A 115343-nucleotide genomic window follows, 5' to 3' on the forward strand; every position below is an offset into this window, starting at 1 on the left:
CCTTTTAACTTACTTGATGCGTTCACCAGTTCAGATAAGCATCTTTGCCCTATTTTGGTTGCTGACCTTGATCCAAACCGCCCCGGCGCAGGAACGAAGCTATAATTTCGATTCCTATGGCGTGGACAGGGGTTTGACCCAAAGCAGCATCTACAGCCTGATCCAGGACGAGGAGGGGTTTCTCTGGATCTCTACCTTCGACGGGGTGAACCGGTTCGACGGGTATGTGTTCAACGAATACCGCTACAATCCCGCTTTCCAGAAAAGCCCGCTCCGCCCGCAGGAACGCGTGGTGTACAGTTCCGCTTCGCAGCAGGGCAGGGCCGTAGTAAAAAGTTTCGGTCTTTCCGGCACCCGCCACCATTCTTTCTACCGCGACGCGCGCAACCAGCTCCTGATCGCCCACAATCTCGGCATCAGCCTGTACGACCGCTATAAGAACACTTTCCGCGACGTATTCATCGATTCCGGCTACGTCAACGAAGCGGAACGCGATTTTATCGCGAAATTCAAAATACTCGGGGAAGACCAGGCCACGCAGACCCTTTGGGTATGGCGCCCTTCCAAAGGGCTGTACCTGCTCGACAACATCACCTACGAGCTCAAAAAGATCATCCTGTACCCGCCGTCGTTCATGAAACGCAAGCTGGCCGCGCAGGCGCTCGTTAAGCAGGACGATCATATCTGGATGATCTTTGAAAAAGAAGAGCTGGTGAAAATGGACATCCATACCACCCGGCTCACCACGTATTGCCTGCCCACGCTGGCGGAGAAACCCGTGATCAAAGTGCTCAACTCCGATTCGCTGCTGCTGGCCAGCAACGGGCATATCACGATATTCGACACCAAACGGAACAAGTATACCGACCTTCCCTACACCGTGCTCAACGAACTGAAAGAGCCGTTCCTGCCTTCGGCCATCGAGCTGGACGACCGCGGCAACGCCTGGATCGGCGGGAACAACGGCGTGCTCGTGTTTAACTTCGCCAACCACGAGATCTCCAATCACATCACCAGCTTCAACGGCTTCGAAACCAATTCCTTCAACAAGATCATCTCGCTTTACCGCGACGCCGGCAACAACATGTGGATCGGCACGGATGGGGACGGGCTGAAAATATACGCGCCGAACAAAAAGGTATTTTCATTGTACCGTTCGCCACGCATTTCGCATAACATCGTAAAAGCCGTGTACAAACATGACGACGGCAGGCTGTACGTCGGGCTGTTGCAGGATGGGCTGGACATTTACGAAAAAGGCGGAAAATACCTCAAACGGATCTCCAACGAAGAAAAACCGGGCACTTTTCCCGCCAACAACCTGCACGCCATTTGCCGGGAAGATTATGAGACATTGTGGTTCCACTTCGTGAGAGGCCACATCGGCCAGTTCGACATCAAATCCGAAAGCTTCCGCGATCTTACGCCCAAAGTAGAGGCGCTGGGCCTGCCGCCGCAGGATGATATTTACCCCTTCGTGAACAAACGGCCCAACGGCGAAACCTATTTCAACTACGGCGAATACCTGCTGAAATTCAACAGTTCCGAAAAAGGGCTTAGCGCGGCTATCGTGCACCGTTTCCCGGACGAACAGCTCACCTGTTTTTTCGAGGATTTCTGGGGCAATCAATACGTGGGCACCAAAGCGCACCTGTATTGCCGCAAAACCGATGAAAGCAAATGGGAACAGATCGACCTTGGCCTGCAGGACATCGAGATCAAATCCATCAACAAAAACGCCCACAAACAACTGTTGGTAGCCACCAACAAAGGGCTGCTGGTGCTGGACGACGAATACCGCAAGCTCAAACATTACAATAGCTACGATTACACCGGCATGGTGAGCGATTACGTGTACGCCGTGCTGCTGGACGATAAAGACGGCATCTGGATCAGCCATAACAAAGGCATCACGCAGATCCGGCAGAATGCGGACAACCTGGTGACCTACAACTTCGAGGACGGGCTGCAAAGCAATGAATTCAATACCGGCGCTTATTTCAAAAGCATGGACGGCGAATTGTTCTTTGGCGGCATCCGCGGCGTGACCGGGTTTTACCCCCGCAACTTCAAAAACAATCCCTGGGTGCCCAAGGTGATCATCAAACGCCTGGAGGTGCTGGACAAACCTTTTAAATCGGATACTGCAATATCGCTGCTGCACAGGGTGGAATTGCCGTATAACCAGAATACGATCGCCATCGAATACGTGCCGCTGGAATTTACCAACCCTTTGAAAAACAAAGTGCAGTACATGCTCGAAGGGGCGGATGAAGACTGGCTGATGGCGGGCAATCAGAGCATGGCGCGGTATACCAACCTGCGGCCCGGTACTTACCTGTTTAAAGTAAAAGCCTGCAACAACGACGAGGTGTGGAACACCGAGCCCACCACGCTGCAGATCGTGATCAGGATACCGTTCTGGCAAAGCCTGTGGTTCAGGTTCCTGCTGCTGCTGCTGGTATTGGGCATAGCGTATTATTTCTCGGCGCTTTACCTCGATTACAAGATCAGGAATGAAAAGCTGAAGCTGGAGAAGGAGCAGGCGGTAGACCAGGAACGCGCGAGGATCTCGAGCGATATGCACGACGACCTTGGCTCCGGGCTTTCCACCATCCGCCTGCTGAGCGAGATCGCCAAACGCAAGATCAGGGATACGGGGCAGACGAAGGAAATAGAACGCATCTCAGAGGCCGCGGGCGAGCTGGTGGACAAAATGAGCGAGATCATCTGGGCGATGAACTCTTCCAACGATTCGCTGGCCAACCTGATCGCGTACATCCGCAGTTTTGCGGCGGATTTCCTGGAGCACGCGCATATCCAGCACCACTTCATAATACCGGAGAACATTCCCAACGTGAAGCTGAGCGGGGGCACGCGCCGGCATATTTACCTGGCGGTGAAGGAGTCACTGCACAACGTGGTGAAACATTCGCAGGCGTCCGAGGTGATCATCGAAGTGAAAGTTTTCAAAAACATGACGATCATGATCAAGGACAACGGGAAGGGCTTCGACCCCGAAAAGGTACGCCTGTTCGGCAACGGGCTGAAAAATATCGAGAAGCGGATGCAGCAGGTGGGAGGGCAGGCAGACATTATATCACAAAACGGTACGACAGTTTTCTTAGATATACCATTAAATTAATCTAAATTTACTTTTTATAACATCTTGGTGTTATGACTTTAAACTGAAATGATGGTATATTCGAAAAAAAAGCTACAAAATAGCATGGACATCATCTCTGTGGCTATTGTTGAGGACAATCATGATATCCGTCAGGCTATGGAGTTGCTGATCAATGGTTCAGAAGGATATGCTTGTATTGGCGCTTTCAACAATGCAGAAAATGCGCTTGAAAAAATCCCCCAATTGTTACCCAACGTGGTGCTGATGGACTTTAACCTCCCCGGCATGAACGGTATCGAATGCATCACCCGCCTGAAAGCGGAATTCCCTGATATGCAATTCATGATGCTTACTGTTTACGAGGACGATGACAAGATCTTTATGGCCCTTGAAGCGGGCGCAAGCGGGTACATTCTGAAAAAGACCTCTCCCGGCGAATTGCTGGACGCCATCCGCGACCTGCACGACGGCGGCTCGCCCATGAGCAGCCAGATCGCAAGAAGGGTGGTGGCTTATTTCCAGAAACAGGCTAAACCGAACCCCGCACTAGAAGCGCTTACTTCCCGTGAAAAGGAAATTCTCGACCAGCTGAGCAAAGGTTTCCTGTACAAGGAGATCGCCGGCAACCTGTTCATCAGCATCGAGACCGTGCGAAGGCACGTGCACAACATTTACGAAAAACTGCATGTGCGCAGCCGTACGGACGCCGTTAATAAATACTTCAACCGCTAACCGCGGTCAATGCATAAAATTGGAAGGAACCACCTGCGTGGTTCCTTTTTTGTTCATAAAATGCCCTGGCAAAATTATTCCGGCATAAACGACGAGGCTGCCTCAAAGGGGCAGCCTCTTTTTGTATCAGGAAGGTTACGGATTATACGCTAGTTAATGAGCACTTCATCTACGAAGATCCATGCTTTTTTCCCTTTGCCGTCGTGCCAGGAAGGAAGTTTCGGCACGGGTACGGCCACCACTTTCAGACAGGTGATCTCTTTGCCGGGGAACTTGCATTCCAGCGGGTTGTAGCCCGGCGGCGTGTCTTTCCCGGGCATCGTTGGATGCACGGTTTTCAGCAGCGTAAGTTTCTCCGGGCTGGCGCCGCCCCATATTTCAAGGCGCTGCGGCGGGAAAATGTAACTGTCTTTGCGCTGCAGCGTGCTCACTGTTACGGCGCTGACGTTTACCGGCTTGTGGAACAGCAGCAGCAGCTGCATGTCGTTGTAACGGAAACCGAGCCATTTGCCGTTGCCGAAGTCGAAATTGCCGGTGATGTGATCGAGGAAAGTACGTGCGCCGTCGCCGAGGTATTTTTCGTTGGCCGGCGTCAGCAGCACGGCGCTGTCCGGCTGATAGGTGGTTTTCAGGAACCGCGCCTGCACGGTCTGGCTGCCGTACCAGCCCGGCTTGAAAGCACGCGCTTTTACGGTGAAGCTGCTGTCTACGCGGATGCTGTCCATATACACCTGCGAATTTACGCTGTCCGGCTCCGTTCCGTCGAGCGTATACCTGATCTCCGCGCCTTTGATGGGGTGGCGCAGCGACAGGGTTTGCCGGCCGAGGAAGATGGTTTGTTCGTTGCCGATGATCGGCGGGTTGAGCTTCAGCGGCTCGATGCCTTCGGAACTGTACCCTTTTTCGAAACGAATGCGTTTTTGTTTGTCCAGCTGCTGCCAGTCGCCGCTGGTGAGCGGGGTGCTCCAGCAATATACTTCGCGCAGCGATTTGTTCTGCATCAGTTGCTGCAAATGCGGCAGGGTAATGGCGGTGCCGGACAATGCAAGGCTTTGCAGGTGCGGCAGCGCGGCCAGTTCTTTTAAACCCTCGCCCTTGATGGCCGTGAAATCGAGGTTGAGCTTGCGCAGCTGTGTGAACTGTTTGATGATGGACAGGTCTTCGTCCTTCACCGGCATTTTTTGCAGGTGAAGCTCCACCAGCTGGCCTTTCAGCGGAAGCAGCTCTTCGAGCGCCTTTTTGCTGTATTGTGTTTTGTTATAGAAATTGGCTACCAGCGCTGGACTGTTTCTCGCGATGGGATAGATCACGCGGTAGTTGTTGTTGAGTTTTTTGACGGTGTTTTCGCTTGCGGCCGCGAAGTTGTATTCTTCTTCGGCGGGCGGGGCAAGGAATTGCGTGGCCAGCTGGTACAGCGTGTCTTCCTGCGGCAGTGCGGTCACCATCATTTTAAAGTCCGCGCCTTTGCTGATCCACTGTTGCAGGATGGCGATCTCGTCTGGCGTTAGCTGCGTTTTGTTTTTGGGAGGCATGTGCTCCTTGGCGTCCAGCGGCAGGTGCAGGCGCTCCATCATCAGGCTGGCGGCGGGATTGCCGGCGATGAACAGCGGGCCGGTTTTCCCGCCTTTCAACAATTGCTCCGTGGTTTGCATCAGCAGCTCGCCTTTGGCTTTAGCGGAATTATGACAGCTGTAACATTTCTGTTCCAGTATCGGCTTCACCAGGTGGTCGAATACCACGGCCTGCGTGATGGGAATGGCCTTCGGTTTGGGCGTTACCGGCGCCAGCAAAAAGTCGTCGCCATGCGTGAGGTTCGCCCCGAAATGCCCGGTGATGGCGATGGACACGAGCAACAAAGCCCCGCCGGGTTTCAGCAGTTTGTTGGCGGATGGCGGCATATCGGCTTTTACTTTTGTGCTGCGGTACCAATACAACGCCGTAGCGATCCACAACACGGCGATGCCGGCCCATTTGTGCCAGGCGAGCATGCTTCCGCCATACCCTTCTTCACGCGATAAAATAATGCCCATGATCACGGAAAGGGCCGCGGTTAAAGTGCCCGTCAGCCAAAGGCCGTTCAACAGGTCGCGGTCTTTGAACTTCATGAAATCCAGCGCCACGGCCAGTATGATCAGCACGATGGGAAAGTGCAGCAGCAAAGGATGCATTCTGCCTGCCACCTGCAGCCAGGCGGGTATGTGCAGTTGCTGATAAAAAACGAGCAGGAAAAGGATAAAAATGTTACCCGCAATGAGCGCATTGTCGGCGATCTTTTTCAGCATGCTACACGCGTTTGAATTTATAGGGATATACCTTGCCAGACGCCCATTGCGCCACATACACGTTCTCATCGTCGTCTACCATCACGTCGTGCGGATGGTGCAGGATCTTTTCCGCCTGCTGCATCTGCTGCAGCACGCCGTTGTCGTATACGGGAGCGGTGCCGCCGAGGTTAGACACCACTTTGTTGTCTTTGTCGAGAATGGTGATAAAACCGCTGCCCTCTTTGCCCATATCCGGCGAGCGCAGCACCGCGGCGTAGAGATGGTCGCCCCTGATCACAGGGCGGCATACGCAGGCGCCGGGCAGTATGATCTTTTCCTGCAGTTCGCCGCTCATGCTGAACCGTTTGAAACAGTTGCGCGTGCGGTCGGTTACCAGCAGGGTAGGCGAGCCGTTCCGTTTGTCGATGGTGATGCCGTGGGCGTTGTCCAGGTGTTTGTCTCCTTCGCCCCTGCCGCCGAAAAAGCCGAGCAGCTTGCCGGAAGCGTTGTAGTGAAGCACATATTGCGATCCGTAACCGTCCGCGATAAAAAAGTCGCCATTGTCTGCCACCGTGGTTTCAGTCGGCACAAAAGCTTCTTTCTTTTGATACACGCCGCTTTCCGCCGGGTAATCGATGGTGAGCAGCACTTTCCCGTCCAGCGTGGTCTTAAACACCTGGTGCCGGTCGGTATCGGTGATGAATAACGTGCCTTCGGGCGAAAGCGTAAGACCGTGCGCCCCGGGAAATTCATGCCCCCAGCTGCTCAGCAGCTTGCCGCTTTTGTTGTAGATCAAAACGTTGTTCTTCGTTTCATTGGTCAGCAAAAAAATACGGCCTTTTTTGTCCTGTATCATTTCATGGCAGTCTTTCACCGGGAACCGCGCGGGATCGAGGTTTCCCCACTTGTTGTCTAACCGGTACCGCATGTTGTTATGACCGTAAACGTCGCCGTTGTCGCGGGCGAACAGACCCTGGCTGATATAAAACGATCCGCCTGTAATGGCGGCGGAGCGCAGAAAATTTCTTCTGTTCATATGGTTATGCTATCAGATCTTTTATAACGGTGCCACTCACGTCTGTGAGGCGGTAACGGCGGCCGAGGTGTTTGAAGATAAGTTTTTCGTGATCGAGCCCCAGCAGGTGCATCACGGTTGCCTGGAAGTCGTGCACATGCACGGGATCTTTTGTGATGTTGTACCCAAAGTCGTCGGTTTCGCCATACACCAGTCCCGGTTTCACGCCGCCGCCCGCCATCCAGATGGAGAAGCAGCGGGGGTGATGGTCGCGGCCGTAGTTGTCTTTCGTCATTTTTCCCTGGCTGTAATTGGTGCGCCCGAATTCGCCGCCCCATATCACAAGCGTTTCGTCGAGCATGCCGCGTTGTTTCAGATCGGTGATAAGCGCGGCGGAAGCCTGGTCCACATCCAGCGCCTGGTTGGCCATTTCTTTGGGAAGATTGCCGTGCTGGTCCCATCCCTGGTGGTACAGTTGCACGAAACGCACGCCGTTTTCGCTGAGCTTGCGCGCCAGCAGGCAGTTGGAGGCGAAAGTGCCGGGCACCAGGCAATTAGGCCCGTATAGTTTAATGATATCGTCCGGTTCTTTCGTGAGATCGGTAATGTCCGGCACGGCGGTCTGCATACGGTACGCCATTTCGTACTGCTGGATCTTGGTGCTGATCTCAGGGTCGCCAAACTCGCTGTAGGCAAGGTTGTTCAGCTCCGAGAGTTTATCGAGCATCTTGCGGCGGCCGGTGGAATCCATGCCGGTGGGATTATTCAGGTACAGTACGGGGCTTTCGCCGCTGCTGAACTGAACGCCCTGGTGAATGCTGTCGAGGAAGCCATTGGTCCAGAGTTTGGAATACACGCCCTGCCCGTTGCCCTTGCCGCGCGAAAGCAGTACGCAAAACGCGGGAAGATTTTTATTCTCGCTGCCCAGGCCGTAGCTGAGCCATGCGCCCATGCTCGGGCGGTTGCCCTGCTGCGCGCCGGTCTGGAAGAACGTGAGCGCGGGGTCGTGGTTGATGGCTTCGGTGAACATGGAGCGCACGATGCAGATATCGTCTACCACTTTGGCGGTGTAAGGGAACAGGTCGCTGACCCACGCGCGGGCCTGACCGTACTGCTGGAAATCGTAATAGGAGCCGACGAGCGGGAACGAGGACTGACCGGAGGTCATGCCTGTAAGCCTTTGCCCCATACGTACGGAGGCGGGCAGTTCCTGGCCCATCATTTCACGGAGCTTCGGTTTGTAGTCGAACGATTCGAGCTGCGAAGGCGCGCCGTTCTGAAAAAGATAGATCACTCTTTTGGCTTTGGGCGCGAAGTGCGGGATGCCTGGCGCCAGGCCGATATCGTCCAGGTCGCCGCCGCCGAACAGGTCGGGGATGAGGAGCGAACCGAGCGCAACGCTGCCCAGCCCGAGGCTGAGGCGGCTCAGGAATCGGCGGCGGTTCATGTTCAGGCCGTGTTCCAGGAATTCTTTATCCATCAGGGAGTGTTTTAGATTTGATAATCCGTCAGCTTTTGCTGGTCGATTCTTCGAGATTGTAAATAGCGGTGATCACCTGCATGAGCGCGGCCACTTCGGTGTATTCGTTTTTATCGGGCAGCTTGTATTCTCCGTGATGAAGGAGCTTGTCTGCCATCGCGGGCTGGCTGCGGAAATGCGCCTGCTGGTCTTTATAATATTCCTGTAGTATCTCCAGTTCCTTCGGCTGCGGTTTGCGGCAAACGATCAGCCTGAAAGCCGTTTCCACGGGCTGTGTTTTCTTTTCGTGCAGCAGCCTCGCCGCCAGTACGCGCGAAGCTTCCAGCACGGTGGGATCGTTGAGCATTACCAGCGCCTGCAGCGGCGTGTTGGTGGTAAGCCGTTTCACTTCGCACTGGTCGCGGTTGCTGCCGTCGAATATCATGAGCGAAGGTGGCGGCACGGTACGTTTGATGAAGGTGTACAAACCGCGCCGGTAAAGGCTTTCACCATGGTCCTGCTGATACGTGGCGAGAATGCCGCGGCCGGAAGTGGCCAGTTCCCACAACCCTTTCGGCTGATAAGGTTTCACGCTGGGCCCGCCGATCTTTTTCACAAGCAGGCCGCTGCTGCCCAGCACCAGGTCGCGCACGCCCTCTGCGGGCAGGCGGAAACGCGGCGCGCGGGAAAGCCAGGTATTATCGGGATCGGCCTCTAATTTTTCTTTCGGCACAACGGCGGATTGCCGGTAAGTAGCCGATGTCACCATTTGTTTCATCAGCCGTTTAATATCCCATCCGTGCTCCATAAAGTCCACCGCCAGCCAGTCGAGCAGCGCCGGGTGGGAGGGCAGTTCGCCCTGCATGCCAAAGTCGCCGGAGGTTTTAACGATGCCTTTGCCGAATATTTCCTGCCACATGCGGTTCACGTAAACCCTTGCCGTGAGCGGGTTCTGTTTGCTGAAAAGCCATTTCGCCAAACCGAGCCTGTTGGGCTGCAGGTTAAAATTCATGATGGAACGCGGCGTGCCTACGCCAACTTCAGGGCCGTGCGCGTCGTACACACCACGGTTAAGGATATACGTAGGCCGCAGCGAATCGCGTTCGCCCATGATGGACACGATCAGCCGGTTGGTATCCGTGCGGTTGATAAAGGTCAGCACGTCTTTCACTTCCGCGTTGGAGATCTCCATATACGGCGTTTTTGCGTAGGTTTCAGGCCCGCCCACGGCGGATTCCAGGCCTACTTCGCGGATGTTGTTGAAGAACGCGGAAAGCTGGTAATATTCTTTTTGTGTGAACGGATCGTATTTATGATCGTGGCATTGCGCGCATTCGATCGTTACGCCGAGAAAGGCTTTCCCGAATGTATTGGTGCGGTCGCGCACGTATTCCACGCGGTATTCCTCGTCGATCACGCCGCCTTCTTCGGTGATCTTGTGGTTGCGGTTGAAGCCCGTGGCCAGCAGCTGTTCGCGGGTGGCGTTGGGCATCAGGTCGCCGGCAAGCTGCCAGGTAACGAAGGTGTCGTAGGGCAGATTGATGTTGAAGGCATGGATCACCCAGTCGCGCCAGGGCCACATGGAACGGTAGTTATCGTCCTGGTAACCATGGGAATCCGCGTAACGCGCCACGTCCATCCAATGCACGGCCATTTTTTCGCCGTACTGCGGCATGGCCAGCAGCGTATCTACCAGGCGTTCGTAAGCATCGGGCCGCGTGTCCGCCAAAAAACGGTCCATCATTTCGATGGAAGGTGGCAGCCCGGTGAGGTCGAGGGCGGCGCGTTTGAGCAGGCGTTCCTTATCCGCTTCGGGATTGGGTTTGAGGCCGTTATTTTCCATGCCCTGGAGCACAAAACGGTCTATTTCGTTGCGCGGCCATGCTTCGTCGTCCACTTCCGGCGGCTGTACGGCTTTCGGCGGTACAAAAGCCCAGTGCGGTTTGTATTTCGCGCCCTGTTTGATCCACTTTTCAATGAGCTTGATCTCATGTTGCGTAAGGTGGAGGTTGGAATTGGGCGGCGGCATTCGCAGGGAAGTGTCTTCCGAAGTGATCCGCCGGTATACTTCGGATTCGTGCGGTTTGCCCGGAATGAACGCGAATGCGCCGGGCGTTTCTTTCAGGGCCTTAAAAGCGCTGTCGCCAATGTCGAGCCGGAGGCCGGCTTCGCGTTTGTTCGCGTCGGGACCGTGACAGGTAAAACATTTGTCGGAGAGAATAGGCCTGATGTGGAAATTGTAATCCACTTCATCCGGCATTTTTCCGGCGGTCGCGCTGCGGGAGCCGGAAGAGGATGTGCACGCACGGAATAATACCAGGCTTATAACAGCAAAAGCCACTATGTGGTTTCTTTTCATTGGTGTGGAATGTAGCGCCGCCCGTAATGGTAGCATCATTACAAACGGCAATATCAATTAATGGGAGGGACACATTATGTTAATGTCTCCTCGTGTGCAAGCTGTAACTGTAGTGTATTATCCTGTGTGTGCAGACAATTTACAGAATCCCGGCGGGGTTTGCAAATCTTTAACGGTTTTTGCAATTATAAGCGTATAAATGGTCAATATCGCAGAAAAAAAAGACCCGCACCGGAAGGGGCGGGTCAGTTTTTTTCAACGGTCCCCGGTATGCCTTTATTACCGGGGTTTGGCTTGTGTGTGTTGGCTTAGTGGGCGGAGCGCAGCTTCACGGGGCGCATTTTTCTGAAATAAGTGCGCGTAAAGTGGGCGATCAGTACCACGGAGGCAATGCACAGGCATGCCAGTTTAAAAAGTAAGCCGGTTTTCATAGGTATAGGGATTAATAAGTTAAAAATTTGATCAGGAAATTAAATTCGGATAATGTCTAATGATAAAGGAGAAAAAGCGCTCAGCGCAGCATCTGCCAGGAATCGAACTTTTGCATCATGCGGATGAACACGTTTTTGAAACGGTGCATGTCCCGCTGTTCCCGGTTTACCAGGAAGGTAACGATGAGCGCTACGACCAGAACGGCAATAACTAACATAAAAAAGACAGTTTTCATCAGGATACTTTTAATGCTTTACTAAGGTTTTCTGTTTTCTTTAGGAAGCCGGATGTAAATATAGATAATTTAATCATATAAAATAATATTTGAATAGAAATTTATTTGATTGACTGTTATCCGGAATCTTTTCAAAAAGATATGCACTTTTTTGGTAACACGTTATTCTACGAACGTGTGATTTATTCCGGAAAAGGGGCGGATGGAAGGGAAATGTGAATATCCTCCCAAACCTTTCAGGTACAGTAAAATAAGTATGGTGCATAAAATCTACTTGGGATATTGTCACAATCCTTTATTTTTGCCAACGACCGGGTTTTGCTAAAAGATTTAGTAAGGGGCCGGGGCCTGCCTCACCCCAACGGTTTCAACATCAAGCGTTTAACAGACAGACTATGGCAGAAAATAAAGACATGTTCAATGCCTATACGGAAGAATCCATCCGTTCGCTCGACTGGCGGGAGCACATCCGCCTCCGCCCCGGTATGTATATCGGCAAGCTGGGAGACGGCAGCAGTATGGACGATGGCATTTACATTCTCATCAAAGAGGTGGTGGATAACTGTATCGACGAACATATGATGGGTTTCGGCAAACAGATAGATATTAAGGTTTCAGAGCATAGCGTGACCGTGCGGGACTTTGGCAGGGGCATTCCCCTCGGCAAGGTGGTGGACGTTGTGAGCAAGATCAACACCGGCGCGAAATACGACAGCAAAGCCTTCCAGAAATCGGTAGGCCTCAACGGCGTGGGTACCAAAGCGGTGAACGCGCTCAGCAGCTATTTTAAAGTCACCTCCATCCGCGACGGCAAAGCCAAAGCCGCGGAGTTCGAAAGAGGCGTGCTTACCAAAGAACATAAGGAAACCTCCACCGGCGAGCCCAACGGCACGCTCGTGACCTTCAGCCCGGACGATACCGTTTTCAAGAACTATCATTATATACCGGATTTCCTGGAGAACCAGATCTGGAACTACTGCTTCCTCAACGCCGGGCTCACCATCAACTTCAACGGGCAGAAATTCCTGTCCAAAAACGGGCTGCTGGACCTGCTGCAACGCAAAACCAACCCGGACGACCTGCGGTACCCGGTGATCCACCTCAAGGGAGACGACATCGAAGTGGCCATCACCCACGAAAACCAGTACGGCGAAGAATATTATTCTTTCGTAAACGGTCAGCATACCACCCAGGGCGGTACGCACCTTGCGGCTTTCCGCGAGGCGTTCGTCAAAACCGTGCGCGACTTCTATAAAAAAGATTACGACGCTACAGACATCCGCGCTTCCATCTGCGCGGCCATTGCCGTGCGCGTGCAGGAGCCGGTGTTCGAAAGCCAGACCAAAACCAAGCTCGGTTCCCTGGCCGTGGCGGAAGGCGGGCAGAGCATGAAGAACTTCGTGCTGGAGTTCCTCAGCAAACAGCTCGACGATTATCTTCACCGCAACCCCTCCGTGGCGGACGCGCTGAAAAAAAGGATCGAACAAAGCGAAAGAGAAAGGAAAGAACTGGCCGGCATTAAAAAACTGGCCAACGACCGCGCCAAAAAAGCGAACCTGCACAACAAAAAGCTCCGCGACTGCCGCGTGCATATGAACGAGGAATATACGGGCAAACAGAAAGAAGAACTGGCCAGCAGGCAAAAAGAAACCACCATCTTCATCACGGAGGGCGATTCCGCGAGCGGTTCCATCACCAAAAGCCGCAACGTGGAAACACAGGCCGTGTTCAGCCTTCGCGGTAAACCGCTGAACTGTTACGGTCTTACCAAAAAGATCGTGTACGAAAACGAGGAATTTAACCTGCTGCAACACGCGCTGAACATAGAAGAAGGCATGGAAGGGTTGCGTTACAACAATATCGTGATCGCTACCGATGCGGACGTGGACGGGATGCATATCCGACTGCTGATGCTCACCTTTTTCCTGCAATTTTTCCCGGACCTGGTGAAGAACGGTCACGTTTATATCCTCGAAACGCCGCTGTTCCGCGTGCGCAACAAACAGCAGACCATTTACTGCTACAGCGAGGAAGAAAAACAAAAGGCCGTGAAAAAACTGGGCGCCAAACCCGAGATCACGCGATTTAAAGGTTTGGGTGAAATTTCGCCTGAAGAGTTCGGCCAGTTTATCGGCGATGATATGCGCAAATCGCCCATCATTCCTTCGCAGGACATGCCGGTGGCGAAAATGCTGGAATATTACATGGGCAAAAACACCCAGCACAGGCAGGATTTTATTATCAGCAACCTGCGTTATGAAAAAGACCTGGTAGAGGAGGCTGAAGAAGCCTAGGCTTAACATTAACCGTATAATTGAAATGATACTACATATCGTATTCGGGCAATCATCCGAGGCCAACCTGAAAGCGGCCATGGAACTGGACCCGCTGCTGGAGGGAGAAATACTGAGTTTTGAAGACGATCTCGCCGTGGGCCCGCTCTTTATTCTCGACACGCCCGACGGGCGCTCCGCCCGCAAAGAGTGGTGGAATACCGTGCAGGACGTGGTAGTGGCCGCGCCCGCCGAAGGAGAAGTGGCCGTGGCCCCGGCAGATCCCGTGCGCGAGCTGAAAGCCCGCCTCCGCGAAGAAGAAGAACTGACGATCTGGATCTGGGCCGGCCAGAATGCGACCGACGTGAGCGGTTATTACTGGCTGATCAGCCAGCTCGACCGTTTTTCCGGCCGCATCCATCTTATATATCTCAACAACCTGCCGTTCCTCAACGAAAAGAACGGCGTGTTTTATCCCACTCACCTGAGCCAGATTTTGCCGAAAGAATTCCTGAAAGCGAAAAAACTCGCCAGGGAAGTGTCGCTCGCGGAGTTTGAACTGGATGGCGACGAATGGCGCCGCCTGATGAACGAAAACGCCGGCGTGCGTATCCTGGAAGGCGGGAAAAAACTGCGCGGCGAGCCGGGCACGTTTTTCGACAAAGACCTGCTTGGCGCATCGAACAAAGAATTTCAAAAAGCGAATAAAGTGATCGCGCAGGTAGTGGGCAAGTTCAAATACCCCGTGATGGACCAGTTCCTCAACTGGCGGCTGAAAGAGCTGATCCGCGAGGAAAAGCTGGAATACAGGGGCGAACTGAAAACGATGCGCGATTACGAGATCAAATTGCCTGGCGGCGGAAACGAACCCGCGCCGGCAGAAAATGCATAACATGTCAGCGATCATTATTACGCCGCTCGAACTGCGGGGAGAAGACGACAGGGGCCGGAATTTCGACTGGCAGACGTTCAGGACCGGCACTTTTATTCTCTGCTACCGCATCGCCGGTTCCAGCAGCGGCCAGCATTACCACCTCGGCAACAGCGAGTACAAAAATCCCGAGATCATGTACCTGCTGAGCGGCAAAGCATACCTGCACTGGTGCCCGCTGGACGAAACGGACATGCGCACGGACGTGATCGAGGCGCCCGCGAAAGTGGAAATACCCATTCGCGTCTGGCACGAGCTGGAAGCGATCGAAGATTGTTCTTTCATCGAATTAAACACGCTCGACGACGTAAAGATCGATTCGGTGCGGGTTTGGAGAGACGATTTTTTGGCGGGCAAACGGTAAACTTTAATTTTTTTCTGATAAGAATATGAGCAATATCAACGAAACACCGGACGAATCACTGCATGGCCTTGCGCACGTAGATGAGAAGTACAAGGACTGGTTCCTGGATTACGCCTCTTACGTAATCCTGGAGCGTGCGGTACCGGGCGTGGAAGACGGGCTGAAACCCGTGCAGCGCCGCATCCTGCACGCCATGAAAGAAATGGATGACGGGCGTTTCAACAAAGTGGCGAACGTTATCGGGCAAACCATGCAGTACCACCCGCATGGCGACGCATCCATCAGCGACGCCATCGTGAACCTCGGGCAGAAAGACCTGCTGATCGAAACGCAGGGTAACTGGGGCGACGTGCGAACGGGAGACGATGCGGCCGCCGCGCGTTATATCGAAGCGCGCCTTTCCAAATTCGCGCTGGACGTTGCTTTTAACAATAAAACCACCGAATGGCAGCTGAGCTACGACGGCCGTAAGAACGAGCCGCTGGCCCTACCCATGAAGTTCCCGCTGTTGCTCGCACAGGGCGCCGAGGGCATTGCCGTGGGCCTCAGCACCAAAATACTGCCGCATAACTTCTGCGAGCTGATCGATGCGTCCATTAAATACCTGCGCGGTAAAAAATTCGAGCTGTACCCGGACTTCCTTACCGGCGGCATGATAGACGTGACCAATTACAACGACGGCCGCCGCGGCGGCAAGGTCCGCGTAAGGGCGCATATCGAGGAGAAGGACAAAAAGACGCTGCTCATTAAAGACGTGCCCTACGGCGTAACCACTACCGCGCTGATGGAATCCATCGTAAAAGCGAACGACAACGGCAAGATCAAGATCAAAAAAGTGGTGGACAACACCGCTAAAGATGTGGAGATCGAAGTGCAGCTGGCGCCCGGTATTTCGCCGGACATCACCATCGACGCACTATACGCCTTCACCGACTGCGAAGTGAGCATTTCGCCCAACGCCTGCGTGATCACGGCAGATAAACCCGTGTTCATGGGCGCTTCCGACCTGCTGAAATATTCCGCCGATTTTACGAAAGAACTGTTGCGCAGGGAACTGGAGATCAAACTCTCGGAGCTCGAAGAAAAATGGCATTATACCTCGCTCGAAAAAATATTCTTCGAAAAAGGCATCTACAAGGAGCTGGAGCAGAAACATAAAGACTGGGAAACCGTGCTTCAGGCCATCGACAAAGGTTTTGGCCCGTATAAAAAACAGCTGAAACGCGAGATCCAGCGGGAAGATATTCTCAAACTCACGGAAAAACCCGTTCGCCGCATCTACCGCCTCGATATCAACGAGCTTGCCGAACAGATCAAAGGCATCGAAGCAGATATCAAACAGGTGAAACACGACCTGGCCAACCTCACGGATTTTGCCGTAAGTTATTACGAAGGCCTGCTCAAAAAATACGGCAAAGGCCGCGAGCGCAAAACCGAAGTGAAACTGTTCGACACCATTCAGGTGCAGCAGGTAGCCATCGCCAACACCAAACTGTACGTAAACCGCAACGACGGATTCATCGGCACCTCGCTCAAAAAAGACGAGTTCGTGGCGGATTGCTCCGACCTGGACAATATCATCGTATTCCGCCGCGACGGTGTGATGCTGGTGACCAAAGTGGCCGATAAAACCTTCGTGGGCAAAGACATCATCCATGTAGACGTGTTCCGCAAAGGAGACGAGCGCATGATCTACAACATGATCTACGTAGACGGCAAAACCGGCTACAGCCTTGCCAAACGTTTCAACGTAACCGGCATCACCCGCGACAAGGAATACCACCTCACCAAAGGCGAAAAAGGCTCCAAAGTGCATTATTTCAGCGCCAACCCCAACGGCGAGGCAGAAGTAGTGACCGTGCGCCTCAGCCCGAACTGCGCCGCGAAGAAAAAGGAATTTGATTTCTATTTCGAGACCATTCCCATCAAAGCGCGCAGCTCCATGGGCAACGTAGTTACCAAATGGCCCATCCGCAGCGTGAAATTCAAGGAAAAAGGCGCTTCCACGCTCAGCGGCATCAAGATCTGGTACGACGACGCGGTGGGCCGCCTCAACACCGAACAGCGCGGTATTTACGTCGGTTCTTTCGAAGGTGACGATAAGATCCTCGTGTTCTACAAAAACGGCACTTACGAACTGACCAATTACGAGATCACGAACCGTTACGAATCCAACGACGCCGTGTACATCGAAAAGTTCAACCCGGAAAGGATCGTAACCGCCGTGTATTTCGACGCGGACAAAAAACAATTCAACGTGAAACGTTTCAAGATCGAAACGCAAACGCTCAACAACAAATTTTCTTTCATCAAAGAAGGGGCGAACAATTACCTGGAACTGGTGACCACGCAGGCGGAGCCGGTGGTGATCCTGCGCACGGGAAAAAAACGCTCTCCGGAAGAAGAAGAGATCGCGCTGCATGAAACCTACGAAGTGGCCGGCTGGAAAACGGTAGGCACGAAGATCGCCGGCGACGATTTTGTGAGCATCGAACTGATCACGGAAGACGAAGAGGCGGAAAAGGAAGAAGACGACGAAGGCAATATTCAAACAGAATTGTTCTGATAAACAAAAGCCGGGCGCACTGCCCGGCTTTTTCTTTGAAAGGAATCCTGACTTTTGTGACGAATGTTTTAAATTGAGGACGGATACACATTACTTCAAATTTGTTTGCCGCAATATGAAATACCGCCGGAGATCATGGTTGTTCGTTCTTTTGTTGTTTGCCGCCTGCAAATCGCAGTCCGGCGGGCCTGACGGCGGCAAGATAGCCGAAACAAGCGGTGCTGTACTTTCAGCCATTGAAAACAACGACGAAAAAGCTTTCCGGCAACTGGTGGCGCCCGACCTGGAAGATATCGGCGAAGACGAAAAAAGCCTTTCGCGCAAATTCAAACTGGTGCGCGACTATTACACGCAATACACCAAAGGCAACCGCCCGGATATCATCATCAAAGATTCGGTGACCACATTCGGGAAACGCGTGGTGTTCGTGCCGATCTACAACGGCCGGGGCATGAAGGGCAGTTTGCGGGAAGTAAGGCTGATGCTGGGTTTCGGGCCGGTGAAATATTACCCGCTGGATAAGATCAGCGCTTTCGAACTGCATATCTTTCATCATTCCAGCAATAATGTGCCGCTGCCGGAGGAAAATTTCCCGGGATTCTAGTTAGGGGGAGGAGATTCCGCGAAATAAACAAGCGCCACGCCCGAATTCCCGATCGGTATAGCGCGCTCGTTAAATGCGTCCATATATCCGCAGGAGGAAAATAATATCAATAGGGAAATAATGATCGGTGAGCGGGATTTCACGGACAGGGGAGATTAATTATCGTTTTTCTTTTTCTTTTTTCCTTTCTGCGCTTCCTTTTCCAGGGTTTCTTTGTTGATGTCTTCGGCGGTGCGCGGCCGGGTGATGTCCACTTTCTGTTTGTTCATCGGCTCGCCCACCGGTACTTTGCCCTGCTGCAGCGCGTCATGGAATACTTTTTCAATATGCACCCATTTGCCCGCTTTCCATTTAAAACCTTCGTAATCGAGGTCGGGCACGAGGGTATATTTTTTAAGTTCCTCACCGGTTTCGGAAATGAGATGGTCAAACACGATCATGTCCATTTCGGGGTTATAATTAAGCGAAGCCACGGCTTCACGTTTGTATTCCATAATGAAGCGGTTGCGCCCTGGCTTGGGCACGGTATCTTCCGCGAAGCTGAAAAAAGGCCCGCCGAACACGGGCTCGCCGTTTTTGAACGTGAGCATTTCGGCGATCTTTTTCTGGCTGGTCTGCGAATTGGCGTCCCACCCGAAAAGCGTGTAAAATTCCGAGTTGAAATAATGCCGCTGGATGATGGCGTAATACAGGCAGCCGTACCAGCCCCTGGCATTGGTGACCGTATCCGTATTGCGGGTGAAATCGGAGTTGTCGAACAGCGGGAACAGTTTCAACGAGCCGTCTTTCGTGTTCATCTGTATCACGCCGAAATGCCGGAACGTGCTGTTATCGTTTTCCAGTTGCCAGGTGATGACGCGGAAGGTACTGTCCTGCGGGTATACTTTCGCCATCGTACGGATGGAATCGAATGGGTAGTAGAAGGAATATCTGGTTTTCAGCGTTTTCACGAACTGGGGGATAAACTGGTCGTTGCGGGAGGAACGGAATTCCTGCACTTTCCCGTTGACCACGTCGTAATGAACGGCGCGCAGCGAATCTTCCGCCTGCGTGAGCGCGGCGAGGTCTGCCGGGCTGAGGCGCTGCGCCATGGCGGAGGTGGACAATAAACAAACCAGTAAGACCGTGAATCCTTGCATTCGTATCATGATGCTTTTATAACCTTAAATCCTGCAAATTATTGTAAAGAACCGAGGGTATTTACGAAATGTTCCCATGAATATAGCTGTTTCTGCTCACGGATAAAAGCGCTGAACAGGCCTGGGGGCTGGGAAAGGAAGCGGAGGATGCCGTCTGCGATCGCTTTGGGGTCGGGCGCGGTTACATATCCCGCTTTTCCGTCCGGCACGATCTCGGGGAGGCCGCCAACGGCGGTTACCAGCATTGGTATCTCGAAATGATACGCCATTTGCGAGATACCGCTCTGGGTGGCGGTTTTATAGGGCTGCACCACCAGGTCGGCGGCGGAAAAATAATATTTCACTTCCTGTTCGGGAATAAAATCCGATACCAGCCGCACGTTGGGGCCCAGCAGCGGTTCGTATTTTTTGCGGTCTTCGTAAAATTCCCCCGCCACGATCAGCTCGAGGTTGGCCATGGCTGCGATACGTTCGTCGCGCATGGCTTCCAGCAGCAGGTCGAGGCCTTTGTAAGCGCGGATGAAACCGAAAAACAGCAGGTAACGTTTGTTGGCGTCGAGACCGAGGTGCCGGCGGGCTTCGGTGGAGGGGAGCGCATCCCCAAAACTGTCGTACACGGGGTGCGGCGCAAATACCGCGGGTTTTGCGGTGATCTTCCGGATGTCTGCCAGCACTTCTTTGCTGAGCGTGATAAAAGCATCACAATTGTTCACGAAATAACGGGTGAGCAGCGCGTCGCCGGGGCGTTTTTCGTGCGGGATGAGGTTGTGCACCAGTCCTACCACGCGGGTATGCCCGTTGCGCCGGACCATCTTGGCGATGGTTCCCAGGCTCATGGCCATCAGGGGCAGCCAGTAAGCAATTATAACCATGTCCGGCCTTTCTTTCCGGATGCGAAGCCCTGTTTTACGCCAGTTGAGCGGATTGAGGGAATGCACCGTGCGGTGAATGCGCAGGTCTGCCGGGCCGTGGCCCGCGGCGTACTGCGTTTTGCCGGGGAACATAAATTCCGGGTACTGGAAAGAAAAGGTATGAATGGATACATCGTTGCCCTGTGCGGCGAGCTGCCGCGCAAGGCGTTCGTTAAAAGCAGCCAGCCCGCCCCTGATGGGGTGGGCCGGGCCGATGATCACTATTTTTTTGCCTGTCATCCTTGCTGGTTTTCCAGTGTTTCCTCCACCAGGTAAGAGTTTCTTTCCGGGGAGTTACGGGCCACCATTTCGGCGATAAAACCCGTGAGGAATAATTGGGAACCGATGATCAGCAGCAGCAGGGCGAGAAAGAACAGCGGCCTTTCCGTCATTTTGTACTGCATCCAGAATATTTTGGCGAAGGCGAGATAACCGGAGATAAGGAAACCGATAAAGAAAAAGAGGCTGCCCAGCGCGCCGAAAAAGTGCATCGGGCGTTTGCCGAAGCGGCCTACGAAGGTGATGGACGCGAGGTCGAGAAACCCGTTCACAAAACGTTCCAGGCCGAATTTGGTGGTGCCGTATTTGCGTTTGCGGTGTTCCACCACTTTTTCACCGATCTTTCTGAAACCGCTCCACTTGGCGATCACGGGGATGTAGCGGTGCATTTCGCCGTACACTTCAATGGTTTTTACCACTTTTTTGCGGTAAGCTTTCAGGCCGCAGTTAAAATCATGCAGTTTGATGCCGCTCATTTTCACCGTGGCCCAGTTGAAGAATTTGGAAGGAATATTTTTGGTGAGGGTATTGTCGTAACGGACTTTTTTCCAGCCGCTCACGAGATCGAAACCATCGTTCACGACCATGGAATAAAGGCCGGGGATCTCGTCGGGGGAATCCTGGAGGTCTGCGTCCATCGTGATCACCACATTGCCCTGGGCTTTGCGGAAACCTTCGTTGAGCGCGGCGGATTTGCCGTAGTTGCGCTGGAATTTGATGCCTTTGATATGCGGGTTCTGGGACGACAGGTGGCGGATCACATGCCAGCTTTCGTCTGTGCTGCCGTCGTCTACCATCCACACTTCGTAAGTGAAATTATTTTCATCCATCACACGGGCGATCCATGCGGCCAGTTCCGGCAGCGATTCTTCTTCGTTTTTTAAGGGAACGATTACGGATATGTCTAGGTGTCTCATTTTTTTCTAGCAATTGCTGCGCCGATCACCGACGCGATGAGGCCGGGTATCAGGTTCATGAATTCCAGGCCTGCGAGCGCCGAGATCGCGAAATTCTTTTTCAGCCCGGCGGTGCTCTGTTCTATGTCTGCCGCGGTGGCGTCGGCTGCCTGCGCCGAGGCGATCACTTCCGCGATGAACCTTTCCTTGTAAGCCGGCACGATCCACACGAATAAGAAAAACAAGATAGCGAAAATTACGATGGTCACGGCCGTTGTGCGGAAGCCTACACCAAAAATCTCTCCAAAGCCGGCATTGCCGCCGGTTTCCTTTGAAAATTTCCGGCAGGCGGCGATCACCAGGATAGAAAGGCTGGCTATCGGAAGGATCATGAACAGCGGGCTGGCGAAGGGCGCACCGGTAAAGAACTGCACCAGCAGCAGTATAAAATTGACCGCCGCGGCCGCAAGACCGAACTGGATATGAATTTTAGTTTTCATGCCTTATGCGAGGTAAGCCTGGTTATTGTTGATAATTCCCTTTACCGTGCCGGTCATTTTACGGCCGATGAAGGGGGAATTTTTGCTTTTGGAACCGATGTGCCCGTCTGTGAACTGGTATTCTTCCGCCGGGTCGAAAAGGGTGAGATTGGCGGGCGCACCTTTGGCAATGGTCAGTTCAGGCAGGTTGAATATTTTGCGCGGGTTGATGCTGAGCAGTTCGCTGAGCCTTTCGGGGGAAAGGCCGGGCAGCGCGGTGAGAAGCGCGCTGAAAGCGGTTTCGAGGCCGATCATGCCGGGTTTGGCGTATTCGAACTCCACTTGTTTGGCATCCCAATCCTGCGGCTGATGATGCGTGGCGATGCAGTCTACCACGCCGTTGATCACCGCGTCGCGCAGCGCCTGCACATCGTCCTGGCTGCGCAGGGGCGGGCTCACTTTCAGGAAGCTGTCGTAGGTAACGAGGTCTTCTTCGGTGAACAGCAGGTGGTACGGGGTTGCGGAGCAGGTTACGCTGAGGCCTTCCGTTTTGGCGGCGGCGATCAGTTCGATGGCCTTGCGGGTGCTTACGCCGGTGAAGTGCAGGCGGGATTCGGTGTACCTGAGCAGGTCGAGATCGCGTTTGATCATGATCTCTTCCGCAATGGCGGGTTTGCCGGGCATGCCGAGGCGGGTGGAAAAAACGCCTTCGTGCATGAGGCCGTGGCCGGATATGCTGGTATCGTCGGGTACCTGGATAATGGTGCCGGAGAAAGCTTTTACGTATTGAAGGGCTTTGAGCATGATGCCGGAGGCCTGTACGGGTTTAAGCCCGTCTGAAAAGGCGACCGCGCCGGTTTCTTTCATCTCGTACATTTCCGCGAGAGAAGTGCCTTCGAGATTTTTGGTGATGGCGCCGATGGGCAGCACGCGCACGGCCCCGTAGCGGGTTTTGCTGAGCACGTATTCTATCTGCGATTTGGTATGAAGGGCGGGCTGAGTGTTCGGCACGATCATAACGGTGGTGAAACCGCCTTTTGCGGCCGCCATGGCGCCGGACTGGAGATCTTCCTTATATTCCTGTCCCGGGTCGCAGAAATGCGCGAAAACGTCCGTGAAACCGGTAGTTACGTGAAGGTTCGGGCCGGTCACCACCTGGGCGGAAGGGTGTTGAATACCGGCGGCGATATTGGTGATCACGCCGTTTTCGATGAGAATATCCTGTATTTGCCCGTTGAAAGGGGATGAAGGAGCTACGATCTTTGCGCTTTTCAGTAAAATATGCATCATTTGAATTTATCCCGGGCAAATGTACGTATTTATGTGGTGTGATGTATAGCGGTGGGAAGCGGTTGTCAACAGAAATTCATAGAAAAAGGGATAAAATTTTTGCAAAAATGAAATGAATGGTTACTTTTGCATCCCGTCGTTAAAACACGGTACCGGAGTTCGGGACGTAGCGCAGCCCGGTAGCGCACTTGCATGGGGTGCAAGGGGTCGCTAGTTCGAATCTAGTCGTCCCGACGAATAAAATAAAGCATTTACAGTTTACTGTAAATGCTTTATGTTTTTTGGCACTCCCCAAAACGTATTTTCGGCGATTTATCTCCCTCCTTCCTCTATTGCCAAACAAAAACAAACATTCGTTTTTTCATAATTTTATATAGTTTGCACAATAAATCAGGGTCCTCGTTACCGCCTATACTTTTGATAATTTATCCTGATCGGCCACGTGAACAGAGTATTCAGTCATTTTCGTTATTAAATTCAGCAAATAGCCTGTAAAATAAATCGTACACGATATTCCATAATTGAATTTAGATGCTATGGATCATAATGAAAAAATCGTAGTCAGACAATTAAAGGAAGGTTCTGAAAAAGCCTACAGGTATATATACGACACTTATTATGCAACATTGTGTCATACTGCGAATAAGTATGTAAAAGATCATGATCTGGCGGAGCAGATCGTTGGAGATACTATTTTTCATTTGTGGGAGATCCGGGAAACGCTGGAACTGGAAATTTCTTTGTTGTGGTACCTAATGACCGCGGTCCGCAACCGGTGTTTTAATTACCTTTCGTTAGCGCGCACCCGGTACGAAGTGCCCATTTCCAGCCTCGTACGCAGTGAAAATGTGTCGGATGCAGATGTTTTCACCTATGCTACGTCAAAGGATGATGCGCTCAGGCAGTTAGTGGAGAAAGAGCTGGATGCGGAACTGAAACAGGCCATCAATGAGTTGCCGCCTGAATGTAAGCTCGTTTTTATAAAAAGCCGTTTTGAGAAAAAGCGCTATGAAGATATCTCGCGGGAACTCAGCATATCGGTCAATACCGTAAAATACCATATGAAAAATGCATTACGTTTCTTAAGGGAACGGCTTGAAAAACACATTGCCATTGTTATCATTCTCCTCGTCAAAATATTTTTTTGATTTTGACTACCCGCTTACCCCGATTCGCTGTCTTATAATCAACAGCTCTATAAGATGAAATTCCAGGTTGATGAATTAATTGCCGCATTTCTGGCGCAGGAACTCGATGAAGATTCCACGGAAGAGCTATTGCAATGGGTAAATGCGTCGGCTGCCAACAAGTTATATTTCCGGCAGAAACTGGATGCATGGTCGGTTGCAATAGGGGAAAAAGAATCACATCTATACGATAAAAACAAAGCCTTTCAAAGATTCAGAAAGCGTTTGCTTCATGCGAAACAGCCCGGCCGCCAGGCCCGGGGTGGGGCTGTTCTCAGGTATTTGTCGCATCATAAGGTCGCTGCCTATGCTGCAATGGTGCTGATGCTGGCAGGGATCGGCGGCTTTTTTTATATGAAAGGTCTTCCCGGGTTGGGTATTATGGATGTGAATAAAAACCTGTACGTTCAGATTTCCGTTGCCCCCGGCGAAACAAAAAAAATGCTCCTCCCGGATAGTACTGTAGTATGGCTTAACGCCGGATCAACGTTCAAATACCCGGAAAATTTCAGTGGCAGTACCAGGGAAGTATACTTAAACGGAGAGGGGTATTTTGAGGTGAGGAAAGATGCAGGCCACCCTTTTATTGTAACAACTGCAAAAGGAAATATTGTTGTCACCGGAACCACTTTCAACGTATCAGCATATGCAGGCAAGCCACGTTTTGTTACCGCATTGCTGGAAGGGCACGTTTGTGTTAACACTCAAGGGGGAAAGAGCCAGGACCTTGTGCCCATGCAAAAAGCGGAATTAATCAATGAAGCGTTGGTCGTTTCCGCCGTAACCGATACGGATATCTACAAATGGAAGGACGGATTGATTGCTTTTGACAACGTACCTATTACCGAAGTATTAGAGCGCCTCGAGAACTCATTCGGCAAAAAAATCACCATCCGGCAGCTTAATGATCCCGATTTGCTTTTGACCGGAAAATTCAGGGTTTCCGATGGTTTGGAGTATGCGCTTGAGGTGCTTGGCCATAGTTATGGGCTCCGATATACTAAAAACTCCAGCGATAATGGCTACGACATTTTAAACTGACGGGAATTATACCACAAAGTATTTATTAATTGATAACACGGGCAGGGTCAACCACTGCCTGGTGATAACTATTGCGAGTATTCATTTAAGAACAGCATAAATCCAGATTCATTCATGAATAGTATTACAAAATCGTCTTTTGTACCCCGTCACGTGCATATGCGGGGAGTTAATTACAGATACCTGATAAGAATGGCGGCCACGGCTTTTGTATTCTTGTGGTGTGTCAATTGCGTGAATGCGGCAGTCTATCAAAACGGAAAGGTTTCGCTCAATGTGGAAAACATTTCTTTAAAGGAGGTGCTTAAAAAAATAGAGGACCAAACGAGCTATCTTTTTATCTATTCAAAAGATATAGACGTAACCGGCAAGGTATCGTTACATGTGCAGAATGAAGATATGACCAACGTGCTGAATTCCCTGCTTTCGCCCCAGGGACTGACCCATAAGATCGAAGGGAAGCATATCATTATAAAAGGAAATCCGGCGGCCCCGCAGCGCCAGGCTCCCAGAACGCTGCGTGGAAGGGTAATAGATTCCAAAACCCAGAAACCCGTCCAGGGCGCCACCGTTGGCATCCTGGGGACCACTTCGGGCACCACGACCGATAGCGATGGTTTTTACCAGCTGCGTACCGAACTGAAAGAGTGCGTGCTTGTAATAAGTCATATTGAATATAGTAACCTGCAAATAAGGGTTAACGCAAACGAAAACATATACGATGCAATCCTTGTTCAGAAAGAGACCGCACTGAACGAAACGGTTGTTGTCGGCTATGGCACGCAGCGTAAAATAAGTAATATAGGTGCGCAGTCTTCCCTGAAAGCGAGCGATTTGAAAATCCCGTCCTCTAACCTCACAGGAGCGCTGGCGGGAAGGATTTCAGGCGTAATTTCCGTGCAGCGTTCCGGGGAGCCGGGTAAAAATGTCGCCGATATCTGGATCAGGGGGATTGCCACACCCAACAGCGCTTCACCGCTCATTCTTGTTGACGGTGTAGAGCGGTCTTTCAATGATGTGGACCCCGAAGACGTTGAATCGCTCACCATACTAAAAGACGCTTCTGCGACCGCTGTTTACGGGGTGCGCGGCGCGAACGGCGTTATTATCGTCAAAACCAAACCGGGCAGGATGGGAAAACCCACTATCAATGCCGATTATTACGAATCATTTACCCGGTTTACAAAAAAAGTGGACCTGACGGATGGCATAGCATATATGAATGCGGCTAACGAAGCTTTGCGTAACGACGGGCTGGCGCCAAAATATTCCCAGGAGTATATTAATAATACGGCGCTGGGAAAAGACCCTTACCTGTACCCGAATGTAAACTGGCTGAAAGAAGTATTCAACGATTGGGGGTATAACAGGAGAGCAAACGTAAACGTTCGCGGGGGAAGCGAGAAAGCCGTTTATTATGCTTCGGTAAGTTATTATAACGAAACCGGCATGATGACCACGGATAAAACAGTGACCGGTTATAACTCCAAGATGAAATACAGCCGTTATAACTTTACCACCAACGTGTCTATCAACGCTACGCCGACTACTAAAGTGGAGATTGGCGCGCAGGGGTATTTAGGTGAAGGGAACTACCCGGCCATTTCATCGCATGATGTTTACAACTCCGCCATGGGCATTTCACCGGTCGATTATCCTAAAATGTTTTATATAAGGGGAAAGGGTTATGTTCCCGGTATCAATCCCAACGGAGGATTCAGAAACCCTTATGCGGACGCTACCCGCAGAGGCTACGATAACATCGCGAAAAACCAGGTCTATTCCAACCTCAGAGTTACGCAGGACCTGGAAGCTTTTACAAAGGGGCTCAGCTTTTCAGCGATGTATGCCTACGACGTGTACAACGAAGTGAACCTGCACCAGTCCCGCCGCGAATCCACTTATTATCTCACAGACCTGAACGTTCCTTATGATATGGACGGGTACCCGATCCTGACCCGGACCTACACCGGTTCCGATGTATTGGGATACAGCCAGTCGGCATCCGGAAATAAAAGAACGTATCTCGAAGCGTCTTTCAATTACGACAGGTCGTTCGGTGAGCACCGTGTGAGCGGATTATTGCTTTTTAATCAGCAGCAAAGATTGCTCTATCCGCAGGGCACGCTTGAAAACGCCATCCCGTACAGGATGCAGGGCGTTGCCGGGCGTGCGACCTACTCCTGGAAGGACCGTTATTTCGCCGAGTTCAATATCGGCTATACCGGCGCGGAAAACTTCTCTCCCAGGAAAAGATACGGCACATTCCCCGCTTATGGTGTGGGATGGGTGATATCCAATGAAAAGTTCTGGGAGCCTTTGCATAATATCATTCCGTTCCTGAAATTCCGGTATACGGATGGAAGGATCGGGAACAGCAATGTTTCAGACAGGCGCTTTATGTACCTGGATCAGATCAACGGCAACGGTTCTTTCGGATATGTTTTTGGCGTAAGCGGTACCAAATACGGCGGCTACGAAGTGATCAACAATGCGGTTGACCTCGTGTGGGAAGAATCCCGCAAGCAGGACCTGGGTATCGAGCTGAGGACACTCAACGGCGACCTGTCCATCATCTTCGACATCTTCAGGGAAAAACGTAAGAACATCCTGCTGAAACGTGAAAACTCCATTCCGTCTTTTATCGGGTATAATATGGCTTCACCATACGGTAACGTAGGAGTCGTGGAGAACAGGGGATTTGACGGAACGATAGAATACAACAGGCGACTTAGCGATAACTGGAGGATCAACCTGAGAGGAAACATCACTTACAACAACGATCAGTGGATCAAAGGAGAATTGCCCGATCAGCGTTATTCATGGATGAACCAGTTTGGGGAGAAGATACTCGGGCAGCGGGGATATATCGCAGAAGGATTGTTCACACAGTCGCAGATCGATGATATGGCGCGCTGGCAGCAACTTTCAGGCGAAGATAAGATAACGACGCCCAAGCCGTTTGCTACCCAGTTCGGCACCGTAAAAGCAGGAGATATCCGTTATAAGGATCTGAACAACGATGGTCAGATAGACGCCTATGATAAAACTTACATCAGCCGCGGCGATGTTCCGGCATTCGTATACGGCTTAGGCTTCAATATAACCTGGAAGAACCTGATGGTAGGCGCCCTTTTCCAGGGAGTCGCGAAAGCTGAACGTATATTGGCCGGCAACAGCATCCAGCCCTTTGTCGGCGGCGGCGGTGCGGGTAACCTGTACAGCAATATCGACGACCGGTGGACGGAAGAAAATCCCAATCAGAACGTGTTTTATCCGCGGCTTTCATACGGGGGCGAAACGGTAGACAATCAGAATAACTTTCAGCCCAGCACCTGGTGGGTACGCGATATGAGCTTTTTACGCCTTAAAACGCTTCAGGTATCCTATAATCTGCCCAAACACTGGTCGCAGACAATGAAGCTCAATAATGCCGCCGTGTACATCATGGGATACAATCTGGTAACGTTTTCCAAATTCAAACTCTGGGACCCTGAACTGAATTCCAACGACGGAAGCCAATACCCGAATATCAGTTCGCTTTCCATAGGCATCAACTTTACTTTTTAAATCTGACAGCAATGAAACGTATAATATTGAAATGCACGATAGGATTACTGGTACTGTCAGTTGTTTCATGTTCCAAATATTTCGACCAGGTTCCGCAGGACCGTTTGTCGATGAAAGAAATATTCCAGACCAGGTCCGGCGCATTGGGATACCTGGCTAACGTGTACACCTACATCCCTGACGAATTCAACCAGCGCCAGGTGCATGAAACCGCACTTTACAGAACGCCCGGCCCCTGGACGGCCGCGAGCGATGAATCCGAATATGTTTCTCCCGGCAACAGGGCAAAACTGATCAATAATAATACGCTCGACGCAACGGACGAAACGATGGTCAAACACCGCTGGAAAAGCTGGTTCACCGGTATTCAGCAGGCAGGGGAGTTTATTGCTAATATCGACCAGACGCCGGACGACCAGGTAGGCTCCGCCGAAAAGGCACAATGGAAGGCAGAGGCCAAAGCGATGCGCGCCATCTATTATTTTTATCTCGTGCGCGCCTACGGCCCCGTGCCCGTTTTGCAGCAAAAATACGATCAGGATACGCCCACCGATGAATTGCAACTGCCGCGCAACACAGTCGATGAATGTTTTAATTTCATCGTGCAGCAATTGAAAGAAGCGCAAACAGAAGGACTTATGGATAACGCCGCTTCAGACGCCGTTTCCGGGATGGGGCGTATCGATAAAGCGATTGCTCAGGCCTTTATCATAGAAGCGCTTACATTCAGGGCAAGCTGGCTATTCAACGGCGAAAGCACTTATTATTCCGGCCTGGTTAACCGCGACGGAACAAAACTCTTTCCCAACGCTCCGGACGCCACGGCGATCAGGGCCAACTGGCAGAAAGTGGCGGATGAATGCGTTGCATTCTTCAACACCTATGGCACCAGGTTTAAACTGATGTATACCGATAAAAACGGTAACCTGCTCCCAGGCCCTGACAATACGGGCTTCGACCCTTATGAATCTTACCGGCGGGGCGTCCGCACGCTGAGGAACCAGATGTCGAACAACACCGAAATGATCTTCTACCGGATCGATAATTCAGCCGGTACGATGGAATACGACCGTATGCCCAACGATCGCCGCATCAGCGACGGGAACTTTAAAGGCGGAAGCCTGCTTGGCGCAACACAGGAACAAGTAGACGCTTACTTTATGAGCAACGGTACCTCACCCGTCACCGGTTACCGCGCGGATGGTATCAATCCGGTCATTAATGAGGCTTCGGGTTATAGGGAAGAAGGCGTGAGCAATGCTGATTTCACTTCCGCCACAGGACGGGTATATGCACCCGCGGGAACGCGGATGATGTATGTAAACCGTGAACCCAGGTTCTATGCGGATATTACTTTCACCGGACAGAGATGGTTTGAAGGCACCAACGGCGGTAACATCACCGATTTTACCTATAGCGGCCCCTGCGGAAAACTGTACGGGGTAAATGACTATACCAGCACCGGTTACCTGGTACGTAAACATATGGGGTCCGGCGACCGTAATCAAAGCCTGATATGCATATTGCTCCGTTTGCCGAATATTTACTTCGATTATATGGAAGCGCTTTGCCACACCAATCCTTCCAGCCCCGAGCTGTGGAAATACATGAACCTCATCCGTAAAAGAGCAGGCATCCCCATGTATGGAGAAGGTCCCAATGCATTGCCCCGGCCCGCTGATGCGAATAGCGTAATGGACCTGATCCGCAGGGAAAAAAGAGTGGAACTGGGCTTCGAGAACAGCCGTTATTTCGACGTCCGTCGCTGGGGGCTTGCCACCGAGCATTTCAACAGACCGGTGCATGGCATGAACATCAACGCCGATGGAAACGGTTTCTTCGTTCGTACAAAAGTAATAGACAGAAGTTTCTCCCGGCAGTATTTTTTCCCGATCCCGCAGGGAGAAATAGATATCGATAAAAATCTGATTCAGAATACCGGGTACTAAATCTAAAAAAGAAATAACGATGAAGAAATATATAATTACGATATGCGTGATATTCGGATCTGTATATACCAATGCATGCAACAGATCCGACGACCATCAGTATGTACTTGACTACGATATTGTGCCTAAGTATAAGAATGCGGATACCTGGGTCGCTTACGATGCATTTAATGAATATTTATTCGATAAGCAGACACATATCTACAAGGTAAATTCAGGCACGGCAGACGGTGCAAGCACAAAATCCGCCGTAGGCGCTATCTGGACGCAGGCCATTTACTGGGACATGGCAATGAACGCCTATGAAAGGGCCGCTAAAGAAAAGAATACCGAAAAGCAGGAGAAATATAAAACCCTCACAGAACAAATGTTCCAGGGCGCGGGCGATCATTATGTAAACTTCGACTGGCACAATCAGGACCCGAACTATGGCTGGTTTATATATGACGATATCATGTGGTGGACGATCTCTTTTTCCCGCGCGTACGGCATATTTAAAACTCCGGAATATCTCACGCTGGCCGACGAAAGTTTTTGCCGCGTATGGCATGGTTCGTATAAATTGAAAGACAGGGGCTCTTATGATAAAGTAAACGGCGGGATGTTCTGGAACTGGAATAACGGCAATCCTCCTGATAACAGTGATAAAGGCAAAATGTCCTGCATCAATTTCCCTGCCGTGATCGCAGCTGTAACGCTTTATAACAACATCGACCCCGCGGATGCGAAATACAAAACGGATGACCAGACGGGTTTCGAAGGAAATCCCCAATATCCCAGGTGGCACAGCAGGGATAATTACCTGAAAAATGCCAAAGAAATATATGAATGGGGTGTTGAAAATCTTTTCGATAAGAATACCGGGAATGTGGCTGACAGCCGCCATGAGAACAGCGTAGGCTGGACCGCCACCATGTACAATCAGGGAACGTTTATCGGCGCATCCTGTTTGCTGTATAAACTTACGGGAGAACAGTCGTACCTGGACAATGCCGTCGCTGCCGCCAATTATTCAATGAATATAATGTCTGCCCCCAAGTATATTTTCCCCTTCAGAACGGGTGAAGAACAAGGGATCTACACGGCCATTTTCGCGCAATATCTGAAGATGCTGGTGTATGATTGCGGGCAGACGCAATTTTTGAAATGGGTGCAACGCACGATAGATTACGGATGGAGCAACCGGGACGACCGGAACCTCACGGGAAAAGATTATACGAAAGCTCCCGGCACTAATGTCTCCTGTTACGACGCTTCGGGAATTCCCGCGCTGATGTTATTATTCCCCGCTGATAATAAATAATTAAACTGATACAACGAATGAAAAAAGTAATTGGTTTATTTTTCTGTATTTGCTGTACGTTGATGCTGGTACAACTTTCATCGTGCTCTGAATATAGGCACGATTTCCAGGATGTGGCGGACGTTCAGGACGCGTACATCGCCGATCTGGATGCGCTGATAGCCTCCGTTACCAGCCTCGCGGAAACCGCGGATTATGGTCCGCGGAAAGGGCAGTACCCTCCCCAGAGCAGGGCTATCCTTACAGGCGCCATCAGCAATGCCAATCGTTATATATTGTTGATAAAGTACCAGAAGCCCGCGCCCTCGGAAGCCGAAAAGAAACGTTATGTTTCAGAGATCGGCAACGCAATACAAAAGTTCGAGAACAGCGTCCGTACGGAAGATGAGGAAACGATACCCGCCGAACTGTTTGTGGATGGTAAAACCACACAGTCTTACATCGACTTCGGAAGAAGCCGGGATTATACCGTGTTCGGTTCAAACGGCAATCAATCCTTTACCGTTGAATTCTGGGCGAAGATCACGGAGAACGGTCCGCACGACAACAGCATCTTCCTGTCCACTTTCTTTTCCAACGGCGGAAGTCAATGGCGTAACGGCTGGATGATGTACCGCCGTAAGTCCGGCAACGGTATTTACCGGGTGACCTGGGGCGGCATTCTCTCCGATAGCCGCTACGGATTATGGGAGCCCTCTTTCAACGCGCCGCAGGATGGTGTATGGCAGCATTTTGTTTTTGTATACAACGATAAAGGGCTGGACGGCGACCCCGCGTTAAGAGGAAAACTTTATCTGAACGGCGTTCTTGCAGCTACTCAAAACAACGGCAATTTAAGCGAAGTGTATAATTCTACGGATTATGACAACTACGATAAGCCGATGACCGGATTCTGCCGCTGGGTGAATAATGAAAAAATGGAAGAAGGTTTTTCCGGGTACATGAAAAAGATACGTATCTGGAAAGAGGCCAAGGATAATGCTTACGTGTTGTCTTCATACAACGAACAAACCGAAATAACAGGTAAAGAGACCAACCTGGTAGCAGCCTGGGACTTTACTTCGAAGCCGTCAGGTTCGGATAACACGGTGCTCGATCTTACCGGGAAACATGAGGCCAGGATTATCGGAACCTATAAGTGGGAACCCATTTGATCAATTTATTCAAGCGAAATATGAAAATGATAAAGCTAATATCTGATGTTAAGGTTTCCGCCCTGTTCAGATCATGGATATATATGTTGCTGGTGGCATGTGCAATGACGGGCTGTACCAGGGATAAAGAAAAGATATTTATCACCGATACGAACCTGAGCATACTGCAAAAGCATAAGAGTAACCTTGAATCGTTGCTCGTGAATTCCGCATATGGAACCGCGCCGGGAACTTATCCCCAAAACAGCAAAAGTATTCTTACGGCCGCTATTTCAAAACTGGAAACGGCGATCGAAAGTATGGAGTCTGGCGGCGGCGCGAACAATGATGAACTGGAACTACAGGTGGCCGCCGTAAACCAGGCTATTGATGCGTTTAAAAACAGCAGGTTATATAACCTGGCGCCCGAAGCGCAGCAATTTGTGGCCAGCCTGAAGGCAAAAGCCCAGGAGTTTGCTTTATTGCTGAACGACGAAGCCAGGTGGGGCAATCATAAGGGCCAATACCCGGTTGAAAGTAAAGGGTTCCTGGAAACCGCTACCGCTTCTTTATACACATTGGTGGAGAATATTTTGTCCGGGTCCGTTACGAATATGACGCAGGCGCTGTTCGATGATGCCATGCAGGCCGCCGCCGCCGCCATGCAGAAAGTGGAAGATTCGAAATGGGAAGAGGACAATATTATATGGAACCTGTTTGTTGACGGAAATAACGGCGGTTATATCGATTTTGGCTATAGCCCGGACTATGTGAAATTTGGAGACGCCAATAAACAGGCATTTACAGTTGAGCTTTGGGTAAACGTAACATCCTATTGCAACGTGCCAGGCCAGGATAACAGTACCTTTTTGTCTACTATGACGCAACAGGACTACTGGAGCGGCTGGAGGGCACAGGACCGGAACAGGGGTTTACAAAGAACAATGGTTGCCCACTGGCAGGACAATGGTCCATCAAACCCACAAATATGGGAACCAGGCTGGAAGAAATCCGATAACTGGACGCTCAATCGCTGGACACATTACGCTTTCCTGTTCAGAGATGAAGGATTGCCTGGTTTTGATACCCCAACCGATGTTAAATGTTATTCAATGATCGATGGCCAGAGACAGGGGGAGATCATCAGAGTAGGAGAGCGTTGGAGGACCTATATCAGCGACAACAGCGTCAAGTATCAGGTGCATATGACCGGATTCTGCTCGTTGGATAACAACGGGAACAGGCAGGAGGCTTTCTCCGGTTATATCAAGAAAATAAGGATCTGGAAAACAAACCGCACGGAGGAGCAGGTGAGAAATTCTTACCTGGGTGTGGCAACGGATGTGACTGAAAATAACAGCAACCTGGTTGCGGCGTGGGATTTCGAGGTACGTGGAAGTAAGCCGGCCGGTACTGAAATCACAGATTTAACAGGAAGGCACATCGCCACACTCAAAGGCGCTTTCAAATGGGTGGAATCAACTGAAGTACCACAATAGGCAGATTTTTCTGAATCGTTCTGCGAAAAGTTGATGATAATTTGATTGTCCCGGTCACGCTTCCGTGACCGGGATTTTTCTTTTACAGGCACAGTGACCTGTTTTCCAGCGTCTCCGGCCGGGTCATCACATATATATGGGGCTGAGCCACGCCACGATTTGCATTGCACCCTTTTGATACCGGGGAGCATTTCTGGTAAAAGTTTGCTTCATATAAGCTATTAAATACAGGGGAAGGGATTTTGTAAGCAGGAAAAGTTGCCATCATGTATGGCATCGGACAGGGTTAAAATATAAACTGGCGGTAAATATAAATTTTACTTTTTATCAAACCAGCATTTTTTATAATATATCCTGAATTTTTGGAGAGGAAAGTTAAGAATTGCTGTATATGAAATATATGTACATTATCTTTACCGGGTAAACGCCTCAAAAAGCGGGTATTCAAAGCAGTTTTATGGAAAAATTCAAACAGCTACAAAAGATAAAAGAGATATACGACCAAGGTGGCAACATTATCCAATACCTGAAAAGCATCGGGAAAAACCGGGCGAATACCATCGAAGATATCCTGATAAGCTACGATTTCCAGGCGGGATCGTATATCAAATATCTTTCCGATAATTCCGAATTTAACCAAAACTACAGCAAGGCGTTAGCCACGGTGATCGATAAATTGGGCGATATAGGGTCTTTAATGGAGGTTGGTGTGGGAGAAGCCACTACGCTCAGTTCCCTGCTCAAAAACATGGAAAAAAAGCCCGCGGCGGTTTTCGGGTTTGATATTTCCTGGTCAAGATTAAAATTTGCAAAAGGACTGTTAAGCGATCGTAATGCAAGCAACGCCACGCTGTTCACTGCCAATCTTTTTGAGATACCCCTGCTCGATAACTCGATTGACGTGGTATATACTTCCCATTCCATAGAGCCCAATGGCGGCAGGGAAGCAGAAGCGCTTAAAGAATTGTACAGGGTCGCCAAAAATTACCTCGTGCTGTTGGAACCGTCGTATGAATTTGCGGATGATGAAGCAAAAGCAAGAATGGAACAGCATGGTTATATCACCGCGCTTTACAAAACTGCAAAGGAACTGGGATACAATATCGTCGAGCACCGGCTTTTCGATCATTCCGCAAATCCCCTGAACCCGACCGGGCTCATCATTATCGAAAAAAAGGAAACAGCGTCCGGACCTTCAGGCCTGGTATGCCCCATTTCCCGCACGGCGCTGGTAAAACATAACGAATCGCTGCTTTATTCAAGGGAGAGTTTCCTCGCTTACCCGGTAATCGACGGCATTCCATGCCTGTTAAAGGAGAACTCGGTACTGGCCATTCATTTACTTACAGAGTATGATGAGTTTAAGTCGGCGAACAATATCGAATACCAATAATCACTCAATCCTGTTCTCCTTCAACATCTGAACAAATTCCTGGCCGCCCCAGTCTTTCCTCAGATTGGGATTCCGCTTGGATACTTCCACAATCTGCCGGTTAATGTCTTTGTCTGAAAAAGCAATAAGCGCTTTGGCGGCTGCAAGGTAGATATTGGGATTGTCTGCTTTTTCAAGACGGGCAAACATTGCGGTTGCAAACGAAGCGTCTTTTATTTCCATCGCCTTGTTTGCAAATGTAGGGAACACATCTACATTGCTCTCCCTGATGTTTTGTTGATCAGCCCGATGGCTAAAGACCTGTCCTGCGCCGTCGCCAGGATAAGCGGAATGTCCTGCTCCCATTTAAATTTCGCCAGTAACACTAAAGCCGATCGGTTGTTTTCCTTTGTAACAAGCAGATAAGGTGTTGCTCAAATGTAAACAATCCGGGCTTATTTTAGTAGCAGCCCCCCGGTATATTATTTCTTGCCGTATTTGGACGGAATTGATGTTATAATCGACAATCATACTTAACTTTAACAACGGTAGCCAGCCGCCGCAGGCAACGTTCCCGCGGGAAACGGGCTGCTGCCGCCCCATTATTTCACATGAAAAATCCAACAATATGCTCATGAAAAAAATGCTGGCCGTTCTCGCTTTGGTGTTGGGGACAGGCACGTTTGCGCTTGCTCAAAACAACACAGAAGAAATGGTCAAAGAATGGGAACGGGCCAAGGCTTACACCCTTGAATATCTCGAAGCCATGCCGGATTCCGGCTACGCGCTGAAGCCCACGCCGGAAATGCGTTCCTTCGCCGAACAGATGCTTCACCTGACGGACGGCAATTACGGGTTGACCTCCGCCGCGATGGGTGTGAAAAGCCCCGTCGCATTCGGAGAATCCGAAAAAACAGGGGATAAATCGAAGGCGAACGTCATCAAAGTAGTGATGGCCGGTTACGACTACGCGATCGAACAGGTAAAAAAAGCCCAACCTGCACAATTAGGAGAAAAGATCAAACTGTTCAACCAGTTTGAAACAACGCGCGGAGTGGCGCTGGGAAAGGCTTTCGAGCACCAGACGCATCACCGCGGGCAAACGACGGTATACCTTCGGCTTGCCGGCGTGAAACCGCCGCAGGAAAAATTATTCTGACCAGCCGGTCCTTTCCGGGACGGCGTGGCGGCGTCCAGGTATTCATGCCGAACGGCAGATAACCGCTCATAACAAACGTTTCATGGGCAAGATCGGGTTGCTTTAGGGCAACAATATAGAAATTTCCTGAGAAGTCTTATCTATATCGATTTTGCAGAAGAAACGCCACTCGTTTTTTACCCCCGCCTTCTGCTACGTCCTGATCTCCTTCCGCATGAACAAATAATATGAAAGCGCAAAACACGCCACCGTGGCCGCGATCAGCCCGCTTACCTGCGGCCATGCCACCAGCAGGCTTTCGCGTACGGACAACGGCGAGGGAATGGCGCCCGCCATTTGCTCCATCGTGAGCGGGCCAAGACTGCGGACGGAAGGCATCAGCAGGGTGGTGGTGGCATCCGCGTACAGCTGGCTGGGCACAAAACGCACGAAGGTCATGATCACGTTGTTGTACGAAAGCACCTCGTCCGGCGACAGCTGCCGCGGATCGGGCAGCAATGCGGTTACGGCGAGGTTGAGCAGTATCTGGTAGAAAACGGTGAAGAACAGCCAGATGGCGATCGCCGTCAGCGCGGAAGTAGCGGTTTGCCGGAATTTTACAGACAGGAGGATGGACAGGTTCAGCCAGAACGCTACGTACACCACGCTTAGCGCCGTAAAACAAATGATCCGTACAAATTCCGAAGGCGCTATCGGCACGCCGGTGATGATCAGTCCTCCGCCGATCATCAGCAGGCTGAGCGACAAAAACAGCGTGCCGATCACGATCAGCGAAGCGGTGAACTTCGCGGTAAGCAGGAAGTCGCGGTAAACCGGCTGCGCCATTACACGGATGAGCGAGCCGCCGGACTGCTCTGAATTGATCGCGTCGAAGCCCATGGCGATGCCCAGCAGCGGCCCCAGGAAACCGATGAACACGTGAAATGCGGGAAGTGAGCCGCCGGTGACCGTGAGCAGTTTCAGGTACAGGAAAATACTGTCCGGGTCGCGGGCATCCGATACGGCACTGCGGATATTGGCGAGGGAAACGTACATCGCGCCGAAAAATGTCAGTAATATCAGGCCCGCCAGGATTATGAACCGCCAGCTGCGCACCTGGTCCGCCACTTCTTTCCGCACGATCACGGAAAAAGGCGAAGCCGCTTTTTGCGGCCGCTCAGCGCGTTTTGAGCCTGCCAAAAAAAGACCGTTGAAAAAGGCCGCTTGACTTGTCATGGGAAATATTTTCCTTTAAGTTGTTTTCAAAATAACGGTGATAGATCTCATCGAGCCCGTAGTTTTTTCTTTGCACGCCGGTTACGTCCAGCTGCCGGCTAACGAACAAACGCACGATATCCGGGGTAATATCTTCATCGCCCGCGATTTCCACAATGTTGCCGCTGAACGTTATTTTTTTCACGGAAGGCAGCTGCAGTATTTCCCGCTCCAGTTCCGCCGGTTGTTCCGGCGTGGAGCGCAACGCCACTTCCACCACGAAAGGCGCCGTTTGGAACAGGCGCGCGGCAAGCGTGCCGATGTCGCCGTCCGCCAGCAAACGGCCGCCCACGAAGATCCCGACGCGGGTGCAAACCTGCTGCACCTGGTGAAGGTGGTGCGACGAAAGCAGCACGGTGATACCCTGGCGCTGGTTCAATTGCGTGATGAGCCCGAGGAAATCTTTAACCCCGGCGGGATCGATGCCGAGCGTAGGCTCGTCGAGAATGATCACTTCGGGTTGTTTGATAAGCACTTCCGCCAGGCCCAGCCGTTGTTTCATGCCCCGGGAAAATTGCCCGGCCTTTTTATGCATGGCGGATTGCAACCCCACTTCCTCCAGCATTTCCCGGGCAACGTTCTTCACCGAACTTTCCGGCAGCCCGTTCAGCCGCGCGATGTACACGAGGTTTTCCAATGCGGTCAGTTCGTTGTAAAACCCCACATTGTCCGGCATATACCCGACCTTTCTTTTTACGCTGATGGGGTCGCGCGTGGCGTTCAGCCCGCAGATGCGCGCTTCGCCCGAAGAAGGTTCGGTTAACCCCAGCAGCATCAGGATGGTGGTGGATTTGCCCGCGCCGTTCGGCCCCAGCAGCCCGAAGATCTCGCCTTTGCCGATGGACAAATGAAGATCGTCTACGGCCTTCAACCGGCCGTAGTGCTTCGTCAGCCCGTTCATTTCAATGATAGCTTCCATGACGTTATCTCCTGCCATATTTACGGATGAGATAATACACGGCGCCCAGCGCCAGCAAAATGATAAGCACGCCCAGCCATCCCGTGAGCGCGGAGGTTTTGACGGTCATACGGAAAACCGCGTCGGATGAGGATTCCGCGTTCTTGGCCGAAAAGGTGGTCACATAATCTCCCGCAATGGTTTTGTCGGGAACGCTCAGCGTGGCGATCACTTCCTTTTCCTTACCGGGCTCCAGCCGCTCTATGGAGGAAGGCACGAAAGACGCCTGCCATTGCGGGGGCGTTTGGGCAGACAGCTCGAGTTTGTCCAGCGCGATAGTGCCGGCGTTTTTCACCACCAGGTGGATCTCTTTGCGTTTGCCTTCCGTTACATCGTCGCTAAGCCTGCCGGTGGGCGTGGACAATTCCAGCTTGTAAGCGCCTTTCACCACGGCTTCAAGGTCCAGTTTCAGGGAATCCGCGTTGGACAGGGCTGTTACAGGCACTTTGTATTTGCCCGGTTTTTCAGCCATCGCGGGGTGAAGCTCGATCAGCACGTCCTGCGTAACCCCCGCGTCAACACGAAGGGAGGTGACCTGTATACCTTCTACCTTGAAGGAGGCGGTCCACCCCGCCGGAAGCTGCGCGGAGAACTGGTAAACGCGGGACGATGCAGCGTCGTTGCGAAGTTTCGCATTGTAGCTGAAGGTGGCGTTGGCCGCGGCCTCGATATTCATCAACCGCACCGAAAACGGCGGCGGCGGCGCTTGTTTGACGGCCTGTGCGATGCCCCGCGGGCCGCAAAAAAATAAAACGATAAAACAGAGAAAGAATGATGGCTTCAGCCTGATCTGCCGCTGAAGAGTTTCAGTGATAGCTGACATTGCTAATTAAGATTAATAAATAAAAATTATATTCCTGATGAAACTATAACGCCTATTTACTTTCCTTTCAGCAAGGAAACGGATATGTTTTCCTGAAGCGACGAATTTAAAAACAAAATCAAAAAAAATGCAAGGGGAATGCATAAAAATATTTTTTAGGATTTTTTTTATTGAGGCTGTAATCTTTTGTGGTATTGCATTATAAGGGGATTGAAATTATTTTTTGAGACCGGAAATTCAGAATATATTCAGTTTTTTGTTTTAAGTACCATCCCTTCGCCGGAACCGCACATGAAGGCCAGGTTCTTTTCTTTAGGTCATTGCAGCCCCCCGCGCATATAAAAAACGAAGACCTTTCAACCTTTTTTATTATAATTATAGCTGATACTATAAAAAACGTTATGAAAAGATTTATTTGTCTCATTGCCACCGTTAGTCTCCTGTCTTGCACGGCAAAGAAGGGAGAAGAGGATTTTATCAAAGAGAACATGTCCGCCGTCAAAACGCAGCTGACCGCTATGCTGGATGAAACCAAGACCGGCGATCCGCTGAAATTCCCGCGCACCGTTAAAGAAGGCAGGCTGGTGAGCACCAGCATGTACGACTGGACGCCCGGATTTTTTCCCGGCAGCCTCTGGTACGCCTGGGAGCAGACGCAGGACGCGCAGCTGCGCGAGCAAGCCACTGCATGGACCGAAAAGCTGGAGCCGCTGAAAGATTTCACCCAGCACCACGACCTTGGATTTATGGTGTACTGCAGCTACGGCAACGCTTACCGCCTTACCGGCAACAAAGCGTACCGCGACATTCTGATTCAGTCCGCCCGTTCCCTCAGCACCCGTTTCAACGATACCACGGGCTGCATCAAATCGTGGAACTCGTTCAAATCATGGCATGCCGATTCCGCCACCTATTATTTCCCCGTGATCATCGACAATATGATGAACCTGGAACTGCTATTCTTCGCTTCCCGCGAAACCGGCGACACCAGCTTCCGGCACATCGCCGTAACGCACGCGGAAAACACGATGAAAAACCAGATCAGGCCTGATTACAGTTCTTACCACGTGGTATGTTACGATACCCTTACCGGGGATGTACAGGCCCGTGAGACTGCGCAAGGGTACGCGGACAATTCCACCTGGGCGCGCGGCCAGGCATGGGGCATTTATGGTTTCACCATGGTATACCGCGAAACGAAAGACCCGCGTTTTCTGAAAACCGCGCTAGGCATGGCTGATTTTTATCTCGATCATAAAAACCTGCCTGAAGACAAAGTGCCGTACTGGGATTTTAACGCGCGGGAAGAAGGTTACAAGCCCGGCGAACGTTCCAATGCCAATAAAGTAGCTGCCAAATACCGCGACGCGTCGGCCGCAGCCATCACCGCGTCCGCATTATTTGAACTGAGCGGTTACGCCGGCGACAAAAGCGCCAAATACCGCGAAGCGGCCATCAAAATGCTGCATACGCTGGGCAGCAGCGAATACCGCGCGGCGGCGGGCAGCAACGGAAATTTTGTGCTGATGCACAGCGTGGGCAGCATCCCGCACGGCTTTGAAATAGACGTACCGCTGGTATATGCGGATTATTATTTCATCGAGGCGTTGCAACGGTATCAAAATTCTTTAAAATAACCACTGCTGTCACCTCCCGGTAACCCCGGCAACTCAAAACAACATCTCATCACGCAAAGGCTGCATTACATGTAAAGTAACGCAGCCTTTGCCGTTTCGGCGGTACATTTGAATATCATTTTGCCGTTATGAAAATATGTGCTTCCTTATTGCTCATTTTTATCTTCTGCGCCTTCAAACCTTCCACCATAGCACCTGATAGCGAAACGTTCGCCGGTACGATGCCCTGCGGGCAGCTCATCAGGCCTTTCCTGCGCATTGCCGCGGAGAAAGACTGCGCGCTGGTGAAATGCAAACTGATCCTTGCACGACAGCCGGCCACCTGGCGGTTAACGGCCTGTAACCGTCATATCCTGGGCGACAATAATTATTCCCAACCTGGCGTCAAAAGCGAAGCTTCCGGCACCTGGAGCGAGGGAAAAAAGGAAGGGGCAACCGTGTAGGTGCTGAGCGCGTGCAGAACCGGCAACAAACTCCGCTTTATTAAGCTCGGCAACGATCTCCTGCACCTGCTCGATGAAAAAGGCCGGTACATGACCGGCGATCCTTTCCGGAGTTATACCCTTAACCGCATTCAATAGTTGGATGATGAAAAAAATATTGGGCTTCTTTCTAACGTCCCAGTTGTTCCGCCGCGATCCACTTCACATCGTACTCGCTGCTGAAGAAAAAGTATTTGCCGTCGGGCGTGAGGTAGGAACAATATTCATAGGAGGTCGTATTCACTTTCGGCCCGGCGTTGACGGCCTTGTTCCACTGGCCGACATCATTTTTCAGGGAAATGTAAATATCTGCGGAGCCGATCGTGTCCGGCCGGTTCACCGCAGTGAAAAGCAGCATTTTTTCATCCGGTGAAATGCAGGGATCGTGTTCCATGCCCGGCGCATTGATGGCAGGGCCGAGGTTTTCCGGCTCGCCGTACCGCCCGTTTTCCAGCCGGCTGTAATAGATCTCAAAATCCCCGCTGCGGTTGGATGCGAAATAGATGTTGCCGTTCGCGGCCAGCGAAACGTAATATTCGGTACTGTCGGAATTGACGCCCATTACATTCTGCGGTGCGGACCAACGGCCGTTTTCGAGCTGCCGCACCCGCCAAATGTCGTAATCGCCGGTAACGTCTTCGGAAGTTTTCGGGCGGTTTGAAATAAAATACAAGGTGCCATCCTGCGCAAAGAACGGGTCTGCCTGCGAATAGGCCGGTTCGGAAAACGGTGCCGGCACAGGCTCCGACCATCGCCCGTTCCGGTTTTCCGTTTGCCAGATACCCCATTTCCCGTTCGCGGAGCGGCAGAAATAGAACGTTTGCCCGTCCGGCGAAAACGCGGCATTAAAATCGAGGGAATCTTTGCTGACGATCCCGGGAAGGAACCGCAAAGCCGCCGTATCGGGGCGCGGCGAAGGGTAGGTGGTGCCGCTGTTGGCCGCATAACGGCAACCGGCGGCCAGCAGCAAGGCGAGGAAAAGAAAAGGTTTCAGGGAAATGGTCATTCCATGAATATACGAAATACCTTCCGGCCTTCTTTAATTTTGAACGATTGGCGCTGCGAGATCCGCCAGCCTGGCTTTTTTATGTGAGTGCTTGATATTTTGCCGGGGAATATCTACTTTTCCTATAAATTCAAACCTTTTACCTATGGAATTAAATCAGGAACACCTGCTCGGGAATGAAATTAACCTCGTTCAGGCATCTCATGGCAAACGTTTTGCCAACAACATTATCGATGTTATTGTCTTCTACATTATCAGCTTTTTGATCGGTATCCTCCTCGCGATCGTTTTCCCGGATTTCGTCTTTTTTACGGAAAACGCCACCGGCGGTCAATTGCTGGACGCGCTTTTTTCGATGCTTCTATACGCCCTGGTGTTTGGCAGTTTTGAAGCCTTACTGAAAGGGAAAACCCCGGGAAAATTAATTACGGGCACACGGGCGGTAAACCAGGACGGTACTTATATCTCTGCTTCCACCGCGTTTAAGAGAGGTTTTGCGCGCGTCGTTCCCTTCGAGGCGTTCAGTGCGTTAGGCACGCCCTGTTTTCCCTGGCACGACAAGTGGACAGACACCTACGTGATCAACGAAAAAGAATCCTCGCTTGATCGGGAGAACTAAAACGGGCGCATTATTGCTTATCGTTTTATTTACTTCTTCATGCAATTTCCTTCCCTCACCCCGTAAGGTGGACTGGAAGGCGGTTTGGAAGGATAATGAAAGCAGTTTGAAACAATTCGCCGTGAAAGTAAGCGCCGATACAACAAGGTACAGGAACCATGGGCAATATGACTTTCCTTCAAATTTTGAATACCCTTTCGATGAAGGTTTTGTGGTCGAACGAAGGAAAAATGATGTTACACTTGCGTTTTATACAGACAGGGGATTGCTGGATCACTATTCCGCCTTCATCTACACAACAGATAGTACCATGCGATCGGAGCTTGATGAAAAAGTGAAGATGGGTGGGAATGATCATTTCCTTGAAAAGAACTGGTACCTGATCAACGACTGAATTCATTCAATTCCCCCTCTCAGGCTCACCAGCTTATCGTACAAACTTTTCGTTACTTCGCCGGGTCTGCCATCGCCAACGATTTTTCCATCTATTTCGAGTACCGGCAGCACAATTTTCGTGGTGCTGGTGATGAACGCTTCACGGGCATGCTGAAGGTCTTCCAGCCGCACAACCCCTTCTTTTGTATTCACATTTTCCAGTTCCAGTATTTTTTTCCGGGTGACGCCTTTTAATATTTTCTCCGCCGGCGTCACGATAACGCCATTCGCCGTAACAATGAAAAAATTCGCGCGGGGGCATTCCCGCAGCTCGCCACGATCGTGGTACAGTACATCGTCTGCCTGATGCTCGTTAATGAATGGCTGCAGGTAAATGGATTGCAGGTAATCGATCGTTTTCACCTGCGGCAGCTGCCGCTGATAATCGTAGGTCACCAGCCGGATGCCTTTGTCGAATGCCGCGCCGCTGAAGCTGTAAGCGCTTTGGGTGATAAGCAGGTTAGGTTCCGACAGGGTATACCCATTTTCCGAATACCCGCCGGTGAGCGTGATGCGGATGCCTGAGTGCGCCAGGCCGTTCCGGTCGGTCAGTCCTGCGATCAGCTGTTTGAGCGTTTCGCGGGACGGTTCCACGGGAAGGCGCATCATATCGGCAGACCGGTAAAAGCGGTCCAGGTGGTCGTCGAGGAAAACGGGCTGATGGTTTTTGGTCCTGAAATAATCGAATATGCCGTAACCGCGCTGGATGGAGAGATCGCTGATGCGGATCTTCGCATCCTGCTCCTGCACGTATTGCCCGTTGATGACGGCGTATAACTGGCTCATTGTATGCTGTTGTGTTTTTTGAGAATGGGTAAAACCTTGTCCAGCGGCAGCGCTTCGATTTTGCGGCCCTTGTGCCCGGTCGTGGTTTCAGCGGTGAAAAGCGAGTTGAGAATGGCTTCTTCAGCAGCTTCTATGACGGCTATGAACAGTGGTGAAACGGCGTCGTTCTGCAGCAGCGGGACGTTCATTACTGCGCTGTTGCCGGCATATGGAATGCGGTAGGCGGTGGAGAACGCGATCACATAATCGCCGCTGCCGTTGGAGGCGATGCCGCCTGTTTTGCCAAGGCCGAGCATGGCGCGTTTGGCGAGGCGCATCAGGTTGCGGTGGTCCAGCGGGGCATCGGTGGCTACTACGATCATACACGAACCGTCTGCGCTGTTGAGCAGCCGGTCGCTGTAATCGAACCAGCCGAGCGTTTTGCCCACTGGCGCGCCGTTGATCTGCAGGGTGCCGCCAAAATTGGTTTGCACGAGTACCCCGACCGTATAGCCGCCAAGACTGGCCGGCAGTTTCCGGGAGGAGGTGCCGATGCCGCCTTTGAAGCCGAAACAGATAGTGCCGGTACCCGCGCCGGTGTTACCTTCGGCAACCCTGGCCGTGTCTGCCCGGCGGATGGCCTGCAGTACGTCTTCTTCCGTTACATGCCTGCCGCGGATATCGTTGAGATAGCCGTCGTTGGTTTCGCCGACGAGCGCATTCACCGAGCGTACGTTTTCGTTGCCCTGCCGCTGCAGCGTATAACCGACCAGGGCGTTCATGGCAACAGGCACGCTGAGGGTATTGGTGAGCACCACGGGCGTTTCGAGATTGCCCAGTTCATTCACCTGCGTACTGCCCGCCAGTTTGCCGAAACCATTGCCGACGTACACCGCGGCGGGCACTTTTTCCTGGAAAATATTACCGTCATGCGGCAGAATCGCCGTTACGCCGGTGCGTATGGAATCGCCTTTCACCAGCGTAACATGACCAACTTTCACGCCCGCCACGTCGGTGATGCTGTTTAACCTGCCGGGCTGTATCACGCCGGGAACAATGCCAAGATCGCGCGCCCTTTTTCTTTCCTGCGCGCACAATACGGCGGGAAGGGCCATGAGAACGAAAATGAAAGGTCTCAACATACCTGCAATGATAGGCAATTTTGCGGCTGTACCGTCGGCCGCGCTAATTTTCCTGCAAGATCAACGCGTTCATGATCGAATAGCCGCCGTAAGACCCGCTGTTTGTCGGCGCATACATCTGGATCTTTATCACGCCGTTGGCATCCGGGCTTACATTCGTCAGGGTGACCATGTTGGCCGTATTACCCAGCGCGTTGAGCAGCTGTTCTGTGCCGCCGTTCACTTTCCAGGAGCCGTAACGGGGAGTGGAAATGCCCGCCGTTTTGTGAGACGAGTAAAACGACAGGTTATATGTTTTTGAAGGGTTCAGTCCTTTCAGCAGCAGGTTATCGTCTCCCGAACGCAGGCTGTAATTGAACCAGAAAGCTTTGGAAACGATATCGGGCACTACGCCGCTGTTGTCGCCGGTAACGGCGCCGTCCGTATTGTTGGCGTTGGCTCCGGCGAGCGGAGACCACAGTGTGTTGCTGCCGCCAACGTTATCCACAGTCCACCCGGTTTCGGGGTCGGTTTTGACGATATGTTCGTTCGTTACGTTGCCGAAAACGTTGAACCATCCGGGAACCGGTGTGGAAGCGGTTTTCGAGAAATATGCACGCAGTGTTTTTTTGTTGTTGTTGTCCGGGAATACTTTCACGATAGATGTCGCGATCATGCTGTCTCCCGTAGTATTGTTCCTCCCGATTACCCTGAAAACGAAGGTGCCATTGGTAAGCCCGGAGATATTGGCGGTAGTGCTGGTGCCGTTAGCGATGGTGGTGGTATTGGGGCCGGAAACCTGCATCCATTGATAGGTATCGATCACCGCGCCGTTTACCGGGGTGGTGGTCAGCGAAACAGTAGACAGCAGGGTGCTGGTATCGCGGAGCACGAGGTGGGGGAATGGCGGGATGGTGCCCATTACGCCGATGTCTAACACGCCGAGGTGCGCAAAAGTGCTGGTGCCGCCTACGCGGATGTTGATATCCAGCGAGTCTACCCCGAAAACGTTTTTGAAAACGATGGCCCTTTCATATTCGGCCGTGTCGCTAAGTGAATACCGCCCATCGAAAGATTTGGATTCGCTCCAGTCCTGCGTGCCCAGCTTGGCCTGCATGGTGCGCTGCGTGGTTCCCGCGTCCCTGCGGGCGCCCCATAGCTTGATGAAATAGGTATTGTCCTGGTGAAGCCCTTTGATCCTGAGCGTAATACCATCCGGGTTCACGCCGGAGTGGATGAACATGTTATCGTAAACGGCTTCTTTCGGATAATCGCCTACCTGCGTGGTAAAACCGTTGTAGTTGATGGCTTCGGTTGGCGGCGGCGCAACGAAGCTGCCCTGCGGCGTGCCTATGAGGCGTATGCTTACAGGCGAAGGCTCGTTGGCGGAGGTTTTCAACGCACCGATGGCCGAGCCGTTCACAAAACCGCTTGCAGTGCCGTTGCCTGCCCAGTTGTTCCAGTACTTTCCTTCATAGTCTGGCGACACGGAAGGCCAGCCGTCCGGATTCCCGGCTGCGTTGAGCGTAAGTGCGCCATCCCCGCCGAGGTCTATGAGAAAACGATGATCAAAATCGTCCACGCCGGGATCTTCAGACGAATTCTCGGTATCCAGCAACGCGATGTTCGAATAAGGGGACAAAGTACCATTGCGGTATTCGGCCCTCACCCTGAAATAGATCTTCCCCGGGCGCGGCCTGGCATATTGTTTTTTTACAACGTTCTGGTCCGTTTCCTCCGTAAACAATGCCCATGAGGTGCCGGTCGCGGAACTGTCGACGATGTATTTTTTAATGTCTTTTACCGGCTGGAAAAAATTCAGCCAGCGGTCGAACAAGTGGTCTGCAATAAACTGGTTGCCCGCGGCGGTAAGATGGATGCCGTCGCCCTGGTCGTATTGGGGCAGGATAACGGCGGGATTAGCAGCGTTGGGGTCTACCACGTCGTTGAACGCTTCCACATACCTGTCCGGCCATATTCTGCGGATACTGTCTCCCAGCTGTTTCAGCATCAGCTGCTGCGAGGCGTTGTACGAAGTTCTCGGCTGCGTGGTCTGGAAAAATACCGGGATGCCCCTGGTGCTGAAAAACGTGTCGATCTTTTTCAGGTTGACGATGCTCTGGTTCACGGTGTAGCCTGCCGATGGGTCGTTGGAGGGCAGGGAAACGAATATGAAATCCGGGTTACCGGCAAGGGCGGTTTCCACGTTGCGACCCGTAATGCCGCCTTCGCTGGAAGGCAGGATATTGCCGCTGCTATAACCGGTTACTGCAAGGTTTCTCCAGCTTGGGGTGGAGGTGTTATTACCCAGCCAGCCGGTGATCTTGTCTTCCAGGCGATTGGGGCTGGAAAGCCCGTGGCCCGCCAGGGTAGAGGACCCCAGCCCGGCGATGCGCGGCGCGATATACAGGGTTTTTGCATTCGAGGCCCATCGCAGGGTGAAAGTGGAGTTGCCGTTGTCTCTCGCGCCCGCCACCAGCTGAAATTCCTGCGGTTCGGCAGTGCCTGGTCCACCAGGGCCGCCGGGGCCTTCCGTCATGCTAAAACTTATACCGCTGATGGCTTCGATGAATATCTGCTCGTTTTGCTCCAGGGCCGGGTAAAAAGTGATCTTTCCCGCCGCCTCGTCTATTTTCACGCCATTGGCCGTATCCCTGTATTGGAGCAGGCCGTTGCGGAGTACTTTGATGAAATATTGCCGCAGGGAATTATGCTGAAAAATGCTGTCCCCCGCCTGCGGAAACCCGCTGCTGCCAACGGTAAATTGAACGCTGGCGCCCAGCTGCCTGAATTGTGTTTGCCCGTTCCCTGGATTGTAGAGATAACCGGGTGTTCCGGCCGTTTGGTTCTTTAACACCAGCTCGCCGTTGATCACAACGGAATCGGGAAATAATTTCAAAGCCTGACCGGATACCGCGGTAATAATGCAGAGGCAGGGAATCAGAACGAAGATTTTCAGCATGTCTAATTGTGTAAATAGGTATATGGTCCCAGGTTAAAATTGCGTGAAGTCGCTGCGGTGCAGCGCTTCGATGTATATCCGGTCGGATGTCGCCAGCACCGGGTAAAAGGTGATCTTCCCCGTCGCCGCATCGAACTGGATGCCGGTGGTGGTATTTTCACCCTGCAGCCGCCCATTGCGCCATACTTTGACGTATTTGCCGCTAAAAAGCGCGTTGGTATAGGTATTGGCCCCAACTGCCGGGTATCCCGTTGCCCCGGGCGCAAACTGCACTGCGTTGCCGATTCCTCTGAACAAAGTATGACCGTTGCCGGTATTGAGGAGGAACCCTTGCTGCAATTGGGAATTATGGCGTATGGCAAGCTCCAGGCGATTCATGACCACGGAGTCGCGCGTTGCGCGGAAAGACGACTGGGCGTTCGATCGGAGCACGACGAGGGATAACGGTATAAGGAACACAAAATATTTCATAGTGGGTATAACGGGTAATCAGGTCGAAAGTCGGAATAATATTTTACAATTCAAAGTTACTTTCTGATCCGGTTTTTTTTTAGTTCGTTGATTTTCTGGGTTATCACCGCCTTTTCCGTCTGCGTTTTAGCCAGGTCGTACGCCTTGCCGAAATGTTCCCGGGCCGTGGCATCGTCTATTCCGCTGCACAATTCCCCCAGCAGCAGCCAGTAGAAATGATCGTTCTCCATACGGAGGGCTTCCGCTTCCGCCAGCGCCTTATGTTTACCGTGTACCTTACAGAAGGCGAACACCCGGTTGAGCGCCACGCCCGGAGCGTAGTTTACCAGCAGCAGCTGGTCGTACAGGAACAGGATCTCTTCCCATTTTTCCGGACTGTCTTTTTTGATGCAATGCCAGTAAGCGATACGTGCCTCGAGGTGGAAAGAACTGATCTCGTCGCCTTCGGCGGACAGCCGCAGGAAATGCCGGCCCTGCCTGATCAGCTCCCCGTCCCAAAGCGATTCGTCCTGCTGGTCGTACAGCACCGGGAATCCTTCGCCGCCCCGCGCATCGAACCTCGACGCATGAAAACACATCAGCGCGATAAGGGCGTTGGTTTTGGGGCGGTTGGCGGGAGGGTAGGCGGTAAGTGTGAGGCCCAGGCGGAGGGCTTCCAAACAAAGGTCTTTCCGCAATATCTCGTCCTGCGTTTGCGAATAATACCCTTCGCTGAATAGGAGGTAGATGATGTGCAGAACATTGTCAAGCCGGCTGACTATCTCGTGTTCAGGGGGCAGTTCCATCCTGATATTTTCGGTGCGCAGCTTTTCTTTGGCCCTGAACAGCCGTTTGTTGATGGTTTCTTTGCTGGTGAGGAATGCCTCGGCGATCTCGTCGATGCCGAAACCGCAAAGGATGCGCAGCGCCAGCCCGATCTGCGCTTCGCTGGCGACGGCCGGGTTGCAAATGGCAAAGAGCATTTGCAGCTGGCTGTCTTTAATGTGCTGCATGGAAAAATCGAGATCTTCAGCCGGTTGTTCTTTTTCCTGCTGCGAAGAAATGGCGGGGGCCACCTTCTGGTCGAAGATCTTGTTTCTCCTGAAATGGTACAGCGTTTTTTGTTTCGCCACCAGGTACAACCAGGCGGTGGGGTTGGGCGGCAGCCCTTTCATGCCCCAGTTTTCCGCGGCTGCCAGGAAGGTTTCGCTTACGATGTCTTCCGCCGTTTCGATGTGCTCCAGGCCAAACTGACGGCTGATCACCGCCACCATTTTAGAAAACTCCTGCTGAAACAGGCGTTTCAGCGATTCTTGTCCTTTTTCCATATGCTGTAATGAGGCGCGGCGGAAACGGCCCAAACGTTCCGCCGCGCCGGTTCTTTCCGGTTAACCGATGATCTCGCGCACTTCCACGCTGCCGCCCTGCTCCAGCGCGGGGCAACCGTGGGCGAGGGTAGTGGCTTCGTCGAGGTTTTCGGCTTTTACCACGATGAAGCTGCCGAGGCGCTCGCGGATCTCTACGAAAGGCCCGTCGGTCACTACGCCGCCGGCTTTTAATACTTTCCCTTCCATGGCGAGACGCGGCCCGCTGCTGGCCAGCTTACCCTGGGAGGCCAAGCCGCCTGCCCATGCTTTCCATTTATTGGTCAGCGTTTCCATTTCTTTGGGCGACGCATTGCTGTAATCGTAGCTGGGCTGGCGGAATAATAATGCAAACTCTTTCATGAATGTCAGTTTAAACAGGTGATGAATGTATGATTTACATTTCAATAATGCGCGGCAGGGAAAAAATTGGACATCCCCCGAAAAAAAATCCGGGGCAGGGTTAACGGCCGTTTTTCCGTTCGTAAATTTAAGGCATGATATATATTACCCAGCTCGTTTATATCCATCCCGGCATGGAAAGTACATTCGGGGAATTTGAATCGGTGGCGCTGCCGCTGGTAGACCGGTATAACGGCAAATTGCTGCTGCGGATACGGCCGGAGGAAAACAGCATGATCGCCGGGACGCTGGAACGGCCTTACGAAGTGCACCTGGTGAGTTTTAAAAGCGAAGCGGATTTTGAGCGGTTTAAAGCTGACCCCTCGCGGGAGGGAATGTTGCACCTGAAAGACCTGAGCGTCCGGAAAATGGTGCTGATAAGGGGCATGGCCTTGTAACAAGGGAGAGATTTTACCTTTTGTCGTATAACGCCTGTTTTATGTCGTATTCGCACGCTGTCGTTTTTAAAAGGCGGCCGTATGTTTGCATTATCAAATCAATCATCAATTTTAAAACAAAAAAACGCACGCATATGCAAACCTCAAACAAAACCAAAGTAACGATCGAAGCGACCATCAACGCGCCTGTTGAAAAAGTATGGCAATACTGGAACGAGCCTTCCCACATCACCCAGTGGGCCTTTGCATCGCCCGACTGGCATGCGCCCAGCGCTGCGAACGACCTGCGTGTAGGCGGCACGTTTACCACCAGGATGGAAGCGAAAGACGGCAGTTTCGGTTTCGATTTTGCCGGCGAATACACCGAAGTGGAGCCAAACAAAGTGATCGGTTACACGATGGGCGATGGCCGCGAAGTAAGAACGGTGTTTACGCCCGTTGGCAACGAAACGAAGATCGTATCCGTTTTCGACGCGGAAGACCAGAATCCCGTTGAAATGCAGCAGGCAGGCTGGCAGGCTATCCTGGAGAACTTCAAGAAACACGTGGAAGCATAATCGCAGATATTTTTTCAGAACAGGAAATTTCGCCGTGGGTACCTACGCGCGAAATTTTTTGTTTTATAAAAAAACGTACATTCCGTTTTGTAACAAATGGAATATGTTATGAAAACACCACTGGAAAAGGAAAGACAAATTCTTATCAACACGTTTGACAAGTTCGCCGATGACTACTGGAAAACTTTAGCCGAAATTTCCAGGGCATCGGCGGTAAATCTGGAAGATGTAATCACTATTGTTTTTACATCACCCGATTTTGTGAGGTCGCCTTACAAATTGAAAGATGGGCAACCAGTTTATACTACAAGGAAAGTATACAGGAAACGTACGCCGTTTATCCTTCAATTGTTAACCGCATTCTAGTTCGGAGACGGATTGCTTCGTCCCTTACCGGAATTTATGATGTCAGCATGAATATTTTTCACCAACCCATTGTTTGTTGTATCCTGGGCGCCGTGGCGGTGCAGCTTTTGGGTGTTATGGACGCCTGCCGCAATCCTGTAAACGAGCGGCCTGATTTTAAATCCCTCCGGTTCTATACAAAGTTTGTTGCCTCAGTGCTTATTGCCGGAATCGTAGGTTATATCTATTTTGAAGATACGAATACGTACAACCGCATCGTCTATTTCCATACCGGCGCTTCCGCGCCGTTGCTGATCCGCTCGCTGGCCGCCTCCATGCCCACGGTGGTAAGGCCGAAAGAATAATCCCGGCCTATTTTTTCTTTTTAGGCGCTTTCGCTGCATTTTCCGCGGCCTCCTTTGCCCTGAACTTCACGATGTCGGCGATCAGGTCGTAAGGAATGGGCATGCTTTTGGGCAGCTGTACCGTGCTTTTCGACGATTCGTACGGTGAAAGCTCTTTTTTGAATTGCTCGAAAACGGTGAAAGGAGGGGGGAAGGAGAGGCTGTAATGCGCCTTGTAAGCCGAAAAATAGATCAGGAAGCCGTTCTGTTTATAGGCAGGGATCGAATAACTGATCACTTCTTCGGCTTCCGGAACGGCTTGCTGAATGGTCTTCCGGATCTTGCCCATTACTTCCTGCTCTTCTTTGGGAAAAGTGGCGATGTACTGGTCTACGGTCGCAGGTTTTACTTTTTCGGTGGCCATTGTACTCGTTTTTGTTTGTCATAAAAATAACGAAGCGGGCCGGGGTTTTTACGTGGCGGTAACGACAAAAATAGGGGTGAAATGCGACAGGGGCACATTATTTGCATCCCAAAGGCTAAAAAGTCGTTATGGAAAAAAGAATCCTCGGGATCGTATTCTCCCTGATGGGCGCGATCGGGCTGATCATGGCGGCCATCACCTTTGTAAACGGCGGAAGCGGCACCCGCAACGTCAAACTGATCGTGATCTACGCAGTGCTGGGCGCGGTATTCTTTTTTGCGGGCATGGGACTGATCAGGAATACCAAAGATAAGCCTTCCTGAAGCCGGGTTGTGGTGTTTTTTACCCAGCAGGTGTTTGCCCGGTAACAGTTAATTAAACTAATTGCCGTAATTTTCCGCCCTAAACCCAATTTTTCAGATGAGAAACCTGCTTGTATTCCTGGCATCCTGCTTTGCCATTTTCTATTTTACGGCCTGCAAACAAACGCAGAAGACCGCTTCCGGCGGCGAAGGACTGGAAACCGTGATGTCCGTGCCCGCATCGGTGCCCGCCGGCGCCCCGGTAATGCTGACCTTTACGGTGTACAACCATGCCGCGAAAGACACCCAGTTCTGCAAATGGCATACGCCCTTCGAAGGTTTCATCAGCACCTTCCTCGACATCAAAGATGCGGCCGGTACGCAAGTGCAGTACCGCGGCGCAATGGCGAAAAGGGTGATGCCCCCGCCGGCCGAAGCATATATCAAAGTACCCGCCGGAGACAGCGTGTCGGTAACTGTAGACCTTCTCAAAGGTTACGACCTCACCAAACCAGGCCAGTACAAGGCCGTGTACCAGGGCGGGGGCATGAGCGGACTGGAGAAAGTGAACGAGATCAGCTTTTCGGTACAATAAACAACCCGATTTTATAGAATGGCAGGGGATGGAACATGTTTCATCCCCTGTTCGTTTTTTATGCACCCTGCTCCGTATAGCTGTTCCCGTTAGGCAGCCGGTGCGTCTCGAAACGGTCTTCGTAATCTTTCCGGATAGTTCCTGTCCAGCGGTCCCACCAAAGGAAATACAGCCCGTAGTTGCCTTTAAAATACTGGTGGTGCTGGTTGTGGTTGAAGGAAGTGTTGATCCATTTGCCGAACCAGTGCCGGGCAAACCAGCGGGGGTACAATTCCCAGCCAAGGTGGCCGTAAACGTTATAGACCATCATCACCGCGAAGAACACGACCAGGTGCATCCGCGTAAGCGGCATCAGGAACAGCAGCACCGGGAAAATCCCGATTTCCACGAAAGCTTCCAGGGGGTGAAACGAAAACGCCGCCCAGGGCGAAGGGTTTACCGATAAATGATGCACCTTATGAAACCAGGGGAACACCCGGGGATGATGCATAAGCCGGTGTGTCCAGTAAAACCAGGCATCGTGTACAATGAACATTAAGGGAAAGGCGGCGAAATACCAGAGGGCGCCGTGCATGGCCGCGTCTTTATAATATTGTGTGTATTGCCTGAGAGGGCTGTACAGGATCAGCACGGGCACCGCCGAAAATATGAGGATCGTAATGCAGGAATAAAGGATCTCACGGCGGTAATCCTTATTTTTGGGCATCCGCCGCTGGATCTTTTTGAAAAATAAAACACGTCGGAATACGAGGTACCATATCAGGAAAGCGAGGCCAGCGATCACGAAATAACGCAACGCGACCATCCAAAAAACAGGCAGCCAATTGTCCAGCCAAATCATAACATTTTATTAATCTCCGTTAAAGATACCCCTTCCGCATTTATCAGGAAATATCGCTTTATTAATTTTTATCGTCATCGATTATGCCGGGTAGTTTTAATATCCGCGCGGGAATGTAACTACATCGTTTTCGTAGATTTCAGAACCCATTTGTCAGGAATCGTTTATATTACGGCATCAACCAATCAAAGTCAGTCTGGTAGCTAGATTCAACGTTATGGTCAAAATATTTTCCACGTAACATTCCGTTAATATGAGAGTGTTTTTTTCGTCCCCGTATTAGTCATCAAATCTTAATTGCTTTCCATGAACAAAGTCTACTTTCCTAACCGTATGACGCAGGCATTTCTTGTGTTGCTGGTATGCGGTCAATGCAGCATGCTATCCGCCAGTGCGCGTGCAAGGGTTGCGCCTTCCGGAAATGAAATTTCCTTCAGGCAAACCGTAAAAGGAACAATTAAAGACGCGGCCAGCGGCAGACCGTTGGGCGGCGCAACCATCGGTGTAAAAGGCGCGTCTCAAACCGCCACTTCAGACGACAACGGCGCCTTTACCATTAATGTGCCCGATAACGCCACCTCGCTGATGGTGAGTTATGTGGGATATGTAACCCAGGAAGTGCCTATTGCCGGTAAAACCACCGTGGATATACTGATGCAGACCTTATCCACCGACCTTAGCCAGGTAGTGGTGGTAGGTTATGGCACGCAAAGCCGGAAAGACGTAACGGGCGCAACCAAAACCCTGAAAAGCGCCGAGTTCAACAAAGGTATCATCAACGCGCCGCAGGAACTGCTGCAGGGCAAGATGGCCGGCGTGAACGTGACATCGGCCAGCGGCGAGCCCGGCGGCATGCTCGGCATTACGGTGCGCGGCCCCGGCGGCATGCGTGTAAATAATACGCCATTATTTATTGTGGACGGTTTACCGCTGGACAATTCCAGCACTGGCGGCGGCGATCCGCTCAACTTCCTGAACCCGCAGGACATTGAATCCATCGACGTACTGAAAGACGCATCCGCTACCGCGATCTACGGTTCGCGCGGCGCTAACGGCGTAATACTCATCACCACCCGGAAAGGAAAAGCGGGCGCTTCCACCCTCGGTTTTTCCGCGGGCGTGGGCTTCTCTACCATTGCAAGAGCATTGCCGGTATACTCCGCTTCGGAGTTCCGCAAGCAAGTGGTGAATGTTGGCGGTCTGTTAGACGACCAGGGCGGCGATACAGACTGGCAGAAAGAGATCACCAGAACGGCCATCACGCAGAATTATAATCTCAATCTCAGCGGCGGTGCCGATAAACTGAGCTACTACGCATCTTTCGGCATGCAAAAACAACAGGGCGTGCTGAAAAATAATGATATGGACCGGTATTCCGGCCGTTTCAATGCCACGCAAAAATTCTGGGACGATGCGCTCGTGATCGAAGCGAACCTGGGTGTTGCGAATACTAAAAATCAGCGCCCGCCCATCGGCACGATGATCGGCGATGCCATCGCCAACAACCCGACCTACCCGGCATACGATGCCAGCGGAGAACCGGCCAAATACCAGAATATGAACAACCCGCTGGTAACGCTGGCGCTGGAAGACGACATCACCACCATTAACCGCGTAACCGGCAATATCACGCCTTCCCTGCGCATCATCAAAGGGCTGGTGTATAAGCTGAACTTCGGCATAGACAATTCCAGTTCCACCCGCGACATCGTGAGCAGGCCCAACGCTGTGCCGCAGCGCGACGGCCGCCTCGAAACCTGGAACGTTTACAACCGCAATACGCTGATCGAAAACTACCTGACCTATAATTTCGATAAAGGCGCGCACAGTTTCCTCGTGCTCGGGGGATATTCATACCAGAAATTCTTCCAGCAGGGCCGCAATACAAGCATCAATAAATTCCCGATCACGCCGGTAGACCCCATCTACAATCCCGGTCTCGGCCAGGAACTGACGCTGGCGGCCAACAAACCCGGCGGATTTGCCATAGAGAACGAGCTGCAGAGTTATTTCGCAAGGATCAACTATGGCTTCGACGATCGTTATCTTCTCACCATCAACTTCCGTGCAGACGGCTCTACCAAATTCGGTGAAAACAACAAGTACGGTTATTTCCCTTCATTTTCCGCAGGCTGGAGAATAAGCGAGGAAAAATGGATGAAAGGTTCTTTCTTCAGCAACCTGAAATTACGCGCGGGATGGGGCGCTACCGGCAACCAGGAGATACCGCCCAAACTTACGCAGGCGTTGTATACAACGAGCGTTTCCGCGGGCACCAGCTACCCCCTGTACCCCACGGGCGCATATCCCGGGGGCACCACCTTCACACGCCTTGCCAATCCTGATCTGCAGTGGGAAACTTCCAAACAGACGAACGTCGGTCTCGATTTCGGTTTCCTCGGCGGCGCGCTTTCCGGCAGCATCGACGCATTCAGGAAAGTGACCAGCAACATGCTGTTGAGAGTAGTGGTGGCAGACCCGATACAGCCTTCCAGCGACACTTATATCAATAATAAAAACGCGCAGGTGGTGAACCAGGGCCTGGAGCTTGACCTTGAATACAATTATAAATCCACCGGCGGAATGAATTTTAATCTCGGCGGCAACCTGACCCTGCTGCAGAATGAACTGCGGAATTCGCCGTATACCGTTATCCCGTCGGGCTCTGCTTCCGGCGCGGGGCTTACATCGGCCACCATCAACGGTTATGTGAACGGCGAATCGCTGGGTACCTTCTTTTTGAAGGAATGGACGGGTTTTGATAAAGACGGTCTCAGCACATACCGCGATGTAGACGGAGACGGCATCGTGAGCGATAAAGACCGCATTGCGGCAGGCACCGCATTGCCCAAGGTAATGTACAGCTTCCACGCAAGCGTGGCATACAAAGGTTTCGACCTGCTGGCCAACTTCAATGGCGTAGGCGGCAACAAGGTGTACGACAACACGGCCAACGCCAACTTTTACAAGCTGCGTCTTTCCAAAAGCGTGAACACCACACCCGAAGCCGTACAATATCCCGAGGAATCCGTAAACAACGCCGCTCCCGTGAGCACCCGGTACCTGAAAAACGGTTCTTTCCTCCGCCTCAATAACCTGACGCTCGGATACAATTTCAACACAAGAGCGCTGGGGATCAGCAAATACGCTTCCATGCTGCGGCTCTCCGTTACCGGCCAGAACCTTTTCGTGATCACGAAATACGACGGGTACGACCCGGAAGTGAACACAGACCGCACCATCGACAATTTCACTTCTTACGGCGTAGACTACCTGAGCTACCCGAAAGCGAAGTCTATCATCTTTAACTTAAATGTTTCATTCTAATATCCCGGATCATGAATAAGAAAATATTAACGCTGCTGCTGGGTTTCTCGGTATTTGCAGGTTGTACGAAGCTGGATGAGAAAGTGCTGGATGAAACGTCTTCCACCGGCGCAACAGACAAAGAGATCGCCGAGGGCCTCATCGCCCCTGTGTATGCAAAGCTGCCGGACATCTTTCTCCATACCAATTATTTCGCGCTGCAGGAAATATCCACAGACGAAGCCATTCTGCCTTACAGGGGCGGTACAGATTGGGGAGACAATGGCATTTATCTTTCCCTGCACAAACACGAAACCACCAGTCCCGACCCGAATGTGCGCAACACCTGGAACAATATTTTCCAGGGCGTTTCCCGTTCTCTTACAGCGCTTACGGAACTGCCCAACAACAAAGACGCCAACGCCAAAGTATTCCTGGCGGAAGCCCGGGCGATGAGGGCGTATTACAACATGCTTACGCTCGACCTGTTCGGCCTGGTGTTCAAAAAAGAAGATCCCCGCGAAACTTCGGTGATCCTGAGGGGAGAAGAGGCGATGAACTATATCAGGACGGAGTTTGAAGCCGCCGAGCCCGTGCTGGACAACAACACCGGTCCCGGCAGGATCACCAAGGCGGGCGTATGGGGCCTGCTGGCGCGCCTGCACCTCAATGCGGCCGTTTACCGCGACCGTTATGCCGCTGCTTTTACTTTCCAGAAAGCGGACATGGACAAAGCGGTGGAATACTGCGACAAGATCATTAACAGCAACCAGTATACATTGTCTCCAAGCTATTTCGCGCTGTTCGACGATGAGAACCATACCAACAAAGAACTGATCTTCGCGGTAGACCAGCGTTCCGATCTGAACGGGCATAACCGCATGGCGTATTTCTCCCTTTCCGGCGACCAGTTCCCGCTGCCCGCTTACACCGGTGCGAACGGAACGGATGGTCCCGGCATTACGTCCGATTTTTACCGCAGCTGGGTGAACGCGTACGCGCCGATAGACCCGGCGGCCGCAGATCCCCGTTTTTATCAGGAAAACCTCACCATTTATTCGCATCCGAACGATACCTGCGTAGAAGCGGCGCAGTTCAATATCAACCGCGGCATCCTGCGCGGCCAGCAATACGGGCTCATCCGCAAAGGCGGCGTGTTCCTCAAATGCAGCGACGGCAAAATGAAAGTAGGCCCGCTATTTTACGACACCCGCAGCAAACCCACCAAACCCGTTGAATTCACCGAACTGTGCGACTTCACCGTTGCCGGCAGCGATTACAACACCGGTTTCAGGGTTTCCAAATACGAATTCAGCAAAACTTCCGTAAGCGGCCGCAACTTCGGCGAGCACGACATCGTGATACTGCGCCTTGCAGACGTATACCTGATGCGCGCAGAAGCCAAACTGAGAAGGGGAGACCCGGCTGCCACCGCGCTCGCCGACGTGAACTTCGTAAGGGCTTCCAGAACGGCCAGCACGCCCGCCGCACCGCTCGCCGCCATCAATCTCGACCTGCTGTTCCGCGAAAGAGGCTTCGAGTTTTATTGGGAATGCCAGCGCCGCACAGACATGGTCCGCTTCGGCAAATACGAAGGCACCTGGACGGAGAAAACCAACACCGACAAAAACAAACGCATTTTCCCCATCCCGCAAACCGCGATGGACGGGGCTTCTATTATCCCCGGGTACCTTGTTCAGAACCCCGGTTATTAATTCATCAACCAATTTTTCTATCATCAGCGCGTGCGGCCCTTAAAGCCGCACGTTTTTTTTATCCTCCCTCAAAACTGCATTAACAAAAAAAGACATTTCCATTACCGATTCCAACCCCATCCCGCACACACATTAACGAACCGGCCCATCGTTACACCAACTGATTGGTGTAACTTATAATTGTGTTTTTCAGGCCCGCATTTTTTTGAAAAAACACAGACTTTCTTTTTTTCTCTTCCATTACGTATATGCAAGCTTAAGGCATGAACAGCCCGCAGGGAGCGGTGTTGAACGGATATGACCATTCCATATATTACGATTATTAACCATTAAACCAACGTTATGGGAGACATGTTGCATGCAAACACATTGCATTACCCCTTTACCCACAGTACCAATCCGCATGCCCGGCAAATGGAAACCATTATTCATCTTTGGGTAAACGATCATTTCGGTTTTTTGCCGGAGAAAGTGAAAAGGAAATACATGCATACCGGCATGGGCCATTGCGGAGGATGTATATTCCCCAAAGCATCCGTGCAGCAGCTGCAAGCCATTTGCAGGTTTTTTATCTGGGCGTTCACGGTAGACGACAGTTATGAATTTTCCTCGCCGGAGCAGGTACAGGCTATCGAGGATATTTCGCTACAGGCATTGCGCCATGGCCGCTTCACCAGCAACGATCCGCTCTATGCCACATTGCCGCTCATGCGCGAAGAACTGCTCGCCATCGCAGATCACGAATGGCTGGAACGTTTTTGCGAAAGCATTGAACTGTATTTCCAGGGCCTTAAAGAAGAAACGAAATACCGCGTGCCCATGATCTTCCCCGACATGGACACTTTCATGGCCATTCGCACCAAAGCGGTGAACGTGCTGCCCATGGTAAACCTTGCCGAAGCCATTACAGGCATCGTGCTGCCACAGTACATTATCAGGCATCCTTACCTTGAAAGGCTCGCCTGGCTTACCTGCCGTATTTTGTCCTGGAGCAACGACTACTTTTCCGCGCACCTCGAAAAAGGGCACGACGTATTGAACCTTGTGCTGATGCTGGAACATCACTGTGGCTGCTCCCTCAGCGAAGCATACGTGGAAATGCTGAAGATCCATGATAAAGACGTGGCGGAATTTGTCTGCATCAGCGCATCCCTGCCCGATTTCAGGGAATACAACGGCGCGGTGCACGAGTATGTGGACAATCTCGAACTGATGATCGCAGGGTACCTGCACTGGACGCTGCAGCTCACCGACCGCTACAAAAAAGGCGGGCATCCCAGCCTGGACCTGCAGCCGGGGAAAATGGCGTAGTTAATAATGATCTGCGTTCACGCTTTGCAAATGTCGGCTGATCACGCTGAACAGCGTTTTTTTGTCGAATGGTTTGGGCACAACGGCGGAAGCGCCTGCCTCGAGCAGTTCGTCTTTATTGTCGGTCCTGGCTGTGATGAAAATAACGGGAATATCCTGGAACACCGGGTGGCTGCGGATGTAACGAAGCGTTTGCAGTCCGCCCATTTCCGGCATCTGCGCATCCAGCAGGATGCAGTCCGGCAGGATGTTGCATTGCCCGAGCGTTTCGATCAGCTGCCCGCCGTTGATGCTGCCGGAAACGGTGCAGCCGAAAGACTGCAGCAGGTTGAACAGCAGGCGGTGATTCATCAGGTCGTCTTCCGCAAACAGCACCAGCGCATTTTCCATCCGGTAGATGTAATTGTCGTGCTCTTCCGGGAGATTGCAGGGGTGGCCGGTTTTGAGCGGCAGTTTTACAGTGAAGGTGGTTTCGCGCGCATTGCTTTTTACGCCGCAGGCGCCGCCGAAATTGTCCACTATGTTTTTCACGATGTATAATCCGAGCCCGGAGCCTTCCTGGTGGTCGGTTTTGGCGGTGAAGAACTTTTCGAAAAGATATTTCAGTTTGTCGCCCGGGATCTCGGGGCACTGGTTGCTGACGGAGATGCGGAAAAACGCGTCCGCCGTCAATACTTTCATGGTGATCTCGCTGTTTTCGTCCGCGTATTTCACGGCGTTAGACAGCAGGTTGGTGATCACGATGTTCAGCTGGTGGCTGTCGCTCACGATAATGGGCGGTATGCCTTTGTCGATATGCAGCTTGATCACCACGCCTTTCAGCCTGGCTTTGATGCGGTGAATGCCGGCGATGTTGTTGAGAAAGGGGCGGATGTGAAAAGTATGATTTTCCAGCTCGTCCATTTTTCCGCCTTCGATCTCGCCCATGCTCAGTACGTTGCTGACAACGTTGCTCATGCCGGCATTGATCACGCTCAGCTGGTCGATATACGGCCGGATGCGCTCCAGGTCCGGGTTTTCCTTCGCATCGTTTTTCAACAGCTCCAGTAAAATGGAATTGGAAGTGAGATGGTTCCGCAGTTCGTGCGTGGTTTTGAACACTACCATTTTCACCTGCTGGAAAAGACGTTTGTTTTCCCGGATATAATAATACAGTACCAGCGCGTCAAAGAGCAAAAACGAGGGCATGGCGATCCACCGGAAGAGGAATTGGTTGCGCAGCGATATTTCGATGGGGGAGAAGAAATGAAAATAGAAGTTCAGTTCGAGGAAAACCAGCGTAAACGCGGTAGCTGCCAGCCCCAGGATGCGCTGGCGTTTTTGGGAATACACCAGGAAACAAAGCCCGAAAAGAAAAACGACGATCAGGGAAAAATTCATCAGCTGGCCGAGCAGCATCGAAAAATATAAAGCGCCGGCGCAGTGCACCAGCAGCAAACCTACGCTGGCCGCGCCATAACGCCGCAAACCGTTCAGCGCGATGATAAAAGTGAATAACGCGCCTTCGATAGCCGCGGGGATGTAGATCCGTGGCAAACCGGTAGCACGGTAAAACACGTAACCTACGGCAAAAGCGAGTATGGCGGTGATGCAGCAAAGCGTGTTGACGAGCAGCACTTTTTTGCGGGCGTCTTCCTCCAGCCCGGAAGCGCCGGCATGCACGACAGACCTGCCGGCTTGCGAAACAGTCGCAAACCAGCGCTTGAAAAATTGAAGGGGCTCCATGCGTGAGGAGTTTGTTTGGGTGTATCCGTTGAACAGTGGTATATCCGTTGTGGCATCGAAGGTAATAAAATCCCCAACCGTTTTTGTTAAATGAATGTGAATGATATCTCCGGAGCAACGGCCGAACGAAGATATTCAGATTTAATGGTACGTATTAATGGCTGGTTTTGCGTAGCAGGCAGTTTCCGTTACCTGCGGTAATATCGCAGTATGTATGTGACGGGCTTGTTAAGACGGGTGAAGAAAAGCCATGACGGCTGGTTTGAAGAAAGCGGCCCTTTTTTATTTGATCTTTTCGTAATAAACAAGCCCGCCGTCCGTAAACCCGGGGTCAGGCATGAGCATCAGGCGGCCTTTTTCATCGAATTCATAATAGAGCGTATGTTCCCTGTCTTTGATGCGGGGATTCAGCAAAAGCCGGAAACGCGTTTCGGGCGCTTCTTCGGGCCTTTGATCTTCCGCCAGGTACGGGCCGGTATCGCTGAGCCCGCCGCCGCTGTACACCGCGTAATGGCCTTTCTCAAATACAAGCCGGTTGCCGTTGCCGGGGTCGTACATAATATGTTCCCATACATCGAAAGATTCCCGGATTTCCCAGGTGCCCGCAATGGAAGGGAAAGGAGGATCGTCCTTTTTGCATCCCGCGGAGAGCAGTAAAACGAACAGCAGCGTAGACAGTGTGGTGATTTTCATGGCATATTTTTCAGGTAAATCGATTATCTGCCGCACGGAGGAAGGGCGGATAACAATAAGGGAATAAAAGTTTTCATAAAAGGTTCCGTTGTGCTAGTGTAACGGGCATGAACATGCAAAAGTTACAGGCATGGATTTTTCATGCACAACCTTCCCAATAGTTGCCGTCGTCGTAATGAACCGGGCAATATGCGAGCTCGGCGGGCAAAGGGCTGCGGTGCATCAGCACGAGTATCAGCGCGGCCAATACGCCGGAGATAACGAGCAACAGCCCGCAAAACACGCCAATGATAAGGAGAAAAGTGATCATAAAGCGGGGCGTTTTTTCCACCTGCGGTGCGTCCATAACCAATACTGCGGCTGGCGGCGGATGTCTTCTTCCAGCAGGCGCGAAAACCGCTCCGTTATTGCAAAAGGCGGCAATTCGCCCGGTGCGTCGGTGATAAGTTGAAAGGATATTTCCCAGGCTGCGGGGGCTTCAGCCTTGCCGACGGTGGCATACAGCACAACGGCCCCCGTCGCCCGGGCGAGCCGTTCCGCCCCGGTGATCACCGGTGTGGGCTGACGCAGGAAATCGATCGTATGCGCGCCGTTGCCGGGGCATTGATCGGCCACGAAAATATATGCGCCCGCACAATCGCGCGAAGCCAGCATATGCCGCGCCGCTTTGTCCGCGGGTACCAGCTTCAGCCCGAAACGCGTGCGCAGCCTGCGCATTATTTTGTCGAAAAATTTGTTGCGCAGCGGCTTGTACACCGCGTGTATGTTCATAAACGTTTTGGCGGGCAGCACATTCAGGCATTCCCAGTTGCCGTAATGCCCCAGCATGATCATCACATTGCGTTGCTGCGCGTGATAATACTGTAGCAGATCGATGTTTTTTACCCGGACGCGTTCTTTCACACGCGCGGCGGGAGTAAACAGCATCAGCGCCATTTCCGAGAATATCCCCGAAAAATGACGGTAAAACCCGCCCGCCAGCTGGCGCACTTCCTCGTACGACCGCTCGGGGAACGACCGCGAAAGGTTCTGCAGCACCACGGCGTAACGATAGCCCAGCACTTTGTATACAATCAGGTAGATCATTTCGGTTTTGTTAAAATAACGGAACGGACAGCACGCACGTAGGGGTATCACGCGCCGGGCCCGTTCTGTTTATGGAGCAAAGAGACGGAATCATCCACGCGGCGTATTGCAGTATCCGGATTTTTTGTTGCGTAAAATGGAATTGAGCTATGGAAATGATTTACAGATTCGGAACGAACGAGATTTTATACAGCTCCCCCGGCGAAAAACAATTAGGGCCTCCTTCGGAATGGAACCAATGGCGGTCGGAATCGACGCCTTTCTGGAACGTGCGGCTGCGCGAGCATTTTTTTGACGGCATGATGATCAGTTCGCTCAACATCGAGGTTTTCGAGCACATCGTGCTGTCTACCAGCCAGCAGGCGCCTTTGCCGGGAATGGGTTTTGTAAAGCAGGGCCATCTTGTTACCACGGCGCATTCCGGCGGTGGTCCGCGAAAGTTCGCGCCACGGCAGCACAACATCTTCATCAATCCTTACACTTCGCTCCGCACGGAACTGCCCGCGCAGCCCAACCTGGAAGTGCTGCTGCTGGGCTTTCAGCGCGAACGTTTCCTTCAACTGGCCGAACATGCCGGGCCGGTAATGAACCAACTGGCGGAAAACATCACGGCCAACAAACCCGCGCCATACCTCCAAAGCCCTAATCTGCCGCTTACGCCGCGCATGACGGCCATTATCCAGGAAATAGAGGAGGGCAGTTACCAGGGCGGACTGATGAACCTTTTCCTGCAGTCGAAACTGCTGGAACTGCTGGCGCTGCAATGCGGCCAGCTGGAAATGGCGAACCGCGGAACGGCCGGCCGCGAAACGTTGAGCATGGCCGATATGAACAAAGTGCGCGAAGCGCGGGAAATATTGCTGCACGACCTGCACCGCCCGCCTACGCTGGGCATGCTGGCCAAACAAACGGGGCTGAACGAGTTCAAACTGAAAAACGGTTTTAAAAAGATGTTCGGCGCCTCGGTATTCGGTTACCTGAAATCGCACCGGCTGGAAATGGCGCGCGACATGATCCGCGGCGGCGGGAAATCGGTCACCGAAGTGGCGTATGAAACGGGTTATTCCACCCTCCAGCATTTCAGCAACGAGTTCAGGAAAAAGTTCGGCGTCAGTCCCGGCCGGCTGAAATAGCTCAAAAAATTAGCAACAGCCGTTCCTTTTGTGCGGCAGGTTCCAGGAAAAAATGCTAAATTTGTTAGTATGAAACGTTCCGGATCGGCAGATCTGCCTTTACACTACGGCTATGTGCCCCGCTGGCTTGCCGAAAGAATGGCAAAGCTCGGGCTGGCCGTTACCGAATCCATCCTTCTCGAATACGGGCACGACGCCTTTCTCAGCCGTATGAGCAGCCCTTTCTGGTTCCAGAGTTTGGGAGCGGTGATGGGGATGGACTGGCATTCATCCGGCATCACCACCTCGGTGATGGGCGCGCTCAAACGGGCCGTCAATCCACGGGCGAAGGAACTGGGCCTTTACATTTGCGGCGGCAAAGGCCGTTTTTCCCGCGAAGCGCCCGCGGAACTGTTTGAAGTGGCGGAGCGCACCGGGCTGGACGGTGATTATCTCGCGCGCTGCAGCAAGCTCAGCGCCAAGGTAGACAATACCGCCGTGCAGGACGGGTTCCAGTTGTACACGCATAATTTTATCGTCAGCCAGCGGGGGGACTGGACGGTGATCCAGCAGGGGATGAGCCCTGGCAGCCAGATGGCGCGGCGTTATCACTGGCATTCCGGGCAGGTGCGGTCTTTCGTGGAAGAGCCGCATGCAGCGGTTTGCGGGCAGAACGTTGGCCCCATTCTCAACCTTACCGCCCGCGAAGCGGCTTCCGCGCGTACGGGCATCGTACAGCTGGCGCAGGAAAAACCGGAGCTGATGATGCGTGAGATCCAGCAATTGATAATGCCGTCGCATCACGACGTGCGTGCGGAAGACGTAGACCTGAAAAGGCTCGGCACCGTGCTCTGGATGGCGCATGAGCAGTCCGTCCGGAATTTCGAGGAGCTGCTGTTACTGCAGGGCGCCGGGCCGCGCACGATCCAGTCGCTGGCGCTGGTGAGCGAGGTGATACACGGCACACCCGCCCGCTTTCATGATCCCGCGCGTTTTGCGTTCGCGCACGGCGGGAAGGACGGGCACCCTTTTCCCGTTCCTGTTAAAGTATACGACGAAACCATCGCCACGCTGCAAACGGCCGTGCACAAGGCGAAACTGGGGCATTCCGAAAAACAGGAGGCGATCAAAGCCTTGCACAGCCTGGCGGTAATTGCTGAAAAGGATTTTGTGCCGAATGACCGGTTCGATGAACTGGTACAAAAAGAACGTGATGAATCCTGGCGATATGGCGGCAGAACGGTTTTCGGCAAAGCGCAGCCGCCGAAAGGGAAAAAAGCCACGCAGCTGGTGCTTTTTTGAGGTATAACTGTTCCGGTTACACGATTTTTTTGTTTCCCACCTCTAAGTTAGCGGAAATCTTGCGCGCATAACCCTACCCGCGAGATATACGCCAGCCCATGTGAACCAATGTTGAGGACCAAAACAAGGCGAAATGATAGCTTAATTGAAAAATAGGCTGATCGGTTCGATGCCGGGAATACGACGGTTCCTTGATAACTTTACTAAAAGGAAATTTCCTGCGGTTAAACATATAACGAAATGGGTTACACGACGTTTTAAACACCGGTAAAAATGAAAATACCCGAAAACCGGTAGAACCTTCTACCTGCTCCCTGGTAGCGGCTTTTACAGTTTAACCGGTAAATATGACAACTCAGCGGGAATGATGGTTCCGGCATTGAATTATGTTATAATTTGCGGGCCGAATCAAAACAGATCATTCATGAAAAAAAGAACCCTTTATCCGGTTACGTTGTTTTTCCTTTTGCTGTGCTCAACAGCCTATTCTCAAAAACTTTCCCTTAACGACAATGTGATCAACGTCGGCATCGGCTTTGGCTCCACATACTCTTTTAATTCCGTTTACGGTGGTTTCCCTGCGCTGAGCGTTTCCTACGAACGCATCTGGCCCAAAGAGATCGGGCCCGGCCTGCTGGGCGTTGGCGCTATCGTGGGTTACCGCAGCATGTCTTACAAATACAATATCGGCGACAATCGTTACAAAGATAAATTCAACACCCTGCTGATCGCCGCGCGCGGCACCTACTATTGGGAAAAGCTGGTAACTGAAAAGTACAACGTATATGGCGCCGCACTGATCGGCGTGCGTACCGAGAGTTATAAAGCAGACGGCGCTCCCGGCGTACTGATAGACGATAACAGCGTGCATCCTTTTGTAGGCGTAGTGGCCGGCGGCCGTTATTATTTTACGCCTAACATCAGCGTATTCGCCGAATTAGGATATGATATCAGCTGGACGAAAGCCGGTATCAGCGCAAGGTTCTAACCTCATCTGTCGTAATCATAAAAAAAGAGCGATGAATTTTTTCACCGCTCTTTTTATTTTTTAAAGTTTGATTGTTTACCCGTTTTTCCGGAAGGCCGCATCCAGCGAATATTTGCCGCTCCCCAACACAAATACCACCAGCGAAAGCAACAGGAACGCAAACGGCAGTTCCTTCACCTGGAAAGGGTCTTTGCCATGCGCCACAAAAAAAGCCACGAACATCGTAATAAAGATCGGGATCACGCTCAGCCGCGTGAAGAAACCCAGCAGCACAAAAATGCCGCAGAAGAACTCCGCGAAGATCACGAGTATTACCGTGGGTTTAATGCCGATGCCGATTATATCCTGGAACATGGTGAGCATTACTTCGTAATTGGAAAGTTTCTGCCAGCCATGGTAAATAAACAGGCCGCCGAAAATCAGTCTTAACAGGAGCGCAGCCAGGTCAGTGCTAAGCGGTCGGGTTTGCAGGAGGGTGTTTTTCATATAGAAATGGTTTGTAGGTTAAGTACGCATCAAAAATAAGGGGAATATTTAGATTTCAGCGGGGTCAATTGCGACTTTGTTGCGGGGTGATTTGCATAAACAACGTTTTCATAGATCAGGGTGCGGGAATGAATTTTTCCATCGTCATCCAGTATTTGTCTTTGTAGATGCGGTAGTTCACGCTGCGTTTCAGCAGGTATTTTTCGATCCGGGCGGCGGTTTGCCGCGAGATCTCACGGAATTCGCGGCAGGCGATATAAATAAAACACGAGCCGCCTTCCGTGTTGCGGCCGAGGTACAAGTGCCCGGGCGTACCGGCAAGACCGGCGAGCAGTTCGTCTTCGAATTTGCCCAGCCGTTCGTGCATTTCCGCCGAAGGCATGCCGCTTTCGTCCCACTCAAATTCGTGTTCCACCACCATCATCCAGGGATGGGAAGGTTTGGCATCCCACTCCAGCAATTCAGAATTAATGCAGGCGATCAGCGGCATATTGTAGCTGTTGCGCCCTTCCACAACGGAATACAGGTCGTTGTCGCTGTTGCTGCGCGTGGCTTTGTATTTTTCCACGAATTCTTTTTCGCGCCAGCGCAGGAAATCTTCCAGTTTTTCCAGCGGGATCAATTCTTTTTCACTATCAGCGGGGCCGAAATCGATATTGTCTATCAGTGTGGCTGTATCCAGCTCGCCGAGCGCATTTTCGAGGAATATCACAATGCCGTTGCCGATCTCTTTATGATTTTCTTCGGTGTAACCGGGATGAACGAAGGTAATGTCTATCTGATCGGGATATTCGCTGCTTTCATTGCTGTAGAAACTGATATTGTCGCGGCTGAACTCGTAGCCGCCCATACCGATCTTGATGTCGAAACCAAGGCCGGGCTTAAGGGCGGTGAATTTCCAGCCGGGCAGGGCGGGAGCGTCTGCCACCAGGTCTTCCACGAACACAAAAGATTTGATGTCGCCTTCGGCGGAGATCACCATTTCCACGGTCTGTTCGTCGTATTTTCCGGCAAGACAATAGAACTGAACGTTCAGCTGGTGCAGCTGCGGGATCACTTTATCCATAAACCGGCTGTCGATGTCGGTACCTTTGAACAGCACTTTGTAAAATTCTTTTTCCCGGCTGGCGAACCAGGCCCAGAAAGCCGCGTGAGTATTGGTTTTCGCGTGTTCCTTTTTGCCGAATAACCTGCTGATGAAACGCATAGGGAGGGGTTTATGGAACAATAATACAATAAATTGCATCCCTGCCAATGCAGGGCGGATTTTTTTTGCGTTTTGTAGCGGTCTTCCGAATTTTTACTACTTTTAGTTCAGTACAATCACCAAAATCGTTTTAACAGTCTTATCCCGTCTATTTGTTCATGCGGAATATTCCACATAGTGAAAAGGAGTTGCTGCGCCTGCTTGCGGACGGAAACGAACATGCCTTCCAGGTTATTTTCGAACGGCATTGGGATGCCGTTTTTTCAACTGCTTTATTGCTTGCGAAATCGGCTTCCGTGGCGGAAGACGTTGCACAGGACGTATTCACCATGCTTTGGGAGAAACGCGTGTCGCTGGCGGGCGTGGAGAAACTGGAGAATTTCCTTTTCATTGCAGCGCGGAACATGATCTATTCCCGCTTCCGCAAACTGGCTTCGCAGGACGCTTACCGGCAATATGTGCTGTCGTGCTTCCGGGAAGACGGCGCGGAGAGGGTAGACGAAACCGCCGAATTGCGCGAGCTGGACCGTACCATCCAGCAGGCGATAAGGCTGTTGCCACCCCAACAGCAGCGTGCTTTCCGGCTCAGCCGTTACGAAGGCATGCAGCATGAGGAAATCGCCGTTACCATGGGCGTTTCCCGCGTCACGATCAAAAGTTACATCGTACAGGCCATTGCAAGTCTCCGAAAAGCGCTGGCCAATCATCCTTCCGGCGCCCACTGGATCGTTTGGGCTTTTTTCTGGGTGTTGTCCAGGTAAACCTTCGCTCATTTTTCAGTTCCGGTTAATTATGTAAAGCTTTTTGCGATCACATTCGCATATGGTAGTATTTTGCTTTTTGTCGCGGAGCGTACCGGGCATTGACGGGCAAATAACCGTGAACCGCTGTAGTTTTTCTCCATTTTTCCGCTACAGTCAAGGCGTTTGGTGAATCACGGATTTTTTTTCGAAACCGGCACCTCCCTGCGGCCCTGTTGCGCGTCTTTAGAATGTCCGGGGCCTCCCAGGCCCCGGCTTTAATTTATCACGTTATGGATCAGAAAACCTTCGATGCATTGCTGGACAGGTTCCTCAGCGAGGATGTAAGCCGGAAAGAGGCCGAGCGGGTGCTGCATTCCCTTGAGGACGACAACATGCGCCGCCAATGGCTGGCCGCTATCGAGGGTTTGCTGGAAAACAAACAACTGCACGGTCTTTCAGACCCCGCCCGCCGAGACGCCATACGCATGGCCATTCTTGGTAAAAAATCATCCGCTCCCGTCAAAAAGGTCCGCCTGCTTCGCAGGTATATTCCATACGCCGCCGCCGCGGTTATTATCGCTGCAATTGCACTCGTGTTGTACAAGCCCGGCCGGCCGGGAAAGGAATTGCTCGCGCAGCAGCCGCAAGACGCCAGCCAGGTGCTGCCCGGCGGCAACAAGGCCATGCTGATCCTTTCGGACGGCCGGCGTATTACGCTGGATACGGCAGACAACGGCACCATCGCCAGCCAGGGCAACGTGCAGGTGATCAAGCTGGACAGCGGGCAGCTGGCCTACAATCCTTCCGATGCCGTCGGAAAAGGCAAAGCCATCGGCTACAGCACGCTGGTAACGCCCAAAGGCGGCCAGTTCCGCATCACGCTGCCGGACGGCAGCAAGGTGTGGCTCAACGCTGCGTCTACCTTGCGTTTCCCGAACGCCTTCGCCGGCGGCGAAAGGGAAGTGCAGCTTACCGGCGAAGCCTATTTCGAGGTCGCCAAAAATCCCGCGATGCCGTTTAAAGTGAAAGTGAACGATATGGCCGTGCAGGTATTGGGCACGCATTTCAACGTAATGGCTTACCCGGACGAGCCAGGCATCCGCACTACGCTGCTGGAGGGTGCCGTAAAGGTGCAGCACGGCGAAAGTGCGGTGCAGTTGGAGCCGGGCCAGCAGGCGAACCTGAGCCTTTCCGGGAAAATGACCACCAAAAACGATGTGGACGTGGAAGAAGTGGTGGCGTGGAAAAACGGGTATTTCCATTTCAACCGCGAATCGCTGCAGGGCGTAATGCGGCAGATCGGAAGGTGGTACGACGCGGAGATCGCTTATGAAGGCGAGATCGCGCCAAGACAGTTCGGCGGAAAGATCGAAAGGAGCAGCAGCGTGACCGAAGTGATGAAAATTCTCGAATTAAGCAGGGTGCATTACAGGATCGAAGGAAAAAAAATCATCGTAATGCCGTAATTCAATATTCGTTATGAAAAAAAGCAGAACAGTTATGAAAAAAATGTAGCCAATCCAATTGCCCTTCAATAAAAAACCGGCCCGATGGCAGTCGGGACCGGCAGAGATGTAAGGGCGGACCATGATGAAACTAATCCACGGTATTCCGCGACCCCGGCTAGTTACGCCGGGCGGGATTCTTTTACCCTAACAAACCAAAATTATGCAATTTATTTCTGATTGTACGCGGTATTTTAAATGGCGGCTGATCGCCAAAACACTGCTAGTTATGAAGTTTTCCGTGATTATTTTATTATGCGCGTGTTTGCAGGTAAGCGCCCGGGGATATGCACAGAGCATAAGCCTTTCGGAAAAAAACACATCACTCGAAAAAGTGTTCAGGAACATCGAAAAACAAACCGGTTATGTTTTCTTTTTCGATCATTCGCTTATCGACAAAGCGCGCGTGAATGTGAATATCAAGAATTACCCGCTGGACCTTGCGCTGGACCTGTGCCTGAAGGAGCTTCCGCTCACGTATTCCATCGTGGGGAAGAACATCGTGATCAAACAAAAGGAAACCAGCATCGTTCAACAGATCATTTTCAACGAAAAACAGCAGGACACCTCGATTGTCGCTACCGGGAAAGTAGTGGACGACAAAGGAGTTCCATTGCCCGGGGCTTCCGTGGCGGTGAAAAATACGTCGATCGGCACGGCTACCGATGCGCAGGGCAACTTTAAATTCAAAGTACCGCGCGGATCGGTGCTGGTGGTAAGTTATATCGGTTACAAAAGCCAGGAAACAACCGCTGCCGAAAATCCTGTGACAGTTACGATGCAGCTGTCTGTGAGCAGTACAGACGAGATCGTGGTGATCGGTTACGGCACCGCGCGTAAAAGCGATCTTACCGGCGCATTGTCGCAGATAAAATCGAAAGATATCACCTCTTACCCGGCCACCAACATCATGCAGGCGCTGAACGGCCGCGCACCGGGCGTGCGCGTGATGCAGAACAACGGTGCGCCGGGCGGTTCCGTCAGCGTGCGTATCCGCGGCGTAAACTCCATTCTCGGCGGTAACGAGCCGTTGTATGTGATAGACGGGTTTCCTTTCAACGGCAACCCCACTTTCCTGCAGAATTCAGACATCGCTTCGATCGAAATATTAAAAGATGCGTCTTCCACCGCCATCTACGGCTCCCGCGGCGCCAACGGCGTGGTGATGATCACGACGAAAGGCGGCAGGAAAAAAGAACAGACCACCGTGGACGTGGATTTTGGTTACACCACGCAGATGGTGACGAAAAAAATGCCGCTCATGAACGCCGGTCAATACGCCGAGCTGTACAACGAACAGGCGAAGAACGACGGCCTGGCCCCGTATTTCACACAGGGGCAGGTAGACAGCCTGTATGCAAGCCCTGGTACAGACTGGCAGGACCTCGTGCTGCGTAATGCGCCGATGTACACGGCCAGCGCTACGGTGAACGGCGGTACGGAAAAAACGAAATTCTCCATTTCCGGTTCGCTGTTTTCGCAGGATGGTATCGTGCGCAACAGCGATTACAAGCGATACAACATCCGCGCGAACGTAGAACATGATATCAGCAAAGTTTTCAGCGTAAACTACAACGCGATACTCACCCGGCTAAACAGTTCGCGGAAAACGGGCGAGCCGGGCAACCGTGGCAACGACCTGATCTCGGCCATGCTCATGTCTCCCCCGAGCCTCACGCCTTATCTGGCCGATGGTTCGTACCGCAGGCTGAACACGGCGTATCCTTTCATTTCGAATGTGATCATCAACCCGCTGGTGCCGTTGAATGAAACGTCTGACGATATCCAGGGCGACCGGGTGCTGGCGAATGCGGCGCTGGTGATCAAACCCTGGAAAGACCTTACCATCAAGATCTCCGGCGGTATCGAGAATCTTAACGACCGGGTAGACCAATACAGCAACATCGAGCCTTCCACCAACTCCGTAGGCAACGCCACGGTGTACGCCGATAAATCCACCAGCCTGCTGAACGAAAACGTGATCACTTACAACAAACAGTTCGGCAAACACACGCTCAACGTAATGGGCGCGTTCACGTACCAGGATTTTGAATACAACCAGCTCCGCGGTTCCGGCTCCGGCTTTTTGAGCGACATTACCGGCACGGGCAGCCTTGGCAGCGCGGCCACGCCCGGCATCCCGACTACGAGCTACAGCAAATGGGTGCTGCTGTCGTACCTCGGCCGTCTTAATTACAACTACGCAGACAAATACCTGGTTACGTTCAGCTTCCGTACGGACGGTTCCAGCCGGTATTCCGAGAGTAACAAATGGGGCAACTTCCCCTCGGCGGCGGTTGCATGGCGCGTGTCCAGCGAAGATTTCCTGAAGCGGAGCCGCGTCATCTCCGATCTGAAACTGAGAGCCAGCTATGGCGGTGCGGGGAGCACGGCCGTAAATCCTTACCAGACGCTGAACCAGCTTTCCTCTTCCAATACGATCTTCGGAGACGCGCTCTACACGGCCTTTGCGCCGGGCACTACGCTTCCGGGCGACCTGCGCTGGGAAACCACCCGCCAGTTCGACGCAGGCATGGACATCGCCTTCCTCAATAACGGCCTCCGGTTTACCGCCGATTTTTACCGGAAAAAAACGACCAACCTGCTGAACAACGTACAGCTGCCGGCTTCCATGGGTTACCGCACCACCGTGCAGAACGTGGGCGAGATTCAAAATACCGGCATCGAGCTGAGCCTTGAATCGGACATCTTAAAACGCGAAGTGAACTGGACATTGGCCGGCAACATCGCTTTCAACCGGAACAAAGTGCTGAAGCTGTACAACGGCCAGGATATTTTCGGCCGCGCATTCTATACCGGCTCGCTCAACGATTACGTGAACCTGCTCCGGGAAGGCCAGCCGCTGGGCATCTTCTACGGTTACAAAGAAACCGGGTATACAGACAACGGGAATATCCAGTATGAAGACATCAGCAAAGACGGCAACATCAGCGCGGCAGACAAAACCTACATCGGCGATCCCAATCCTGACTTCATCTACGGCCTTAACTCCATCACCACCTGGAAAGGTTTTGAGCTCACCGTGTTTATCCAGGGCAGCCAGGGCAACGACATCTTCAACCTCAACAAAGCCGCCAGCCTCGATCTTGGCATGGGGCTGAACCTTCCGCGCGAAGTATTCGAAGACCACTGGACGCCGGAAAAAACAAACACCAAATACCCGAAGATCACGCGCAACCTGAATGGCAACATGAGCAGCCGCTTCGTGGAAGACGGCAGTTACCTGCGTTTCAAAAATATCCAGCTGGCTTACAACCTGCCGGTGCGCAATTTCGGCTGGAAATGGGTGAAAAGCGCGCAGGTTTACGCCAGCGGGCAGAACCTGATCACCTTCACCAAATATTCCTGGTACGACCCGGAAGTGAACGCATACGGCGGTTCCAATTCCATCAACCAGGGTATCGACTATTCCACCTATCCGACCAACAAATCGGTTACGTTCGGCCTCCGTTGCGGGTTCTAATCCATTTTAATTACACTAATCATTGCATATGAAACAGTCATTGCTCATCATATTTTCCGTTCTGCTGCTGGCTTCCTGCACCAAAATGCTGGAAGAAAAACCGAAGTCTATTGCGGCGGAACTTTTCTACAACACCCCGGCCGAAGTAGAAGCCGGTCTTAACGCGATATACGTGCCCATACGCAACAGCGGCACCATGGGCGCACTATACGAGTGCCAGATGGAGATCTACACCGAATACCTGTACGGCCGCGGCAGCCATGCCCCGCTAAACGATTACACCGGGCTGGACAATACGAACATCACCCGTGTGGGCGACATGTGGGCCGCGTTTTACCAGGCCATCCGCAACGGGAACATCGTGATACAAAAAACGCCGGACGGAAAAAACCTCTCGGAAGGCCAAAAACAGGCTTATATCGCGGAAGCGCGTTTCATGCGCGCGCTGTGGTATTTTTATCTCGTCCGCAACTGGGCCGGCGTGCCCATCCGCACGGAATTCAACATGGATTCCATCAACCTGAAAAGAAATACGCAGGATGAGGTGTATGCTTACATCCTGCAAGACCTGCAGTTTGCCGAACAAAACCTTCCCGACGTGGCGCGTTTGGGCGGAACGCCTAACAAACTGGCTGCAAAAACGGTTTTGACGGACGTGCTGATGAACCTGCACCGTTACGACGATGCGAGGGACAAAGCGGCCGAAGTGATCGCCTCCAACAAATTCTCGCTCGTGAACGTGACCGTCGCCGATGATTTCGACAAACTTTTCGGGCCGGACATTGTTTCTTCCACCGAAGAGATATTTTACATCAAATATTCCAGGACGCCTTCCGGGCAAGGGTTTGCATATCCCCAATACGCGCATTACCCCGGTACCGGTTATTATCCTCCCGGCGGCTTTTATACCTTTTACAGCGATTCCGAGCAAAACAGTTTTATTAAAAATTGGGATAAAAACGATCTGCGTTATACTTTTAACTGGTATCCGCAAACGTTTGGCCTGGGGCCTACCACGATCCTGAACCGCAAATTCAGCGACAGGACCACGACCACCAGCGGCGGAAACGATTACCCGATGTATCGTTACGCCGATGTGCTGCTGTTTTACGCGGAATGCGTAGCCCAGGCAGACGGCGCGCCCGATGCCGACGCAATGGAGAAACTCAATATGGTGCATCGCAGGGCTTACGGAAAAAATCCGCTTGCCGCCGACGCCACGGTGGACTTTAAACTGGCGGACTACAGCGGCAAGCAGGCCTTCATCGACCTGGTGGTGAAAGAAAGGGGCTATGAAAACTGCTGCGAGGCCAAACGCTGGCCCGACCTGAAACGCCTTGGCATTGCCAAACAGGTGATACAGGCTGTGAAAGGCAAAACCGTGCTGGATAAACATATGCTGTGGCCGGTCCCGACTATCGAATATAACTATAACAAAGCCATAGACCCGGTTAAAGACCAAAATCCCGGTTACTAAAACATTTCAAGGATGATGAAACTACGAATGCTTTTGATTGTATGCCTGGCGGTAATTTCCGCAGGAGTTTCCGCGCAGTCGGTGCGCGAGGTGGACATCTGCGTCTACGGCGGTTCTTCAGCCGGCGTGATCGCAGCTTACACCGCGAAAAAACTCAATAAAACGGTGTTGCTGATCGAGCCGGGCAAACGCCTGGGCGGCCTTACTTCCGGTGGCCTGGGGTATACCGATATCGGGAACAAATACGCCATCACCGGCATTTCCCGCGATTTTTACCGCCGTATCGGCACGCATTACGGCAAGTTTGAACAGTGGATATTCGAACCGGGCGTTGCAGAGCGCACTTTCCAGCAATACATCCGCGAAGCGGGCGTGGAAGTGCTGTACATGCACCGGCTGGCCGGCGCGCAGAAATCCAACGGCCGCATCACCGAGATCCAATTGGAGGCTTCGGCCGGCGGCACCGCCAAAACGTCGGTGGTACGCGCGAAAATGTTTATTGATTGCAGCTACGAGGGAGACCTGATGGCGAAAGCCGGCGTTTCGTATACCGTTGGCCGCGAAGCCAATGCGCAATACAACGAAACCTACAATGGCGTGCAGATGCGCAACAAACACCAGTTCCCCGACGGCATAGACCCGTATAAAATACCTGGCAAGCCCGAAAGCGGCCTGGTATGGGGCATCAGCAGCGAAAAACTCGCACCGCAGGGAGCGGGCGACAAAAAAGTGCAGGCCTACAATTTCAGGATATGCCTCAGCAACCAGCCGGACAACATGATCCCCATCACGCAGCCGGAAGGGTACGATCCCGCGCGTTACGAATTATTGATACGCGTGGTGGAGAAGTTGAAACCCGGTAATCTCAACGGTTTCCTCAAGTTCGACCTCATGCCCAACCACAAAACGGACATCAACAACAACGGAGCGTTCTCCACGGACATGATCGGCATGAACTACAATTATCCCGAAGCCGATTACGCAACCCGCGAAAAGATCACGAAAGAACACGAACTGTACAATAAAGGCCTGCTGTATTTCATCGGTCACGACCCGCGCATGCCGAAACACCTGCGCGACGCAATGCTGAAATGGGGCTATCCGAAAGATGAATACCCCGAATCCGGCAACTGGAGCCCGCAGATGTACGTGCGTGAAGCGCGCCGCATGGTGGGCAGTTACGTGATGACGCAGGCCAACTGCGAAGGCCGTGAAGTGGTGAAAGACGGCGTGGGCATGGCGGCGTATACCATGGATTCGCATAACTGCCAGCGCATTGTGGAGAATGGTATGGTGAAAAACGAAGGCGACGTGCAGATCGGCGGTTTCGGACCTTACCCGATCAGCTACCGTTCGCTGATCCCGAAACAGGAAGACTGCGAGAACCTGCTGGTGCCGGTTTGTCTTTCCGCTTCGCATATTGCTTACGGCTCCATCCGCATGGAACCGGTGTTTATGGTGCTGGCGCAATCTTCCGCCACCGCGGCGGCAGCGGCCATCGACCATAAAACTTCCGTGCAGAAAGTAGATGTCGCCAAATTGCAGCAGCAACTGGCGGCCCGCCCGCTGGCGACCGACCGCACCGCCGAGATCCTCGTAGATAACGACGATGTAGCGAACACCACGACAAACGGAACCTGGAAAACCGAAAAAAGAGGCGCATACGGCCCCAGTTTGTTCGTTGCCGAAAAAGGGCAATCCGCTACGATCCGTTTTACGCCTGACGTATTGAAAACCGGTACTTACAAGGTGTACACCTATGTGCCGAAAGTGGCGAATATTTCATCCACCACGCACATCAGCGTGTTCGACGGTAAAAAGGAATCGAAAGTGCCGTACACCGCGGCGTCCGTTCGCGTGCAGGGACAAACTTCCGGCGAATGGGTGGAACTGGGCAGCTACGCATTTTCAAAAGGTAAAAAGGCATACGTGGAAATCACCAGCGATGGGGCAGATGGCGCTACTGTGGCGGATGCCGTGTTGTTCATTCCCGTGGAAAAATAGTTTTGGTTTAAGTGGTTTTTACCAGCCGGGCGAACGTTTCGCCCGGCTTTTTTTTCGGGTGTAAACCCGTAATTACGGCTTTACACCTTCCAGCCAGGCCTTAAAATCGTTGACCCGTTCCCGGCTGATGATCACATCTTCGCCCGCGGCCGGCTCCAGCTGCAGGATGAGGCGGCTGTTGTAATACGCCATGATCTTTTTGATCGCGTCGATATGAATGATGAACTGGCGGTTGATGCGGAAAAACGTGTGTTTGTCCAGCAGCTTCTCGACCTGGTCCAGCGAATAATCCAGCGGCATGCGCTGCTGCGCGAAGGTGGTGGCCCAGGTAACGCCTTTGGAAAATTGCAGCCAGGCGATGTCTTTCGCTTTTACGTAAATCAGTTGATTGTTGATGCGGCCGATGAAACGGGTATGGTCGCGGCGGAGAAATTCTTCCGCCAGGCGGTTGATATCTACCTGGTAATTGGGCGCGGGACGGAACTGTTCGAATTTTTGCAATGCGTTGCACAATTCTTTCTGCTCGATCGGTTTCATGAGATAATCGATGCTGTTGAGCTTAAACGCCTGCAGGGCGAAACCGTCGTACGCCGTGGTGAAGATCACCGGCGTGTGCACTTTGGTGTGGGCGAACATTTCGAAGCAGTTCCCGTCAGACAACTGGATGTCCATGAACATCAGGTCCACGGGATGTTGTTCCGCCAGCCATTGCACGCCCTGCGCAACGGATTCGATGATGGCAAGCACTTCCACGTCCGGGTTGCACTGGCGGATCAGCTGGATCAGCCGCTCGGCGTTATGCATTTCGTCTTCAAATATTACCACTTTCATGATTGCAGGATAACCGGAATTTTAACAATGAACAGATCGTAAGAAGGATATACGCGGATGCCTTTCCCGATGGCGAGCTCGTATCTTTTATGGATATTCTCCAATCCAATGCCGGAGGGCGTTTCAGGATTGCTTCTCGCCCGTACTTTGTTGGATATCACCAGTTCGTCGCCTTCGCTTTTGATGGTGATCAGCAGCGGGTCGTTCGACGAAAAACGGTTGTGTTTGATGGCGTTTTCCACCAGCAGCTGCAAGGTGGCGGGCGGTATCATCCCTTTCACCCGGATATTTTCGCCGATCTCCACCGAACAGCGGATGCTGCTCTGGTGGCGGATGCGGATGAGGAAAAGGTATGAATCCAGGAAGTCGAGCTCGGTTTGCACCGGCACGAGGTTCTCGAATTTTTTATCGAGGATGTAGCGGTAGGTTTTGGCGAGCTGCGTGATGTAATCCGCCGCTACATCAGGGCTTTTATACACCAGGTTGGTAAGCACGCTGAGCGAATTGAAGAAAAAATGCGGGTCTATCTGGTTGCGTAGCGCGTCGTATTTCGCCTGGATATTTTCGCGCATCAGCCTTTCCGTTTGCAGCTGGTATTCTTTCCAGCCTTTGTAATAATAAATGATGCCGTTGAAGGTGAGGATGAGCAAATAGAAAAGGAATGTGCCGAAATTCAGGTCGTAGCTGAAGCTGCTGGCGCTTTCCCAGGCTTCGTAGCGGTGGAAAAGTAAAATGTCGAATGCCGCGTATACCAGACCGAACCCGATGGAAGCGACCGCGCCGTAAGCCAGCAGGCTGAGCGCGAGGATAACGAGCTTTTTCGGCCCCGTGTGCCGCTCCACCCAGCCGGAAAGCCGGATGGCGCCTTCCCATACGATCAGCCCGTACACAACGTACACGACGCTGAAAAGCTGGCCCCGCATGCCCCACACGCGCATGTCTTCAACAAACGTATGGTCGAACAGCTTGAAGATCGTGCTAAGGATATAGAGGATCACTATCCTCGAAAGATAACGGAAAAGCTTGCTGGTAAAGAGTTTGTCGTGCTGCTGAAAATCCATGTCGGTAGTTCGCTTCATTAAAAATATGCATTTTCCCTGAACCAGCGGAACGCTTCGTGCACGGCGGTTTCTATGGGCGTGTATTGCAATTGCAGGTCGCGTTCCGATTTGCGGCCGGTGTAATAGTTCTGCAAGCACAACAGGTAAGCGGAAGTATAGTTCAGCTTCGGCGACCGGCCGGTAAGCCGGGCCAGCGCGGAACCGGCTATCCCGGCGATCTTCAGGAACAGCGGCGGTATCGGGATCAGCAGCGTTTTGCGGTGCTGGGCGCGGTCTACCATCCTGAAAAATTCCCGGTAGCTCAGGTTTTGCCCCGCCAGCAGGTAACAGTCGCCGGTTTTGCCTTTCCCGATCGCGTTCACGATGCCACGGCACACATCCTGTATATGTACGAAATTTTTTCCGCCAGGCGGGTAAAACAACACGCTTTTGCCCACGCCGTACAGCAGCAGTTTGCCCGAACTGGGTTTCACATCGTTCGGCCCGATCATGAAGGTGGGGTTCACGACCACGGCGGGCAGCGCGGCGCGCTCCACGTGCTCCAGCACGTATTGCTGCGCGAGGTATTTGCTGTTGATATATCCTGAATTGGCGTTAAACAACGAAAAGCCGTTCAGTTCGCTGCCGGGGTTGCTTTTGCTGCCGGGACCGATGGTGTTGGCGGTGCTGACATAAATGAGTTTTTTCACTTTATGCTGCAAACACGCCGCCACGATGTGGCGGGTGCCGGTGAAATTTATCTTTTCATATTCTTCGAATGAAACGCCCCACTGGTCTGTAATGCAGGCGGCATGTACCACCACGTCGCAGCTTTCCACGGCCTGCATTACCTGTGTGGCATCGTTGAGATGGCCGGAGAAGATCTCGCAGGGAATGTCTGCAATGGCTTTCAGATCGGCGGTTGGGCGTACCAGTATTTTTATTTCATAGCCGAGGCGGTACATTTCCCGGGTAAGATTGGAGCCGAGGAAGCCGTTGGCGCCTGTGATCAACACTTTGGTCATATCGAATAACTGATTTCTTTTTTTACCTCCCGCGACACGAGTTTCATTTTAAACCCGGTGGGCAGCAGCTGCATGAGAAAATGGCTGATCCTGTTCATGATGCCGGGAATGATCACCGGGGAGCCCGCCAGCGTCATCCGGATGGCCTTTTGCGCGATCTCCGGCGTGGGCAGCAGGCCCATTTTGCCTTTCAGGCCCTGGCTGATGATCCTGCGCGCAGTGCCGGAATTGGTCAGTATCGGTCCGGGATACACCACGCTTACGGAAATGCCGGTGCCTTCGAGTTCTTCCTTCAACCCCAGCGAAAATACCGAAATAAAGGCTTTGGAAGCCGGGTATACCGTTTTGTACGCGATGGGCGTAAAAGCGGCCATGCTGGAGATGTTCATGATATAACTTTTGTCGTGCCGCAGCAGGTGCGGGATCAGCTGGCGCGTGAGAAGGGCCGTGCTGCGCACGTTGAGCAGGATGATCCTGTCGATCTTTTCCAGCGGCGTTTCCGTGATCGCTTCGGTGCCGCCGATGCCCGCGTTGTTGATCAGGAAATCGACAGGGTAGCAGCGGATGATCTCATTGACGCGCTTTTCAAGTTCCGCGGCATCCGTAAGATCGAATTCGAACACCTGCACGTCTACTGCATATTCATCCATCAATTGACCGGCAAGGGACGCTGTGTTGCCGCCCGGCAGCGCAATGAGGATGATGTGCATCCCCATGCGGGCGCACTGTATGGCGAATTCCCGGCCGAGGCCCGAGCTGGCGCCGGTGATGAGCGTGTATTTCATTGTTCTGCGAGTGTTTTGAAGCGTGTCATGGTTTTAATGAGATTGTTGTGCACGATCGGGTCGGAAACCCAGCGCGGGATCTTGCGGCTGCGGTCGGTGGTGATGAAATAGGTCACTTTTACGTTCCCCGAATGCATATTTTCCAGCACCCATTTGCCTTTGGTGCCGGTAAGCCGCATAATGCCGTCTTTTTCCGGGAAGGCGCTGTGGCGCGTGCTTTGAAAGGTTACTTCGCTCTCGCTGCTTTGGAATGAGAGGCAGCAGTCCTGGTTATCGAAAGGCCAGGGAATGTCGTATTGAATATAACTGATCCAGCGGTTTCCTTCCGGCAGCGGCAGCACGCGGTATTCTTTGGCGTTCACGTTCCAGTCGCGGCCTTTCACCGGGTCTTTCAGCAGGCTGATCAGGCTGTTTCGGCTGGCCCTGACGAGGAACACGGCTTTGATCTCCCTCACTTTTTCGTCGTTGCCGGCGGCGATCCAGCGTTCGTACAGGAATACGTTATTGGATTGTTTCACGAATTTAAAATCCTCCGCCGGTAATTTCCCGGCAAACAGTGGCTGGATAAAGACCGCGCTCATGATGACAATAATTATGATGCTTTTCATGCTTTGGCATTTGAAGCAAAATTGCGCGGAAGAGCGCCCCCGGCCATGGAATTTTCGTTGAACTGTAGCGTGGAGGGGTTGAGTTGTTGGTTTTGGAGGGAATTATTACGCGCGCGTCCAAACGGTGGCGATCCACACGATCTTCCCGAAATATTTGTCGCTGCGGTAGATCTGGATCTTGGCGTCTTTTTCCTGGTTGTACCAAATGCCCGTTACGGCGTCGGCATTCTGGGCGAAAGAAAAGGCGGGTACCATCAGTAAAAGCAAGCCGTCAGGATCAAGTTTTTCATGGGGACCGGGTTTGATGAACCCTTCAAATATCGGGGAAAATCTGATATAAAAGACCCGTTTACCGCCGTCAATGCGTAATTATCTCTACAATTTCGCCGGGTTTTGACAGTTGTTGCGAATGGCATGGTTCTTTCGCCGTTTCTTAAAAAATACTACCATGGCAAAAGAAAAAGATTTCACCGATAACCAGCAGGATAAAGACCGCATGAAAGGCACCCCGGCCAGTATGGACCTCCCGCAGATGCACGACATTCCCGGGCAGGAAAATATCAAACCCGCCCCGATGGGCGAATTGGCGGATACCACCGCTTCGTCTGACGACGAAGAAGGCAAAGGCGTGCTGGACGACGAGGAACCGCTCGTTGAGGGCGAGGATAACGTAACGGAAGCGGAACGTAATGCGTTGGAAGACGCGGCTACCCGCGACCCTGCTTACGAGGAAGAAGAACGGATGCACCAGGCTGAAGTGGACATGACGGACGATGACGGCGACCCGCTCAATGAAGGCGAGGAGCTGGACGTGCCCGGCAGCGAAGACGACGACGAACAGGAAGAGATCGGCGGCGAAGACGAAGAGAATAACGAGTACAGTATTGATAAAAACGACTAAACTTATTTTTTATGGCAAAGAAAAACATGTTCAATGAGCACGCCGAAGGCCCTGTAGCGGAGGCTATCGAGGAACAGACCGCGAAACTTCCTTCCGACGTTTTCCTGTGGGCTTCAGTGGGCGCCATGACGGCGGCTTTGGCCCTGCAATGCATGGGGCGGAAACATACCAGTCTGTTCATCGGCCAGTGGGCTGCGCCATTCCTGCTTTTCGGTATTTACAACAAACTGGTGAAACAGGAAGGGCACGATTAACCGAACCCGGCAGCAAGTGAAGACCTACATTACTTTATTTTCCTGAAAGTAATATTGATGCGCGCGCCGATCGGCCTGGCTGTTTTCGGCAGCGCATGCTGCCAGTAATGCTGCGTTTCGCCGCCCATGATCAGTAAGCTGCCGTGCGTTAACAACACGGCGCGTTTTACGGAGCGGTTCATGTAGTGCCTGAACTGGAAAACCCGCTCAGCCCCGAAACTTACCGAACCGATCACGGGATTGATGCCCAGCGAGCTTTCATTGTCGCGGTGCCAGCCCATGCTGTCCTGCCCATTGCGGTAAAAATTCAGCAAGGCGCTGTTGAAATCCTGACCGGCCGCGGCTTCCACTTTTGATTTGATGGCAAGTAATTCCTCCGTCCAGCGAAGGGGCTGCATGGTAATACCGGAATAGCTGTACGTTTTGCCTTCGTCTCCATACCAGGCCGTGAGCCTTGGCTGCATCACGGTTTTACCGAACAGGATCACGGGTTCCTGTTTCCAGTTTATATTTTCCTTCAACAATTGAAAATAGCCGTCGCTTTCTTCCGGGGTGAACAGTGCCGGGAATAACACCGCCATGCCGTCTGCCGGTAACAGGTTGTTCATATACACAAAGATACGGGCAGCGCCGGTTTGCGCCATCCGTATCTTGCGATGTATGGAACGACCGGCACAAAACCGCGGTTATTTGTTAATTTCGCCCAAAATTTCAAGACAATGAATTTCTACACCAGGAAGTGGGTAAAACCGGAAGACCTGAATGCGCACGGAACCTTGTTCGGCGGCAGCCTGCTGCGCTGGATCGATGAAGAGGCGGCGATCTATGCGATTATCCAGCTGGGAACAAACGGATGCGTAACGAAGTTTATGTCTGAGATCAATTTTATCAATTCAGCCCGCCAGGGCGATATCGTGGAGCTCGGCATCAAAGCCACCCACTTCGGGCGCACATCTATTACGCTGACCTGCGAAGTGCGCAACAAGATCACGCAGCGATCCATTCTTACCATCGACAAGATCGTTTTTGTATCGGTAGACGAAAACGGCGTGCCTAAACCGCACGGCAAAACGGAGATCACTTATACAGACGAACGATTGCGCGAAAAATAGGAGTATTCCGGCTCCAGCTTCTGTTTCCGCTCCTGGAACCACGCTTCTATGTCTTTCAGGTCGTGTCCCAACGTGTACATGGCCGCTTTCACTTTCTGGAACGATACGTTGAATTTTATGGCCAGGCGCATCAGTTCCCGCGCCGGCACGTGGTTATAGCTGATCTTACGGTTGTTTTCCATCGGGCTTCGGTTTAATAGACGGATATAACCACAATTTTGTGCCAGAAACCGCATATAGCCGCCCATCGCGGTTTCCATACGGCTTTGGGTCTTTTTTGTGGAAAGGATGCGGCAAATTGGGGATGAATGAATATGAGAAATTTCGAAATAATTGTATTTTGATCAGTATTAAATTTCCAGTTATGAAACTTACCATGCTATTTTTGCTACTCGGTATGCAAACGTTTGCACAGACGGACACGCTTCCTGTAGGTGCTTCCGTGCCGGGTCACCCACGTATTTTAATGTTGAAAGGCGAAGAAAATCAATTGCGGAAAATGATCGCCTCCGACCCGGTATGGCAGAAAATGCACCAGTCCATCGTTGCGGAAGCAGACAAAATGATCGGTCTTCCCAATCTTGAGCGTAAACTGGAAGGCCGCCGCCTGCTGGGCGTTTCACGCGAATGTATCCGCCGCCTGTTTTATCTTTCCTATGCGTACCGCATTACCGGCGATGGGAAATATTCCCAACGCGCGAAGTCCGAGATGCTTGCTGTAGCCGCATTCCAGGATTGGAACCCTTCCCATTTCCTGGATGTCGCTGAAATGACGCTCGGTATGGCTATCGGGTATGACTGGCTGTACGATCATCTTTCGCAAAACGACCGCAAAACCATCTCCGGCGCCATTCTCGAAAAAGGCGTCAACACCTCGCTGCAAAGCAAGAACAATAACTGGCTGCGGGTGACCAACAACTGGAACCAGGTGTGCAACACCGGCATGGCGTACGGCGCGCTCGCGATCTATGAGCAGCAGCCCGAGCTTGCCCGCGGGATCATCAACCGCGGGATCAAATCCATCCAGCTGCCCATGGCCGATTACCAGCCGGAGGGCGCTTATCCCGAAGGATATGGCTACTGGGGCTACGGCACCAGTTTTAACGTACTGTTCATCAGCGCGCTTGAAAAAATATTCCAAAAAGATTTTGGTCTTACCGAAAAACCGGGCTTCCTGCAAACCGCCGGTTACCTCGAAAATATGACCGGCCCCACCGGTGCGCCGTTCAATTATTCCGACGCTGGCAATGGCGGCGGGCTGAACGCGGCCATGTTCTGGTTCGCCGGCAAACAAAAAGATCCGTCGCTGTTGTGGGTGGAAAAAAGCTGGATGGAAAGCGGGAAAAGTCATACGCGCGACCGCTTGCTGCCCGCCATCATGCTGTGGAACAATAATATCCGGTTGTCTTCCATTAAACCGCCGCAGGCATTGTTGTGGACGGGCGGCGGGAAAAATCCCGTGGCGCTCATGCGCACGTCCTGGACGGACAAAAACGCGATATTCGCAGGCATGAAAGGCGGCTCGCCTTCGGTGAACCATGCGCATATGGACGTAGGCTCTTTCGTAATGGAAAGCGGCGGCGTACGCTGGGCCATGGACTTCGGCATGCAGGACTACAACTCCCTCGAATCGAAAGGCATATCGATCTGGGGCCTCGCGCAAAACTCGCAGCGCTGGCAGGTATACCGCTACAATAACTATGCGCACAATACGCTTACCGTTAACGGGAATTTCCAAAACGTAAAAGGCGATGCGCGCATCACCGCCTTCAACCGCGATGAAAATTTCTTGCAGGCCACCACGGATATCAGTAAGCTGTATGCCGGCGACCTGGAAAAAGCCGTGCGCGGCATCGCCATCGTGAACAAACAATATGTAGTGGTGCGCGACGAGATCGAAGCGCCGCAAAAAGAAACCGTTGTGCGCTGGACTTTGCTAACGCCCGCCGACGTGAAGATCACCGGCGGCAACACGGCCGAGCTTTCCAAAAACGGGAAAACGCTCACGCTGAAAGTGGACGCGCCGCTGCCCGTGCAGATGAAAACCTGGAGCACCGAATCCAAAAACGACTACGACGCTTCAAACAAAGGCACCATTCTCACCGGTTTTGAAATGACGGTGCCCGCCGGTTTCAAAGGCGCAATGAACGTGTACCTGTTGCCGGAGAAAAACACCAAAACCGCACCGGTTAAGGCGCTCAGCGAATGGCCGGCTTCAAAATAAATTGGTAAAACATTCAAAAAAAGGCTTCTGTGGTGCAATACCGCAGGGGCCTTTATATTTTTTCGCGGAAACATTACATCCGCGCCATTCTCAGCAGTATCGGGAATCTTACGGTTTGCAGCGTTTCCTTTCCCCACGCGGCTTTCAGATCGTCCGAAACCAGCTCCACGGGATCTGTGCGGCGGTCCTGGATGTAGTGATGCACCGCGCTCCAGGTAGCAAGGTACCCTTTCAAATGCTCCAGCGACCATTCTTCTTTATGCTCGAAATATGGGCTGGGCAGGCAATTGTAAGGGAAGGGGATGGTCATGTAATTTTCGTCGATATATTTTCTTTCCCTGTCCCAGTATTCGCCCACGATGTTGACGTACAGGCGGCGGATCACCGCGTCTACCGCCGGCGTGACGTGCAGCAGCCCATAACCGATCACGGCGAGGATGCCGTCTTTTTTCAGCGTGCGGCCCACTTCTTTGTAAAAGGCGTCGAAATCGAACCAGTGGATGGCCTGCGCAACGGTTACCAGGTCGAAAGTGTGGTCGGGGAAATTCGTTTGTTCGGCAGGTTGAACGGAGTAATCGATCTTGGGGTCGGGCTTGGCCTGCTCGATCTGCTGGCGGCTGATATCGGTGGCATACACCTTGTCGAAATGCTGCGAAAGCCTGGAGGCCACCTGCCCGTTTCCTGTTCCACAATCCCATGCCTTGCCCCGCGAGGGCACCAGGCCGAGCAGATGATCAAATAACGCTTCCGGGTATTGCGGGCGGAACTTTGCGTATTTCCCGGCGTGAACGGAGAAGTTATCTTTCATGCGGAGTGGGTTTGTACTGCGAAAATACGCAATATCCGCGTTCACGCCGCATAACGGTAAAGCCTGCACTGACGGCGCACCGGCAATGCAGGCCCTGGCATATAATCAGGCATGGCGTGAATTACAGCATCTGCGCGATCTGGATCAGGTTGCCGCAGGTATCCTCAAAAATGACGTATTTCACCTGCCCTTCCTGCTTCGGCTCGCCCCTGAACACAACGCCCAGATCTTTCAGCCGCGCGTATTCCGCATCAACATCGGTTACCCCGAACATGGTGAGCGGAATGCCCCGGTTATACAGCTCTTTCTGCCAGGCGACCGCAAAATCGAACCCGAGCGGTTCCAGCAGCAGCTCCACGCCGTCCGGCGCATCGGCGCTTACCACGGTGAGCCAGCGGGCGCCGCCGGCGGGCACGTCCGTTTTTTTGATGAAGCCGAGTATGTTCGTATAGAACTGTAATGCCTTCTCCTGGTCAGGCACCAGCACGCTGGTAATGATGATCTTCATTTTTCTTACGTTTTTTAAGGATTAATGCGCTGATAAGTGTAATGATAATCCCGATCGGCAATACTTCCACATAAGTAGCAAGTATCACGCCGAGGGGCGTTTTGTACCAGGTTCTGTACATCGCCATCTGGCTGTCTACCTCGGCCTTCCCTTCCGCGCCGGTGGCGTATTTCCGCAGCGATGCCTCGTATTTGTCAAGAAAGTCCGGGATAAAGATGTAAAAGTCGATCAGCCAGGCGATCACATACATGCTGCTGGCCACCAGGCTGATCAGCAGCCCCACTTTCAGGGCTTTTAAAAAGGTGATCTGCCCGCCCAGGTATTTGTCCCGGTAATTTTTGATCCCGACAAACACCATCGAAAATGCAATGGCCATTACGAGAAATCCCAATACCATGTTCCCGCCGCCAAAATCCCCGTTACGGTAACATGCGGTCACAGAACCGATCATCATGGCGGTGATAATAACCCCGGCGATCAGCCCGAAAATGAATACTACTTTTTTCATCAGTAATAGGTTTTATGCTGCAAAAATGAGGGAACGGAACGGGTTTTCGGTCATACTTTAGGCTGATTTTCCAGGAATCCGACCAAAGTATGAAATCGTTAGGGTATGATATTCAGCTTTTTAGCTTTATCGATCGCCTGGGTGCGGCGGCGAACGTCCATTTTTTCGAGCACTTTAGACGAATGGGTCTTGATGGTGCTTAAAGACACATACAATTTTGCGGCGATCTCCTGGTTGCTCAATCCATCGGCCATCAGTTGCAATACTTCCAGCTCGCGGGTGCTCAACCCGGTTTTTTCCAGTTCTTTTTCGTTGAGGGTAAAATCAGCGGGGCGGGGGAGGAAAATTTGTTTTTCCACAATTACGGTATTCACCTTCGGGCGCGATAGTTTCAGCGCCAGCCAGATGCCGAATGCGGTAAATACGATGGCGATGGCGCCGATATAAAATTCAAGGGCGTACCTGATCACCATGAACCGCAGTTCGAGCCATCGGAGCAGGAACAGCAATATGCCCAGGGAAACAGTGTAAAGTATGGTGGATTTATGCGTGGCAAACCATTTCCGCAAAAGTCTCAGTTTTGGTTACTGCCTCAAATTTAATACAATTTTTGAGGGAAGGAAGGCCCCTGAAGGGGCTTTCCTCCATATCACGGCGTTTTGACGAGCCCGTCCTGTTTCAACGGCTGCGGCGAATTGTTCCAGCTGTCGTTATAATAGATAATGTCCGTAATCGACGCGCCGGGTGCGTTTTTCAACCCGATCACATGCTCCACGTCCTTCGATTTCACCATTTTCAGCCCGGAAAGCCGCGCTTTTTTCACATCGTCCAGGAAAATAGCGTAACGGCCGTCCCGCTGCACATAATTAAAGCTGGAAGCTTTGACGGTAAGCCCCTCCACATGCCTGGCCCATAAACCGTACGAAGGCTGGGTTTTGAGATTGGGAACGTTATATTGGCCTACGCCCAGCTCCGGCGGCGTTGCTGCTGCATCGCCGGCCGGATTGCCGCCCATGTCCACGATATGCACATCGTTGAACTGCACATTTTCGATATAACCCGTATGCCGCCCGTCCGGCAGCCGGAAGTCCAGGCCACCTGCTACCTCCGGAGCGTCGGGCAGGCTGTACCCCGCGATGATGGACGTAGCGCGGCGCTGCGTGCCGTCGTAAGGTTTCCAGCGTTTGCCGCTGTACGAACTGCCGCCATAGACTTCTGAAATATCGATGCCGTTGATAAGGATGTTCTCCACGCGCCCGATGTTCACATTTTTAACGAGCAGCTCGTTGCGCGTTTTGCCGTTCTCGGTGAAGGAATATTTCCCCGCCACTGCGCCGATCAGGCGCCCGCGGTTGGAAATGGAGATGAAGAAAGGCGCGGTGGTGCGCAGCATTTTCGAACGGGCGTGAAGGGGGCCGGTGTGGCCGCAATTGAGATGCACGTCTTTGATATGCGCGCCGTCGTTGGTGGAAATCGAAAATCCCGCTTTGTTCGCGCCAAGCACATAGATATTGTCTACGCAAAGATCGGTAATGTCGTCAGCCGTTTCGGAGCCGATCTGGAACAGGTTGCAATTGGTGTCGCCGATGATGTTGCGCACGCGGTAATGCGTGGCCGGCCGGGTAAACCCGAGCGAGCAGTCCGATCCCGGTTTGATAATGTCGTCAGAGCTTACTTTGGAATAGATGTTCACCGCTTCAACGTTGTTGCAGGCCATAAAGTCGTAGATGTCGCGCACGTTGCCGGTGCTGTATTTCCCGAAATAGGTGTCGTGCACGTGGATGTTGTCCGTGCCCGTGGCCAGCAGCACGAAATGCCCGCCGCGCTCTATCTTGAGCATGTTACCGGTGTTGAAGTCTTTGCCTTTGGCGGTTACGTAATACGGTTCGTCTTTTTCAGCGTCGTACCAGAGATCTTCTTTTCTTTGAATGCCGCCGATCTCCAGGTTAGTGCAGAGCTTGAACGAAAATATCTTGTCCGCGCGGTTATCCGGCGCATTGTTCATCACTTTGTCGCTGTTTACGAGGTTGCCGTTGCCGGAGATCAGGCCGTTGCCGACGATCTTGATATTGTCGAGGCGCTGGCCGGAGAACATGGCGTTGTTGAAATAATGATGCCCCACGTCCTGTTTGGTGAGATAATTTTCAGGATCGTCGTATGGCCCGGGATCGGTGGGCGATGTGCCGGAGCGGTATTGTTTGTCGCTGAACCAGGTGGCTTCGGGCGCGTCCGCGCCTTTCATGGCTTTCAGTACCGCGTCTTTTCCCACATACAGATACACATTGGACCGAAGGCGCACGGTGCGCACATTATATTCGCCTTTGCTGAACAGCAGCGTGCCGCCGCCCAGCCGGTGCAGCGAATCGATGGCAATATTTACAGCTTCCGTAGCGTCGGCCTGCGGCGCAAACCCGCCGATGTCCATTTTACCGGTGAAAAAACGCGCAGTATTCGATACGCCGCGGTCTTTTCCTTCCAGCCTGAAAGTATACAGCAAATTGGGTTTGAGACCGGAAACGGATGCGCTGCCGTTTTTGATGGCTGCTTTCGCCGCCGTCCATTTTTTACCGCCATCTACGGATAACATCAGTTTCGGCGTTTCTTTTCCGCCGGTGGGCGTCCAGCGGAATGTAGCGCTGGTGTATAGTTCCGGTGTTTCAAGGTAGGTTTTTATTTTGAGCGGTTCACGCATGAAATCGGCAATATTGCGTGTAACCGTTACCGTTGCAATGGCCGGCGCGCTGGCGAGCACGGCGGGTTTCGCTGTCGTGTAACCCGCTTCTATATCGAATTTGCCTGCTTCCGGGAAACGTACGTTATTGAAAATAAATATCACATCGCCGTTGTTATCAGGTCTCAGGTCCAGGTGGCGCAGGGTAATGACGGACGCGCCGTCCGCAGTCTTTTTAATGTCCGCTTCGCCCACTTTTGAATAGGAATATGCCGTGCCGGTGCGGCCGATGGATTGAAGATGCAAACTGTCCAGCCGCACGAACCCGCGGCCTATAACGTTTACCAATATATTTTGCATGGTTGCGCCAATGGTAGCGGGCACGCGGAGGCGAACGGCAACATCCGGACTGCGTTGGCCTGCATAAAATTTTACGGTCATGCTGCGGCCCGCCGCGCCTGCGGTGAATGCGGGCTGTAATATTTCAAGTTTCGCGTTCAGCGCCATTTCCTGCAGGCCGATATGATACATGCGCCCGCCGGCAGCTACTTTATCGCCCGTTTCAAGCGTGCCCTGTGTTTTGGCCAGCCCGTCTTTCCCCACTACGTTGATCATCGCGGCATTTGGAAACGAAGCAATTAATTCACGCGGCAACAAAGCCGTGTTGACGGCAGTGGGCACAGGTCCCTGGTCTTCCGGCGAATCTACGGTAAACCGTTGCGTAACGCCGGTGATCACGATCACGGAATCTTTGGTGATGCGGGCGATATGAGGAGAAGGCAGTTGCTGCGCCGTGGCGGATACGGCAAAACAGGCCATTGTAATGAAAGCCAGTACCGGTGTTAGTTTCATACGGGGAATTTGTACCCGGAAATTACATATCCCCGGCCGGAAACCGGCATTTTGTGAAAAAAATACCGGGGATGGTCATTCCACGACCAATCAAGCAGGCTCGTAGGTGAGCATCACTGCGCCGCTTTTGAAAATACGATGACCGACCAGTTTGAGATTGAGCTGTTTTTGCATGCCGGAGAAAATGGTCTTGCCTTCGCCCAGCGCAACCGGGTCGATCATCAGCTGGTACTGGTCTATCAATCCAAGATCAGACAACTGCGTTACGATGCTGCCGCTGCCGAGAATGGTCATGTCCCGGTCTTTCTTCAGCTTGCGGACGGCTTCGCCGATATTGTCTTTGATGATCCGTGTATTGTTCCAATCCGCTTTCTTAAGCGTACGCGAAAAAACGATCTTCTCCGACCGGTTCATGCCTTCCGCAATGCCAGGCATTGTTTCGATCGCTGCCGGCGTAGGCCACCAGGCAGACATCATATCGTAGGTCACTCTTCCAAAAACGAGCGTACTGTCCGATCCCGCGCCTTCGGCGGCATATTCGGCCTCTTCTCCGCCGGCCTGGTGCGTGTGCCAGTTGATGTCGCCCTGTTCTTTGCCCTGGTAAAACCCGTTCAGCGTCAGAAAATTGAATGCCGATAATTTTCCCATACCATTATTTTGAACGTGATGAATATAAATCTTCTCACAAAGCTAATGCCGTGGCGGGCGGAAAAAGAGGGGAGAAATGTCAATTCAGGGCGGTGAACAGGACATGGAAGCATTTATTTTGAATGCCGGCTTGTATTTTTGCCGCCCCGCGCCGTATATTGTTTACCCATGCTGCCCGGGCCACCGGGAAAACCAGATAATTCCATGCTCTCCGGTATTCAAGTTCAACACACAGCGGCCGCCGCGGAACGGGAACCGCTCATCCGCCCCTTTGGGTTCAAAGGCAATTACCTGACCGAACTTTGGCAGGCGGTCAGCCGCATCACTTCTTCCAACGGGCATTCCGCCACCGGCCTCGCTACGCAAAGCGTGCTGTATGGCGACGCGGACCTTTTCGCCGCGCATTCCGAAGAAACGGGCAATGAAAGGATGTTCGCGTTGACAAAAGAAGCGCTTTCGCTGCTGCCCGGCATCCCTTTCAACACACCGCCCGATCTGCTGGAAAAACTGTTGCCGCAGGTGATCGCCGCCGCGGGAAAGATCACCGGCAAACCGGGCGTGCATATCAATTTTATCCTCAACTCGCTCGTAAGCGTAGACAACGCCGCATGGCTGCTGTACGCGCGGGAAAACAACTTCCGCAGTTTCGATGAAATGGTGCCCGCTGAATACCGGCAGGCGCTGAGCCACCGCAATTCGCAGATCGCCGTGATGTTCCAGGTATCGTACAACATGCCGGTGCAGGACGTGGTGAACGCCGTGAAGGCCGGTTATTTCGTGATCAAGATCAAAACGGGGTACCCGGGCACGCAGGAAGAAATGCTGGCGTTCGACAGTGCAAGGCTTGCAGAGATACACGAAGCGGTGAAAGACCTCCACACGCCGCACGGCCCGGTGCGTTACACGATGGACGCCAATGGCCGCTACGAGGCAAAAGATACCCTTCTCCGTTACCTCGGCCATGCGCAGCGCATCGGCGCTTTCGACAGGATATTATTATACGAGGAACCGTTCCGCGAGGAAATCAGGGAACCGGTACACGACATCGGCCTGCGGCTGGCGGTGGACGAAAGCGTGCATTCCGAAGCAGACGCGCTGCAGCGGCTGGAGCAGGGTTACACCGCGCTGGTGCTGAAAGGCATCGCTAAAACGCTGAGCCTGTCTATGCGTATCGCGCGGCTGGCGGCGGAAAGGAATGTGCCCTGCCTGTGCTCGGACCTTACCGTGAACCCGGTGCTGGTAGACTGGCATAAAAATCTTGCCGCACGGCTCAGCCCGTTCCCCGGCATTGGCATGGGCTTGATGGAAACCAACGGGGACATGAATTACACGCGATGGAACACGATGAAACAATATCATCCCGCCGCCGGCAGCAGCTGGACGGAAGCGGAACATGGCGTGTTTCAGCTTGATCGCGTTTTTTACGAAAGGAGCGGAGGCATATTCGATCCGCTGCCGCATTACGACGCACTTTTTAAACACTCATAAACGGCTTTCATGCAATATTGGAAAGGGCTTTTGTGCCTGCTGGCGCTGTTGCCCCTGCGGCTCTTCGCACAGGATATCACTATACCGATGGGCGTAATGCCAGGCCTTCAGTTCGACCTGGTACGTTTCCGTGTGCCGCCAGGCGCGCGGGTAAAGATCGTGTTTACGAATACGGACGATATGAACCACAACCTGCTGATCGTAAAACCCGGCACACGCGAACAGGTGGTAAGCGAGGCTTTACAGCTGGGCGAAAAAGGCCCGGAAATGAATTACACGCCCGCATCGGCGAATGTGTTGTGGTCGCTGCCGGTGATAGCGCCCCAACAGTCAAAAACTTTGGAATTCACCGCGCCAGAAACGCCCAATATTTACCCTTTTGTGTGTACGTACCCGGGACATGGAACCCTTATGTATGGCGCAATGTACGTAACTGCCGATACGGCTCTTCCGGCCCTTGCCACAGACGTAAATATTCCTCCCCAACGCCGGCAGGACGATATATCGCTGGAAGAAAAGGACGTAGACCATAATAATATGCATCACGGTCATTCCACGGCGCTGCACCCGTATAAGCCTGTGCCGCCTTATTTGTACCGCGTGTTCATCGAAGATGCGAGCCCGGCTGCGATCGCAGTTTGCCTGCCGATGCAGCTGGCTTATTGCTGGGATGCTTCGTTGTGCAAATTGCGTTTTGCCTGGCACGGCGGTTTCCTCGATAATTCAGATCTCTGGAAAGGCAAAGGCGATGCGCTCGCAAAGGTGGTTGGCGTGAAATTTTTCCGCGATTCCGCCGGTTACCCGCTCGGCGCGCCCGGCGCGAAGGTGAGCTACAAAGGTTACCGCCTCATCGACCGTTTCCCTGAATTTCATTACACCGTCAACGGTCTGCACGTATATGAGCGCATCCAGCCGAAGGCAGACGGCAGCGGCCTGATCCGTTCCTTCAGGATACCGGGCGCCGCGCAGCCGCTGGTATTCCATGCGGGCGACGAGCTGCAGGGCACAACATTCGAAAGCACGGCCGGAACCTGGAAGGGAAACGACCTGCGGCTGACGGCCGCGCAGGCAAAGGCATTCAGCATCATCATGACCATAAAAGCGCATTAAGCATGAAATACATCCTGGCATTTATTTTCCTGATCCCAACATGCCTGCGCGCGCAATCGTATAAAGTGGAAACCATTCCCATGCCGGAAGGACTGAAAGCGGAAAACGGCGCGCTCGCCTTTTTCCCGGACGGCAGGCTGGTGGCGGCATTCACGCGGGGCGAAGTAATGACCTGGCAGCCGCGTACCGGCAAATGGAAATTGTTCGCCGAAGGCCTGCACGATCCGCTGGGCATGCTGGTGATCAGCAACTCCGAAATACTGGTGATGCAAAGGCCTGAACTGACGCGCATCCGCGATACGAACGGCGACGGCAACGCGGACCTGTACGAGAACGTGACCGATGCATTCGGCCTCACCGGCAATTACCATGAATTTAATTACGGCCCGGTGAAAGACCGGAACGGCAATCTTTATATCGCGCTCAACGCCTCTTCGCCCAACGGCCGAATGCGGCCCGAAGTGCGGGGAAAGGTGAACCTTGCGGGAAGAGACAGCGCCGACGGCCGCAAACAAATGTTTTCCGCCGTGCCTTACCGCGGCTGGATCATGCAGCTGACGCCGCAGGGAAAACTGTTGCCCTGGGCTTCCGGTTTCCGTTCTCCCAATGGCATCGGTTTCGATCTTAACGGCAATCTTTTCGCGACGGACAACCAAGGCGACTGGGTGGGCACCAGCCCTTTGTATCATGTACAGAAAGGCCGGTTTTACGGCCACCCGGCGAGCCTGGTGTGGACCAAAGGATGGAACAAAGGTTCGCCCTTCCAGTTGCCGGTAAACGTGCTGGACAGCATGCGCACCAAACCGGTGGTGTTTTTCCCGCACGGCATCATCGCCAATTCGCCTACGGAGCCGGTGGCAGACAATACCCGCGGTAAATTCGGCCCGTTCGCGGGGCAAATGCTGATCGGCGAAATGAACCGGGAAAGGATCGTGCGGGTGATGCTTGAAAAAGTAGGCGGCGAGTGGCAGGGCGCCTGCGTGCCTTTCCTCGACGGGCATGGGCTGCGTAAGGGCAATAACCGCCTGGTGTTCGGGCCGGACGGAAGTTTGTACACCGGCCAAAGCTCGCACGGCTGGCTCGGCGACGATGGCATACAACGCATCGTATTTACGGGCAAGGCGCAGCTGGATATTCTGCGCATGCATCTCACGCAAAAAGGATTCGATTTTGTGTTCACCCAGCCGGTAACGGCTTCCGCGCTGAAGCCCGCCAATTATCATATCCGCCGGTACCGATACGCGTATCATAAAAAATACGGCTCCCCGCAGCTGGACGTGCAGGCGGTGAACATCGCATCCATCCGTGCAACGCCGGACGGCAAAAAGGTTTCGCTGGTGCTGGATGAACTGGAGCCGGGTTTTGTGTACGAAGTGAAAATGGATAACATCATGTCGCGGCAGGGTTTGCCGTTGGTGAACGGGCTGGTCTGTTATACGCTGAACAAACTATTGCCCGCGCCGGGAACGGCCGTGGTTAAGCCGCCCGTTTTTCCGGCGGCGGATATTGCGGCGGGGAGAAAACTGCTGACCGCGTCGGATTGTGCGGCCTGTCATAAACCGGATACAAAACTGGTGGGGCCGTCGTTTAAAGACATTGCGCGGAAATACGCCGCTACGGAAGCAAGCGTGACGCGGCTGGCGGACAAGATCATCAAAGGAGGAACGGGCGTTTGGGGCAACGTGCCGATGGCACCGCACAGCGCCATGTCGCAGGCGGACGCGAAAAAAATCACCCGGTATATTCTTTCTTTATAAATTAAAATCGGTTTAGGTAAATAGAGCGGCCATATGCGCCGCTCTATTTATTTAGGCCCGAGATATTTTTTCAATTCAGCCGCGCCATGCTCTACCAGTGATTTCGTTTCCGGCAAATGCGCCAGGCCGTTCAGCATGCCCCAGTCGTGGATCACGCCGATGTAACGGATGGTGGTGACGGTAACGCCGGCTTCCGCGAGTTTGCGGCCGTAGGCTTCGCCTTCGTCGCGCAGGATATCGTTTTCAGCGACCTGTATGAGCGCGGGCGGCAATCCTTTCAACTGCTCCACGGTGGCCTGGTTGGGCGAGGCATGAATATCCTTTCTTTTTTCCGGGTCGGGAATGTACATGTCGTACATCCAGCTCATAAGCGACTTGGTGAGAAAACGCTGTGTGCCGAACTTTCGGTAGCTTTTGGTGTCGAAATCCGAATCCACGATCGGCCACATCAGCAGCTGGAATTTGATCTCCGGGCCGCCGCGTTCCTTTGCGAGAAGGCAGGTAACAGTAGACATGTTCCCGCCGACGCTGTTGCCCGCTATGGCCAGGTTCTTCCCGTCCACGCCGATCTCCGCGCCATTCTCCGCCACCCATTTGGTGGCTGCGTAAATTTCGTTGATGGCCTGGGGATAAGCCGCGTCGGGCGTACGCGTATAGTTCACGAATACGGACGCGAAGCCGGAAAGCACTACGAGGTCGCGCATCAGCCGCTGGTGCGTGGGGAAGTCGCCCAGTATCCAGCCGCCGCCGTGGATGAACATAAACACCGGCAGCGTGCCGGTTGCGCCTTCGGGTTTCATGATGTGCAGCGGGATGGTATACCCGTCCGCGGTAATGGTCTTTTCCGAAACCGTAACGCCCGAAACGTCTACTTTAACGGATTTCTGGGCATTCACCAGCACGTTGCGCGCGCCTTCCGTGTCCAGGCTTTCCACCGGCGGGCCGCCGCTGTTCAGTACATCCAGGAACGCTTTCACCAATGGCGTCAGGTGGGGATCGACGGAATAATCCACCGGGGTATGTTTTTTACTCATAATGGAAAAATTTTTGGGATTGGGAAAAATGTATGCCATTAGATAACGAACTGTGGGGCATTAAGGTTGAAGCGCGGGAAAAAATGTTCTCTTCAGGCATCACGTCTGCAACGTTCAGCGTATAAGGGATGTCGTATTGGTAACACGAAAAGGGTAGGGGGTGGTTGGAGGGAAGGAATTATCTTTGCGCTTCATTTCCAGATAAATATGAGAAAGATTTTACCCCTGTGCCTGCTGGCCATGGTGCCTGCGTTTGCATTTCCCCAGATGAAGAAGATCGCGGAAAGCGCCATGTTCCCCGAAACGGAAGACGGCTTCGGAAGGATACTCCAGTTAAAGAACGGTTATACCATGCTCATCGTTTTTCCCTTCAGGCGGGGAGTAGACGTTCCCGCAATAGATATCAAGATCTACGATGCGAAACATAAGCCCAAAGTTTCCAAACGGCTTGTTCCCAAATACGGAAAGCTGGACCATAACGGCGGAATAGAAGCCATTTTTGAATCGAACGGCGATGCGGTATTGCTGGTCAACGACATCAATAAAAGAACGCCCACCCTGCACCGCGTGGTGATCGACGGGGTAAAAGGCATCTTTAAAAAACAGGACGTTATCGCTACGATACCTGAAGTTACCGTGGGGAAAGCATTTGCATTAGGCTTTGGCGGAGTGCCCGGGCCCGGTTTTTATGTCCACAAAGACCCGAACAGCGATCTGTATGCGGTAACGACTTTAAACAGTATGACGCCCGACCGCAACAAAAGGCTTGAAGTGGCGCTCTACAACGGCGAACATGAAGAAATAAGCCGCGGGTTCTATCATTCGCCGGAAGACAAATACAAATATCTCGAGTATATAGATATGGCGGTAGTGGACCAAACCGTGCATGTGCTGGGCTATGCGTATAATACCCGCAGGAGCGGCGGAAAAGAAAACATCATGGTGCTCGGAACGCTGGTAAAAGGCGATACTTCAGTAGACGTAAAAGAACTTGACTTTACGCACGATCTCGAGCTGGACCGCGGACTGCTGAAATACAACCCGGCTACCGAAAAACTGATGATGCTGGTATATGTTACAAAATCAAAGGGCGTCAATCCCAAAGGCTATACCCGTTTGATCTACATAGATCCCGCAACAAGAACGCAGCTGGCCGCGGATGATATTTTCCCGGAAGAAGCGGATATCAAAAGCCGGGAATTGTTTGGCAGAAAAGCCGATTACGAAGGCCGCCCGGTTAATTTTTTCCTGAATGCAGACGGCAGCTTTGCCGTGGTATACGAAGACCTTGGCGTACGCATCTGGCAATCTTCGACGATCGCCGGCTCAACCGGCACATCGCTGTCTGGCGGAACGAGGATGAATACTGAACTGAAAGACCTTGCAGTGTCTATGTACGACGCAAATGGAAAGATCATCAAAAGTTATTTCCTGCCGAAGCGGCATTACCTGTGGGGCGGGCAGCCACGCGCTTTTTACCATGCCCACCGCGCTGGAAGGGCAACCCGGTTGTATAAAGGCGACCAGTACAAATCATTTGCCTTTATCAATGGAAAAGACAAAAAAATTTTACTGTTCAACGATGTGGAAGAAAATACCAAAAGGGTACTGAAAGGAAAGATCACGACGATCATGGGCGTCGGTGAATGCGATGCTTTTTATTTTCTGCTGGAAGGGGAAGAAGTGCTGCCGAAACGCGAATATGTGTACGGGGATGCGGTAAAACGGAAAGACCATAACCTCGGGTTGTTTGCCGTTGGCGATTATGACCCTGTGAACAACCTGTACGTTACGATAAAAGCGGACGCGGAACAGAAAAACATAAGGCTCATCTGGATGGAACCATAAAACCATTTACCGACGATACAAAAGGCCCGGCTGTTACCCAGTCCGGGCCTTTTTTCATCGATCCGAAAAATTAACCTGTACGATAAAAAATAATTTCTATTTTAGTAATAACCCCGCAGTTGTGGAATTTGTCCTACAACGGGAAAAAAAGACAGTACACCGCCAACGGGCGTTAACCTTTTAATTTTCAATAATTAAGGGAAGCCGGAATGAACAAGGCCCCATATTTGTAACAATTAACCGAACCCAAAACGACTATATGATACACCAGCCGTATATCGCTATCAGAGAACAGATCTGGAACAACAGCATCACCACTTTCCCCGAGATCATCCTCCGTATTTCACTGAACCAGTTATGCAGGGACGCAGATATCGCCCCCGAACAAATGCGGGAATGGCTGCATAATATCAGCAATATCACCCTCCAGGAAGTAAAACAGCTGGCCGAAATGCTCGGAATACCCGAATACAGGATGATGCGCGTCGTGATCGCTACCGAAAAAATGCAGCAGGCCCTGAGAAATTAATCTTGGAAAAATAAAGCTAGGAAATATTTCGTACGAAATATAATTTACCTTACTTTAGCGGAAATTCTCCGTTATGAAATATTTCCTTATGATGATGTTGCTGGCCACAGAAGCGGCATTCGGACAAACATCCCTGTACGATAGTATCATCGCCGCAGAAACCAGGCCCGGAATGCCAGGCGGCGTAGCCCTTATCGCCCGGAACGGCAGGATCATTTATCAGAAAGCCTGGGGCCTTGCCAATGTGGAGCTGGACGTGCCTATGCAAAACGACATGATCTTCTGCATCGGCTCCGTCACCAAACAATTTACGGCCATTGCGGTCCTTCGCCTGCACGAGCAGGGCAAACTTTCCCTCGGCGACGAGCTAACGAAATACATACCCGACTACGCGGTGAACGGCCGCCGCATTACCATCGAACATCTTCTCACGCATACTGCGGGCATCCCGGAAGCCCGGCAGCGGGAGCTGCCTTCATCGCCGGTATCTTACGGCCCAGGCGAAGTAATGGCCACGTTTAAACATATTCCCGTTAAAGCCATACCGGGCGAAACCTACTCCTATAGCAATCATGGTTATATCGTGCTCGGCGCCGTTATTGAACGGGTAACCGGTATGCCTTATAAAACTTACCTGGAGAAAGAGTTCTTTCAGCCGCTGGGTATGGATCAGACCTTTTATGAAGACAGGGCCCGCATCCGGAAACACCGGGCCAGCAGTTATGTGTTCACGCGTAGCGGCATGCTGGAAAACGGGCCTGAAGCCGCTGGCGGCTCCGCAGCCTCTGCCGGTGCTATTTTCTCATCGGTGGGAGACCTGCTGAAATGGAACAACGCGCTCGTAAACGGGAAACTCGTGAAAAAAGAAACGCTTGCCCGCGCCTGGGAGCCTTACCGGCTGAACAACGGCAAATTCACGGACTATGGTTATGCCTGGAACACGGGGGAACTGAAAGGCAGCAAACTGATAGAGCACGGCGGGAATGCAGGCGGTTTTATGGTGCACGACATGTATTTCCCGGAAGAAAAATTATTTGTCGCCGTGTTTGAAAACTACCGCGGGAAACTCCCGGAGCTGGTAGCTACAGACCTTGCCGCTGCTGCATTAGGCAAGCCATTACGTTATCCTGCTTTGGAGACAGACAGCGCGGTGCTGGAGGAATATACCGGCATATATACAGACAGTTCCGGCGCCGGAAGGTTCATTACGCTCAGGAACGGAAAGTTATGGTACCAGCGCGAATGGAGCGGCGGTTTTGGCCTGGCGCCGTACGGCAAGGACAGTATGCGCTTTGTGAATACCAGCAATACCGGCCGGTTCGTGCGTGATGCAAAGGGAAGAATAACAGGATTGGAAATAAAGCACGTTCGCCGTGCAATGGCCAGCTATCAATGGAAAGTACCGAAGCTTTCACTTGCCCGGGAGATCGATAAGCTTGCACGGAAGAATGGCGTGGTGGCGGCAATGAAAGAATTTTACCGGATGAAGGAAGACACCGCCGGTTTTTATATCAATGAATTTCAGTTCAACCAGCTGGGATACCAGGCCATGAGCGACGATCCCGCCGTGGCGGAAGCGTTGTTCCGTTGTAATGTCGAGCTGTTCCCTAAAAGCGACAATGCTTACGATAGTTATGGGGAAGTTTTGCTGAAGAACGGCCGTCGCGACGATGCCGTTGCGGCTTATAGAAAAGCGCTTGCAATCAACCCGGATAATCAACTGAGCAAACGTGCGCTGGAACGGCTGATGCGGGAGGCGAAGTAACTGCAATGCAATACCCGCCGCAGCGCCGTGGCGGTAATGACCGGCAAAGTGCGCTTTGTTGAATTATTTACTCATCTGTAGCAAAACGGTCATAGTTGATAACCCTTATTGCTGCTGCATTTGTGGTTGTTGAACGGTACGTAATTTGAACCATTCGCATAAACGGAATTATGAGGAACTATTCCATGTTGCTGCAGTTATTGCTCGTTATTGTGCTAACCGCCTGTTACTCTTCGCGCCGGTCGAAAGGGGGCGGGCAAACGAACGTCCCGGCCATCCGGGAAACGAGCCCCGCCGATATAGTTTTGCCGGAAGGATATACCGCGGAAGTAGTGGCTTCCGGGCTGAACTTCCCCACCGCAGTGTGTTTCAACGACGAAGGCGTTCCTTATGTGATAGAAGCCGGTTACAGTTACGGTGAAGTATTTACCGTGCCGCGCCTGCTCAAAATCGTGAACGGAGAAACACAGGAAGTGATGAAGGGAAATGAGAACGGGCCGTGGACGGGCATAGCATGGCACAAAGGAAACTTTTACATCGCCGAAGGCGGGCAGAAAGAAGGCGGTAAAATATTGAAAGTTACGCCCGAAGGAAAACAGACCGTGTTGGTGGATGGGCTTCCGGGCAACGGAGATCACCATCTCAACGGCCCCGTGGTGATGAACGATCATATTTATTTCGGAACCGGCTCCGTCACCAACAGCGGTGTGGTAGGGCCGGACAATGCGGATTTCGGCTGGCTGCACCGTTTTCCGCGCCTGCACGATATTCCCTGCCAGGACATTACGCTCGCCGGCGTGAATTACGAAGCTGCCGACGCGCTCAACAAGAAAGGCGGCGCCCAAACGGTCACCGGCGCATACCTGCCCTTCGATTCCGCTTCCACGGAAGGGATGGTGATCAAAGGCAAACTGCCATGTTCCGGCGCCATACTGCGCGTACCGTTGCAGGGAAAGGAATTGCAGCTGGTGGCCTGGGGCCTGCGCAATCCTTACGGGCTGGCCGAATCGCCGGACGGTAAACTGTACGTGACCGAAAACGGCCCGGATGTACGCGGCAGCCGCCCGATTTGGGGCACCGGCGACGTGTTGTGGGAGATCAATGAAGGCAGCTGGTACGGATGGCCGGATTTTATGGAAGGTAAGCCCGTTGCGCTGTTCAAACGTCCCGGTGGCGCGAAACCGCAGAAAGTATTGCAAACGCAGCCCGGCGAAGTGCCCAAACCCGTCGCTACGCTCGCCGTGCATTCGTCTTCCAACGGCATCGATTTTTCAACCAGCGAAACCTTCGGCTGGAAAGGCGAAGCTTTTATCGCGCAGTTCGGCGATATGGCGCCCGGCGTCGGGAAAGTGCTTTCCCCCGTAGGTTTCCGCGTAGTACGCGTGAATGTGAACAGCGGCAGCGTGGAGGATTTTATGAGCAATCGCGGCAAAAAGACCGGCCCCGCCAGCTGGCTGGGCACCAAAGGGCTCGAGCGCCCCGTGTCCGTTCAATTCGATCCCAGCGGCAAAAGCCTGTACGTGGTCGATTTCGGGATACTGCAAATGACCGGCGACGGGCAATCGAAACCTGTTAAGAACACTGGTGTGCTTTGGAAGATCACTAAAAAAAGCAGCTTATGAAACAAATGATGATCGTCGCCGGAATGGCCCTTTGTATCGCGTGCGGTTCCGCCAGGAGAATGCCTGAAGGCGATATGCAGGGCGCACGGGAAAACGCTTCGCTGGAAAATGGCCGTCACCAGTACATGAAATATTGCCAAAAATGCCACCCGATGGGTGAAGAAGGGCTCGGCCCCGCGCTGAACAACAAACCCACGCCGGGATTCGTGGAAAAATTCCAGGTGCGCCACGGCCTCGGCGCTATGCCCGCCTTTAAAAAAGACGTGATCAGCAAAAAAGACCTGGGCGACCTGATCAAATATCTTCACACCAGGAAAAAAGCGAAACGCCTTTCCTAAGGTTTCTGTTTGTTGATGATTTCCTGCCACACGAGCCGCGCGATCTGTTCCTGTTCTACAGTGCGCCCGCTTTCCTCGATATCGGCATGGCCGTTTTCGTCGATCCTGAAATCCTGCGGGATAAAATCCTCATCGCTTTCGGAAGATACGAGATAGGTCGTCTTTTCCAGCTTGTGGTCGATATTTACCCTGAAACGGTAAGGTTTGTCGTCGATGTACACGGTGATAATATGTTGGTCCATGATCCATTGTTTTGATGTACACAGCTACCGCAATATCCGCTCCAATAAAAAATGCGCGCCGTAGGGGGCGCGCATCGATATTTTTGAAATAGCCTGTTTTAATCGCGTTTGCGCATTCTCACCGTAGTGCTGCCAAAGGTGGAAGAAGTGGTCGTTATGCCCATTATGCTGGTGGTCGTAACATGACTGACCTTCGCGGTGAATATGAGCATTTTGCCCGAAAAGCTGAACTTGCCGCCGCTGGCGGGAGAGGTCATCGGCTGGCCACCTGAGCTGACGGGGCCGTTGATGAACCCGCCTTCAAAAAACAGCGAATCCGTGCCGATCACGCGGTAGGTGCCGCTGCTGTTATAGGCCGGGATGTCTGCCTGAAACGGCATGTCTATTTCTTCCGGCTCGGGATCGCCGAAATAAAACAACGTTTTGAGCGTGGTGTCTACGCTGTAGGATACATTGGTGCCGATGATATTTTTGCCGTCGAATGTATACGTTCCCTGGTTGTTTTTTGTGGTATAGATCACTTTGCTCACAGCCTTGTTAATCATGCCGGCCTGTACGCTTTCGCTGGTGGTCACCGCGTCGAGCGACATGGACACAAAATCATATTCTCCCGTAAGCGCACCGGCGGGGGGAACAGGAGCAGGTTCTATGCTTTCTTCTTTACAGGAAAATAAAGCCGTTGCCAGCAATAGCGGCAGGTACAGGGACCATCTTTTTGTCATAAAAAATGATAGTTGAGATTACCCTGCAAATTAACGGAAATATTTGATACGGCTAATTCTCTTTGTGTATCAGCCCGATAAGACGGGAAAGCAGGAGATAACCAGCGTAAGAGCACAGGGCCCAGGCGCCCATGAACAGCAGGCCGCCGCCGATGGTGTCCGGATCGATCCAGTTATAAACCGTAATGCCTGTGAGCACGCTGATACCGACGGTGGCGAAAAGGAGGATGACAGCGAGAATGCTGCTGAGACCGTTTTTCATAGGATATAGTTTACATAAACATAGTAATTAAATGCTATATATGCAAGCCCCTCCCGGAAAAAACTTCCCTAATATTCCACAAAATCCTCGTCCAGGTAGCACCACAGCCATTGTTCGCCCGGTTCGGCGGAAATGATCACGGGGTGGCCGGTGGCGTGGAAATGGGCCGTCATGTGTTTGGAAGGCGAGTTGTCGCAGCAGAAAGTGCCGCCGCAGGTCTGGCAGGTGCGCAAATGCAGCCAGTCGTGTTTTCCGTTTTTGACGCATTCCTCGCATTCGTACGCTTTGGGCTGGAGGATCTTGTCCAGCCCGCGGATGTGTTTGCAGGGTGAATCTCCCATGTCAGATCTCGTTTAGGTATTTGTGAACAAAACTGATGGCCATAGAGCCTTCTCCAACGGCCGCGGCTACACGGTTCATGGCGCCCGCCCTTACGTCGCCCGCGGCGAATATGCCCGGACAGCTGGTTTCCAGCACGTAGGGATCGCGTTCCTGTTTCCAGACCTTTTTGAACGCAGGGTAATTATTCAGTTCGCGGCCGGTTTCGATGAAACCCTTATCATTTTTGATGATCTCGAGGCCTACCCAGTCCGTATAAGGTTTTGCGCCGATGAAGATGTACAGCGCGTCGGCCGGCACTTCGTTTTCGGTGTTGGAGTTAAGGTCGGTGATCTTCAGCGAGGTAAGCCGCTGGTCGCCCGCGGCCCCTGTGATCTCCGCGCAGGGCAGCAGGTGGATGTTGGGCGTGTGGCTCAGCTGGTCTATCAGATAACTGCTCATAGACGAGCTGAGGTTGGGCTTGCGCACCACGATGTACACGTTCTTCGCGAATTTCGACAGGTACATGGCGGCCTGCCCGGCGGAATTGCCGCCTCCCAGCACATACACTTCCTTGTCGCGGCAGGAGGCCGCTTCGGTACTGGCCGCGCCATAATATATGCCCGCGCCGGTGAACTCGCCGATGCCGGGCGTTTCCAGCTTGCGGTAATCCACGCCGGTGGTGATTACGATGGATTTGGTGAATATTTCGGTGCCGTCGTCGAGCAATATCATTTTATAATTGTCTTTCAGCTTGATCTCTTTGACGGACAAAGGGGATAAAAATTCGGTGCCGAAACGGGTGGCCTGTGTGATGGCCCTGCGCGTGAGGTCCGCCCCGCTCAGGCCCGTCGGGAAGCCGAGGTAATTTTCAATCCGCGAGCTGGTGCCCGCCTGCCCGCCCGGCGCGCGCCTTTCGATCAGCAGCGTGTTCAGTCCTTCGGATGCGCCGTACACGGAAGCGGCCAGCCCCGCCGGCCCCGCGCCGATGATGGTCACGTCGTACACGGCTTGTTTTACGGTGGGATTAAGACCGATGCGCAGCGCAACGTCTTTGAGCGCGGGCGTTTTTATCAGCGTGCCGTCTTCGAATATGATCACGGGCAGGTCTGTCGGGTGGAGGCTGTTGGAGCTGGCGAGCAGTTTGCCTTGTTCATGCGTTTCCACGTCCATCCAGAGGTAAGGTACCAGGTTGCCGGCAAGAAAATCTTTGATCTCATGGCTTTTCGGGGAAAACTGGTAACCCAGCACCTTGATGCCTTTGAAATCCGGGTGATAACCGGCCTGCCAGTCGTCGAGCATTTCGTCGATCACGGGGTACAACTTTTCTTCCGGTGGGTCCCAGGGTTTCATCAGGTAATAGTCCAGTTTCACGGAGTTGATGGCTTTGATGGCCGCGTCTGTATCGGAATAGGCGGTGAGCAGCACGCGTTTGGCCTCGGGAAAAATGTGCATCGCTTTTTCCAGGAAATCCACGCCTTCCATTTCGGGCATGCGCTGGTCGGAGAGGAACAGCGCCACTTCTTCGCCTTTGTTCTGCAATTCGGGCAGCGTGGCGAGGGCTTCTTTGGCGGAAGAGGTGCTCAGGATGCGGTATTGTTCCCGGTATTGAGAGCGGAGGTCGCGGCCCATGGCACGCAGCACCTGCTGGTCATCGTCTATCAGAAATATGATCGGTAAGCTCATGGTCTATGTTTAATGGCGGTTTACCCGTTGATGGGGAAACAGATGGTAAATACGGTACGGCCCGGTTCAGACGTTGCTTTTACGGTGCCGTGATGTTGTTTGATGATCATCATCACCACGTCGAGGCCGAGGCCGGTGCCTTTGCCGATCTCTTTGGTGGTGAAAAAAGGATCGAACACGCGGTTGATATGTTCCGGGGGAATGCCCGGCCCGTTGTCGGTTACGGTGACCTTTACGAATTCATGGTCTTTTTCCGTGCGGAGAGTGATGGTGCCTTCGCCGTTACCTTCCAGGGCGTCGATGGAGTTGTCGATCAGGTTGGTCCATACCTGGTTCAGCTCGCCGGCCAGCGCATGCACTTTGGGCAGCGTTTCGTCGAATTCTTCCACGATAGTGATCTTCCCTTTCCTGATCTTGTGCTGCATCATCACGAGCGTATTGCGGATGCCGGTGTGGATGTCGATGTATTGTTTGTCCGCCCCGCCGTCCATATGGGTGAAGATCTTTACGCTTTTTACTAGTTCGGAGATGCGGGCGGACGCTTCCTGGATGTCCGTCACCATTCTTTCGGTGGTCAGGTTGTTGTTGATCCAGATGAGCACGGTTTCGAGGTATTCGGCGGGCACCTGTTTCGCCAGTTCGTCGAGGTCTTTGGTGGTAAGGCCGAAATCCGCAAAGTTCACCGGGATGTCGCAGGGATCGTCGATCTTGTGATCGTCCAGCCAGTCGCTCACATCGTCTTCCCAGGCGCTGCGCTCCAGCAATCCGAGGTGCTGCCGCTGCCGGTGGATGGCGTCCGTCATTTTATTGCTCACGAGGTCCACCTGTTCTTCCGTCATGGTGGCGGAAATAAGTTTTTTGAAGGTTTCGGGAAAAAGCTGCAGGTGTTCTTTTAAAGTGCTGGAACCGCGCACGATGGCGGCGGCGGGGTTGTTCAATTCATGGGCAAGCCCTGCGGCGAGTTTTCCCAAGGCCATCATCTTTTCGTTCTGCTGGGCCTGGGCTGTCAGTTCGCGCACGCGGTTGATCATCGCCATCACCAGTACCTGCGTAAGCTCGTAATGCCGCTCTATCATCGTTTTGATGAGCGGTTTGGGCAGCACGAGCATGTCTACGTCGGTTTTGCAAATCGTAAAGCCGAGGGAAAGATTGGCGCGGGAAAAGGGGAGGATGCCGGTCACCTGGCGGCTGCCGATCTCGGCGATCACCTGTTTGTTGCCGTTCTGCAGCCGGTAAAATTCGATCGTGCCTTTCAGCACAAAATGAATGCCCCTGAGCGGAACATCGGGTTTGTATATAAAATCGCCTTCCGGCCGGCTTTCCTGCTCGCATTGGTCTATCAGCCACTGCAGCTGGTTTTCCGGCACGTCTTTGAGTATGCTGAATTCCTGTAGGGTTTGAGTTGTCACGGGTTCCATATGGCCTGCCTTTGGGCTAAAGATAAAGTAAAAAAATCACTGCCCGTAACGGATGGTAAAGCGCGTGTCTTTTTCGCCATATGTTTTTAAGGAGAAGCTCCATCCATGATGCAGCAGGATCTCGCGCACGAGCGTCAGCCCGATGCCCTGCCCGTCCGGTTTGGTGCTGTAAAAAGGGGAGAAGAGGCTGGACGGGTCCTGTATGCCGCAGCCGCTGTCGGTTATCACCAGTTCGCGCCCGTCCGCGCCGAACCGGATGTGCCCGCCTTTGCCGATGGCTTCCATGCTGTTTTTGATGATGTTGATAAACGCCTGCTCGAGCTGCTGCGCGTCCGCCGATACCCACACCGGCTGCGCCGGAAACCCGAATTCGAAACGGATCTCTTTTTCCGCCGCCTGCAATTCCATCAGTCCCGTCACCCGCCGCACCAGCGCCACCAGGTCGATGCGTTTGCGGTCTGGCGGCGGCAGTTTCACGAGGTCGGCGAAGTTGCGCATAAAACGGTTGAGGTGCTGGTTGCGTTCCGTGGCCACTTCCAGGGCGCCGCGGTGCTGCCCGTCCAGCGGCTGCATTTTTAAAGTGGAGGCGATGATGGAATTGACCGGGCCGATGGTGTTGTTCACTTCGTGCGCCATCATGCGGATCACTTTGCCGTACACGTTTTTTTCCGCGGCGAGTATCTCGGCCGTCAGTTCTTCCACCATCACAAAATGCCGCGGGAAACCACGGTCTATAAAATGCGATTTCTGCAGTTTGTAGGTATTCACCCCGTTTACGGACAGGCTTTTCGATTCGCCGGAGCCCAATGCCTGCACATCGTTCAGCAGGGTGGGGATGTTTTGCAGCAGCCACTGCGCGCGCGGGTTGGTCTGCTGGATATTGCCGTCGTAATCGAGGATGATGATGCCGGTTGGCGACGTCTGGATCAGTTTTTCAAGAAAAAAATGCTGCTGCTCCTGCAGGGTTCGCTCCTCGCGCAGCTGGTCGAGCATCTGGTTGTACACGCTGATAAGCTGGTCCATCTCGTATTTGCCGGTGGGCAGGAATTTGACGTTGAAGTCCTTGTCGCGGATGGCTTCCACGCCCTGCATCAGCATTTTCAGCGGGGCGATCAGCTGCCGGTACAAACGCCAGGATACCCACAGCGAAAACCCGATGAATACCTCCGAAACGAGGAACAGCCAGCGGTTTTCACGGAAAATAAAATACGTGAGCGTCAGCGCCACGCCGTGCAGGATAATGACGAACAGCAGGTATTTAGTCCTCAGCTTTATCATACGGCATGTTGTATTTCTCCAGCCTCCGGTACAGCGCGCTGCGGGTGAGGCCCAGCGCGGCGGCGGCTTTGGCGATATTGTTCTGGTGGAAGCCCATGGCTTTGCGGATCATTTCCACTTCCAGCTCTTCCAGCGTTACCGTGCCTACGCCCGGCAGTTGCAGCTGGCCTTTTTTAACGGGCGAAAGCTCCAGCTGCGAACGGAAATGCGGGATGTCAAGCTGGTCGGTATGGTTCACGAGAATGGTGCGCTCGGTAAGATTTTTCAGCTGGCGGATATTGCCCGGCAAAGGCAGCTGCTGCAGCCATTTCATGGCTTCCTTTGTAACGCTGAGCTGCGGCCGGTTGTAGATCTCGCGCAGGTTGCGGATGAAACTGTTCACCAGCAGCGGGATGTCTTTCGGCCTTTCGCGCAGGGGCGGCAGGTGAAGGGTGATGAGGTTGATTCGGTACAGCAGGTCTTCCCTGAAACTGCCTTCCGCTACCATCTCGTTCAAATTTTTATTCGTGGCGCATACCACGCGTACGTCCACCGTTTTGGTGCGGCTGCTGCCCAGTACTTCGTATGTTCTGTCCTGCAATACGCGCAACAGTTTTACCTGGCTGCCGCCGTCGAGGTCGCCGATCTCGTCGAGGAAAATGGTGCCTTTGTTGGCCATTTCAAAACGGCCGGTGCGGTCGTAACGCGCGTCGGTAAAGGCGCCGCGCATGTGGCCGAACATTTCGCTTTCGAACAGCGTGGTGGAAATGCCGCCCAGGTTCACTTTTACGAAAGGTTTGTGCCGGCGCTGACTGTTGCGGTGAATGGCTTCGGCGATCAGCTCCTTGCCGGTGCCGCTTTCGCCGGTGATCAGAACGGACGCGTCCGTAGGCGCCACCCGCCCGATGGTTTCAAGAATGCGGAGCACGGCGGGATCTTCACCGATGATATGCGAAAAATCGAATGTATTGTCCAGCTGCTTGCGGGTTTGCTGCGTGGCTTTTTTGCCCTGCAGGTCCAGCAGCGTTTTTACAGATTGCAGGATGTTGTCGTTGCTCCAGGGTTTGGTGATAAAATCGTTCGCGCCGAGTTTCATGCCCTGCACGGCCAGTTCGATGCTGCCCCAGCCGGTGATGAGTATCACGGGAATGGTGTTGTCGAACTGTTTGATCCGCCGCAATACGTCCATGCCTTCCTGGCCGGACGTACCGAGCGAAAAGTTTAGGTCGAGCAACACCAGGCCGGGCCGCGTGGCCTGCACGGAAGCAAGCGCTTCCGCGGGATTGCCCGCCGAAGCGGCTTCGTAGCCTTCCTGGCGGAGCAGGAGCAAAAGAGAAGTTCTGACTGCTATATCGTCGTCAATGATCAGGATCATACGGTCGTAAATGTAATATTAATCTTCATGCAAAGCCACGGCCGGGTAAATCTGCGCCGCCTGCCTGCCGGGGTAAAACGCGCAGATGATCACCAGCACGTAAATGAACAGCACGGAGAGCAGGATGGCGGCGATGTACACGCCTGACGGCATGTCGAACAGGTTCAGCAGCGGGAACTGCGCCGCGAAAAATATCCCGATGATCAGCGCAAAGGTGGACAATACGAGCGTTTCGCTCACGATCTGCCCGGCAATGCCCCCACCGGTAGCGCCCATCGCCCTGCGGAGGCCTATTTCCGCTCTCCGCCGGCTTACGTTGTACCACAGCACGCCGAAAATTCCCAGCGCCACGTTCACGATCAGGAAACCGCCCACAACCAGCAGCGCGATCATGGGAACGAGCGTGGTGTTGTTCATGATCACGCGTTTTTCGGCCAGCCGTTCTATTTCGATGGTATAGTTTTTCAGCACACCGCTGAAAGTAATGAACAGCCTGCTTTCAAAGCCTGCGTCCGCGGCCGGGTTGTAGGAAACCAGCACGCGGCCCATGAAAGAGCTGTCGCGCACGCGTTTGTAAGTGCCCGGTTTCAGCGGGGCGTAATCGCCTTTGTCTTTCAATGTTTGCACCACGCCCGTAATGCGGTGCATGCCGTCGCCAAACTCAAGCGTTTTGCCTACGGCGCTTTCGTTGGGGAAAAACTTTTCTTTCAGCACGTCGTTGATCACCAGCGGCTGTTCTTTCCCCAGCGCGTCGTTGGCATTGAACCAACGGCCTTCCACCATTTTAACTTCCATCACTTCCGGAAAATGATCGTCTGTCGTGTAATAGTTCGTCATTTCACTGACGCCCTTGTACGAAACTCCGTTATTGGAGGTATTCATGGAAAAGGGGCTGTTGCTGCTCACGTAAGACATCTCTATCACCTCCGGCATGGATTTGACGCTGCGGCGCAGCGTTTGGAACACATTGTAAATGGAATCGCGGTTGGAACCGCTTCCGGGCTGGCTTGAATAGGAAACAGACAGCACATTGTCGTACCGGAAACCCATCGGACGCCTGTAATTGGTATAATAATACACGATCAGCGTGAACACGGCGAACAGTACCAGGAACGAAACGATCATTTCGAGGATCAGCAGGGCGTGCTGTTTTTTCTTGTTCCAGATCAGGGTAAATAAATGCTTGAGCATACGATCGGTTTAATAAGTTTTTAATGCGGTAACCACATGCAGCCGGCTCATGCGCCAGGCCGGGTATACGCCAGACATCAGGCCGAATACCAGGCAAACCAGCAGGCTGATGATCAGCACTTTGTAATTCAGGTACAGGTATACGTCTTCCAGCGCGCCTGAATTGTTCCAGATGGCGAGCACGATAAAGGACAATACCACGCCGATCAGCCCGCCGATAACGGTCAGTATCAGGTTTTCAACGATAAACTGCAGGGCCAGCGTACCCGAGGATGCGCCAAAAGCCTTTCGCACGGCTATTTCCGAAGACCGTTCCATGATCCTGCTGGTGTTGATGTTGACGAGATTAAGGGTTGGCAGCAGGAGAAAGAACAACAGCACAAGACCAACGTAAAGGAGGAGCCTGTTCAGCCCGGAATCGTCCTGGTTGCCGATGAACAGGCGCGTATAGCTGGCCACGTATTTATCCGCGCGGCTGGAGATTTTATCATACCGGCTGGTATCTATCGGCAGCCTGCGGATGATGTCGTCGTATTCCGCCGCCATGGCTGGCAGCGACGATGCATCTTTTCCCTGGAGGATCGCGAAATAATCGCCGTTGAGCCCTTTGTCCTGCGGGTCGCGTTTTCCCAGGGTGTGCGGAAGGTACATATCGCCGTAAGTGGCGAACTGCGTGATGGGCACGCTTTTCACGACGCCGGACACACGGTAGCGGATGTTGTCCGTCTCGATGTACCGGCCCGTCACGGAAGGCTCGTCACCGAAATATTTCCGGCGCACGTTCTCCGAGATCACGGCCACGCGTTCCGC

The 115343-nt window shown here is 52.6% G+C and carries 105 protein-coding genes and 1 tRNA gene (1 of these 106 cut by a window edge); 51 read left to right on the forward strand and 55 right to left on the reverse strand.

Annotated features, from left to right (window positions below; translation table 11 throughout):
- Positions 1 to 67: 67 nt before the first annotated feature.
- A complete protein-coding gene (locus J7I43_RS17075) occupies positions 68 to 3145 on the forward strand; it encodes a ligand-binding sensor domain-containing protein (protein WP_209147065.1) in 3078 nt (1025 codons plus the stop codon).
- Positions 3146 to 3229: 84 nt separating this feature from the next.
- A complete protein-coding gene (locus J7I43_RS17080; RefSeq protein WP_209147066.1) occupies positions 3230 to 3859 on the forward strand; it encodes a response regulator transcription factor in 630 nt (209 codons plus the stop codon).
- 149 nt (positions 3860 to 4008) lie between these two features.
- Here J7I43_RS17080 and J7I43_RS17085 read toward each other — a convergent pair whose 3' ends face one another.
- The 6 genes from J7I43_RS17085 to J7I43_RS17105 all read right to left on the reverse strand — a co-directional run bounded on the left by J7I43_RS17085 (position 4009) and on the right by J7I43_RS17105 (position 11605).
- Positions 4009 to 6141, reverse strand: coding sequence for a chitobiase/beta-hexosaminidase C-terminal domain-containing protein (locus tag J7I43_RS17085; protein ID WP_209147067.1), 2133 nt, complete (start codon positions 6139 to 6141; stop codon positions 4009 to 4011).
- Position 6142: 1 nt separating this feature from the next.
- On the reverse strand, positions 6143 to 7159 hold the full coding sequence (locus J7I43_RS17090) for an NHL repeat-containing protein (RefSeq protein ID WP_209147068.1): 1017 nt from the start codon (positions 7157 to 7159) through the stop codon (positions 6143 to 6145).
- Positions 7160 to 7163: 4 nt separating this feature from the next.
- Positions 7164 to 8618, reverse strand: coding sequence for a DUF1501 domain-containing protein (locus J7I43_RS17095; RefSeq protein ID WP_209147069.1), 1455 nt, complete (start codon positions 8616 to 8618; stop codon positions 7164 to 7166).
- A 28-nt stretch (positions 8619 to 8646) separates the two neighbouring features.
- A complete protein-coding gene (locus tag J7I43_RS17100) occupies positions 8647 to 10956 on the reverse strand; it encodes a PSD1 and planctomycete cytochrome C domain-containing protein (protein ID WP_209147070.1) in 2310 nt (769 codons plus the stop codon).
- A 308-nt stretch (positions 10957 to 11264) separates the two neighbouring features.
- Positions 11265 to 11387, reverse strand: a complete 123-nt coding sequence (locus J7I43_RS24860) for a hypothetical protein (RefSeq protein ID WP_262898759.1) — start codon at positions 11385 to 11387, stop codon at positions 11265 to 11267.
- Positions 11388 to 11467: 80 nt separating this feature from the next.
- A complete protein-coding gene (locus tag J7I43_RS17105; RefSeq protein ID WP_209147071.1) occupies positions 11468 to 11605 on the reverse strand; it encodes a hypothetical protein in 138 nt (45 codons plus the stop codon).
- Between the two features lie 413 nt (positions 11606 to 12018).
- On the opposite strand from J7I43_RS17105, the gene J7I43_RS17110 reads away from it, so the two are divergent.
- The 5 genes from J7I43_RS17110 to J7I43_RS17130 all read left to right on the forward strand — a co-directional run bounded on the left by J7I43_RS17110 (position 12019) and on the right by J7I43_RS17130 (position 18361).
- Positions 12019 to 13917 (forward strand): DNA topoisomerase IV subunit B, encoded by a 1899-nt coding sequence (locus J7I43_RS17110; RefSeq protein WP_209147072.1) that lies wholly within the window; start codon positions 12019 to 12021, stop codon positions 13915 to 13917.
- A gap of 25 nt (positions 13918 to 13942) precedes the next feature.
- The gene (locus J7I43_RS17115; RefSeq protein WP_209147073.1) at positions 13943 to 14788 is read left to right on the forward strand and encodes a DUF1835 domain-containing protein; all 846 of its coding nucleotides are present in this window, start codon (positions 13943 to 13945) and stop codon (positions 14786 to 14788) included.
- Position 14789: 1 nt separating this feature from the next.
- The gene (locus tag J7I43_RS17120) at positions 14790 to 15191 is read left to right on the forward strand and encodes a hypothetical protein (protein ID WP_209147074.1); all 402 of its coding nucleotides are present in this window, start codon (positions 14790 to 14792) and stop codon (positions 15189 to 15191) included.
- 25 nt (positions 15192 to 15216) lie between these two features.
- Positions 15217 to 17757 carry a DNA gyrase/topoisomerase IV subunit A gene (locus J7I43_RS17125; RefSeq protein WP_209147075.1) on the forward strand — a complete coding sequence of 847 codons (2541 nt, stop codon included), beginning with the start codon at positions 15217 to 15219 and terminating at the stop codon, positions 17755 to 17757.
- A gap of 115 nt (positions 17758 to 17872) precedes the next feature.
- Positions 17873 to 18361, forward strand: coding sequence for a hypothetical protein (locus J7I43_RS17130; protein ID WP_209147076.1), 489 nt, complete (start codon positions 17873 to 17875; stop codon positions 18359 to 18361).
- A 155-nt stretch (positions 18362 to 18516) separates the two neighbouring features.
- Here the strand turns inward: J7I43_RS17130 and J7I43_RS17135 are convergent, their stop codons facing one another.
- Genes J7I43_RS17135 through J7I43_RS17155 form a run of 5 tightly spaced genes read right to left on the reverse strand, consistent with a single transcriptional unit; the run spans position 18517 to position 23352 of the window.
- Positions 18517 to 19509, reverse strand: a complete 993-nt coding sequence (locus J7I43_RS17135) for a hypothetical protein (RefSeq protein WP_209147077.1) — start codon at positions 19507 to 19509, stop codon at positions 18517 to 18519.
- Between the two features lie 29 nt (positions 19510 to 19538).
- Positions 19539 to 20651 carry a glycosyltransferase gene (locus tag J7I43_RS17140; RefSeq protein ID WP_209147078.1) on the reverse strand — a complete coding sequence of 371 codons (1113 nt, stop codon included), beginning with the start codon at positions 20649 to 20651 and terminating at the stop codon, positions 19539 to 19541.
- Positions 20648 to 21607 carry a glycosyltransferase family 2 protein gene (locus tag J7I43_RS17145; RefSeq protein ID WP_209147079.1) on the reverse strand — a complete coding sequence of 320 codons (960 nt, stop codon included), beginning with the start codon at positions 21605 to 21607 and terminating at the stop codon, positions 20648 to 20650. Before J7I43_RS17145 ends, J7I43_RS17140 begins: the two co-directional genes overlap by 4 nt.
- The gene (locus tag J7I43_RS17150; protein WP_209147080.1) at positions 21604 to 22086 is read right to left on the reverse strand and encodes a DUF4199 domain-containing protein; all 483 of its coding nucleotides are present in this window, start codon (positions 22084 to 22086) and stop codon (positions 21604 to 21606) included. Before J7I43_RS17150 ends, J7I43_RS17145 begins: the two co-directional genes overlap by 4 nt.
- A gap of 3 nt (positions 22087 to 22089) precedes the next feature.
- Positions 22090 to 23352: a dihydroorotase gene (locus tag J7I43_RS17155; protein WP_209147081.1), complete on the reverse strand. Its 1263-nt coding sequence runs from the start codon at positions 23350 to 23352 to the stop codon at positions 22090 to 22092.
- Between the two features lie 163 nt (positions 23353 to 23515).
- Between J7I43_RS17155 and J7I43_RS17160 the strand changes: the two genes are divergently transcribed.
- From J7I43_RS17160 to J7I43_RS17200, 9 genes are all read left to right on the forward strand, one after another.
- Positions 23516 to 23589, forward strand: a tRNA-Pro gene (locus tag J7I43_RS17160).
- A gap of 302 nt (positions 23590 to 23891) precedes the next feature.
- Positions 23892 to 24503, forward strand: a complete 612-nt coding sequence (locus tag J7I43_RS17165; protein ID WP_209147082.1) for an RNA polymerase sigma-70 factor — start codon at positions 23892 to 23894, stop codon at positions 24501 to 24503.
- Between the two features lie 54 nt (positions 24504 to 24557).
- Positions 24558 to 25583 carry a FecR family protein gene (locus J7I43_RS17170; protein WP_209147083.1) on the forward strand — a complete coding sequence of 342 codons (1026 nt, stop codon included), beginning with the start codon at positions 24558 to 24560 and terminating at the stop codon, positions 25581 to 25583.
- A gap of 300 nt (positions 25584 to 25883) precedes the next feature.
- On the forward strand, positions 25884 to 29153 hold the full coding sequence (locus tag J7I43_RS17175) for a SusC/RagA family TonB-linked outer membrane protein (RefSeq protein WP_209147084.1): 3270 nt from the start codon (positions 25884 to 25886) through the stop codon (positions 29151 to 29153).
- An 11-nt stretch (positions 29154 to 29164) separates the two neighbouring features.
- Positions 29165 to 31102 carry a RagB/SusD family nutrient uptake outer membrane protein gene (locus tag J7I43_RS17180; RefSeq protein WP_209147085.1) on the forward strand — a complete coding sequence of 646 codons (1938 nt, stop codon included), beginning with the start codon at positions 29165 to 29167 and terminating at the stop codon, positions 31100 to 31102.
- A gap of 19 nt (positions 31103 to 31121) precedes the next feature.
- Positions 31122 to 32405, forward strand: coding sequence for a glycoside hydrolase family 76 protein (locus J7I43_RS17185; RefSeq protein ID WP_209147086.1), 1284 nt, complete (start codon positions 31122 to 31124; stop codon positions 32403 to 32405).
- Positions 32406 to 32422: 17 nt separating this feature from the next.
- The gene (locus J7I43_RS17190) at positions 32423 to 33559 is read left to right on the forward strand and encodes a DUF4972 domain-containing protein (protein WP_209147087.1); all 1137 of its coding nucleotides are present in this window, start codon (positions 32423 to 32425) and stop codon (positions 33557 to 33559) included.
- A 20-nt stretch (positions 33560 to 33579) separates the two neighbouring features.
- Positions 33580 to 35037: a DUF4972 domain-containing protein gene (locus J7I43_RS17195; RefSeq protein ID WP_209147088.1), complete on the forward strand. Its 1458-nt coding sequence runs from the start codon at positions 33580 to 33582 to the stop codon at positions 35035 to 35037.
- A gap of 457 nt (positions 35038 to 35494) precedes the next feature.
- Positions 35495 to 36430: a methyltransferase domain-containing protein gene (locus J7I43_RS17200; RefSeq protein ID WP_209147089.1), complete on the forward strand. Its 936-nt coding sequence runs from the start codon at positions 35495 to 35497 to the stop codon at positions 36428 to 36430.
- Here the strand turns inward: J7I43_RS17200 and J7I43_RS17205 are convergent, their stop codons facing one another.
- Positions 36431 to 36775: a hypothetical protein gene (locus tag J7I43_RS17205; RefSeq protein ID WP_209147090.1), complete on the reverse strand. Its 345-nt coding sequence runs from the start codon at positions 36773 to 36775 to the stop codon at positions 36431 to 36433. It lies immediately after the preceding gene.
- Positions 36776 to 37037: 262 nt separating this feature from the next.
- On the opposite strand from J7I43_RS17205, the gene J7I43_RS17210 reads away from it, so the two are divergent.
- Positions 37038 to 37568 carry a DinB family protein gene (locus J7I43_RS17210; protein WP_209147091.1) on the forward strand — a complete coding sequence of 177 codons (531 nt, stop codon included), beginning with the start codon at positions 37038 to 37040 and terminating at the stop codon, positions 37566 to 37568.
- A 192-nt stretch (positions 37569 to 37760) separates the two neighbouring features.
- Here J7I43_RS17210 and J7I43_RS17215 read toward each other — a convergent pair whose 3' ends face one another.
- From J7I43_RS17215 to J7I43_RS17225, 3 genes are read right to left on the reverse strand one after another with little or no spacing between them, the layout of a single operon-like run.
- Positions 37761 to 38783 carry an ABC transporter permease gene (locus tag J7I43_RS17215; protein WP_209147092.1) on the reverse strand — a complete coding sequence of 341 codons (1023 nt, stop codon included), beginning with the start codon at positions 38781 to 38783 and terminating at the stop codon, positions 37761 to 37763.
- Entirely contained in the window at positions 38725 to 39741 is a 1017-nt protein-coding gene (locus tag J7I43_RS17220; RefSeq protein ID WP_209147093.1) for an ABC transporter ATP-binding protein, read from the reverse strand. Before J7I43_RS17220 ends, J7I43_RS17215 begins: the two co-directional genes overlap by 59 nt.
- Positions 39742 to 39745: 4 nt before the next feature.
- Positions 39746 to 40603 carry a COG1470 family protein gene (locus J7I43_RS17225; RefSeq protein WP_209147094.1) on the reverse strand — a complete coding sequence of 286 codons (858 nt, stop codon included), beginning with the start codon at positions 40601 to 40603 and terminating at the stop codon, positions 39746 to 39748.
- 401 nt (positions 40604 to 41004) lie between these two features.
- Between J7I43_RS17225 and J7I43_RS17230 the strand changes: the two genes are divergently transcribed.
- From J7I43_RS17230 to J7I43_RS17240, 3 genes are all read left to right on the forward strand, one after another.
- On the forward strand, positions 41005 to 42240 hold the full coding sequence (locus J7I43_RS17230) for a glycoside hydrolase family 88 protein (protein ID WP_209147095.1): 1236 nt from the start codon (positions 41005 to 41007) through the stop codon (positions 42238 to 42240).
- 128 nt (positions 42241 to 42368) lie between these two features.
- A complete protein-coding gene (locus tag J7I43_RS17235) occupies positions 42369 to 42683 on the forward strand; it encodes a hypothetical protein (RefSeq protein WP_209147096.1) in 315 nt (104 codons plus the stop codon).
- Complete coding sequence (locus tag J7I43_RS17240; protein ID WP_209147097.1) at positions 42684 to 42821, forward strand: hypothetical protein; 138 nt, start codon at positions 42684 to 42686, stop codon at positions 42819 to 42821. It abuts the gene before it with no gap.
- 31 nt (positions 42822 to 42852) lie between these two features.
- Here J7I43_RS17240 and J7I43_RS17245 read toward each other — a convergent pair whose 3' ends face one another.
- Complete coding sequence (locus J7I43_RS17245) at positions 42853 to 43728, reverse strand: TolB family protein (protein ID WP_209147098.1); 876 nt, start codon at positions 43726 to 43728, stop codon at positions 42853 to 42855.
- 145 nt (positions 43729 to 43873) lie between these two features.
- Between J7I43_RS17245 and J7I43_RS17250 the strand changes: the two genes are divergently transcribed.
- Positions 43874 to 44347 carry an RDD family protein gene (locus J7I43_RS17250; RefSeq protein ID WP_209147099.1) on the forward strand — a complete coding sequence of 158 codons (474 nt, stop codon included), beginning with the start codon at positions 43874 to 43876 and terminating at the stop codon, positions 44345 to 44347.
- Positions 44331 to 44741 (forward strand): hypothetical protein, encoded by a 411-nt coding sequence (locus tag J7I43_RS17255; RefSeq protein WP_209147100.1) that lies wholly within the window; start codon positions 44331 to 44333, stop codon positions 44739 to 44741. Before J7I43_RS17250 ends, J7I43_RS17255 begins: the two co-directional genes overlap by 17 nt.
- A gap of 2 nt (positions 44742 to 44743) precedes the next feature.
- Here the strand turns inward: J7I43_RS17255 and J7I43_RS17260 are convergent, their stop codons facing one another.
- The 6 genes from J7I43_RS17260 to J7I43_RS17285 form a co-directional block, all read right to left on the reverse strand.
- A complete protein-coding gene (locus J7I43_RS17260; RefSeq protein ID WP_209147101.1) occupies positions 44744 to 45568 on the reverse strand; it encodes an aminotransferase class IV in 825 nt (274 codons plus the stop codon).
- Positions 45565 to 46689: a DmpA family aminopeptidase gene (locus tag J7I43_RS17265; protein WP_236023409.1), complete on the reverse strand. Its 1125-nt coding sequence runs from the start codon at positions 46687 to 46689 to the stop codon at positions 45565 to 45567. The genes J7I43_RS17260 and J7I43_RS17265 overlap by 4 nt, the downstream gene beginning before the upstream one ends.
- Before the next feature lie 43 nt (positions 46690 to 46732).
- On the reverse strand, positions 46733 to 49630 hold the full coding sequence (locus tag J7I43_RS17270; RefSeq protein WP_209147102.1) for an SGNH/GDSL hydrolase family protein: 2898 nt from the start codon (positions 49628 to 49630) through the stop codon (positions 46733 to 46735).
- A 33-nt stretch (positions 49631 to 49663) separates the two neighbouring features.
- Complete coding sequence (locus tag J7I43_RS17275; protein ID WP_209147103.1) at positions 49664 to 50062, reverse strand: hypothetical protein; 399 nt, start codon at positions 50060 to 50062, stop codon at positions 49664 to 49666.
- 95 nt (positions 50063 to 50157) lie between these two features.
- Positions 50158 to 51408, reverse strand: a complete 1251-nt coding sequence (locus J7I43_RS17280) for an RNA polymerase sigma factor (protein ID WP_209147104.1) — start codon at positions 51406 to 51408, stop codon at positions 50158 to 50160.
- Positions 51409 to 51468: 60 nt separating this feature from the next.
- Positions 51469 to 51807, reverse strand: coding sequence for a YciI family protein (locus tag J7I43_RS17285; RefSeq protein WP_209147105.1), 339 nt, complete (start codon positions 51805 to 51807; stop codon positions 51469 to 51471).
- A 134-nt stretch (positions 51808 to 51941) separates the two neighbouring features.
- On the opposite strand from J7I43_RS17285, the gene J7I43_RS17290 reads away from it, so the two are divergent.
- The 4 genes from J7I43_RS17290 to J7I43_RS17305 all read left to right on the forward strand — a co-directional run bounded on the left by J7I43_RS17290 (position 51942) and on the right by J7I43_RS17305 (position 53511).
- Positions 51942 to 52244, forward strand: coding sequence for a hypothetical protein (locus tag J7I43_RS17290; protein ID WP_209147106.1), 303 nt, complete (start codon positions 51942 to 51944; stop codon positions 52242 to 52244).
- Positions 52245 to 52378: 134 nt separating this feature from the next.
- Entirely contained in the window at positions 52379 to 52801 is a 423-nt protein-coding gene (locus tag J7I43_RS17295) for an SRPBCC family protein (protein WP_209147107.1), read from the forward strand.
- A gap of 108 nt (positions 52802 to 52909) precedes the next feature.
- The gene (locus J7I43_RS17300) at positions 52910 to 53167 is read left to right on the forward strand and encodes a hypothetical protein (protein ID WP_209147108.1); all 258 of its coding nucleotides are present in this window, start codon (positions 52910 to 52912) and stop codon (positions 53165 to 53167) included.
- A 47-nt stretch (positions 53168 to 53214) separates the two neighbouring features.
- A complete protein-coding gene (locus tag J7I43_RS17305) occupies positions 53215 to 53511 on the forward strand; it encodes a hypothetical protein (protein WP_209147109.1) in 297 nt (98 codons plus the stop codon).
- 7 nt (positions 53512 to 53518) lie between these two features.
- Here J7I43_RS17305 and J7I43_RS17310 read toward each other — a convergent pair whose 3' ends face one another.
- Complete coding sequence (locus J7I43_RS17310) at positions 53519 to 53914, reverse strand: iron chaperone (protein ID WP_209147110.1); 396 nt, start codon at positions 53912 to 53914, stop codon at positions 53519 to 53521.
- A gap of 128 nt (positions 53915 to 54042) precedes the next feature.
- Here J7I43_RS17310 and J7I43_RS17315 point away from each other — a divergent pair, with 128 nt between their 5' ends.
- Positions 54043 to 54237, forward strand: a complete 195-nt coding sequence (locus J7I43_RS17315; RefSeq protein ID WP_209147111.1) for a hypothetical protein — start codon at positions 54043 to 54045, stop codon at positions 54235 to 54237.
- Between the two features lie 97 nt (positions 54238 to 54334).
- Positions 54335 to 54811: a hypothetical protein gene (locus J7I43_RS17320; protein ID WP_209147112.1), complete on the forward strand. Its 477-nt coding sequence runs from the start codon at positions 54335 to 54337 to the stop codon at positions 54809 to 54811.
- A gap of 58 nt (positions 54812 to 54869) precedes the next feature.
- Here J7I43_RS17320 and J7I43_RS17325 read toward each other — a convergent pair whose 3' ends face one another.
- Positions 54870 to 55652, reverse strand: a complete 783-nt coding sequence (locus J7I43_RS17325; protein ID WP_209147113.1) for a sterol desaturase family protein — start codon at positions 55650 to 55652, stop codon at positions 54870 to 54872.
- Positions 55653 to 55958: 306 nt separating this feature from the next.
- Here J7I43_RS17325 and J7I43_RS17330 point away from each other — a divergent pair, with 306 nt between their 5' ends.
- The 3 genes from J7I43_RS17330 to J7I43_RS17340 all read left to right on the forward strand — a co-directional run bounded on the left by J7I43_RS17330 (position 55959) and on the right by J7I43_RS17340 (position 61984).
- Positions 55959 to 58979, forward strand: a complete 3021-nt coding sequence (locus tag J7I43_RS17330) for a SusC/RagA family TonB-linked outer membrane protein (protein WP_209147114.1) — start codon at positions 55959 to 55961, stop codon at positions 58977 to 58979.
- Positions 58980 to 58990: 11 nt separating this feature from the next.
- Positions 58991 to 60673, forward strand: coding sequence for a RagB/SusD family nutrient uptake outer membrane protein (locus J7I43_RS17335; protein WP_209147115.1), 1683 nt, complete (start codon positions 58991 to 58993; stop codon positions 60671 to 60673).
- A gap of 342 nt (positions 60674 to 61015) precedes the next feature.
- The gene (locus J7I43_RS17340; protein ID WP_209147116.1) at positions 61016 to 61984 is read left to right on the forward strand and encodes a terpene synthase family protein; all 969 of its coding nucleotides are present in this window, start codon (positions 61016 to 61018) and stop codon (positions 61982 to 61984) included.
- Here the strand turns inward: J7I43_RS17340 and J7I43_RS17345 are convergent, their stop codons facing one another.
- The 4 genes from J7I43_RS17345 to J7I43_RS17360 form a co-directional block, all read right to left on the reverse strand.
- A complete protein-coding gene (locus J7I43_RS17345) occupies positions 61985 to 63709 on the reverse strand; it encodes a hybrid sensor histidine kinase/response regulator (RefSeq protein WP_209147117.1) in 1725 nt (574 codons plus the stop codon). It abuts the gene before it with no gap.
- 282 nt (positions 63710 to 63991) lie between these two features.
- Positions 63992 to 64402, reverse strand: a complete 411-nt coding sequence (locus J7I43_RS17350) for a hypothetical protein (protein ID WP_209147118.1) — start codon at positions 64400 to 64402, stop codon at positions 63992 to 63994.
- Positions 64403 to 64541: 139 nt separating this feature from the next.
- A complete protein-coding gene (locus J7I43_RS17355; RefSeq protein ID WP_209147119.1) occupies positions 64542 to 64712 on the reverse strand; it encodes a hypothetical protein in 171 nt (56 codons plus the stop codon).
- Positions 64709 to 65488 (reverse strand): lysophospholipid acyltransferase family protein, encoded by a 780-nt coding sequence (locus J7I43_RS17360; RefSeq protein ID WP_209147120.1) that lies wholly within the window; start codon positions 65486 to 65488, stop codon positions 64709 to 64711. The genes J7I43_RS17355 and J7I43_RS17360 overlap by 4 nt, the downstream gene beginning before the upstream one ends.
- A gap of 149 nt (positions 65489 to 65637) precedes the next feature.
- Here J7I43_RS17360 and J7I43_RS17365 point away from each other — a divergent pair, with 149 nt between their 5' ends.
- The 3 genes from J7I43_RS17365 (at position 65638) to J7I43_RS17375 (ending at position 68890) form a co-directional block, all read left to right on the forward strand.
- Positions 65638 to 66621: a helix-turn-helix transcriptional regulator gene (locus tag J7I43_RS17365; protein WP_209147121.1), complete on the forward strand. Its 984-nt coding sequence runs from the start codon at positions 65638 to 65640 to the stop codon at positions 66619 to 66621.
- Between the two features lie 69 nt (positions 66622 to 66690).
- On the forward strand, positions 66691 to 67902 hold the full coding sequence (locus J7I43_RS17370) for a DUF763 domain-containing protein (protein ID WP_209147122.1): 1212 nt from the start codon (positions 66691 to 66693) through the stop codon (positions 67900 to 67902).
- Positions 67903 to 68326: 424 nt separating this feature from the next.
- Entirely contained in the window at positions 68327 to 68890 is a 564-nt protein-coding gene (locus J7I43_RS17375) for a hypothetical protein (RefSeq protein WP_209147123.1), read from the forward strand.
- Positions 68891 to 68965: 75 nt separating this feature from the next.
- On the opposite strand, the gene J7I43_RS17380 is transcribed toward J7I43_RS17375, so the two are convergent.
- Together J7I43_RS17380 and J7I43_RS17385 are read right to left on the reverse strand one after the other, a co-directional pair.
- Positions 68966 to 69376, reverse strand: a complete 411-nt coding sequence (locus J7I43_RS17380; RefSeq protein ID WP_209147124.1) for a DoxX family protein — start codon at positions 69374 to 69376, stop codon at positions 68966 to 68968.
- A gap of 115 nt (positions 69377 to 69491) precedes the next feature.
- Entirely contained in the window at positions 69492 to 70583 is a 1092-nt protein-coding gene (locus tag J7I43_RS17385; RefSeq protein WP_209147125.1) for a DUF695 domain-containing protein, read from the reverse strand.
- Between the two features lie 158 nt (positions 70584 to 70741).
- Here J7I43_RS17385 and J7I43_RS17390 point away from each other — a divergent pair, with 158 nt between their 5' ends.
- The 5 genes from J7I43_RS17390 to J7I43_RS17410 all read left to right on the forward strand — a co-directional run bounded on the left by J7I43_RS17390 (position 70742) and on the right by J7I43_RS17410 (position 79796).
- Entirely contained in the window at positions 70742 to 71344 is a 603-nt protein-coding gene (locus J7I43_RS17390) for an RNA polymerase sigma factor (protein WP_209147126.1), read from the forward strand.
- Positions 71345 to 71616: 272 nt separating this feature from the next.
- Positions 71617 to 72792: a FecR family protein gene (locus J7I43_RS17395; RefSeq protein WP_209147127.1), complete on the forward strand. Its 1176-nt coding sequence runs from the start codon at positions 71617 to 71619 to the stop codon at positions 72790 to 72792.
- A gap of 268 nt (positions 72793 to 73060) precedes the next feature.
- Entirely contained in the window at positions 73061 to 76315 is a 3255-nt protein-coding gene (locus tag J7I43_RS17400) for a TonB-dependent receptor (protein ID WP_209147128.1), read from the forward strand.
- Between the two features lie 28 nt (positions 76316 to 76343).
- On the forward strand, positions 76344 to 77792 hold the full coding sequence (locus tag J7I43_RS17405) for a RagB/SusD family nutrient uptake outer membrane protein (protein WP_209147129.1): 1449 nt from the start codon (positions 76344 to 76346) through the stop codon (positions 77790 to 77792).
- 12 nt (positions 77793 to 77804) lie between these two features.
- Entirely contained in the window at positions 77805 to 79796 is a 1992-nt protein-coding gene (locus J7I43_RS17410; protein ID WP_236023410.1) for an FAD-dependent oxidoreductase, read from the forward strand.
- A 72-nt stretch (positions 79797 to 79868) separates the two neighbouring features.
- On the opposite strand, the gene J7I43_RS17415 is transcribed toward J7I43_RS17410, so the two are convergent.
- The 6 genes from J7I43_RS17415 to J7I43_RS17440 all read right to left on the reverse strand — a co-directional run bounded on the left by J7I43_RS17415 (position 79869) and on the right by J7I43_RS17440 (position 84352).
- Positions 79869 to 80627 carry a LytR/AlgR family response regulator transcription factor gene (locus tag J7I43_RS17415; protein WP_209147130.1) on the reverse strand — a complete coding sequence of 253 codons (759 nt, stop codon included), beginning with the start codon at positions 80625 to 80627 and terminating at the stop codon, positions 79869 to 79871.
- Positions 80624 to 81706 carry a sensor histidine kinase gene (locus tag J7I43_RS17420; RefSeq protein WP_209147131.1) on the reverse strand — a complete coding sequence of 361 codons (1083 nt, stop codon included), beginning with the start codon at positions 81704 to 81706 and terminating at the stop codon, positions 80624 to 80626. Before J7I43_RS17420 ends, J7I43_RS17415 begins: the two co-directional genes overlap by 4 nt.
- Positions 81706 to 82692 (reverse strand): NAD-dependent epimerase/dehydratase family protein, encoded by a 987-nt coding sequence (locus J7I43_RS17425; RefSeq protein WP_209147132.1) that lies wholly within the window; start codon positions 82690 to 82692, stop codon positions 81706 to 81708. Before J7I43_RS17425 ends, J7I43_RS17420 begins: the two co-directional genes overlap by 1 nt.
- Positions 82689 to 83477: an SDR family NAD(P)-dependent oxidoreductase gene (locus J7I43_RS17430; protein ID WP_209147133.1), complete on the reverse strand. Its 789-nt coding sequence runs from the start codon at positions 83475 to 83477 to the stop codon at positions 82689 to 82691. The genes J7I43_RS17425 and J7I43_RS17430 overlap by 4 nt, the downstream gene beginning before the upstream one ends.
- Entirely contained in the window at positions 83474 to 84085 is a 612-nt protein-coding gene (locus J7I43_RS17435; RefSeq protein ID WP_209147134.1) for an SRPBCC family protein, read from the reverse strand. The genes J7I43_RS17430 and J7I43_RS17435 overlap by 4 nt, the downstream gene beginning before the upstream one ends.
- 105 nt (positions 84086 to 84190) lie before the next feature.
- A complete protein-coding gene (locus J7I43_RS17440; RefSeq protein ID WP_209147135.1) occupies positions 84191 to 84352 on the reverse strand; it encodes a DUF2147 domain-containing protein in 162 nt (53 codons plus the stop codon).
- A 181-nt stretch (positions 84353 to 84533) separates the two neighbouring features.
- Between J7I43_RS17440 and J7I43_RS17445 the strand changes: the two genes are divergently transcribed.
- On the forward strand, positions 84534 to 84986 hold the full coding sequence (locus J7I43_RS17445) for a hypothetical protein (protein WP_209147136.1): 453 nt from the start codon (positions 84534 to 84536) through the stop codon (positions 84984 to 84986).
- An 11-nt stretch (positions 84987 to 84997) separates the two neighbouring features.
- Positions 84998 to 85240, forward strand: a complete 243-nt coding sequence (locus tag J7I43_RS17450) for a hypothetical protein (RefSeq protein ID WP_209147137.1) — start codon at positions 84998 to 85000, stop codon at positions 85238 to 85240.
- Positions 85241 to 85269: 29 nt separating this feature from the next.
- Here the strand turns inward: J7I43_RS17450 and J7I43_RS17455 are convergent, their stop codons facing one another.
- Entirely contained in the window at positions 85270 to 85848 is a 579-nt protein-coding gene (locus tag J7I43_RS17455; RefSeq protein WP_209147138.1) for an alpha-ketoglutarate-dependent dioxygenase AlkB family protein, read from the reverse strand.
- A gap of 111 nt (positions 85849 to 85959) precedes the next feature.
- Between J7I43_RS17455 and J7I43_RS17460 the strand changes: the two genes are divergently transcribed.
- Positions 85960 to 86352, forward strand: coding sequence for an acyl-CoA thioesterase (locus tag J7I43_RS17460; protein WP_209147139.1), 393 nt, complete (start codon positions 85960 to 85962; stop codon positions 86350 to 86352).
- Here J7I43_RS17460 and J7I43_RS17465 read toward each other — a convergent pair.
- Positions 86322 to 86534 carry a hypothetical protein gene (locus tag J7I43_RS17465; protein WP_209147140.1) on the reverse strand — a complete coding sequence of 71 codons (213 nt, stop codon included), beginning with the start codon at positions 86532 to 86534 and terminating at the stop codon, positions 86322 to 86324. The genes J7I43_RS17460 and J7I43_RS17465 overlap by 31 nt on opposite strands.
- A gap of 182 nt (positions 86535 to 86716) precedes the next feature.
- Between J7I43_RS17465 and J7I43_RS17470 the strand changes: the two genes are divergently transcribed.
- On the forward strand, positions 86717 to 88576 hold the full coding sequence (locus J7I43_RS17470) for a heparinase II/III domain-containing protein (RefSeq protein WP_209147141.1): 1860 nt from the start codon (positions 86717 to 86719) through the stop codon (positions 88574 to 88576).
- A 73-nt stretch (positions 88577 to 88649) separates the two neighbouring features.
- Here the strand turns inward: J7I43_RS17470 and J7I43_RS17475 are convergent, their stop codons facing one another.
- From J7I43_RS17475 to J7I43_RS17500, 6 genes are all read right to left on the reverse strand, one after another.
- Complete coding sequence (locus J7I43_RS17475) at positions 88650 to 89384, reverse strand: class I SAM-dependent methyltransferase (RefSeq protein WP_209147142.1); 735 nt, start codon at positions 89382 to 89384, stop codon at positions 88650 to 88652.
- 121 nt (positions 89385 to 89505) lie between these two features.
- Positions 89506 to 89892 carry a VOC family protein gene (locus J7I43_RS17480; RefSeq protein WP_209147143.1) on the reverse strand — a complete coding sequence of 129 codons (387 nt, stop codon included), beginning with the start codon at positions 89890 to 89892 and terminating at the stop codon, positions 89506 to 89508.
- On the reverse strand, positions 89858 to 90400 hold the full coding sequence (locus J7I43_RS17485) for a DUF4199 domain-containing protein (protein ID WP_209147144.1): 543 nt from the start codon (positions 90398 to 90400) through the stop codon (positions 89858 to 89860). Before J7I43_RS17485 ends, J7I43_RS17480 begins: the two co-directional genes overlap by 35 nt.
- A gap of 98 nt (positions 90401 to 90498) precedes the next feature.
- Entirely contained in the window at positions 90499 to 90969 is a 471-nt protein-coding gene (locus tag J7I43_RS17490) for a response regulator transcription factor (RefSeq protein WP_236023411.1), read from the reverse strand.
- Between the two features lie 80 nt (positions 90970 to 91049).
- Positions 91050 to 93923, reverse strand: coding sequence for a hypothetical protein (locus J7I43_RS17495; protein ID WP_209147145.1), 2874 nt, complete (start codon positions 93921 to 93923; stop codon positions 91050 to 91052).
- Between the two features lie 90 nt (positions 93924 to 94013).
- Positions 94014 to 94571, reverse strand: coding sequence for a dihydrofolate reductase family protein (locus J7I43_RS17500; protein WP_209147146.1), 558 nt, complete (start codon positions 94569 to 94571; stop codon positions 94014 to 94016).
- Between the two features lie 204 nt (positions 94572 to 94775).
- Here J7I43_RS17500 and J7I43_RS17505 point away from each other — a divergent pair, with 204 nt between their 5' ends.
- The 3 genes from J7I43_RS17505 to J7I43_RS17515 are packed head-to-tail and all read left to right on the forward strand — an operon-like array spanning position 94776 to position 98926.
- Positions 94776 to 96059 (forward strand): mandelate racemase/muconate lactonizing enzyme family protein, encoded by a 1284-nt coding sequence (locus J7I43_RS17505; protein WP_209147147.1) that lies wholly within the window; start codon positions 94776 to 94778, stop codon positions 96057 to 96059.
- Between the two features lie 9 nt (positions 96060 to 96068).
- A complete protein-coding gene (locus J7I43_RS17510) occupies positions 96069 to 97169 on the forward strand; it encodes a plastocyanin/azurin family copper-binding protein (protein WP_209147148.1) in 1101 nt (366 codons plus the stop codon).
- 2 nt (positions 97170 to 97171) lie between these two features.
- A complete protein-coding gene (locus J7I43_RS17515) occupies positions 97172 to 98926 on the forward strand; it encodes a c-type cytochrome (protein ID WP_209147149.1) in 1755 nt (584 codons plus the stop codon).
- 47 nt (positions 98927 to 98973) lie between these two features.
- On the opposite strand, the gene J7I43_RS17520 is transcribed toward J7I43_RS17515, so the two are convergent.
- Positions 98974 to 99960 (reverse strand): alpha/beta hydrolase, encoded by a 987-nt coding sequence (locus tag J7I43_RS17520; RefSeq protein WP_209147150.1) that lies wholly within the window; start codon positions 99958 to 99960, stop codon positions 98974 to 98976.
- A gap of 207 nt (positions 99961 to 100167) precedes the next feature.
- Between J7I43_RS17520 and J7I43_RS17525 the strand changes: the two genes are divergently transcribed.
- From J7I43_RS17525 to J7I43_RS17545, 5 genes are all read left to right on the forward strand, one after another.
- Positions 100168 to 101808, forward strand: coding sequence for a hypothetical protein (locus J7I43_RS17525; RefSeq protein ID WP_209147151.1), 1641 nt, complete (start codon positions 100168 to 100170; stop codon positions 101806 to 101808).
- Between the two features lie 259 nt (positions 101809 to 102067).
- Positions 102068 to 102337 carry a helix-turn-helix domain-containing protein gene (locus J7I43_RS17530; protein ID WP_209147152.1) on the forward strand — a complete coding sequence of 90 codons (270 nt, stop codon included), beginning with the start codon at positions 102068 to 102070 and terminating at the stop codon, positions 102335 to 102337.
- A gap of 73 nt (positions 102338 to 102410) precedes the next feature.
- Complete coding sequence (locus J7I43_RS17535) at positions 102411 to 104102, forward strand: serine hydrolase domain-containing protein (RefSeq protein ID WP_209147153.1); 1692 nt, start codon at positions 102411 to 102413, stop codon at positions 104100 to 104102.
- A 170-nt stretch (positions 104103 to 104272) separates the two neighbouring features.
- The gene (locus tag J7I43_RS17540; RefSeq protein WP_209147154.1) at positions 104273 to 105724 is read left to right on the forward strand and encodes a PQQ-dependent sugar dehydrogenase; all 1452 of its coding nucleotides are present in this window, start codon (positions 104273 to 104275) and stop codon (positions 105722 to 105724) included.
- Positions 105721 to 106062 (forward strand): c-type cytochrome, encoded by a 342-nt coding sequence (locus tag J7I43_RS17545; RefSeq protein WP_209147155.1) that lies wholly within the window; start codon positions 105721 to 105723, stop codon positions 106060 to 106062. Before J7I43_RS17540 ends, J7I43_RS17545 begins: the two co-directional genes overlap by 4 nt.
- Here the strand turns inward: J7I43_RS17545 and J7I43_RS17550 are convergent.
- The 10 genes from J7I43_RS17550 to J7I43_RS17595 form a co-directional block, all read right to left on the reverse strand.
- A complete protein-coding gene (locus J7I43_RS17550) occupies positions 106059 to 106304 on the reverse strand; it encodes a hypothetical protein (protein ID WP_209147156.1) in 246 nt (81 codons plus the stop codon). The genes J7I43_RS17545 and J7I43_RS17550 overlap by 4 nt on opposite strands.
- A 98-nt stretch (positions 106305 to 106402) precedes the next feature.
- Positions 106403 to 107026, reverse strand: coding sequence for a hypothetical protein (locus J7I43_RS17555; RefSeq protein ID WP_209147157.1), 624 nt, complete (start codon positions 107024 to 107026; stop codon positions 106403 to 106405).
- Between the two features lie 52 nt (positions 107027 to 107078).
- Complete coding sequence (locus tag J7I43_RS17560) at positions 107079 to 107288, reverse strand: hypothetical protein (protein ID WP_209147158.1); 210 nt, start codon at positions 107286 to 107288, stop codon at positions 107079 to 107081.
- 68 nt (positions 107289 to 107356) lie between these two features.
- Positions 107357 to 107629, reverse strand: coding sequence for a UBP-type zinc finger domain-containing protein (locus tag J7I43_RS17565; protein WP_209147159.1), 273 nt, complete (start codon positions 107627 to 107629; stop codon positions 107357 to 107359).
- 1 nt (position 107630) lies between these two features.
- Positions 107631 to 109292, reverse strand: a complete 1662-nt coding sequence (locus tag J7I43_RS17570; protein ID WP_209147160.1) for a response regulator — start codon at positions 109290 to 109292, stop codon at positions 107631 to 107633.
- Between the two features lie 20 nt (positions 109293 to 109312).
- Positions 109313 to 110710, reverse strand: a complete 1398-nt coding sequence (locus J7I43_RS17575; protein ID WP_209147161.1) for an ATP-binding protein — start codon at positions 110708 to 110710, stop codon at positions 109313 to 109315.
- A 36-nt stretch (positions 110711 to 110746) separates the two neighbouring features.
- Positions 110747 to 111988 (reverse strand): sensor histidine kinase, encoded by a 1242-nt coding sequence (locus J7I43_RS17580; RefSeq protein ID WP_209147162.1) that lies wholly within the window; start codon positions 111986 to 111988, stop codon positions 110747 to 110749.
- Positions 111969 to 113342 carry a sigma-54-dependent transcriptional regulator gene (locus J7I43_RS17585; protein WP_209147163.1) on the reverse strand — a complete coding sequence of 458 codons (1374 nt, stop codon included), beginning with the start codon at positions 113340 to 113342 and terminating at the stop codon, positions 111969 to 111971. The genes J7I43_RS17580 and J7I43_RS17585 overlap by 20 nt, the downstream gene beginning before the upstream one ends.
- Positions 113343 to 113360: 18 nt before the next feature.
- The gene (locus tag J7I43_RS17590) at positions 113361 to 114533 is read right to left on the reverse strand and encodes an ABC transporter permease (RefSeq protein WP_209147164.1); all 1173 of its coding nucleotides are present in this window, start codon (positions 114531 to 114533) and stop codon (positions 113361 to 113363) included.
- A 9-nt stretch (positions 114534 to 114542) separates the two neighbouring features.
- Positions 114543 to 115343, reverse strand: partial view of an ABC transporter permease gene (locus J7I43_RS17595; RefSeq protein ID WP_209147165.1) — the 3' portion only. Its footprint extends 438 nt past the window's final position; 801 of the gene's 1239 nt are visible here — the last part of the coding sequence; its start codon lies off the right edge, out of view — the gene reads right to left on this strand; the stop codon is at positions 114543 to 114545.

It is taken from the genome of Chitinophaga chungangae (assembly GCF_017742215.1).
Taxonomy (GTDB): Bacteria; Bacteroidota; Bacteroidia; order Chitinophagales; family Chitinophagaceae; genus Chitinophaga; species Chitinophaga chungangae.

What these genes read in the sequence shown, in the direction of transcription:
- J7I43_RS17480 (WP_209147143.1), bottom strand. Translation starts at nt 89,892, where the DNA reads ATGAAGATCATCATTACCAGCGTGCTGGTGCCTGACCAGGAGAAGGCA.
- J7I43_RS17410 (WP_236023410.1), top strand. Translation starts at nt 77,805, where the DNA reads ATGATGAAACTACGAATGCTTTTGATTGTATGCCTGGCGGTAATTTCC.
- J7I43_RS17170 (WP_209147083.1), top strand. Translation starts at nt 24,558, where the DNA reads ATGAAATTCCAGGTTGATGAATTAATTGCCGCATTTCTGGCGCAGGAA.
- J7I43_RS17365 (WP_209147121.1), top strand. Translation starts at nt 65,638, where the DNA reads ATGGAAATGATTTACAGATTCGGAACGAACGAGATTTTATACAGCTCC.
- J7I43_RS17465 (WP_209147140.1), bottom strand. Translation starts at nt 86,534, where the DNA reads ATGGAAAACAACCGTAAGATCAGCTATAACCACGTGCCGGCGCGGGAA.
- J7I43_RS17185 (WP_209147086.1), top strand. Translation starts at nt 31,122, where the DNA reads ATGAAGAAATATATAATTACGATATGCGTGATATTCGGATCTGTATAT.
- J7I43_RS17120 (WP_209147074.1), top strand. Translation starts at nt 14,790, where the DNA reads ATGTCAGCGATCATTATTACGCCGCTCGAACTGCGGGGAGAAGACGAC.
- J7I43_RS17520 (WP_209147150.1), bottom strand. Translation starts at nt 99,960, where the DNA reads ATGAGTAAAAAACATACCCCGGTGGATTATTCCGTCGATCCCCACCTG.
- J7I43_RS17350 (WP_209147118.1), bottom strand. Translation starts at nt 64,402, where the DNA reads ATGAAAATCACCACACTGTCTACGCTGCTGTTCGTTTTACTGCTCTCC.
- J7I43_RS17380 (WP_209147124.1), bottom strand. Translation starts at nt 69,376, where the DNA reads ATGAAAAACACCCTCCTGCAAACCCGACCGCTTAGCACTGACCTGGCT.
- J7I43_RS17345 (WP_209147117.1), bottom strand. Translation starts at nt 63,709, where the DNA reads ATGGAGCCCCTTCAATTTTTCAAGCGCTGGTTTGCGACTGTTTCGCAA.
- J7I43_RS17165 (WP_209147082.1), top strand. Translation starts at nt 23,892, where the DNA reads ATGGATCATAATGAAAAAATCGTAGTCAGACAATTAAAGGAAGGTTCT.
- J7I43_RS17360 (WP_209147120.1), bottom strand. Translation starts at nt 65,488, where the DNA reads ATGATCTACCTGATTGTATACAAAGTGCTGGGCTATCGTTACGCCGTG.
- J7I43_RS17265 (WP_236023409.1), bottom strand. Translation starts at nt 46,689, where the DNA reads ATGTTGAGACCTTTCATTTTCGTTCTCATGGCCCTTCCCGCCGTATTG.
- J7I43_RS17565 (WP_209147159.1), bottom strand. Translation starts at nt 107,629, where the DNA reads ATGGGAGATTCACCCTGCAAACACATCCGCGGGCTGGACAAGATCCTC.
- J7I43_RS17190 (WP_209147087.1), top strand. Translation starts at nt 32,423, where the DNA reads ATGAAAAAAGTAATTGGTTTATTTTTCTGTATTTGCTGTACGTTGATG.
- J7I43_RS17095 (WP_209147069.1), bottom strand. Translation starts at nt 8,618, where the DNA reads ATGGATAAAGAATTCCTGGAACACGGCCTGAACATGAACCGCCGCCGA.
- J7I43_RS17560 (WP_209147158.1), bottom strand. Translation starts at nt 107,288, where the DNA reads ATGAAAAACGGTCTCAGCAGCATTCTCGCTGTCATCCTCCTTTTCGCC.
- J7I43_RS17375 (WP_209147123.1), top strand. Translation starts at nt 68,327, where the DNA reads ATGAAAAAAAGAACCCTTTATCCGGTTACGTTGTTTTTCCTTTTGCTG.
- J7I43_RS17290 (WP_209147106.1), top strand. Translation starts at nt 51,942, where the DNA reads ATGATATATATTACCCAGCTCGTTTATATCCATCCCGGCATGGAAAGT.
- J7I43_RS17445 (WP_209147136.1), top strand. Translation starts at nt 84,534, where the DNA reads ATGGCAAAAGAAAAAGATTTCACCGATAACCAGCAGGATAAAGACCGC.
- J7I43_RS17155 (WP_209147081.1), bottom strand. Translation starts at nt 23,352, where the DNA reads ATGCATATTTTACTGAAAAGCGCAAAGATCGTAGCTCCTTCATCCCCT.
- J7I43_RS17470 (WP_209147141.1), top strand. Translation starts at nt 86,717, where the DNA reads ATGAAACTTACCATGCTATTTTTGCTACTCGGTATGCAAACGTTTGCA.
- J7I43_RS17495 (WP_209147145.1), bottom strand. Translation starts at nt 93,923, where the DNA reads ATGAAACTAACACCGGTACTGGCTTTCATTACAATGGCCTGTTTTGCC.
- J7I43_RS17335 (WP_209147115.1), top strand. Translation starts at nt 58,991, where the DNA reads ATGAATAAGAAAATATTAACGCTGCTGCTGGGTTTCTCGGTATTTGCA.
- J7I43_RS17535 (WP_209147153.1), top strand. Translation starts at nt 102,411, where the DNA reads ATGAAATATTTCCTTATGATGATGTTGCTGGCCACAGAAGCGGCATTC.
- J7I43_RS17570 (WP_209147160.1), bottom strand. Translation starts at nt 109,292, where the DNA reads ATGAGCTTACCGATCATATTTCTGATAGACGATGACCAGCAGGTGCTG.
- J7I43_RS17110 (WP_209147072.1), top strand. Translation starts at nt 12,019, where the DNA reads ATGGCAGAAAATAAAGACATGTTCAATGCCTATACGGAAGAATCCATC.
- J7I43_RS17215 (WP_209147092.1), bottom strand. Translation starts at nt 38,783, where the DNA reads ATGACAAGTCAAGCGGCCTTTTTCAACGGTCTTTTTTTGGCAGGCTCA.
- J7I43_RS17085 (WP_209147067.1), bottom strand. Translation starts at nt 6,141, where the DNA reads ATGCTGAAAAAGATCGCCGACAATGCGCTCATTGCGGGTAACATTTTT.
- J7I43_RS17395 (WP_209147127.1), top strand. Translation starts at nt 71,617, where the DNA reads ATGGATCAGAAAACCTTCGATGCATTGCTGGACAGGTTCCTCAGCGAG.
- J7I43_RS17425 (WP_209147132.1), bottom strand. Translation starts at nt 82,692, where the DNA reads ATGACCAAAGTGTTGATCACAGGCGCCAACGGCTTCCTCGGCTCCAAT.
- J7I43_RS17305 (WP_209147109.1), top strand. Translation starts at nt 53,215, where the DNA reads ATGAATATTTTTCACCAACCCATTGTTTGTTGTATCCTGGGCGCCGTG.
- J7I43_RS17340 (WP_209147116.1), top strand. Translation starts at nt 61,016, where the DNA reads ATGGGAGACATGTTGCATGCAAACACATTGCATTACCCCTTTACCCAC.
- J7I43_RS17125 (WP_209147075.1), top strand. Translation starts at nt 15,217, where the DNA reads ATGAGCAATATCAACGAAACACCGGACGAATCACTGCATGGCCTTGCG.
- J7I43_RS17530 (WP_209147152.1), top strand. Translation starts at nt 102,068, where the DNA reads ATGATACACCAGCCGTATATCGCTATCAGAGAACAGATCTGGAACAAC.
- J7I43_RS17235 (WP_209147096.1), top strand. Translation starts at nt 42,369, where the DNA reads ATGAAAATATGTGCTTCCTTATTGCTCATTTTTATCTTCTGCGCCTTC.
- J7I43_RS17540 (WP_209147154.1), top strand. Translation starts at nt 104,273, where the DNA reads ATGAGGAACTATTCCATGTTGCTGCAGTTATTGCTCGTTATTGTGCTA.
- J7I43_RS17510 (WP_209147148.1), top strand. Translation starts at nt 96,069, where the DNA reads ATGCAATATTGGAAAGGGCTTTTGTGCCTGCTGGCGCTGTTGCCCCTG.
- J7I43_RS17435 (WP_209147134.1), bottom strand. Translation starts at nt 84,085, where the DNA reads ATGAAAAGCATCATAATTATTGTCATCATGAGCGCGGTCTTTATCCAG.
- J7I43_RS17220 (WP_209147093.1), bottom strand. Translation starts at nt 39,741, where the DNA reads ATGGAAGCTATCATTGAAATGAACGGGCTGACGAAGCACTACGGCCGG.
- J7I43_RS17180 (WP_209147085.1), top strand. Translation starts at nt 29,165, where the DNA reads ATGAAACGTATAATATTGAAATGCACGATAGGATTACTGGTACTGTCA.
- J7I43_RS17355 (WP_209147119.1), bottom strand. Translation starts at nt 64,712, where the DNA reads ATGATCACTTTTCTCCTTATCATTGGCGTGTTTTGCGGGCTGTTGCTC.
- J7I43_RS17270 (WP_209147102.1), bottom strand. Translation starts at nt 49,630, where the DNA reads ATGCTGAAAATCTTCGTTCTGATTCCCTGCCTCTGCATTATTACCGCG.
- J7I43_RS17320 (WP_209147112.1), top strand. Translation starts at nt 54,335, where the DNA reads ATGAGAAACCTGCTTGTATTCCTGGCATCCTGCTTTGCCATTTTCTAT.
- J7I43_RS17330 (WP_209147114.1), top strand. Translation starts at nt 55,959, where the DNA reads ATGAACAAAGTCTACTTTCCTAACCGTATGACGCAGGCATTTCTTGTG.
- J7I43_RS17580 (WP_209147162.1), bottom strand. Translation starts at nt 111,988, where the DNA reads ATGATAAAGCTGAGGACTAAATACCTGCTGTTCGTCATTATCCTGCAC.
- J7I43_RS17205 (WP_209147090.1), bottom strand. Translation starts at nt 36,775, where the DNA reads ATGGGAGCAGGACATTCCGCTTATCCTGGCGACGGCGCAGGACAGGTC.
- J7I43_RS17370 (WP_209147122.1), top strand. Translation starts at nt 66,691, where the DNA reads ATGAAACGTTCCGGATCGGCAGATCTGCCTTTACACTACGGCTATGTG.
- J7I43_RS17260 (WP_209147101.1), bottom strand. Translation starts at nt 45,568, where the DNA reads ATGAGCCAGTTATACGCCGTCATCAACGGGCAATACGTGCAGGAGCAG.
- J7I43_RS17450 (WP_209147137.1), top strand. Translation starts at nt 84,998, where the DNA reads ATGGCAAAGAAAAACATGTTCAATGAGCACGCCGAAGGCCCTGTAGCG.
- J7I43_RS17415 (WP_209147130.1), bottom strand. Translation starts at nt 80,627, where the DNA reads ATGAAAGTGGTAATATTTGAAGACGAAATGCATAACGCCGAGCGGCTG.
- J7I43_RS17585 (WP_209147163.1), bottom strand. Translation starts at nt 113,342, where the DNA reads ATGATCCTGATCATTGACGACGATATAGCAGTCAGAACTTCTCTTTTG.
- J7I43_RS17400 (WP_209147128.1), top strand. Translation starts at nt 73,061, where the DNA reads ATGAAGTTTTCCGTGATTATTTTATTATGCGCGTGTTTGCAGGTAAGC.
- J7I43_RS17135 (WP_209147077.1), bottom strand. Translation starts at nt 19,509, where the DNA reads ATGATACGAATGCAAGGATTCACGGTCTTACTGGTTTGTTTATTGTCC.
- J7I43_RS17420 (WP_209147131.1), bottom strand. Translation starts at nt 81,706, where the DNA reads ATGAAGCGAACTACCGACATGGATTTTCAGCAGCACGACAAACTCTTT.
- J7I43_RS17515 (WP_209147149.1), top strand. Translation starts at nt 97,172, where the DNA reads ATGAAATACATCCTGGCATTTATTTTCCTGATCCCAACATGCCTGCGC.
- J7I43_RS17280 (WP_209147104.1), bottom strand. Translation starts at nt 51,408, where the DNA reads ATGGAAAAAGGACAAGAATCGCTGAAACGCCTGTTTCAGCAGGAGTTT.
- J7I43_RS17590 (WP_209147164.1), bottom strand. Translation starts at nt 114,533, where the DNA reads ATGCTCAAGCATTTATTTACCCTGATCTGGAACAAGAAAAAACAGCAC.
- J7I43_RS17225 (WP_209147094.1), bottom strand. Translation starts at nt 40,603, where the DNA reads ATGTCAGCTATCACTGAAACTCTTCAGCGGCAGATCAGGCTGAAGCCA.
- J7I43_RS17405 (WP_209147129.1), top strand. Translation starts at nt 76,344, where the DNA reads ATGAAACAGTCATTGCTCATCATATTTTCCGTTCTGCTGCTGGCTTCC.
- J7I43_RS17090 (WP_209147068.1), bottom strand. Translation starts at nt 7,159, where the DNA reads ATGAACAGAAGAAATTTTCTGCGCTCCGCCGCCATTACAGGCGGATCG.
- J7I43_RS24860 (WP_262898759.1), bottom strand. Translation starts at nt 11,387, where the DNA reads ATGAAAACCGGCTTACTTTTTAAACTGGCATGCCTGTGCATTGCCTCC.
- J7I43_RS17475 (WP_209147142.1), bottom strand. Translation starts at nt 89,384, where the DNA reads ATGAAAGATAACTTCTCCGTTCACGCCGGGAAATACGCAAAGTTCCGC.
- J7I43_RS17230 (WP_209147095.1), top strand. Translation starts at nt 41,005, where the DNA reads ATGAAAAGATTTATTTGTCTCATTGCCACCGTTAGTCTCCTGTCTTGC.
- J7I43_RS17100 (WP_209147070.1), bottom strand. Translation starts at nt 10,956, where the DNA reads ATGAAAAGAAACCACATAGTGGCTTTTGCTGTTATAAGCCTGGTATTA.
- J7I43_RS17150 (WP_209147080.1), bottom strand. Translation starts at nt 22,086, where the DNA reads ATGAAAACTAAAATTCATATCCAGTTCGGTCTTGCGGCCGCGGCGGTC.
- J7I43_RS17245 (WP_209147098.1), bottom strand. Translation starts at nt 43,728, where the DNA reads ATGACCATTTCCCTGAAACCTTTTCTTTTCCTCGCCTTGCTGCTGGCC.
- J7I43_RS17385 (WP_209147125.1), bottom strand. Translation starts at nt 70,583, where the DNA reads ATGCGTTTCATCAGCAGGTTATTCGGCAAAAAGGAACACGCGAAAACC.
- J7I43_RS17285 (WP_209147105.1), bottom strand. Translation starts at nt 51,807, where the DNA reads ATGAAAGAGTTTGCATTATTATTCCGCCAGCCCAGCTACGATTACAGC.
- J7I43_RS17500 (WP_209147146.1), bottom strand. Translation starts at nt 94,571, where the DNA reads ATGGGAAAATTATCGGCATTCAATTTTCTGACGCTGAACGGGTTTTAC.
- J7I43_RS17250 (WP_209147099.1), top strand. Translation starts at nt 43,874, where the DNA reads ATGGAATTAAATCAGGAACACCTGCTCGGGAATGAAATTAACCTCGTT.
- J7I43_RS17145 (WP_209147079.1), bottom strand. Translation starts at nt 21,607, where the DNA reads ATGAGACACCTAGACATATCCGTAATCGTTCCCTTAAAAAACGAAGAA.
- J7I43_RS17140 (WP_209147078.1), bottom strand. Translation starts at nt 20,651, where the DNA reads ATGACAGGCAAAAAAATAGTGATCATCGGCCCGGCCCACCCCATCAGG.
- J7I43_RS17115 (WP_209147073.1), top strand. Translation starts at nt 13,943, where the DNA reads ATGATACTACATATCGTATTCGGGCAATCATCCGAGGCCAACCTGAAA.
- J7I43_RS17575 (WP_209147161.1), bottom strand. Translation starts at nt 110,710, where the DNA reads ATGGAACCCGTGACAACTCAAACCCTACAGGAATTCAGCATACTCAAA.
- J7I43_RS17105 (WP_209147071.1), bottom strand. Translation starts at nt 11,605, where the DNA reads ATGTTAGTTATTGCCGTTCTGGTCGTAGCGCTCATCGTTACCTTCCTG.
- J7I43_RS17200 (WP_209147089.1), top strand. Translation starts at nt 35,495, where the DNA reads ATGGAAAAATTCAAACAGCTACAAAAGATAAAAGAGATATACGACCAA.
- J7I43_RS17460 (WP_209147139.1), top strand. Translation starts at nt 85,960, where the DNA reads ATGAATTTCTACACCAGGAAGTGGGTAAAACCGGAAGACCTGAATGCG.
- J7I43_RS17430 (WP_209147133.1), bottom strand. Translation starts at nt 83,477, where the DNA reads ATGAAATACACGCTCATCACCGGCGCCAGCTCGGGCCTCGGCCGGGAA.
- J7I43_RS17295 (WP_209147107.1), top strand. Translation starts at nt 52,379, where the DNA reads ATGCAAACCTCAAACAAAACCAAAGTAACGATCGAAGCGACCATCAAC.
- J7I43_RS17545 (WP_209147155.1), top strand. Translation starts at nt 105,721, where the DNA reads ATGAAACAAATGATGATCGTCGCCGGAATGGCCCTTTGTATCGCGTGC.
- J7I43_RS17485 (WP_209147144.1), bottom strand. Translation starts at nt 90,400, where the DNA reads ATGAAAAAAGTAGTATTCATTTTCGGGCTGATCGCCGGGGTTATTATC.
- J7I43_RS17130 (WP_209147076.1), top strand. Translation starts at nt 17,873, where the DNA reads ATGAAATACCGCCGGAGATCATGGTTGTTCGTTCTTTTGTTGTTTGCC.
- J7I43_RS17210 (WP_209147091.1), top strand. Translation starts at nt 37,038, where the DNA reads ATGCTCATGAAAAAAATGCTGGCCGTTCTCGCTTTGGTGTTGGGGACA.
- J7I43_RS17525 (WP_209147151.1), top strand. Translation starts at nt 100,168, where the DNA reads ATGAGAAAGATTTTACCCCTGTGCCTGCTGGCCATGGTGCCTGCGTTT.
- J7I43_RS17455 (WP_209147138.1), bottom strand. Translation starts at nt 85,848, where the DNA reads ATGAACAACCTGTTACCGGCAGACGGCATGGCGGTGTTATTCCCGGCA.
- J7I43_RS17310 (WP_209147110.1), bottom strand. Translation starts at nt 53,914, where the DNA reads ATGGCCACCGAAAAAGTAAAACCTGCGACCGTAGACCAGTACATCGCC.
- J7I43_RS17505 (WP_209147147.1), top strand. Translation starts at nt 94,776, where the DNA reads ATGCTCTCCGGTATTCAAGTTCAACACACAGCGGCCGCCGCGGAACGG.
- J7I43_RS17555 (WP_209147157.1), bottom strand. Translation starts at nt 107,026, where the DNA reads ATGACAAAAAGATGGTCCCTGTACCTGCCGCTATTGCTGGCAACGGCT.
- J7I43_RS17550 (WP_209147156.1), bottom strand. Translation starts at nt 106,304, where the DNA reads ATGGACCAACATATTATCACCGTGTACATCGACGACAAACCTTACCGT.
- J7I43_RS17300 (WP_209147108.1), top strand. Translation starts at nt 52,910, where the DNA reads ATGAAAACACCACTGGAAAAGGAAAGACAAATTCTTATCAACACGTTT.
- J7I43_RS17390 (WP_209147126.1), top strand. Translation starts at nt 70,742, where the DNA reads ATGCGGAATATTCCACATAGTGAAAAGGAGTTGCTGCGCCTGCTTGCG.
- J7I43_RS17315 (WP_209147111.1), top strand. Translation starts at nt 54,043, where the DNA reads ATGGAAAAAAGAATCCTCGGGATCGTATTCTCCCTGATGGGCGCGATC.
- J7I43_RS17080 (WP_209147066.1), top strand. Translation starts at nt 3,230, where the DNA reads ATGGACATCATCTCTGTGGCTATTGTTGAGGACAATCATGATATCCGT.
- J7I43_RS17195 (WP_209147088.1), top strand. Translation starts at nt 33,580, where the DNA reads ATGAAAATGATAAAGCTAATATCTGATGTTAAGGTTTCCGCCCTGTTC.
- J7I43_RS17325 (WP_209147113.1), bottom strand. Translation starts at nt 55,652, where the DNA reads ATGATTTGGCTGGACAATTGGCTGCCTGTTTTTTGGATGGTCGCGTTG.